Genomic DNA, 115343 nt, shown 5'->3' on the forward strand with positions numbered 1-115343 from the left:
GCGCTCCCCGCGGTCGTCGGCGGTCTGGTCACCTGGTCCTGGTGGGGCGCCTTCACCGGTTTCTTCTGGGGTTCGCTGGTACGGGTGGCGCTCGCGCACCACGTGACCTGGTCGATCAACTCGATCTGCCACGCGGTCGGCAAGCGCCCGTTCAAGTCGCGTGACCGCTCCGGCAACGTGTGGTGGCTGGCGCTGGTGTCGGGCGGCGAGTCCTGGCACAACCTGCACCACGCGGACCCGACCGCGGCCCGGCACGGCGTGGACCGCGGCCAGCTCGACTCCTCGGCCCGGATCATCCGCTGGTTCGAGCAGCTGGGCTGGGCCTACGACGTGCGCTGGCCCAGCACGGAGCGCCTGGACGCCCGCCGCACGGAGCGGACCGCCGAGGCGGCATGATTGACAGCGTGGCGACCGACTCCAGCACCCAGGGCAACGAGAAAGCGCGGCGTTCGCGCCGCACCCGGATGACGGGTGCCCAGCGCCGTCAGCAGTTGCTGGAGATCGGTCGCACCGTGTTCGCCGCGAAGGGCTTCGAGGGCACCTCGGTGGAGGAGATCGCCTCCCGCGCCGGGGTGTCCAAGCCGGTGGTCTACGAGCACTTCGGCGGCAAGGAGGGCCTGTACGCGGTGGTCGTGGACCGCGAGATGCGCGCCCTCCTCGACGGCGTCACCGGCTCCCTGACCGCGGGCCACCCCCGCGAACTCCTCGAACAGGCCGCCTTCGCGCTCCTGGACTACATCGAGGAACACACCGACGGCTTCCGCATCCTGGTACGCGACTCGCCGGTCGCCCAGTCCACCGGCAGCTTCGCCTCCCTGATCTCCGACATCGCCACCCAGGTCGAGGACATCCTCGGCCGCGAGTTCAAGAGCCGCGGCTTCGACGCCAAGCTGGCCCCCCTGTACGCCCAGGCCTTGGTCGGCATGGTCGCCCTCACCGGCCAGTGGTGGCTCGACGTCCGCAAACCGAAGAAGGCCGAGGTCGCCGCCCACCTGGTGAACCTGGCCTGGCACGGCTTGGACGGGATGGAGCCGAAGCCTCGGTTGATCGGGCATCGGAAGAGTTGAGCCCGCGCACCGGGATCAAGCCGGGGCGGACCTGGAAACCGGCCAAGATCGTCACCCGATGTGATGACTGATGATCTTTTCGGCCGATACGGTGAACAAGCAGGCCGAGAATCCTGTCCATGGGAGGAATCATGACCGCCGAGCCGAAGCCGATCGCCGCAGGCGGCAGCCGCTGGCCGGTGCCGCCCCAGGACGGATACACCGTGGACGACCTGTTCACCCTGCCCGACCTCCCGCCGCACACGGAGCTGATCGACGGGAGCTTGGTTTTTGTGAGTCCGCAGCGGGATTTCCACAGCACATTGATCGACCTGCTGATCATGGGCCTACGCCGCTCTGCCACGCCGTCGTTCAAAGTCCGACGCGAAATGTCGGTGGAACTGGACAGGCGGAATGTCCCGGAGCCGGATGTGTGCGTGTTGCACGCCAAGGCAGTGAAGAGCCCTGACCAGACGAGGTACATGGCTTCCGATGTGGTCCTGGCTGTGGAAGTGATCTCGCCCGACTCCGAGGCGCGCGACCGTACGACCAAACCCCAGAAATACGCCGCCGCCGGAATCCCGAACTTCTGGCTGGTGGACCGCGCGGGCTCGGACGGCCACCCCGTCGTCTACGTCTACGAACTCGACGCGGTGACCAAGTGCTACACGCCCACCGGCATCCATCACGGCGAGCTGAAGACGGGCGTTCCGTACGACATCGTGCTTGACATCACCATGGACGCCCTGGACGAGCTGTGAGCCGCCGGGGGCCGAGCCATCCGGCCCGGTGCGGTGATCAACGGGGGTTCGAAGCGGCTGCACCCTCCTCGAGGAACTCCAACCTGTTCCCCACCGGATCTTCGGAATGGAAGCGCCGGAGGCCAGGGATCGTGTGATCCCAGTTCACCGGCACCCCATGGCGGGCGAACCGTTCGGCGAGCGCGTCCAGATCGCACACCCGCAGACCCGGATGAGCCTTGCGGGCAGGACGGAACCCCGTCTCCACACCGAGGTGGAGTTGCACGGGCCCGGACCGGAACCAGCAGCCACCGCGAGCGGCGAGGGCGGGCGGCTTGGGGACCTCCGTCATGCCCAGCAGCCCGCAGTAGAAGGTCCGCAACAGGTCCTCCGAGCCCTGTGGCACGGCGAGTTGAACGTGGTCGACCGCGGTGAGCCATACCTGCGATGGGGCCCCCGCCGGTTCCCGAGCCCCGCTCACAACGGCTTCCACGCCACCACGAACACCCTCCGGAACGGCAGCACCGTTCCGTACGACCGGCGCGGGTAGGCCTCGCGGAGCAGCGCGCGGTACTCGGCGAGGAAGGCGTCGCAGGCCTCGGGGTCATCGGCGAGGGCGGTGAGCAGGGGGCGCAGGCCGGTGCCCATGACCCAGTCGAGGACCGGGTCGTCCCCGTCGAGCTGGTGGAGGTAGGTGGTCTCCCACGCGTCGGTGCGGCAGCCGAGCGCGGCCAGGCGGTCCAGGTACTCGGCGGGTTCGAGTACCGGCTTGTCCAGGCGCAGTTTCCCGGCGAGTTTGCTGCTCCAGCGCAGGGAGGTCGCGAGCTGACGCATCAGGGCGTGGCTCGGGGCGTCGTGGTTGCCGGGCACCTGGAAGGCGAAGGTGCCGCCGGGGCGGATGCCGGTCAGCCAGTCGGCGAAGCGCTCGACGTGTTCCGGGACCCATTGCAGGGTCGCGTTGCTGAACAGCAGGTCGTACGGCTCCGCGGGGTCGGGCGTCCAGCGCGCGGCGTCGGCGAGGACGAAGTCGACGGTGCCGCCGCCCTCGGTGGCGCCCGCGTGGTACCGGCGGGCGCGGTCCAGCATCTCGGCGGAGTTGTCGAGGCCGGTGACACGGGCGGTGGGCCAGCGCCGGGCCAGTACCGCCGTCATGTTGCCCGGGCCGCAGCCGAGATCGGCGATACGGGGTGCGGCGCCCTGCGGCACGGGCAGCGGAGGCACCCGGGCGAGCAGGTCGTGGAAGGGGCGGCTGCGGTGGCCCGCGTGGCGCAGGTACTGGTTCGGGTCCCAGACGGGGTTCTGCTTCGGGGCCCGGTCGTCTTGGTTGGAGGCCCGGTTGGGGTTCTGGTTCTGGGCCCGGTCGGGGCTCTCGTCCAGTTCCCCTACGGGGTTCGGTGTGCGCTCTTCGGCGGGGTTCGGTGTGCGCTCGTTGGCGGCAGGCGCGGTCGGCTCCGGCGTGTGGCGGGGCTCGGGGGCGGGTCCGGGCATGGTGACCTCCTCGGTCGCGGAGCGGCGGGCCGGTGAGCCCGCTCGGTCCGGCAGTCCGGCAGTCCGGCAGTCCGGCAGTCCGGCAGTCCGGCAGTCCGGCAGCCTCATCCTCGTGGGGTAATTATCTCGACGTCAAGTAACTTGACGATGAGATACTCGCTCTCAAGAGATATGAACCCAAGAGATTCGGAGTCAAGAGACTTCATGTCGAGGGACCCTCTACACTGATCGCCATGGAGGACGAGGTCGACCGGCTGGTATCGGCGTGGCGCCGTGAGCGCCCCGATCTCGACGTGGAACCGCTCGAGGTGCTCAGCAGGGTGAGCAGGCTCGCCCGCCATCTCGACCGCGCCCGACGCCTCGCCTTCTCCGAGCATGCGCTGGAGCCCTGGGAGTTCGACGTACTGACCTCGCTGCGTCGCGCCGGAGCCCCGTATCAGCTCTCTCCCGGACAGCTTCTCACGCAGACCCTGGTCACTTCCGGCACAATGACCAACCGGATCGACCGCCTCACCAAGAAGGGGCTCGTCGAGCGCCTGCCGGACCCCAGCGACCGGCGCGGGGTACTCGTCCGGCTCACCGCGACCGGACAGGACCGGGCCGACCGGGCACTCGCCGGACTCCTCGACCAGGAACGCGCCATCCTCAGCGAACTCTCGCCGCAGGAACGCGGCCAACTGGCGGGGCTGCTGCGGCAGTTGACGGCGCCGTTCGACAACATCCCCGGTTAGCACCGTACTTCTCGACTTCTCGACTTCTCGTACCGGCACCGTAAGCACCGCTTCGCATCCCGCACGGCGCCCGCTTCTCGTCGTCGCCCCGGGCGAACTGGCGTACCCCGCACGCGGGTTGGGTTCGCGAGTGTCAGCCCGACGCCGCAGCCCGGCGCCGTCTCGCACCCGCTCCGCGCCCGGTCGCCCCTCCCGATCCCCCCGACGCGGCCAGGGCGATGTTGCGGGCCATGCCTCCGAACACCACAGTGTGGAAGGGCGATACGCCCCACCAGTACGCGTGGCCGAGCAGGCCGCGTGGATGGAAGAGGGCACGTTGGCGGTAGCGGGTGCGGCCGGACTCGTCGCGGTCCGCGCGCATCTCCAGCCAGGCCAGGCCGGGCAGCCTCATCTCGGCGCGCAGCCGCAGCAGTTGACCCGGTTCGATCTCTTCCACGCGCCAGAAGTCCAGGGAGTCGCCCGCGCGCAGGCGGTGCGGGTCGCGTCGGCCCCGGTGCAGCCCGACCCCGCCGATCAGCCGGTCGAACCAGCCGCGTACGGCCCAGGCGAGGGGGAAGGAGTACCAGCCGTTGGTGCCGCCGATGCCCTCGATGACGCGCCACAGCGCTTCCGGCGAGGCGTCCACGGTCAGTTCGCGCCGGTCCGTGTACAGGCTGCCGCCGGACCAGTCGGGGTCGGTGGGCAGCGGATCGCTGGGGGCGCCCGGCACCGCGGCGGACGACCAGCGGGTGGTCACCTGCGCCTCCTGTACGCGCCGCAGCGCCAGCTCAAGCGCCCGGTCGCAGGACAGCGGCTGCCCGGACCCGTCGGGTACGTACCGTGCGATGTCGTGTTCGTGGCAGACCACCTCGTGCCGCAGGGACGCGGTGAGCGGCCGGGCGATCGAGCCGGGCACCGGCGTGACCAGGCCGACCCACAGGCTGGACAGTCGCGGCGTCAGCACCGGCACGGGCACGATCAGGCGCCGGGGCAGGCCCGCGAGCGCGGCGTAACGGCGCATCATCTCGACGTACGTGAGGACGTCCGGACCGCCGATGTCGAAGGCGCGGTTCACCTCGGCGGGCATGGCCGCGCCGCCGACGAGGTAGCGCAGCACGTCGCGCACGCCGATCGGCTGGATCCGGTTGCGTACCCAGCGCGGGGTGACCATGACCGGCAGCCGTTCGGTGAGGTAGCGCAGCATCTCGAAGGACGCCGAGCCCGAGCCGATGATCACCGCCGCGCGCAGCACGGTGGCCGGCACCTCGCCGTCCAGGAAGATCCGCGCCACTTCGGCGCGGGAGCGCAGATGCGGTGACAGCTCCCGCTCGGGCACGCCCCGCGGGGTGAGGCCGCCCAGGTAGACGATGCGCCGCACACCCGCCGCCGCGGCCTGTTCGGCGAAGATCCGTGCTGCGCGGCGGTCCGTCTCCTCGAAGCCGGAACCGGTGCTCAGGGCGTGGACCAGGTAGTACGCGACGTCGATGCCCGCCATGGCCGACCGGACCGAGGCCTCGTCCGTCACATCGCCGCGGACCACCTCCGCCCGGTCGGCCCACGGGTGGTCACGCAGTTTCTCCGGCGAGCGGGCCAGGCAGCGCACCCGGTGACCGGCGTCCAGCAGCTCCGGCACCAACCGGCCCCCGATGTAGCCGGTCGCGCCGGTCACCAGGCAGGTCTGTCCGGGGCGATGTGCGGGCGCCCCGCTGTCGTGTTCCGCCATGACCGCCTCCTCCTGGGGCTCTGCCGCACCCTCCGCCGGTCGGGCCCTCCGACCCGGGGGCCCGCCTTCTACCCTTCCCCAGCTCGGCCGACCCTGCGACCGGCCGGCGACCGCCGGAGCGGATGGCAGCAGGGATCAGCGCCGCCCAGGAGGCGTGGCCGTAGGCGTGACCGTGGTCGTGACCGTGGCCACCAATGACTTCCAGAACGCGTAGTCGTGGTCCCGGTCGAAGTCGACCGGGCGGATGCCGTCGTGGCCGGGTGCCAGGGACAGCGCGGCCCGAGGCGCGCGGTCGGCTCGGGGCCAGTACGGAGCGCCCGGGCCGTTGGGGTCGCCGGTGCGGGCGAAGCGGGACCAGTAGTCGATCACCCGGTCGCCGAGGTGGCGTTGGTCCGGGGTGAGAGTGCGGCCGGTGAAGTAGTCGGTGTCGAACTGGTACTGGAGCTCGGCGGCGTGGAAGGCCCGGGTGGGGAACGAGGGGGCCGGTACGTCGGTCGCCCAGGGGGCGTCGGCATCCGCGAACTGGTAGGCATACGTGGGGACTTGGCGCGCGAGGGTGTGGTTCATGTCGGAGGCGGAGCGGGCGAACACGAGGTCGGTGATCAGCTTCGACCAGGTCTCGTCGGGCCCGTGGTACCGGTCGGCCGGATAGCGGGCCAGGACCTTGGCCGCCCTCGGCTCCCCGAAGAACTCCCTGACCCGGGCCTCGTAGGCGGATACGGTCAGCGGGGGCTCCTGGAGCAGGTGCGCCGCGACGGCCTGGAAGGTGTGGAACTCGTCGCGGGTGATGCCGTGCAGGACCGGGACCTTGTGGAACCGGCCCGCCGCCAGGGCCGCCGCCGGAGACTCGGGCAGTAGGCCGCCACCTCCGTAGACCGGGGCGACGGAGGTGAAGCGCAGGTCACCCTCGGCCTTCTCGGTCACCGCCATCACCTCGCGGGCCGGTGTGCCGCGCAAGCAGCGGGCGACGGTGGCCGGGTCGGTGCAGCCCAGCGCTCCGGCGACACTGCGGCCCTGTTTCTCGGCCTTGTCGCGGGCGAGCGGCAGCCAGCCGCCGTTCGGATCGGGTACGCCGGTCAGGTCCGGCCAGGTGCCGGACAAGCACGGTCCGCTCTGGACCGCGGCCCGGTGGAAGAGCCCGGCAGCGGCCGGGGAGGCGAGCTGGGAACAGGTGCTGACGCCGCCCGCCGACTCACCGAACAGCGTCACGTTCGACGGGTCGCCGCCGAAGGCCCCGGCATTGCGCCGGACCCAGCGCAGCGCCTCCTGCTGGTCCTCCAGACCGAAGTTGCCGGACTTGTGCCGGGCAGGGCCGCCGTCCAGCGCGGGGTGGGCGAGGAACCCGAACAGGCCGAGCCGGTAGTTGACCGTCACCACGATCACCTCGCCCCGGTCCGCGAGCCGCTGCGGGCGGTACATGTCACCGGCGCCGTTGCGAAAGCCCGAGCCGTGGACCCAGACCATCACCGGCAGCTTCTTGCCGCGTACGTGCCGGGGCGTGGTCACGTTGAGATACAGGCAGTCCTCGGACTCGCTGCGCGGCTCGACGTTCGGGAAGACACCCGTCGACTGGGCACAGCGCGGCCCCGGCCGGGTGGCGTCGCGCGGCTCGCTCCAGGGCGCGGCCGGGCGCGGCGATCCCCAGCGCGCGGGCTTGGACGCGTACGGGATGCCCAGGAACTCACGGTGATCGGCGGCGGCTTTTCCGCGTACGGGGCCCTTGTCGGTGACCACCAAGGTGTCGTCAGCGGGCGTCAACTCTGTTGAGTTCGTTGGCGCGCTGGCGGGCGCGGATGCCGGTGCGGGGGCCGCCGGGGCCTGGGTCGCCGGGGCCTGGGTCGCCGAGAGCCCGAGACCGGCGACGGCCAGGACCAGGGCCAGTGCTCCGGCCGGGACCGCCCCGGCCGGGGGTCGTTTCGCTCGCACTGCAAGGTTCCTTTCGGCAGGGGCGCTTGGTGCGCCGATGCCGTTCACGCTTCCAGCGCCGCGAGGTCCGCACAGTGGGCCCAGCACCACTGTCGCGGGGGACCTGCGCCCCCGGTTCACCGTCAACCGGGGGCTTTCAGGGGCAAGTACGCGTACTCGTACGCGTAGTCAACTCGCCTCTGTGCGACGTGCTTTCGGGCAACCTGGCCAGCAACTCGCCCCCGGGATAAGTGACTTCAGCGCAACCTACGCACCCCACACACCCAACTCACCGTCGGCAAAGGGCCCTCAGGACGCCTCCTCCAGGTCCACCGGACCAACTCCCGCCCGGCGGGCGAGGGCGACCGCTGCGAGGGTGGAGTGGACCTGGAGCTTGCCGAGGACGTTCTGCATGTGGGTGCGGACCGTGTGCGGGGAGAGGTAGAGGCGTTCGGCGACGGCCTTGCGGCCGAGGCCCGCGACCATGCAGCGCAGTACCTCGCGCTCGCGCGGGGTGAGTTGGTCGATCAGGCGCTCGCTCTCGCTCCGGTGCTTGCGGGTCGACGTCATCTCGCGCAGCACCCCGGTGAGCAGGGCGGGCGGCAGATGGGTCTCGTCGCGCAGTACGCCCCGGATGACCGCGTGCAGGCGTTGCAGCGAGGAGTCCTTGGCGACCCAGCCGCAGGCCCCGGCCTGGAGCGCGAGCGCCGCACAGCGCGGCTCGTCCTTCTCCGCGATCACCACCGCACGCGCCCCGTGACCCGACCGCTGAAGCGCGGCCACCAGTGAGAGGCCGCCCCCCGGCGGGCCCTGCGCCCCGGCCTCCGCGAGCCGCGGCACGGGCACCCCGCCGGACGAGGCCGCGTGCGGCCCGGTCATCGCGGACACCCTGGGCGGCGCAAGCCCGCCGGAAGGCACGGAAGTTGGGGACGGCGCGGAAGGCGGCGAGGTCGCGGATGCCGCGTGCACCGCAGCCGCCCTCGTCAGCCCGGATTGCGACTGCGCCTGTGCTTGCGTCTGTGCCTGTACCTGCGCCTGCGCCTGTGCCTGCGCCCCACTGTGCCGCCCCAGCCCCGCGTCCACGAGGACCACGTCGAAGGCGCGGCCCTCGGCGGCCGCGCGTTGCAGACAGCGCAGTGCGGCCGGTGCGCTGCCCGCCGCTCCCGTGTCCACGTCGGGCTCGGCCGCGAGTGCCGCGGCGAGCGACTCGGCGAAGATGCGATGGTCGTCCACGACCAGGACCCTGATGCGTCGTGCCACGTCAACCCCCAAGTGCGCGGGGGAAAGGGCCAGTACGGGTACGGCGCCCGGGAAGAAGTGCCAAAACCTTTCGGCACCCTGGGCGGGATGTACGGCCGCCGCCGTGCGGACCGCCGAGGACATCCCGGGCGTCGCACCCGACTGTCTCGCCCCCTGATGTGCACCGGCCCCCACCGGTGCTGTGATTCAGCGTAGGCCCGTGAGACAGAAGCGGAAGGTTATTCACGAAAGTGGTACCGGAGGCCGGTCCCACAGACGCCATATGCCGGGAATCCGGACGGAACAGGGCACCATCCGGACGGAGTTCGGACACGGGGCGAGCGAAAGCGGACGCTCAAGCCCAGCGGACCACCGGCGATCCGCTGGAGATCCACCGACGATCCACCGGCAGTCCACTGGCGGACGAGGCCGCGGACGCGCCCCTCCCCCTCGCCTCACCGCTCCCGACGCGCCCCCTGCGCCGCCACCGCCGGAAAGATCCGCGGCGCGGTGAACGACGCCTCGACGAAGGCCCGTTCGAGGGCTTCGGCGATCTCGGCCTGCCGCTCCCGCTCGACGAGGACGATCGCGCTGCCGCCGAAGCCGCCGCCCGTCATCCGTGCGCCGAGCGCGCCCGCCGCGTTCGCGGCCTCGACCGCGAGGTCCAACTCCGGGCAGGAGATACGCAGATCGTCGCGGAGCGAGTGGTGCCCCTCGGTCAGGACGGGTCCGATCGCCCGTACCTCACCCGCCTCCAGGAGCGCGGCGACCCGCTGCACCCGGTGGTCGTCGCTCACGACGTGGCGTACGTAGCGGCGCACCCGCTCGTCGGTCAACTTCCCCAGTGCGGCGGGCAGTTGCTCGTACGGAAGGTCGCGCAGGTGGGAGAGGCCGAGCAGGCGGGCGCCCTCCTCGCAGCCGTCGCGGCGCTCGGCGTAGGCCCCGTCGCCGAGGGCGTGCTTGACGCGGGTGTCGACGACGAGCAGGCCGAGGCCGTGTGCGGCCAGGTCGAACGGGACCTGCTCGACGCTCAGATCGCGGCAGTCGAGGTGGAGCAGATGGCCCGGCCGGGCGCAGGCGGAGGCCATCTGGTCCATGATTCCGCACGGCACGCCGACGAAGTCGTTCTCGGCGCGCTGCGCGATCCGCGCCAACTCCGGTCCGCTCAGGCCGAGTTCGAACAGGTCGTTGAGCGCGAGGGCGGTGACGACCTCCAGCGCGGCCGAGGAGGACAGGCCCGCACCGGTCGGCACCGCCGAGGCGAGGTGCAGGTCCGCGCCGCCGACGGTGTGCCCGGCCTCGCGCAGCGCCCACACCACGCCCGCCGGGTAGGCGGCCCAGCCGCCGTCCGACAGCGGCTTCAGCTCGTCCGTACGCAGCTCGGCGAGGGGGACGTCGAGGTCCGCGGAGTGCAGCCGCAGTACGCCGTCGGTGCGCCGTGCGACGGCGGCGAGGGCCGAGTGCGGCAGCGCGAGCGGCATCACGAAGCCCTCGTTGAAGTCGGTGTACTCACCGATGAGGTTGACCCGGCCGGGGGCGGCCCAGACTCCGTCGGGCGCAAAACCGTACAGGTTCCGGAACCCGGCGGCGACCTCGTCGGCCGTCGACTGCCGCTGGTCCACGGGGACTTCGGGTGCGCTCACTGCTCTCCTCGGCCTTCCACGATCACCTTGATCGTCCTGGATCTGTTCGCCCGCGTGCGCGGGTCTACCGCTCGCCCGCCCCGCGCTGGGCGAACTCCCAGGCGTCGGCGACGATGTCGGCCAGTTCGGGGCGCGCGGGGCGCCAGCCGAGCCGGGTACGGGCGGCCTCGGCGGAGGCGACCAGGACCGCGGGGTCGCCTCCGCGCCGGGCGGCCGCGACCTCGGGGATCGGGTGTCCGGTGACCTTGCGCACGGTCTCGACGACCTCGCGTACGGAGAAGCCGGTGCCGTTGCCCAGGTTGCAGATCAGGTGCGTACCGTCCTCGGCCGCCTTCAGGGCGAGCAGGTGGGCCTCGGCGAGGTCGGCGACGTGGATGTAGTCGCGTACGCAGGTGCCGTCCGGGGTCGGGTAGTCGTCGCCGAAGACCGAGATGGCCTCGCGGCGGCCCTGGGCGACCTGGAGGACGAGCGGGATGAGGTGCGACTCGGGGTCGTGCCGCTCGCCGTAGGCGCCGTAGGCACCCGCGACGTTGAAGTAGCGCAGGCTGACCGCGCCGAGGCCGTGCGCCGCCGCCTCGCTGGTGATCATGTGGTCGACGGCCAGCTTGGAGGCGCCGTACGGGTTGGTGGGCGCGGTCGGGAAGTCCTCCGTGATGGGGCTGGAGGCGGGCTCGCCGTAGGTGGCCGCGGTGGAGGAGAAGACCAGGCGGCGCACGCCCGCCTCGCGCATCGCGGCGAGCAGGGCCATGCTGCCGCCGACGTTGTTGTCCCAGTACTTCTCCGGCTTCACCACGGACTCGCCGACCTGCGAGGAGGCCGCGAAGTGCAGCACGGCGTCGTAGGAGGAGTCCAGCCACTTGGCGGCGTCCTGGATGCGGCCCTCGATGAACTCGGCACCCTCGGGCACGCCGGCCCGGAAGCCGGTGGACAGGTCGTCGAGCACCGTCACCCGGTGGCCGGCTTCGAGCAGATGCGCCGCGACGACACTGCCCACATAGCCCGCTCCGCCGGTGACCAGGTACTTCCCACTCATGTACTCGCTACCTCTCGCAGTCGCTCGGCCGCGGACTCCGGCGGCACGTCGTTGATGAACACACTCATGCCGGACTCGGAACCCGCGAGGAACTTCAGCTTGCCGGAAGTGCGGCGGATGGTGAAAAGCTCGAGGTGAAGGGCGAAGTCCTCGCGGGTCGCGCCCGGCTCGCCCCCGGTGGTGAAGGGCGCCTGGTGCCAGGCCGCAATGTACGGGGTGGGCGGCTGCGACTCGCCGAAGATGCGGTCGAAGCGCCCGAGGAGTTCGAGGTAGACGCGCGGGAACTCGGCGCGGGCCGCCTCGTCCAGGGCGAGCAGGTCGGGCACCCGGCGGCGCGGGTAGAGGTGGACCTCGTAGGGCCAGTGGGCGGCGTAGGGCACGAAGGCGACCCAGTGCTCGCTCTGGAGCACCACGCGTGGGCCCGCGAGTTCGGTGGCCAGGATCTCGTCGAAGAGGTTGGCGCCGGTGCGGGCGTGGTGGGCGGTGAGCGAGCGCCGCATGAGGGCGGTGCGCGGGGTGGTGAAGGGGTAGGCGTAGATCTGGCCGTGCGGGTGACCGAGGGTGACACCGATCTCCGCGCCGCGGTTCTCGAAGCAGAACACCTGCTCGACGGCGGGCAGTTGGGACAGTTCGCAGGTGCGGTCGGTCCAGGCGGCGAGCACCAGGGCGGCCTGTTCCTCGCTCAGCGAGGCGAAGCTCGCCGCGTGGTCGGAGGTGAAGCAGACCACCTCGCAGCGGCCGGTGTCCCCGTCGAGCGAGGGGAAGCGGTTCTCGAAGACGGCCACGTCGTACGAGGAGTCCGGGATCTCGCTCAGCCGTCCCTCGGCCGAGGGGCACAGGGGGCACTGGTCGGCGGGCGGGTGGTAGGTGCGGCTCTGCCGGTGCGAGGCGATCGCGACGCTGTCGCCGAGGAGTACGTCGTGCCGGACCTCACCGAGCGCGGGCCCCGCGGCGTCCAGCGGCCGCAGGTCGGGGGCGTCGCGGACGACGTCGTCGCGCAGGTCGTAGTAGATCAGCTCGCGACCGTCGGCAAGCCGGGTCGAGGTCTTCTTCACGGGTTTCCTCCGCCTCGCGCTCGTGACCGAGCTGGTGCGCGTCCGCGCCGCTCGCGGTGTGACGTCCGCACCCGACAGTCGTCACACAGAATCAAACACAACAGATAATAAATCAACAGGGGGTGGGGTAGTGAGTTCCGACATCCCGACAGCGCTCCGATGGCATCCCAACGACACCGCAAGGCATTACGGAGCGCCCTGCATCACCGGAACGACACCCACCCCCTCCGCCCGCACACGCATGGTGACCACCGCAACCCAAAGATCTGACGATTTCGGGTGAAACGCCAGAACTAATCACGATCAAACAAAAAACCGCAGAGGCCCTGTTCATTTTCTGAACGCAACCGCGTAAGTTGCCGCCCGTTCCACGGTCCAGTTCACGCTACGAAGCGGGTACCCCCATGACTGATCTCGCGGCGGAAGGCCTCCGGCTCCCCACCAACTGGCTCGACTACACGATCCTCGGCATCTACTTCGCCGTCGTCCTGGGCGTCGGCCTCGCGGCCCGCCGCTCGGTGCGGACCAGCCTCGACTTCTTCCTCTCCGGCCGTTCCCTGCCCGCCTGGGTCACCGGTCTCGCGTTCGTCGCCGCGAACCTGGGCGCCACCGAGATCCTCGGCATGGCCGCCAACGGCGTGCAGTACGGCGCGTACACCGTGCACTGGTACTGGATAGGCGCGATCCCGGCCATGGTCTTCCTCGGCCTGGTGATGATGCCCTTCTACTACGGCTCCAAAGTCCGCTCGGTGCCCGAGTTCCTGCTGCACCGGTTCGGCCCGTCCTCGCACCTGCTGTCCTCGGTGATCTTCGCGGTCTCCTCGGTGCTCATCGCGGGCGTCAACCTCTACGCGATGGCGATCGTGATCGAGGCACTGCTCGGCTGGCCGCAGTGGGTGGCCATCGTGGTGGCGGGCGTCTTCGTCCTCGCGTACATCACCATCGGCGGACTGTCCTCGGCGATCTACAACGAGGTCCTGCAGTTCTTCGTGATCCTCGCCGCGCTGATCCCGCTGACCATCGTCGGCCTCAAGCGGGTCGGCGGCTGGGGCGGCATGACCGACAAGATCACCGCCTCACAGGGCGACAACTTCGTGACCGCCTGGGACGGCACCGGCATCGGCGACCCCAACCCGCTCGGCGCGAACTGGCTCACCCTCGTCCTCGGCCTCGGCTTCGTGATGAGCTTCGGCTACTGGACGACCAACTTCGCCGAGGTCCAGCGTGCCCTGTCGGCCAAGAACCTCTCCGCCGCCCAGCGCACCCCGCTGATCGCCGCCTTCCCGAAGATCCTCATCCCGATGGTCGTGGTGGTGCCCGGCCTGATCGCGCTCGTCATGGAGCCGACGATCGGCAAGGAGGGCAGCGGACTCGACTACAACGACGCGATCCCGGTCCTGATGCGGGACCTGCTGCCCAACGGCGTCCTCGGTATCGCGGTCACCGGTCTGCTCGCCGCCTTCATGGCGGGCATGGCGGCCAACGTCTCGTCCTTCAACACCGTGTTCACCAACGACATCTGGGCCGCCTACATCAAGAAGAACCAGGACGACCGGCACTACCTGCTGACCGGACGCGTGGTCACCGCGGTCGGCGTGGTGGCCGGTATGGGCACCGCCTTCATCGCCTCCAGCTTCAGCAACATCATGAACTACCTGCAGACGCTGTTCTCCTTCTTCAACGTCCCGCTGTTCGCGGTGTTCATCATCGGCATGTTCTGGAAGCGCACCACCCCGGCCGCCGGTTTCTGGGGACTGCTCTCGGGCACCGTCGCCGCGATGCTCAACTACTTCTGGCTGTACAAGCAGGACGTCATCTCGATCCCGAGCGACCAGGGCGCCAACTTCGTCTCCTCGATCGTCGCCTTCGGCGTCGGCGCGGTGGTGATGTTCACGGTCTCGCTGTTCACCAAGCCCAAGCCGGTAGCCGAACTCGCCGGCCTGGTCTACGGCACGACCTCGCCCGGCATGGCCGAGGAGCCCGAGGCGGGCGACGAGGCCTGGTACCGCAAGCCCGCGCTCCTGGGCTGGGGCGCCGTGATCCTCGCCGCGGTCTGCTACATCCCCTTCTCCTTCTGACCCGGCCGACCCGAGACCCAAGACCCGAAACGCGAGACGCGAAACGCAAAGGACTACGAGCGACATGAGCGAGAACCAGGCCCACGAGCCCGGCGCGACGGGCGGCGAACACGACACCCCCGCGACCGGGGCCCACGGCGCGCACGCCGAGGCCGGCGACCCCGCCGGGACCGAATACCAGCAGCAGGTAAGCGAGTTGGAGGCCCGCTCGGCGACCGCCGCCCGCCTCTTCGACATCCGCCGCATCATCGGCGGCCTCTTCGTGATCTACGGCGTCATCGTCACCCTGGCCGGCATCACCGCCTCCGAAGAGGACCTGAAGAAGGCCGAGGACATCAACATCAACCTCTGGACGGGCCTCGGCATGCTGGCCCTCGGCCTGTTCTTCCTGGGCTGGCAGCACTTGCGCCCGGTGGTGCCGCCTACGGCGGAGGAGCTGCAAGCCGAGAAGCTTCAACGGCCTTTGGACAAGGAGTAGTTGGCCGAGGCTGCGGCAACCGGAAAGCCGGGCCGCGACGCGCACCTCGCGCGTCCCGGCCCGGTTGCCGTCCGCCCCCGGACACCGCTCCCCCCGCATCCGTGACACCCCTGAGCGGTGGCACTCCTCACCTCACCGCACCGTCACAGACTGCGCCCGGGCGGCCTCTTGTGTACTTCAACCGCGTTCGGCAGCAGACCACTTCATACGTGCGGCCGCGCGCGACGCCCGACGTCACACCCGAAGTGAGGACGCAGCCATGAAGCCCCGTCTCGACCTGTTCGACACTCCGACCGCCGCGAAGGTCGCCAAGCGGTTCTACAACACCTCGTTGCCCCTGGAGCAGTCGCCGCTGCCCAAGACGCTGCGCGAGCTGGTGGCGCTGCGGGTGGGGCAGCTCACCGGGTGCGGCCTGTGCGTCGACATCCACACCAAGGAGGCGGCGGCCGCCGGGGAGAGCGCGCTGAGGCTCAACCTGGTCGCCACCTGGCGCCACACCACCGTGTTCAGCGAGGCCGAGCGAGCCGCCCTGGCACTCGCCGAGGAGGGCACCCTGCTCAGCAGCGCGGGAGGCGTGTCCGACGCGACCTGGGACGCGGCACGTGTCCACTTCGACGACGACCAACTCGGCGCGCTGGTCTGCCTGGTGGCGCTCATCAACGCGGCCACGCGGATGAACGTGATGGTGAACAACCCCGGAGGGTCGTACGAGCCGGGGATGTTCTCCGGGCTGTCGAACGAGTGACCGTAGGCGCGTTGGCCCCCGCGAGTGCGGGGGCCAAGGTGCCGTGCCGCAGCGGTCCGAGAAACGGCCGGGTGGGCGCCGCCCACCCATACCGTCCAAATCCCGCTGCAAAAAGCCTAGTTGACGCTGTCCAGACGCGGCGGCAGAGACGAGGGCGGCACTGTCGGAGGGGACACCGTCGGCGGCGGCACGATCCGCGCCACGCGGTCCAGCAGACCCGTACGCGCCGCCAGTGCCGCCGCCTCCAGGCGGGAGCCGACGCCGAGTTTCATCAGGACGCGCTGGACGTGGGTGCGGGCGGTCGAGGGGGCGATGCCCATGCCCGCGGCGATCAGCCGGGTGTCCTCGCCCTCGGCCACTCGTACCAGGACCTCGACCTCGCGGGAGGTCAGCATCGCGAGGAGACGGGTGGCCTCGTCGTCGGGGGCGGTGGCGGGGTTCAGCAGTTCACAGAAAGCTTCCTGCAGCAATCCGGGGGACACCGCGGACTCCCCCGCACGCGCTTTGAGCATCGCCCGTTCCACGCCCTCGATGCGCTCGTCGGAGCGTACGTAGCCGGAGGCGCCCGCGGCGAAGGCGGCGGCGATGCCGCGCGGGGCGGGTACCGGACCGAGCACCACCACGGCGACCTGCGGCCGCTCGCGTTTGATCCGCGCCACGGGGTCGAACACCCCGGCCCGTTCGGGCTCCTGGGTGCCGAGCAGGCAGACCTCGGGAACCCTGGCGATCACCAACTCGGCCGCGCCCGCGGCCGGAGCCGCCGCGGCCAGCACCCGGTGCCCGCGCTGTTTCAGCGCGGAGGCCAGCGCCTCGGCGAGCAGCCGGTGGTCGTCGACCACCATCAGTCGCACCGTCATCTCGTCCCCCCACAGTCCCACCGCGAGCCCTCGCCCCTGCCCCGGGCCCCGGCTCGCCGTGAGGGGAAGCTACACGCTTGGCGCCCCGGACGCGGGCCAACTGCCGATAATGCCCCGCGTCTTGGGGGGCGAGCGGCAACCGGCAGTCGTACGCGTCACGAGCGGCTGGACTCAGCGGGCCTCCCGCCCGCCCTCCCCCAACAGCCGCCCAGGCACGGCCGGTTCGGGCAGAGCCCGGAACAACAGCCAGCTCAGTACCGGCATCACGATCAGCGGCGTCAGCGCGGTACGCAACGACGTGGCGTCCGCGAGGCCACCGATGAGGGGGCTGGCCAGGCCGCCGACGCTGACCGTGAGGCCGAGGGTGATGCCACCGGCCGTACCGACGCGGGTGGGCAAGTAGTCCTGGGCGAGGGTGACTTGGAGGGAGAAGGGGACGTACAGGCCGATGGAGGTCAGTGCCACGAAAACGTAGAGCGCCGGGCCGGGTACGAACACCGCTCCGGCGACCGCGGGGACGGTGAGCAGGTACGACGTGCTCACCACCGTGACCCGGTCCCAGCGGTGGGCCAGATTGCTGCCGAGGACCGTACCGACGGCGCCGCCGAGATAGAGCACGAACAGCGCGGCCGTCCCCGCCGCCGCGGAGCCGCCCGTCTGTTCCCGGGCGTGCAGGGCGAGGAAGGTGCTCAGCCCGACGAAGACGATCGACCGGCACACCACCGCCAGCGACAGCCGCACGAACGAGGCCCGGTCGTCTAGCACTTCGTCGTCCCGCCCTTCCGCGACACCCCCGTCGCCATCGGCACCAGCGGCGGGCTGCGCCTTCGTCAGCGCCCGCAGCACCGGCAGGGTCAGCACGCTGCCGACGAGCGCGGGCAGGATCAGCAGCGGCGAGAACCGCAGCCCACCGGTGGCGATCACGACGGTGACCAGGAGGGGAGCCAGCGCGAAGCCGATGTTGCCGCCCAGCGAGAACCACCCCATGGCGCGGTGGCTGCCCCTGCTGGCCACGCGTGCGACGCGCGCCGATTCCGGGTGGTACGCGGCGACTCCGATACCGGACAACGCCACGAACAGCAGGGTGATCGGGTAGGAGCCGCCGACTCCGCTCAGCGCCACGCCGAGTCCGCCGAGCACGGTACTCACCGGCAGCAGCCACGGGATCGGGTGCCGGTCGGTGAGCGCGCCGAAGAGGGGCTGCGCGACCGAGGACAGCAGGCTCGCGGCGAGCACGATGCCGGAGGCCGCGGCGTAGGTGTAGGCACGTTCGGCGACGAAGAACGGGACCAGGGCGGCCACGGCACCCTGGTAGACGTCCACGCAGGCATGCCCGGCCGAGAGCAGGAGGATCGGCTTGGTCGGCTTGTTCGGTTTGATCCGCTTGGCCGTCTCGATCGTGTCGGTCGGTTCGATCCGCATCGTTGACTTGACCGTCTCGGTCGGCTTGGTCGGCTCGGTCCCTGGCATGGCGCCATGGTCGCCGCGAGCCGCCCTGTCGCACTTCCGATAATCTGCCAACCAATGAGGGAAATCCGCCATGAGCCGGTGGCACCCACCGACGTCCGCCTGCTGGCGCCGGGCGCGGCCATCGACGCCCATCGGCACGACGACCACCAGATCGTCTACGCGAGCCGGGGCGTGCTCGCCGTCACCACCGGCGCGGGCTCCTGGACGGCCCCGGCCACCCGCGCGATCTGGGTACCGGCGGGCACCGTGCACTCCCATCGCGCGCACGGCGCACTCGAACTGCATCTGATCGGCCTGTCCGCGGACACCAACCCGCTCGGCCTGGACAAGCCCGCCGTACTGACCGTGGGCCCGCTACTGCGCGAGCTGATCCTCGCCTGCACCCGCGCCCCGGCGGACGACAGCCCGGAACAACAGCGCCTGCGCTCCGTCCTGTGCGACCAGCTACGGGTCTCGCCCCAGCAGCCACTGCACGTACCGACGCCGACCGCGCCCCTGCTCAAGGCGGTCTGCGAGATCCTGTACGCCGACCCGGCCGACAGCCGCACCCTGACGGCCCTGGGCAGACAGGTCGGCGCCAGCGACCGCACGCTGTCCCGGCTGTTCCGGGCCGACCTCGGCATGACGTTCCCGCAGTGGCGCACTCAACTGCGGCTCTCCCACGCCCTGGTGCTGCTCGCCGAGGACACACCGGTGACGGTCGTGGCGCACCGGTGCGGCTGGTCCTCGGCGAGCGCGTTCATCGACGTCTTCCGCCGCACCTTCGGGCACACGCCGGGCCGCGCGGCGGACGCGGCACGGACTGACGGGCCACCCGGCCCACCGGCAGGCTGATCCAGGAGATCCGCGAGATCCGCGAGAAGCGTGTCGAGGGCGCCCCGCCGCTTTACTCGCCCTCGCCCAAATCCGTGCCCAATTCCGTACCCATGTCCGAATCCAGCCCGTTCACAAGGCGGTTGAGGAACCGCGTGAACGTGGCCTCGGGAGTGACCGCGCGGCCGGGTGCCGCGAGGGCCTCGGCGAGTTCCGGGTGCCGCCCGTCCGCGGCGACCGCGGCGAGGTAACGGGCCTGCGCCGCGGCCCGGGCCGGGGACTCGGCGACCGCCGCCTGGGTGACCTCGTGGGCGACGTGCCCCGCGACGAAGGCGGTGAGCTGCGCGAAGATCTCCAGTTTCGCCGCGCCGTCCAGGCCGGTGGGACGCAGCGCGGCCAGCGCGCGCTCCAGGAAGGCCAGGGTGTTCGGGCCCGGCGTGCGGCGGGTGGCCAGGGCGGCGGGCAGCCAGGGGTGGCGGAGCATATGGGCGCGTTGCAGGCGGCCGATGGTCTTCAGGTCGGCGCGCCAGTCACCGGTCGCCGCGTCGGCGGTCGGCAGTTCGCCGCTGACGTGGTCGACCATCAGCTCCAGGAGCGTCTCCTTGTCGGGGGCGTAGCTGTACAACGACATGACACCGGCGCCGACTTCGGCCGCGACCCGGCGCATGGTGACCGCGTCGAGCCCCTCCGCGTCGGCCACCGCGACGGCCGCCGTGATGATCGCCTCACGGGTATAGGCGGGCCTACGGCCCTGGCGCTGCTCGGCGGATGCCAGCCACAACCGCTGCGGGTCGACACCCGCGCCGCCGGACCCTGCGTCACGGGGCATGTCCCGACTCCTTCCCTCTTCCACGTCGCTTCCGGATTCACTTCCTCGTCGCTTCCGGAATCGCTGCCACGTCGCCTCCGGAGTCGCCTCCGCATCACTCCCGGATCGCTCCCGGACAGCCCCCGGATCGCTCTCGCATCACTCCCGGATCGCGGCCGCCCCGGCGGCTGCCATCCAAGCATGCTCTATTCTCGTACAACGTACGGAAAAGAAGGAGGGGACCGATGACATCCCGCACGCACGGCCTCGCGCCCAGCTCGGCCTGGACACCGACCCCCGGGAAGCCGCCGCTCAGCTCCCGTCTGCTGAGGGCGACTTGGCGCGGGCTCCCGGCGAAGCAGTACGAGGCCGGGCTCGAACCGGGTCTGGTGGTACCGGCCGCAGACGGCAGTCCGCTGGTCACCGACCACTACTTCCCGCGCGCCGAGGGCGAGTTCCCGGCCCTCCTGGTGCGTTCGCCGTACGGCAGGGGTCTGCCCTGGTCGCCGATGTACGGCATGCTCTTCGCCGAGCAGGGATTCCATGTGGTCGTGCAGAGCTGTCGCGGCACCGGCGGCTCGGGCGGCGCGTTCGACCTGTGGCGCAACGAGACACCCGACGCCCGTGCCACCGTCTCCTGGCTGCGTGAACAGCCCTGGTTCAAGGGGACGTTGGGCACGATCGGCCCCAGCTACCTCGGCTACACCCAGTGGGCCCTCGCCGTGGATCCGCCGCCGGAGCTGAAGGCGATGGTGGTACAGGTCGGCCTGCACGACCCCTACGCCCTCTTCTATGCCGACGGCGTGCTCCGCCTGGAGAACGCCCTCGCCGTCGGCGCCGGGCTCACTCACCAGCACCGCGGCACCGGACCGTTCCTGCGCGCGACCCTGCGCCTGCACCGGCGGCTGCGCTCGCTCACCACCGCGCTGCCGCTGCGCCCGGCGTACGTGTCCGCGCGCGGCGGTGAAATCCCCTGGGTGGACGAGGTGTTGGCGCATCCGGACGCCGAGGACCCGTACTGGAGGGGCGCCTCGCTGGGCGAGGTTGCCGAGCGGCTGAGTGTGCCGACCGCGCTGATCACCGGCCGGTACGACGTGCTGGTGGACCAGACCTTCGAGCAGTACGCGCGACTGCGGCGGGCGGGCTGCGAGACCTCGTTGCTCGCCGGTCCCTGGACCCACACCTCCGCGTTGCAGCAGGGGTGGCCCGAGGTCTTCGCCGAGAGCCTCGCCTGGCTGCGCGCCCATCTGTGCGGCGACCGCGCGGAGTTGCGCGAGAAGCGGGTCCGGGTGCACGTCGGCGGCGCGGACACCTGGCGCGACCTCGACGACTGGCCGTCCGGCCCGGCCGTCGCCACGCCCTGGTACCCGACGGCCGAGGGGCACCTCACCCCCGAGGCGCCCACCGGTTCCGTGCCACTCGCCTCGGTGCGCTACGACCCGGCCGACCCCACCCCGTCCGTGGGCGGCCCGCTGCTCTCGCGCACCGCGGGCCCGCGCGACAACGCCGCCCTGGAGGCCCGGGACGACGTACTGACCTTCACCGGGCCCCAACTCACCGAACCGGTCGACGTGTTGGGCACGGTCACCGCCGAACTGAGCATCGCCACCGACACCGGCTGCCCCACGGAGGTCTTCGCCCGGCTGTGCGACGTGGACGAGAAGGGCCGCTCGGGCAACGTCTGCGACGGCCTCGGCCGACTACCCAGCGCAGAACCGGCCGCAGAACCGGCCGCCGACCCCGCCCGGATCACCGTTTCGATGAGCCCGACCGCCCACCGCTTCGCGGCCGGTCACCGCATCCGCTGGCAGATCAGCGCCGGCGCCCACCCGCGCTTCGTCCGCAACCCCGGCACCGGCGAGCACCCCTTGGACGCCACCGCCCTCGCACCCATACGCCTGACTCTGCACGCGGACTCGGCGCTACTGCTGCCCGACGGCCGCGAGTTGGACCTCGCGGCCGAAGACGGCTGAACGGGCCCCGAACCGAAACGACGGCGAACCGAACAGGCGGCGGAACGCACAGACGGCGAACCGAACAGACGGCGCCTCGTACACGTCAAAGGGCCCCGTACCGCAACTCCTGCGGTACGGGGCCCTCTTGGCGCTTCAGGTATCTTCAACTCTCAGACCGGGCCGGGTACTTGCACCCCGGGATCAGTCCTTGCGGGCGAAGCCCATCGCCGAGTAGTTGAAGTCGTCCCCGGAGCTCGGCTTGCTGATGAGCTCCTCGCCGATGAACAAGTGGCCGTTGCCGTAGAGCAGTTCGGAGCGCTCGGGCAGCATGCTGTTCAGGGCGCGGACCACCGTCTGGTCGGACGGCGTCTCCAGGAGCTTGGTCATCTTCAGCGTCTTGCTGTCGATGGTGACGACCTGGGCGCCCTTGTCGTACGGACCGTCCTTGTAGGCGAGGATGTTGGTGCCGTCCATGCGGATCGGGAACATCTTGTAGCCGTTGCCCGCGTTCACACGGTCCCGGGTCGGCTTGCCGTTGGCCAGCGAGAAGGACACGATCTCGTTGGTCCGCTCGTAGGACTCGCCGCTGCCCTCGTGCTCGGCGGTCGGCAGGTAGAGGCGGTCGTTGCCGACGGCGAGGCCGGAGCAGCTGTTGACCTTGGTGGCGTCGCAGTCGTGCGTGTACATGTCCGCCTCAAGGGTGAACTTGTAGCGCAGCGTGCCCTGTTGGGACAGCGAGAAGACGTTGGAGATGCCTCCGGCACCGGAGGCCTCCTCGCCGGTCTCGGCGCCGACCACGACCGGGTTGGTGGAGACGATCTTCGGCCACTCGGAGCCCGCGGGGAGCGGGTACTTCCAGACCGGGTTGCCGTCCTTCGGGTTGAGACCCTGCACCTCGAAGGTGGCGTCGTCCAGGCTGCCGCACTTGTAGATGGCGATCAGCTGGTCGCCGCCCGCGTAACCGGCGTCCTCACAGGCGGCGCCGACCTTGGGCTTCCACAGGACGTCGCCCTTCTTGATGTCGAAGGCCGCGCCGCCGTCGGTGCCGCCACCGGCCGCCACGGTGTCGCCGGAGATCGCCACCTCCTCGAAGGCCAGGACCTGGTCGGAGACCTCGACGTGCTGCGTCCACTTCTTCTGGCCGCTGTTCAGGTCGAACGCCGTGACCTCGGTGCACTGCTGGTAGTCGTCCTTGCTCTTCGGCTTGGCCGGAGCGTGCAGGACGACCGCGATGCCGCTCTTGCTGATCTCCTTGGAACCGCCACAGGCCTCACCGGCGAGCGGCAGCGTCCAGGTCTTGGTACCGGAGTTCAGGTCGTAGCCGATGACCTCGGCCCAGCCCGACTTCGCGTAGATCTTGTCGTTCATCCAGGAGCCGATGACCTTGCGGACATCGTCCTTGGGCACGTCCGGCTGCGGGACCTGGAGCAGGACCTTGGCGCTGGGGTCGGAGGGGATCTTCTCCAGACCGCCGCCCGACTCCTTCTCGCCGCCCTCGCCGCCTTCGCCACCCTTGCCGCCGGAGGAGGACGAGGACTCGTCCTTCTTGTCACCGTCGGAGGAGGCGTACCAGACACCGCCGCCGACGATCAGCGCGATCGCGGCCACGGCCGCCGTGATGATCCAGACGGTCGGGCTGACCTTCTTGCCGCCACCGCCGGGCCCGCCCGGCTGCGGCACCATCGTCACCGGCTGCTGGCTGTACGGCGCGTACGCACCCGGCTGACCCGGCTGGCCCGGCTGACCGGGCTGGCCCGGGTAGCCGTAGCCCGGCTGACCAGGCTGCCCCGGCGCGACGCCCTGGGGCGTGCCCGGCGGCGGGGGCGGAGGCGGCGTCTGCTGCTGGCCCGGCTGGCCCGGGTAGCCGTACGCAGCCTGACCGGCGATCATCGTCGGCTGCTGCGCGAGGTCGGCGGGCTGCTGCGGCGGCGTGCCCGGCGCGACGGCGGGCTGTGCCGGGGCGGTCGGGGCCTGGGCCGGGGGCGGCGGGGTCGCGGGAGCGCCGGCCGGCGGCGGAGGGGTGCCGGGGGCCTGGGGCTGCTGCGGGTACCCGTAACCGGGCTCGGGCTGCTTGTCGAAGCTGTGGCCCTGCGGGGGCTGGTCCTGCGGGGCGCCGAAACCGCCCGGTGGCGGCGGCTGGTTCGGAGGCTGGGGCGGCTGGGTCATGGTGAGTACCTCTGGAGCGAATGGTGGTGGGGACGCTCGAGCGGCGGCCGGGCGGCCGGAACCCCGTCGGGTTCCCGGCCGCCCGTTGACTTCCGTCAACTGCCGTGGGCTGCGGGCGAGTTGTCCGGACTGTTCAGTTGCCGTAGGCGAGGATCAGCTTTCCCTCGTCCTTGGTGGCGGTGCTGCGGGTGAGCCGCGTCGTGGAGATGTAGAAGCGCCCGTCCACGTAGTCGATCGCGCGGGAGTAGAAGCCGTTCTCGATCTCCGAGGTGCCCTCGGGGTTCTGCAGCAGCTTCTTCGGCGTGTGGCTGTTGCCGTCGGTCGGGATCGAGTAGACCGCGCCGCCGCCGTCGTAGGTCGGCTCCAGGTAGGCGATCAGGTTCTTGCCGTCCATCTTCATCGGCAGGATGCTGCTGTCGGCGGGCGCCTTGGTGCGCCACTTCTCCTTGCCGTTCTTCAGGTTGATCGCGACGATCTCGTTGGCGCCGCCCGTCGCGTCCGTCGGCAGGTAGAGCGTGTCGGCGTCGGAGGCCAGACCGGTGCAGCCGTCCAGGGAGCGGCTGAAGGAGAACATGCCGCACTCCGGTGCGAACGGGCCGTCGACGCTGACCTCACTCTGTACGTCGGCGCTGTTCGGCTTGAAGGTGGTGATGTTCCACTGCTTCTTTTCCTTGTTGGTCAGGTAGACCACGACCGGGTTCGTCGAGTAGACCTTGTCGACCGTCCAGCCCTTCGGGAAGGGCTTGCTCCACTTGGTCTTGCCCGACTTGGCGTCGATCTCCTCGATCTCCTCGTGCTCGTTGGGCCGGCTCGCGGCGCAGCCCATCGAGACCAGAACCCGCTCGCCGCCGGTGAAGGCGTTCGGGAAGCAGGTGCCCTCGTCCTTCTTTTTCTTCTCCCAGAGCTTGTCGCCCGAGGAGATGCTGTAACCGAGGCCGGACTGCGAGCGCCCGACGACCAGGGTGTCGCCGCTGATCGCCAGGTTCAGCTGGGAGGTGAAGTCGAACAGACCGCCCTCCTCGACCGGCTTGTGCCAGCCCTTCGCACCGGTGTTGAGGTCGATCACCTGGAGCTGGTTGCACTTCGGGGACTTGGTCTTGCCGTCCTCGTAGGCGATCACGACCTTGCCGTCGTCCGTGGCCGTCTTGGTGGCCGCGCAGATCTTGGCGGGGAAGGCGAGCGTCTTCCAGCCCTCTCCTCCGTCGGCGACGTTGTAGGAGCGGACTTCCTTGTACACGGCCTTCACCGCGTACTTGTCCGTGATCCACATACCGGGGGCGTCGGCTCCGCTGCCGGGGGCCTTGGGCGCCTTCTTGTGCCAGAGGACCTTGGCCTCGCCGTCCTTGCGTCCGGCGTTGAGGTCCTCCTCCTCTTCCTCTTCTTCGCCGCCCTTGTTGGGGTCGACCGGAGCGGAGTGCGTGGGCACCGGCTCCTTGCTCTTCTTCGACTCGTCCTTCTTCTCGTCGTCGTCACCGCCGGCGACCGCGAAGACGACACCGCCCGCGACGAGCAGCGCGGCGACCGCCGCGGCGATCACGATGGCGGCCTTGCTCTTGAAGAAGCCGCCGCCGCCACCGCCCGGTCCGCCGGAGCCGGGCGCACCGAACCCCGGCTGCTGCGGGTAGCCGTAGCCCTGCTGCGGCTGGCCGTACGCGCCGGGCTGGCCGGGCTGGGTCGGCGCCCCGTAGACACCGGGCTGGGCGGGCTGCGTGGGCGCGCCGAAGGAACCGGGCTGCTGCGGCTGTCCGAAACCGCCCTGTTGACCGGGTTGCGGCTGCCCGTACCCGCCGGGCTGCGGCTGCCCGTACCCACCGGGCGCGGTCTGCGGGTAGCCGTAGCCGGGCTGGCCCGCGGGCGGCTGCCCGGGCGGACCAGCAGGCGGCGGACCCGCGGGCATCTGCGGCGGCTGACCGCCGCCCTGCTGAGGATCCTGTGGTGGTCCGAAGCCGCCGGAGGGCGGCTGGTTGGGCGGCTGAGTCATCAGCGCTTCCCCCTTCACTGATTTTTCGGCACGCCAAGTCATGCTGTGGTCGTTTCTCGGTCGTCTTTCTATCACTCGTACGGGACAACGCCGGTAGCCGGTACGCCTCCTGTACCCAAGGGCGGACCGGCTTGTGATGTCACTGTTACGCGACCGCGGGCGTTCCGTGCCCCGTGCGATACGGGACCGTCACGGACCGTACGCTCAGGCGTCCTCGGCCAGTTCGAGCCAGCGCATTTCCAACTCCTCGCGCTCCGACACGAGTTCACGCAGCTCGGCGTCCAATTTCGCCACCTTCTCGAAATCGGTGGCATTGTCGGCAATTTGCTGATGCTTGTCGGATTCCTTCTGGGAAATGCGGTCGAGCTGCCGCTCGATCTTCTGCAATTCCTTCTTCGCGGCCCGCTGTTCGGCGGCGGAGAGTTTCTGCCGCGCCTTGAGATCCTCTTCCCCGGTGGCGGGCTTGGCGGGCGCCGGTGCGCTCTCCTCGGCCATCCGGGCCCGGCGCTCCAGGTACTCGTCGATCCCGCGCGGCAGCATCCGCAGGGTGCGATCGCCAAGCAGGGCGTGCACGCGGTCGGTGGTGCGCTCGATGAAGAACCGGTCGTGGGAGATGACGATCATCGAGCCGGGCCAGCCGTCGAGCAGGTCCTCGAGCTGGGTGAGGGTCTCGATGTCGAGGTCGTTGGTGGGCTCGTCGAGGAAGAGGACGTTGGGCTCGTCCATGAGCAGCCGCAGCAACTGGAGCCTGCGCCGCTCACCACCGGAGAGATCGCCCACCGGCGTCCACTGCTTCTCCTTGCCGAAGCCGAAGGTCTCGCAGAGCTGGCCCGCGGTCATCTCGCGGCCCTTGCCCAGGTCGACGCGCTCGCGCACCTGCTGCACGGCCTCCAGTACGCGCAGGGCCGGGTTCAGTTCGGCGACCTCCTGCGAGAGATAGGCGAGCTTCACGGTCCGGCCCACCTTGACCCGCCCGGCGGCGGGCTGCGTCTCGCCCTCGGACCACGCGGCCTCGGCGAGCGCCCGCAGCAGCGAGGTCTTGCCCGCACCGTTCACGCCGACCAGACCGATCCGGTCGCCCGGGCCGAGCTGCCAGGTCAGACGCTCAAGGAGCAGCTTCTCGCCCGCCCGTACGGTGACGTCCTCCAGGTCGAAGACGGTCTTGCCGAGCCGCGTGGAGGCGAACTTCATCAGCTCGGAGGTGTCGCGCGGCGGCGGCACGTCCGCGATCAGCTCGTTGGCGGCCTCGACCCGGAAGCGGGGCTTGGAGGTACGGGCCGGTGCGCCGCGCCGCAGCCAGGCGAGCTCCTTGCGGACCAGGTTCTGCCGCTTGGCCTCCTCGGTGGCGGCGATGCGTTCGCGTTCGGCGCGTGCGAAGACGTAGTCGGAGTAGCCGCCCTCGTACTCGTGGACCGTGCCCCGCTGTACGTCCCACATCCGGGTGCAGACCTGGTCCAGGAACCACCGGTCGTGAGTGACGCAGACCAGCGCGGAGCGGCGGGCGCGCAGATGGGCGGCCAGCCAGGCGATGCCCTCGACGTCGAGGTGGTTGGTGGGCTCGTCGAGGACGATCAGGTCCTGTTCGGCGATGAGGAGTTTGGCCAGCGCGATGCGCCGCCGCTCGCCGCCGGACAGCGGGGCGATCACGGTGTCCAGGCCCTGCGGGAAGCCGGGCAGGCCGAGGCCGCCGAAGAGTCCGGTCAGTACGTCGCGGATCTTGGCGTTGCCCGCCCACTCGTGGTCGGCGAGGTCGCCGACGACCTCGTGCCGGACGGTGGCCTGCGGGTCGAGGGAGTCGTGCTGGGTGAGCACCCCGAGCCGCAGCCCGCCGCTGTGGGTGACCCGCCCGGTGTCGGCGTCCTCCAGCTTGGCGAGCATCCGGATCAGGGTCGTCTTGCCGTCGCCGTTGCGGCCGACCACGCCGATCCGGTCGCCCTCGGACACGCCGAGCGACACCCCGTCGAGCAGGGCGCGGGTGCCGTAGACCTTGCTGACGGCCTCGACGTTGACCAGATTGACGGCCACCAGGACTCCTTTGCCGTTGTGCCCCGGCGCGGACGGTGCCGGTGGGTGCGGGGCGCCGGTCCCCGTAGCGGGGGCAGCTCAGCCTTCAACCCTAGAGGAGCCGCGGCCTGGGTACGGACCGCGGCCCGTGCGGCGGGGGCAGTGGAGCCCCGCCCCGGTCACAGAACCGTCGCTCCGGGTGCGGGCGAGGTGGCGACCCGTGCCGTGCGGCAGGTGCCGGAGGCGGTCAGGGCCTCGGCGATCCGGTGGGCCGCGGCGGCGTCCTCGGCGAGGAAAGCGGTGGTGGGTCCGGAGCCGGAGACCAGGGCGGCGAGCGCGCCCGCCGCGGTTCCGGCGGCGAGGGTGTCGGCGAGCGAGGGGAACAACGACAGCGCGGCGGGCTGGAGGTCGTTGCTCAGCGCGCCCGCGAGGGCGGCCCGGTCCCCGGCGGCCAGCGCCTTCAACAGGCCTTCGGAGGCGGCGGGTTGGGGGATCCTGCGCCCCTCGGCGAGACGGTCGAACTCGCGGTAGACGGCCGGGGTGGACAGGCCGCCGTCGGCCACCGCGAAGACCCAGTCGAAGCCGCCGCCGACCGCCAGCTCGGTCAGCTGTTCGCCGCGGCCGATACCGAGCGCGGCCCCGCCGACCAGACTGAACGGCACATCGCTGCCCAACTCGGCGCAGATGTCCAGGAGTTCGGCGCGGGAGGCGCCGGTGCCCCAGAGGGTGTCGCAGGCGAGCAGCGCCCCGGCCGCGTCCGCACTGCCGCCCGCCATACCGCCCGCGACCGGGATGTCCTTGGCGATGTGCAGATGGACGGCGGCCTCGCGCCCATACCGCCCGGCCAGCGCGAGCGCCGCGCGTGCCGCCAAGTTGCCCTCGTCCAGCGGGACTTGCTCACTGCCGGGACCGTCGCAGGTGATCCTCAGCTCCGGCGCGGTGGTCGCGGTGACCTCGTCGTACAGGCCGACCGCGAGGAAGACGTTGGCGAGGTCGTGGAACCCGTCCGGGCGGGCGGCGCCCACCGCGAGCTGGACGTTGACCTTGGCCGGTACTCGTACCGTGACCTGCATCGGATCTGCTCCCACCCTCAACTGTGCGTTTTCCGGGGCCGGTTGACCTGCGCCTGATCCCCGCCGCCGAGCAACCCGCCCCGGCGTTCCGCGCGGCACGGGCTCACGCCCGGGCCTCCGCGATCCGCGCGAACTCCTCCACCGTCAGCGACTCGCCGCGGGCCTGCGGCGAGACCCCCGCCGCGCGCAGTGCCTCCTCCGCGGCGGCGGCCGAGCCCGCCCAGCCCGCGAGCGCGGCGCGCAGGGTCTTGCGGCGCTGCGCGAAGGCGGCGTCGACCACGGCGAAGACCTGCTTCCTGCTGGCCCCGGTGACCGGCGGCGCCTCCCGCCGCACCAGGGAGACCAGACCGCTGTCCACATTCGGCGCGGGCCAGAACACATTGCGCCCGATCGCGCCCGCCCGGCGCACCTCGGCGTACCAGTTCGCCTTGACCGAGGGCACCCCGTACACCTTCGAGCCGGGCGGGGCGGCGAGCCGGTCCGCGACCTCGGCCTGGACCATCACCAGGGTGCGCTCGATGCTCGGAAAGGTCTCCAGCATGTGCAGCAGCACGGGGACGGCGACGTTGTACGGGAGGTTGGCGACCAGCGCGGTCGGGGCGGGGCCGGGCAGTTCGGTGACATGCATGGCGTCGCTGTGCACCAGCGCGAAGCGGTCCGCGCGCTCGGGCAGCCGGGCGGCCACGGTGTCGGGCAGCGCGGCGGCGAGCACCTCGTCGATCTCCACGGCGGTGACCCGCTCGGCCACTTCGAGCAGGGCCAGGGTCAGCGAGCCGAGCCCCGGGCCGACCTCGACGACCACGTCCTCGGCGCCCACCTCGGCGGTACGCACGATGCGCCGCACCGTATTGGCGTCGATGACGAAGTTCTGGCCGCGCTGCTTGGTCGGGCGTACACCGAGGGCGGAGGCCAGCTCGCGTACGTCGGCGGGCCCGAGCAGGGCGCCGGAATCAGTGGTGCTCACGGGCACCAGGTTACGGGGGCGTGGGGGCGGGCTTGTCCCGGCGGCCGTTCCCGCTGCCGCTGCCACCGCCGCTTCCTCTGTCACCGCCGATGCCAATGCCCATGCCCATGCCGATGCCGATGCCGCTGCCGCTGCCGCTGCCGCGACAAGCCCGGGTGCCGCCCCCTGCTGGGGACGACACCCGGGCGGGGACAGCCGCGGCCGGGCCGGAGGCGCCCGGGGACGGAGTCCGAGGGAGACCTACAACCGTGACCCGCACACGGGCCACGGCTGCGCGCCGCGCTGTGCGTAGAGCTGCTTGGCACGCGCCGTCTGCTCGGCCGGGGAGGCGTGCTGGGGCAGTCCCTTGCCGCCGAGGCTGCGCCAGGTCTGCACGTCGAACTGGTAGAGCCCGCCGTAGGTGCCGGAGGGGTCGACCGCCCCGGGCCGCCCGCCGGACTCGCACTGGGCGAGCGCCGCCCAGTTGAGACCGTCGGCCGAGCGCGGGATGTGCACCGGGCTGCCGGGATTGGGCCGCACCGGTTGCCGGCCGACCACCGCCGCGGGCCGCTTCTTCGTACCGAAGCGCACCAGTTTGTCCCGTGGTTCGCGCAGGACCTCGGCGTCGATACGGCGCGGTTTCTGCCGTACGCCGTCGACGGTCCGCACCACGTAGGTGACCCGCTCGCGCCCCTTGCGGCCCTCGCGGTCGACGATCTCGGTGCCCCGGAGCAGGCCGCCGTCCTTCTTCCGCCGCACGTCGAACGGCAGGTCCTGCTCGCGCGTCTCGGTGCCGGTGCGGATCCGGGTGACGGTGATCGTCTGGCCGTCGCGCGGGAAGGCGGACAGCGCGAGCGAGGTGGCGTCCTCGCCGCGCAGCCTGATCCCCGCCCGGTGCATGGCCTCGGCGACCGTCGCCGCGTTGGTGTGCACCGTGCGCCGTACACCGTCGGCCGCGATGGTCAGGACCCGTTCGGTCCGTACGTCCAGGGCGAGCCCGCGCCGGTCGATGCCGCGCGAGACCGGCGCCGAGAGATAGGCGCCGCGGGCACGCACCCCGATCTCGCGCAGGGCGCCCGCGACGGTGCGCTGGACGGTCCAGGAGGTCACCGCGCGGCCGTCGACGTTCAGCCGTACGGGCCGGCGGTAACGGACCGCGACGGTGTCGCCGTCGTGCAGTTCGGCGTCGGCGGCCGGGGCCACCACGTCGTCCGCGTCGACCTCGACGCCCTCCTTGTCGAGCAGTTCGCCCACGCTGTCGGCGGTGGTCCGCACGGTCCGCGGCTCGCCCTCGACGCTCAGCCGGACGGTCTTGTCCTGGGCCAGCGCCACACAGGTACCGGCCGCCAGCGCGGCGACCACCAGGGCGGGCGGCAGCAGCTTGCGCACCGTGACCCGCCGGGTGGGCAGGGCCCGCGCGGTGACCGGGCCCGGCGACGGCAGCCGCCGCGCGAGCACCGGCCCGTCCGCCCGCTCCGTCAGACACCCGGCCCGCCGCGCCCGCTCCTGCTCGGGGCAGACACCACCGCGGCGGCGTTTGCGTGGGCGGCCGTGGGGGGCGTGCGGGTCGTGCGGGGCAACCGGGCCGTGCGGGGTACCCGGACCGTGCGGGGTGCGCGTCTCGTGGGTCGCCGCCTCGTGGGTGCGGGGCGCGGCCTTGTGCGAGGCGGCCCTGCGGCGACCTCCGTGGCGGGGCGCGGCCTCGCGAGTCCCGCCCGTACGAGTCCCGCCCGTACGAGTCCCGCCCGTACGAGTCCCGTCCCCATGGGTCGTGGCCTCGTGGGTCGCGGCCGCACGGGGCACGGTCGCATGGGGCGCGGACGCACGGGGCACGGACGCCGGTCCGGCGAGCGCGGGCTCGGCGGGGGCGTGCGCTGCGGAGGCGCGGCCGACGGCGGCCCGGTCCGCGGCCTCGCGGCGTGCGGCGGCCTTGTGCTCGGCGGACGCCCGGCGCGCGGCCTTGCGGTTCGCGCCGGTGGTGCGCCGCGCGGCCTTGTTGCGAGCGGCCTTGCGGCGCACGCCTTCCCGGCTCACTGCCTCACGGCGTACGGCTTCGGGGCCGGACACCGGCTGCGTATCGTGCGGCTCCTTTGCGGCGCGGCACTTCGTGTTACTGCTCACCACGGGGTCTCCCTAACGGGGCGGACAGAACCGTGGCGAGCGTCGGACGCCCCGCGCGGTGAAACAAGCACCTTGTGTGATGAACTTTCGCGTGGCGCATCCGCCGTACGCGTGAAAAATCGACGATTCTTCAGTACCCGAAAGCGCGCGCCGTGTTCTCCGACAGCGCCGCGGCCAGCACGTTCTCGTCGATTCCGCGCACCTTGGCCATGGCCCTGACAGTCAGCGGAATCAGATACGGCGCATTGGGCCGTCCGCGGTACGGAGCGGGTGTCAGATAGGGCGCGTCGGTCTCGACAAGGACCTGTCCGAGCGGTGTCACGGCGAGCGCCGCGCGCAGCGCGTCGGCGTTCTTGAAGGTGACGGTGCCCGCGAAGGACAGGAAATAGCCCGCCTCGGCGCAGACGCGCGCCATCTCGGCGTCCCCCGAGTAGCAGTGGAAGACGGTCCGCTCCGGCGCACCCTCCTCGGCCAGAATCCGCAACACGTCCTCGTGCGCGTCGCGGTCGTGGATCACCAGCGCCTTGCCGTGCCGCTTGGCGATCTCGATGTGCGCGCGGAAGGAGCGCTGCTGCGCCTCCTTCCCCTCGGGCCCGGTACGGAAGTAGTCGAGCCCGGTCTCCCCCACACCCCTGACCTGGTCCAGCCCCGCCAGCCGGTCGATCTCGGCGAGCGCCTCGTCCAGAGCACCCTCACCCCCGGCCGTACGCGCCCCCTGCCGCGACCAGCCTCCCCCAGCCCTGGGGGGCTGGGAGGTGCCCCCAGGGTCCCCGTGCACGATCCGCGGCGCCTCGTTGGGGTGCAGCGCGACCGTGGCGTGGACGTTCTCGTGGGTGGCGGCCAGCTCGGCGGCCCAGCGCGAGCCCTTCAGGTCGCAGCCGACCTGGACGACGGTCGTGACGCCCACCGAGGCCGCCTTGGCGAGCCCCTCCTCGACGCTCCCGGCCTGCATGTCGAGATGCGTGTGCGAGTCGGCGACCGGCACCGCGAGGGGCTCGGGCAGCGGCGGCGGAGTGTTCTTCGCGTCGTCCTTGGCGGGCATGCCCGAATCCTACGAATCCCGCGCGGGGGGATGCGGGGCGGGGCGGGGCGGGCACGGGGCAAGGCGAGGCTGACACGGGAGAAGGCGGCGCGGGGCGGCATCGGGCGGAACTGCACCGCAGCGCTCGCGGTCGCGTTCCGCCCGGCGCCACCCCGCTTACTCCCGGGCTCCCGGACTCCGGCTCCCCGGTTCTCCCAACGGCTGTAGTTCCCCTACCGCTGCCGCCGCCCCCGGAACGGATGCAGAAGGTCGGACAGATGCCAGTGGTGGCCCTCGGCCGGGTCACTCTCGTCGACATGCGCACCGGGCTTGACCGGGTCCGCGGGTACCGACCGTGCGACGCCCTCCCCGGCGCCGCTCACCGAGCCGACCGAGCCCACCGGACCCGTCACGGCCGGCGGCCCGTAGTCGTGCGGCACCGCCCCGGACGCGGACTCCGCGCCCCGCTCGGGCGGCTGCGGCGCCAGGTACGACTGCACCGAGGAAACCCGCCCCGGCCGCATGATCCGTACGACGTGCCCACCGCAGTTCAGGCACGTGGGCCTGGTCAGCGGGGAGGGGACCCGGACGCCGTTCGCCAGGTAGGTGACGTAGGGCTCCCCCGCCGGGTCGACGTGGTGCTCGATTTCGTACGCCTGTTCCCAGCCGTGCCCGCAGCGCATACAGGCGAAGGAATACGCCTCGTGTGCGGTGCGCACCGTGCCGGGGGTGTTCCGGGCCGTTGTGCCGCGTGGGCCGGTGTCTGCGATCTCACTCATGTGCCAGCTCCTGTGGTCCGCTGGACAATCGCTCCCGGCTGCGGGGCCACCCCGGCCGGGGGCGTGGGGGGCGGGTGCGCCCCCGTCCCAGTGGACGCCCCGCACGGCGCGCCGCACAGCGGCCCGGCCGACTATTGGCCCCGATTTGGCCTTTTGCTGGTCAAGACACCAGTGGCGCGACTTTTCGCTTTGCCTTTCACGATAGACCTTTGCCTCCCCATGGGGCGCCCCGAGCGGAGCTCACCGCGCACACCCCGGCGCCCACGCCCCACACACGCCGCGCGCGCACAGCCCGCACCCTGCGCCCGCGCCACAGAGGAGGTCAGCTCTTCTCGGGCTTCTCGGGCTTCGGGCTTCCCGTGCTTCTCAGGCTTTGGGCTTCCCAGGTTTCTCGGCCTTCTCGGCGTTCTTCGCCGCCACCACCGCGTCGAAGACCTCTCGCTTGGGTACTCCGGCGGACACGGCGACCGCGGCGATGGCCTCCTTGCGCCGCTCGCCCGCCTCCTCGCGCACCCGCACCTGGCGCACCAGTTCCTCGGGCCCGATCTCCTCGGTGACCTCGGGCGCCCCGGCCACCACCACGGTGATCTCGCCGCGTACGCCCTCCGCCGCCCACGCGGCGAGCTCGGCCAGCGGCCCGCGCCTGACCTCCTCGTACGTCTTGGTCAGTTCCCGGCACACGGCGGCGCGGCGCTCGGCGCCGAAGGCCTCGGCCATGGCGGCGAGGGTGTCGGCGAGGCGGTGCGGAGCCTCGAAGTAGACGAGGGTGCGGCGCTCGGCGGCCACCTCGCGCAGCTTGCCCATGCGCTCGCCCGCCTTGCGCGGCAGGAACCCCTCGAAGCAGAACCGGTCGACCGGCAGCCCCGACAGGGCAAGCGCGGTCAGTACCGCCGAGGGCCCGGGCACGGCGGTGACCCGGATGTCCTGCTCGACGGCCGCGGCCACCAGCCGGTAGCCGGGGTCGGACACCGAGGGCATCCCGGCGTCGGTGACCAGCAGCACCCGCGCCCCGCCCGCGAGTGCCTCCACGAGTTCGGGCGTACGCGCCGCCTCGTTGCCCTCGAAGTAGGAGACGACCCGGCCGCCCGGCTGCACCCCGAGGGCCTGGGTCAGACGGCGCAGGCGGCGGGTGTCCTCGGCGGCCACGATGTCGGCGGCGGCCAGTTCGGCGGCCAGCCTCGGCGGCGCGTCGGCGATCTCGCCGATCGGCGTCCCCGCGAGGACGAGTGTGCCCGTGCCTGTCACTGCCGCTGTCATCGAGACCTTCTCACCCGCACACCCGCACCCGCCCGCCCCCACCGGACGGACCGCTTACCGGCCTCCACTCTAAGGAGCGGACGGGGGCGGTACGCACAGGGACGGGGCGGGGGCGGGGCGGGGGCGCGGGCGACCGCCCGTACGAGCCGAAGCCGAAGACGAGACCAGTACGAGTACAAGTACGCGTACCCGTACTGGTACGCCTACGGGATTCGGTACACGGCTCAGTACGCGACCGTGAACCTCCGCCCCCGATGCGCGGGCCGCTCCGCCTCGTCGAGGAGGGCGAGGGCGAAGTCCTCCATGGAGACGGCCGAGTTGCCCTCGGCGTCGGTGAGCAGCTCGTCGCCGCCGAGCCGGTACTTGCCGGTCCGCTCGCCCGGTTCGAGGAGGGCGGGCGGGCTCAGGTACGTCCAGTCGACGGCGGTCTCGGCCCGGCACAGCTCCAGTTGCTCGGCGCAGGCCTCGGCGATCGGCAGCAGCGCCGCCGGGAAGTTCGGGGACTCGATCAGGGTGACACCACCGCTGCCCGGCAGTTCGAGCGTGGCGGCACCTCCGACGAGGATCAGCCGCACCCCGCTTTCCCGTACCCCGTCGAGCAGTGCCCGGGTGGTACCGGCCAGCTCCTTCTCCGCGCCCTCCGGCGGCCGGGTCGCGGTGATCACCAGGTCCTGCCCCCGGCTCAGTTCGGCGACCGACTCCGCGCTGGACGCGTCGCCGACCCGGATCACGGCACCCTCCGGCAGCGCCCCGGCACGTGCCCGGTCACGGACGACCGCGGTCACCTCGTGCCCGCGCGCCAGCCCCTCCGCCACGGTGCGGCTGCCCACGTTCCCGGCCGCCCCGAACACGGTGATACGCATGCTTGTCTCCTAGCTGTGCGGTGGATCTCACGTACTGGGTGGTTCTCAGGTCGTACTGGCTGTGCTCAGGTCGTGCTGTGGCGGTGCGCTCTCAGGTCGTACCGCCGAGGCGCGGTCTCCCGCACTCACCTCACGTACTCATGTCCGGCCCGCGCGCTCACGACCATCTTCGCGAACTCCGTTGGAAGCGCGGCCAGTTACGGCCAGGGTCCCAGGCCTCCCGACCGTCGTGGACTCTCCACCCGGCGTGGACTTCCCGCCCGGCGCGGGCCGCTGGGCCACCGCGAGGGCGCCGAGCACCACCACCGCGCCGAGGAGCTGCCAGGCCGTGAGGCCCTGGCCGAGGACGAGCCAGCCGAGGACGGTGGCCACGAGCGGGCTGAGCAGACTGAGGAAGGTGATCCGGGTCGCGGGCAGCGCACCGAGACCGCGGAACCACAGGACGTAGGTGAGGGCGGTGCAGATCAGGCACAGGTAGGCGAACCCGGCCCAGTTCTCGCCGGTGAGGTGCGCCGGCGGCGGGCCCTCGACGGCCAGCATGACGGGCAGCAGGAGCACCCCGCCCGCCGTCAACTGCCAGCCGGTGACGGCCAGTAGCGGAGCGGGCGCGACCCAGCGCTTGCCGAGTACGAGGCCGACGGCCATCACGACGGCGCTGCCGAGCGCCGCGGCGACACCGATCGGATCGAGCCGGGCGTCCGCGCGCAGTACGAGCAGCGCGACCCCGGCCGCTCCCGCCAGACCGCAGAGCAGGGTCCACGCGCGCAACCGCTCACCGAGCAGTACGGCGGCGAGTACGGCGACGAGCAGCGGCTGCATGGAGGCGACGGTGGCCGCCACTCCGCCCGGCAGCCGGTACGCGGCGACGAACAGGAGCGCGAGAAACACCGCGATGTTCAGGGCTCCGAGCACGGCCGCGCGCCACCACCAGTCGCCCTTGGGCAGCCGCCGCGTCACCAGGAGGAGCAGCAGTCCGGCGGGCAGCGCGCGCATCGTGGCCGCGAGCAACGGGCGCCCGGGCGGCAGGAGTTCGGTCGTGACGAGATAGGTGGAGCCCCACAGGGCGGGGGCGAGGGCGGTCATCGCGAGCAGCCCCACGCCGCCCGCGGACGAACCGCCGGACCCGGACGGGGATCCGGACGGGGATCCGGACAGGGATCCGGACGGGGATCCGGACAGGGATCCGGACAGGGATCCGGACAGGGATCCGGACAGGGATCCGGACAGGGATCCGGACAGGGATCCGGACAGGGGAGGACGTCGATTGCTTAGCACTAAGCAAAAGTCTCTTAGAACTAAGCTATCTGTCAACTAGACTGCGATGCATGGCAGATCACGTCGACCACGTCCTGGACCAATGGGCCGCCCAGCGGCCCGACCTCGACGTCTCCACGATGGCGGTGCTCGGCCGCCTGAAACGGCTGGTACTCGTCACCGACGCGGAGATGCGCCGCACCTTCGCCGCGCACGACCTGGACCGGGGCTCCTTCGACGTCCTGGCCACCCTGCGCCGCAGCGACCCGCCGCACCGCCTCACCCCGGCCGAGCTGATGCGCGCCTCGATGGTGACCTCGGGCGCCATCACCCAGCGCCTGGACCGCCTGGAGAGCAGGGGCCTGGTCACCCGCACCCCCAGCGCCTCGGACGGCCGCGGCGTTGTGGTGGCCCTGACCGAGGAGGGCCGCGCCCTGGTCGACCGCGTCCTGCCCGACCACATCACCACCCAGCAGGGGCTGCTCGCCGCGCTCACCCCGGAGCGCCGCGAAGTGCTCGCCGACGCACTGAGGGACCTGCTCGAATCCCTCGGCGACCGCACCTCCTGAACCCCGCCCGACCCACCCGAACCCCGCGCCCCGCCGCCCCTCGGACGCCCCTTGGGACCCCCGGGAACGACAGCGCGCGGGACTCGTACAGCCGGGTTCCCTACGATGTCGCCGTGACCAGTACCGCGCCGACCCACCGCACCCGGCAGGGCAGCCCTGCCGCCACCCACGACCCGTCGTGGCTGCCGCGGCTGCGCGGAGCGGGAACGAACCGGCAGGAAACGGACGACGTACGCGACCGTCTCGTCCCGCCGTTCGCGGTGATGGGCCCCGGCGCCCTGCTCGCCCTCGGGCTGCCCAAGGCCGACGCGGCCCGCCTCTCGCGGATCTTCGCCTGGGCCGGACCGCTCCTGGTCACGCTGGCCGCCGGGCTGATGCGGTTCTGGAATCTCGGCAAGCCCAAGGCCGTCATATTCGACGAGACGTACTACGCCAAGGACTCCTGGGCGATCATCCACCGCGGCTACGAGGTGGACTGGCCGAAGAACATCAACGACGACGTACTCCGGCAGGGCAGCGACATCACACTGCCCACCGACCCCGCGTACGTGGTCCATCCGCCGGTCGGCAAGTACGTCATAGGGCTCGGCGAGTGGCTGTTCGGCTTCACCCCGTTCGGCTGGCGCTTCATGACCGCGGTGCTCGGCACCCTGTCCGTACTGATGGTCTGCCGTATCGGCCGACGCCTGTTCCGCTCCACCTTCCTCGGCTGCCTCGCGGGCGCGCTGCTCGCGGTGGACGGCCTGCACTTCGTGATGAGCCGCACCGCGCTGCTCGACCAGGTACTGATGTTCTTCGTCCTGGCCGCCTTCGGCTGCCTGGTCCTGGACCGCGACCGGGCACGGGCGGCGATCGCCGCGGCGCTACCGGTGGACGGAGGCGGGGGCGGCACGTCCGGGTCCGGGTCCGGAAGCGGCCGGGCACGCCCCGACCCCGACATCGCCGAGACCTTCCGCCACGGTCTGCGCCCCTGGCGCATCGCCGCCGGAGTCTGCCTCGGCCTGGCCTTCGGCACCAAGTGGAACGGCCTGTACATCCTGGCCGCCTTCGGTGTGATGGCGGTCCTGTGGGACGTCGGCACCCGCCGCGCGGCAGGCGCGGGCCGCCCCTACCTCGCGGTGCTCAAGTACGACCTCGGCTGGGCCTTCCTGTCCACGGTGCCGGTCGCCCTCGCCACCTACGTCACCTCCTGGCTCGGCTGGATCCTCTCCCCCGACGACGGCACCGGCGGCTACTTCCGCGACTGGGCGGCCACCGACGGCAAGGGCGGCAACTTCACCTGGCTCCCGGACTGGCTGCGCAGCCTGTGGCACTACGAGCACGAGGTCTACAAGTTCCACCTGGACCTCGACTCACCGCACACCTACGAGTCCAACCCGTGGAGCTGGCTGGTCGCGGGCCGCCCGGTCTCCTTCTTCTACGAGTCACCGGCCCCCGGCACCCACGGCTGCCCCGCGGACACCAAGACCAAGTGCGCCCAGGAAGTCCTCGCCCTCGGCACCCCGCTGCTCTGGTGGACCGCCTGCTTCGCCCTGCTCTACGTCCTCTACCGCTGGGCCTTCCGCCGCGACTGGCGCGCGGGCGCCATCGGCTGCGCCATCGTCGCGGGCCACCTGCCCTGGTTCTTCTACCAGGACCGCACGATCTTCTACTTCTACTCGGTGGTCTTCGTCCCGTTCCTCTGCCTGGCGGTGGCCATGATGATCGGCGCGCTACTCGGCCCGCCGGGCGCAAGCGAACGTCGCCGCATCGCGGGCGCGGTGGGCTCGGGCGCCCTGGTCCTGCTGATCATCTGGAACTTCATCTACTTCTGGCCGATCTACACCGGGCAGCCGATTCCGATTGGGAGTTGGCGGGGGCGGATGTGGCTGGACACGTGGGTGTAGGTGCCGCTGTCACGGATTCCACTTCACAGGAGGCGGCGGTCGCACCCGATGACGACGCCGTGGAAGTGCCTTGCGCAGGCAGCCCATAATCACGGCATGCCCACGACTGTCGAAGCAGCCTGGTTCGAGCTCCTCACCACGGCGGGCGGACATTCGCGATCAGTGGAATCGCCGCTGCTGAAACCGTTTACCGAGCTGGTGCGGGTGGCGTATGCCGAGCCGCTGCTGCGTCAGCTCTACCCGTGGAGCGGCATGTGGGAGCTGCACTTCAGCAGGTGCACAGAGCACCGCCCCACCTGGGACATCCCCTACATCGGCACCCTCGGAAGCGGCCGGTACCGCGTCGATGGGCCTAACCGGAACAGTCCGCGGATCGCCGAGACAGACAGCGCACAGGCTGCCGTGGCGCTGGTCCTCGAACGCCTGCCGCCAGACTGCGGTCCGGCGTTCATCGGCAATGCGGAGGAACTGGCCGCCTACGAGAAGGCACACAACGGCCGGTAGACCGGGTCCCGACGGCTTGTTCGGCACGGGAGTTGGGGCCGTAAGCGGAATTACGGACGGGCCCCAGCGGGGCAAGCGCACGACGAAGCGCTGAAGGCGTGGAACGGCCTGAGCCCCCGGCCGCTCAGGCCCGCGCCGCCCTGCGAACAGCAGTCAGACCGCCTCATGCCCGGCAAGCACCCTCCCCAGCAACCGCGTCAGCGTCCGCCGCTCCTCCGCCGACAGCGGCCCGAGCAGATCGTCCTGCACCTGATCGAGCAACGCGTCCATACGTCGCAGCTGCCCGGCCCCGGCCTTCGTGAGGCTCACTTTGTTGCGCCGCCCGTGGTCCGGGTCCGGTGTGCGGTCGACATAGCCCTGTTCGACGAGTTGGTTGACGGCCGCCACGACGTCGCTGCGGTCGACGCGGCACCGGCGGCCGAGTTCCGCCTGGCTCGCGGGGCCGAACTCGTGCAGCGCGGCCAGGATCCGGTAGTGGTACCCGCGCGCACCGGCGGCGGCGAAGCCTTCGGACACCAACCGGCGGGCGTGCACGGCCAGTTGGGTGATGAGCCAGCTCGGCTTCACCACCAGGCGCTCGGGGATCTCGTCCATGACGACCACTCTAACTGTGTTGGCGGGACCAACATTGCCTCTGTAGTGTCGGTCCCGCCAATGTTGGTGACACCATCAAAGGGAGCTCTCGTGTCCAGTGACACCCGAATCGCCGATCGTCTCGACATCACCGACCTGTTCGCCCGCCTGGCCAACCTGCTCGACGAGCGCCGCCACGACGACGCGGGCACCGTCTACCACCAGGACATCGTGGTGCGCGGCCCGCGCGGCGAACTGCGCGGCCTCGACGAGGTGACCGCGTTCCTGAAGAGCAGTTGGGTCGAGGGCCAGCTCACGCAACACCTGCACACCGGCGTACTGGTGGAGCTCGACGGAGACCGCGCCAAGGTCAGCTCGAACGAGCTCGTGTTCTTCTTCCGCGAGGGCGAAGCCCCCCACCGGACCGGCGGCCTGCGCACGGCCGGAACCGCCGTACGAACCCCGGAAGGCTGGCGATTCAGCGAAATGGACATCCGGCTCGCCTGGACACAGGAGCAGAAGCAGGAGCAGGAGCTGGAGCAGGCGTAGAAACGGGAACTGGAGCAAGCAGCCGGAACAGGAGCCGGTGGGCCAGTGCGTACGAGAGTCCGCGTCGCCGGGCTCGCGTGCCCTTCCGGTGAAGGTCGTTCGCGACCGCGCCGGTTCACCGATGATGTCGGCATGACCGAGGCCATATGGATCAAACTCATAGGCACGGCCCCTGGCGTACTTTGGGTCGCTTTCGCCGCCGTCGTGTACTTCACGTTACGCACGACGCTGATCCAGCGCATGGTGCCTCGATTAACTGCCGTACGCGCTTTGGGAATTGAGCTCGAACTGGCCAGCGAGCTACTCGACCGCGCACAGGACGCGAGCGAGTCAACCGTCACCGCGACAGCCAGACGCACCGCACTGGGCCGGCTGGAGCACGCTGCCGACGCCCTCCAGGGCGGGAAGGTGCTGTGGGTGGACGACCACCCCGAGGGAAACGCCTCCTTGGTCGAGCTCTTCCGCTCCGTGGGCATGGAAATCGACCTGGCCCTGTCGACCGAGGAAGCCACTCCGCTGTTCCGGCGCAGGCCGTACGACATCATCATCAGCGACATCGACCGAGACGGTGACCAGCGAGCAGGCATCAAGATGCTGCGAAAACTGGAGCAGTACAGCGTCTACGCACCGGTGTTGATCTACGCGGGCAGGTTCGATCCCGAAAGAGGCATCGACCAAAGGATCTTCGCAGGCACCACCGTTCCGGTCGACCTGGTCCACTACGTCATCGACCTCATGGAAAGGGCGCGCATGGGGTCACTGTGACCTCGTCAGGGGCACATCACCCAGATGACCGCCTGGCGAGGAGAGCCGGGGCGGAGTAACGCCGTTCGCTCAACAACCCTTATTCATGCGTGACTTGGGGCACTCGCCGGGTACCGAACCAGTGACGTTCTCACGCCCCCGTGACGCCGTCCAAGGCCTCCCGGAGCAGGTCCGCATGGCCGTTGTGCCGTGCGTACTCCTCGATCATGTGGACCAGGATCCAGCGCAGCGACACGCCCTGATCCCCGAGATACGCCGCTTCCGGGCGCCCGTCGAGGTCACCCGGGTCCTCCAGCGACGAACCGGCGGTCACCTCCCGCCCCCGCTCGACTTCACCGCGCCAGACAGCCAGTGCCTCGTCCATGCCCCGTACCGGGCTCAGCGCGAAGCCGCCCTCCGCCTGCTCCCCGTACACCGGCGGTACGTCCTGACCGGCGAACACCCGCTGGAACCAGTTGCGTTCCACTTCGGCCAGGTGCTGGACCAGGCCAAGCAGCGTCATGGACGACGACGGTACGGCGGCGAGGCGTACCTGAACGTCGTCCAGCCCCTCGCACTTGAGCGCGAGCGTCGCGCGATGGAAGTCCAACCAGCTTTCCAGCGTGGTGCGTTCATCGGCACGCGGCGGAGGAATGGGGCGTCCGTCAGGTGTCTCTGCCATGCCCGCAGCCTGTCACGTCGCAGTGTCAGGCCGGGGCCGGAAGGGCGCGGGGGCTGCCGGTCGGCAGGGGGGCCGGTCAGGGAAGGGCCTGGATACGCTCCATGTGCTCCTCGCCCCACTCGCCGAGGGGTCCGAGTGCCGCGTTGAGGGAGTGGCCGAACTCTGTCAGCGAGTACTCCACCTTGGGCGGGACCTGGTGGTAGACCTCGCGGTGCACCAGGCCACTCGCTTCCATCTCCCTGAGCTGAAGGATCAGCATCCGCTCGCTGATGCCGGGCACCGCCCTCCTCAACTCCCCGAAGCGCAACGGCCCTTCACCGATCGAGAACAGAATCAGACCCTTCCACTTACCGCCCATGACGGCGATCGCGGCATCGAGTCCGCAGACATAGGTCCGGTTGGCCATCCGCACTCCCGCTGACAAAAATGTGGGTACCTAACAGAATTGTAGGTACTTGATGGAATGTGCGTGCGGCTCCAGGATGGAACAGGCAGCACGCCGGGCGCACTTGTTCGCGCATCCGTCCATTCATGCATCCGCGTAGCCGGGGTATTCGTGTGTTCGCGCACTCGCGCACTCGCCTACTCGCCGACTCGCGTATGCGTCTTCTCGCGTCCTCACCTCTTCGCGTCCTCACCTCTTCGCTGCATCACGTCATCGCGTTCTCACCTGTTCGCGATTCGCCGGAGGCGGGGGCCGCTGCTGCCCAACAACCCGACTGCCGACTGGAGTTACACATGACCGGAAACACCCCCACCCCCGTAACCGTCATCGGACTGGGCTCGATGGGCCGGGCGCTGGCCGAAGCGTTCGTCGACGCCGGGCACCCGACGACGGTGTGGAACCGCACCCCGGCCAAGGCCGCGCCGCTGGTCGCAAAGGGCGCCGTCCACGCCGGGTCGGTGAGGGCCGCGGTCGAGGCGAGCCCCCTGGTGGTCACGTGCCTGACCACCTTCGACGACACGCTCTCCGCCCTGGAACCGGCCGCGGCGGCGCTGTCCGGGCGCGCGCTTGTCACCTTGAACAGCGGTTCGCCCGCCGGTGCCCGCGCCATGGCCGCCTGGGCAACCGGCCGCGACGCCCGGTTCCTGGCCGGAGCGGTGAAGAACGTGCCCGCGGCGGTGGGAGCGCCGGACACGCTGCTCTACTACGGCGGCGACAGGACGGTTTTCGACGAGTACGAGACCACGTTGAAGGTACTGGGCGGCGACACCGTCCACCTGGGGGCCGAGCCCGATCTCGCGGCCCTGTACGAGATGGCGGTGGGCGGCATGCTGCTCCCCGCGCTCGTCGGCTTCTTCCAGGGTGCCGCGATCGTGCGGGCCCGTGGGCTGGAGGCAGCCAGCACAGTGCGGTTCGCCGAGAAGTGGCTGGACATGATCAAGTCCCTGCTGCCCATCTACGCAAGGGAAATCGACAGCGGCGACTACACCGATGCCGCGTCCTCCGTGAACCTCTTCCTCGCGGGCGCGGCCCACGACGAAGAGCTGGCAGCGGAGACGAACGTCGACGCATCGTGGCTCGCCCCGCTGAACGACCTGGTGAAGCGGGCGGCGGAGGCAGGCCACGCCGACCACAGCATCTCGGCCCTGACCGAAGTCCTCAGGAAGCCGGAGTGAGCGGCGCGCGAGTGAGCGGAGAGCGCGTTGCGGCTTTGACGCGCGGGGCGCCATGAGCGAGCAGGAAGTACGGAAAGTGCAGGACGTACAACAAGCGCGGGAAGTGCAGAACATGCGGGAAGTGCAGGGCGTACGGGAAGTGCAGGGCGTACGGGAAGTGCAGGGCGTACGGGAAGCGCCGGGAGTACGAGCAGTCTCGATCATCGGTCTCGGCCCCATGGGACGCGCGATGGCGAGCGCGTTCCTCGACAAGGGCTACCGCGTCACCGTCTGGAACCGGACCGCGGGCAAGGCGGACGAACTGGTGGCCGCGGGAGCCGACCGGGCCGCCACCCTCCACGACGCACTCACCGCCTGCGAACTGGTCGTGCTCAGCCTGACGGACCATCACGCGATGTATGCCGTACTGGAGTCGGCCACCGAGGCGCTGTCCGGCCGGGTCCTCGTCAATCTCGGCTCGGACACACCCGAGAACGCCCGCAGCGCCGCGCGGTGGGCGTCAGGACACGGCGCCCGGTACCTGACCGGCGGCGTACAGGCCTCACCGCCGGACATCGGGCGGCCCGGATTCTCCACCTTCTACAGCGGCTCGAAGGAGGCGTTCGACGCACACCGGGAGGCCCTGGAGGTACTCACCGGCACGGACTTCCGCGGCGAGGATCCCGGACTGGCGGCGGTGTACTACCAGGTGGGAATGGACCTGTTCTGGACGACGGTGCTCGGCTGGCTGCATGCGCTCGCACTGGCCGACGCCCACGGTGTCCCGGCCGAGGAGATCCTCCCGTCCGCGTCATCCGTACTCGCCGGAATGCCGGACTTCCTGGCCCACTACACGCCGAGGATCGACGCACGTGAATACCCGGGCGACATCGAGAAACTCACCATGGGTGTGGCGAGCGTCGACCATGTCCTGCAGACCGCCAGGGACGCGGGAGTCGACACCTCGCTGCCCAGGGCGGTCCTGGAGATCTTCCGGCACGGCGCGGCAGCCGGTTATGCGGACAGCAGCGCGACCAGCGTGATCGAGGTCCTGAGGAGCCGGAACCCGGCGCGCTACACCTCCGGTTCCCAGGCCTGAAGCAAACCGAAGACATCTCGGTCACCGTCCAGCTTCAAGGAGTCCACCGGAGTGCCGATCAGACTGCCGCCCCAGGCGCCCGCCCCACCGCGAGCAGGTGCGAACTCGCCGCAAGCAGCTCGGGATACGGCTCGGCCATCCGCGCGGCCGCCGTCGCGGAGGCGATCAGATCCTCGGTCGGCCCCTCGCCGGGCTGCTGCTCGGCGGCCTTGACGAGCGACCAGGCCGGGCCTTCGATACCAAAGACCTCCACCTCGGCGAGCCCCGCCTCGCGGAGTTCGTCGGCGAGTTCCTCGGCACGATGGAAGTACGCCAGAGTGAAGCCTGGGCCATCGTGGACAGCCGTACTCAGGATCTTGGAGATCGAGGCCTGCATACGTTCGGTGTGCAGATGCGCATACGTGACGTGCTCGAAGAGCGAGGCGTACCGGTTGATCGCCGCCGCGGCGATCAACCCGCCCGGCTTCACCACGCGCCGGGCCTCCGCGAGGGCCCGGCGCCTGTCGTCGGCTTCCGGCAGGTGATACAGCGGGCCGAGCAACTGCACTACGTCGTATGTGTCGTTGGCCGCTTCCAGAGCGCGGGCGTCCCCAAGGGAAGCCGGGCAGATGGCGGACGCCTGCTCCACATGCCGGGCGATCGGATCCACCAGGGCAACGTCGTAGCCGTCCTCGACCAGCCACTCGGCATGCACGCCGGTACCGCCACCGACGTCCAGTACCCGCGCGGGCGCCGGAGGCAGAAAGCGCCGCAGGAGTTCCTTGGTCCGCTCAAGTTCGAGACGGCCGTCGGCGGCGTGGCGGAGACGGGTGCCCTCGTTGACTGTTTCGCTGTAGAAGCGCATGACGGAAGGGGCCAATTCGACATTTGCCATGTCGGAAGTATCCCGGGTGACGGTGGTCGGGTCCACGCCCACACTCAGCCACCCTGTCCGATGCGCCTCCCCCGGGACCACAGTTCCTCACTGTGCTCGGCGAATCGGGAGAACATCCCGCCCTGCCCATAACGACGAAGGTGCAGCAGCGGCGAGTCGTGTCCCACCAACCGGGCGAGATGTGGCGTGACCAATGCATGGTCGTCGAAGCGCAAGACCGACAGGGACACATGGTTGACCGCGTCCTCGGCAGCCGAGAAGCGCACTTCAAGACTGTCCACGGCGCCCAGCCTCTCCAGGTTCTCCAGCATCACCCCGATCCGCGTGGAAACCGTGAGCTTGACGTCCTCGATCTGCTCGCGCTGCCGCGTCACTTCCCCGTCGGGATCGCCGAGCAGGAAGCGGACACGGCAGCCCTCTTTGCCGAAGTCGGCGTACTGCTCCTCTCGGAGCTGATGACCAACTCCGTACGGCATGCCCGCACTTCACCCGGGCGCGAGATCAGCACCGAGTTCAGCCTGACTCCCGCGCGTTTACGGGTAGCCGTCTCGGACGCGTGCGATGTCATTCCCGAGGCACGCCGCGCAGAAGAGGACGACGAAGGAGGGCGGGGGCTGGCTCTGGTGGCGCTGCTTTCCTCGCGCTGGGAAGTCGCTCCGCGAAGGATCAACGCCCATTGCACGATCGGAAAGACGGTCTGGTTTGAATTGGACCGGTGACCGGTGACCGGTGACAAGTGACTGGTCACTGGTGACCGGGACCCGCTCACGGCCGCCCTTCCCCGAAAAGCCTTAGTCCTACGCGATTCCCCCGGCAATACTCGTACGCGTGTTCCTCACCATAGAAACCACCGGCACCCCGGACGCCCCCGCGACCGACCTGGGATTTCTGCTGCACAAGCATCCCGGGCGGGCGCAGGCGTTCTCCACCTCCTACGGCACCGCGCACGTCTTCTACCCAGAGGCGGCGGCGGAGCAATGCCGCGCGGCGTTGTTGCTCGATGTGGATCCTGCGGCGCTGGTGCGGCACGGGCGGGGGAAGGGGCGCGGCGGGGCGCCGGACGCGGCGATGGCGCAGTACGTCAACGACCGGCCGTACGCGGCCTCTTCGCTGCTTGCCGTCGCCATCGGCGCGGTGTTCTCCAGCGCGCTGAAGGGACAGTGCGTGGCGCGGCCCGAACTGCCGGAGCGGGAACTGCCGTTGGTGGTCACCGTGCCCGCGGTGTCCGCGCGCGGCGGTGTGGAGCTGGTGCACGCGCTCTTCGCGCCGCTCGGCTGGACCGTCGCCGCCGAACCGGTACCGCTCGACGAGCAGTTCCCCGAGTGGGGCGACTCGCGTTACGTACGCCTGGAGTTGCACGGCCGGATGCCGCTCGCGCACGCGCTGCGGCACCTGTATGTGCTGCTGCCGGTGCTCGACGACAGCAAGCACTACTGGGTCAGCGCCGATGAGGTCGACAAGCTGCTGCGCGCGGGCGAGGGCTGGCTCCCCGGACACCCCGAGCAGGCTCTGATCACCAGCCGCTATCTGGCCCGTCGCCGGTCCCTCACCCGGGCCGCCGACGAGCGCCTTGAGCTGCTGCGACTGGCCGAGGCCGACGACCGTACGGCCGAGAGCGTCGACAACGCCGTGAGCGCGGACGAGAACACCGACGACAGCGACAGCACCGACGGCGCCCGCGACGCCCACCCGAGCCCCCAGCCCCTCGCCGTCCAGCGCCGCACCGCCCTGCTCACCGCCCTCCGCCAGGCGCAGGCCCGCCGGGTGCTCGATCTCGGTTGCGGGCAGGGGCAGTTGGTACGGGAGCTGCTGGCCGACCCGGTGTTCACGGAGATCGTCGGAGTAGATGTCTCGATGCGGGCGCTGACCTTCGCGGCCCGCCGGATCGGCCTGGAGCGGCTCGGTGAACGCCAGGCCGCACGCGTGCGCCTCGTCCAGGGCTCGCTCGCCTACACCGACGCCCGGCTCAAGGGCTACGACGCCGCGGTCCTCAGCGAGGTCATCGAGCACCTCGACGAGGAGCGGCTGCCCGCCCTGGAGTACGCGGTCTTCGGCGCCGCCCGGCCCGGCACCGTCCTGGTGACCACGCCCAACGTCGAGTACAACGTGCGCTGGGAGACGCTGCCGGCGGGCGAGGTCCGCCACCACGACCACCGTTTCGAGTGGAACCGTGGCCAGTTCGCCGACTGGGCAGGGCAGGTCGCGGAGCGCTACGGCTACGGGTTCCGGCTCGTCCCCGTGGGGCCGGACGACCCCGAGGTGGGGCCGCCGACACAGATGGCCGTCTTCACCCGGCGGGAAGAGGACGAGAAGAGGAAGGGAGAGGCAGCGGCATGAGCAACCCGAACAACGAGAACCGGCCCACCACCGAGGCCCCCGAGCCGAGCGAGGCCCTTGAGCCCGGCGAGACCACCAAGTCCGCCGAAGCCACCCAGCCCGGCGAAGCCACCGGATCCGGCGAAGCCACCGAACCCACCGAGCCCGGCCGCGTCCTCCCCATCACCGACCTCTCCCTCATCGTCCTCGTCGGCGCCTCCGGCTCCGGTAAGTCGACCTTCGCGCGGCGGCACTTCAAGTCGACCGAAGTGCTGTCCTCGGACTTCTGCCGCGGTCTTGTCGCCGACGACGAGAACGACCAGAGCGCCAGCAAGGACGCCTTCGACGTGCTGCACCACATCGCGGGCAAGCGGCTGGCGGCCGGGCGGCTGACCGTGGTGGACGCGACCAATGTGCAGCAGGAGGGGCGGCGTCAACTCATCGCGTTGGCACGGGAGTACGACGTACTGCCGATCGCGGTCGTGCTCGATGTGCCGGAGGAGGTGTGTGCCGCGCGCAACGCACGGCGCACCGACCGGGCGGACATGCCGCGCCGGGTGATCCAGCGGCACACCCGTGAACTGCGGCGCTCGCTACGGCACTTGGAGCGGGAGGGCTTCCGCAGGGTGCATGTGCTGCGCGGCGAGGAGGAGGTCTCGGCGGCGCGGATCGTCCGCGAGCGGCGTTACAACGACCTCTCTCACCTCACCGGCCCCTTCGACCTGATCGGCGATGTGCACGGCTGCGCCGCCGAGTTGGAGACCCTGCTCGCCGAGCTCGGCTACGTCGACGGGCACCACCCCGAGGGCCGTACCGCCGTCTTCCTCGGTGACCTGGTGGACCGCGGTCCGGACAGCCCGGGTGTCCTGCGCCGGGTGATGGGCATGGTCGCCGCGGGCGACGCGCTCTGCGTGCCCGGCAACCACGAGAACAAGCTCGGCCGTCACCTGGCGGGCCGCAAGGTGCGGGTCTCGCACGGACTCGCCGAGACACTGGCCCAGTTGGAGGGCGAGAGCGAGGAATTCCGCGCGCGGGTAAGGGAGTTCATCGACTCGCTGGTCAGTCACTACGTGCTCGACGGCGGGCGTCTGGTGGTCTGCCACGCGGGCCTGCCGGAGAAGTACCACGGCCGCACCTCGGGCCGGGTCCGCTCGCACGCGCTGTACGGCGACACCACCGGCGAGACCGACGAGTTCGGGCTGCCGGTGCGCTATCCGTGGGCGGAGGAGTACCGGGGCCGCGCCACCGTGGTCTACGGGCACACTCCGGTGCCCCGGGCGAGCTGGCTCAACAACACCATCTGCCTGGACACCGGTGCCGTGTTCGGCGGACGGCTGACCGCGCTGCGCTGGCCGGAACGCGAACTGGTCGACGTACCGGCCGAGAAGGTCTGGTACGAGCCGGCCAAGCCGCTCGGCGCCGCCGCACCGGGCGGCCAGGACGGGCGGCCGCTCGACCTCGGCGACGTCACCGGCAGGCGGGTCGTGGAGACCCGGCACCTGGGCCGGGTGGCGGTGCGGGAGGAGAACGCGGCGGCGGCGCTCGAAGTCATGAGCCGGTTCGCGATCGATCCGCGGCTGCTGCCGTATCTGCCGCCGACCATGGCGCCCACCGCGGCCTCCCGCGAGGAAGGCTTTCTGGAGCATCCGGCGGAGGCCTTCGCGCAGTTCGCGGCGGACGGCGTGGGGCGGGTGGTGTGCGAGGAGAAGCACATGGGCTCGCGCGCCGTGGTCCTGGTGTGCCGTGACGCGGCGGCGGCCCGTGAGCGTTTCGGTGTGCCCGGCAGCGGTGAGGACGGCCCCACCGGCGCCGTCTGCACCCGTACCGGCCGGTCGTTCTTCACGGACCGGGCGATGACCGAACGGGTACTTGAGCGGCTGCGCGCGGCGGTGACGGCGGCCGGACTGTGGGAGGAGCTGGACACCGACTGGCTGCTCCTCGACGCCGAGTTGCTGCCGTGGTCGCTGAAGGCGTCGGGGCTGCTGCGGTCCCAGTACGCCTCCGTCGGCGCGGCCGCGGCGGCGGCCTTCCCCGGGGTGCTCGACGCCCTGGAGAGCGCGAAGGCGCGCGGCGCGGACGTCGGCGCGCTGCTGGACCGGCAGCGCGAACGGGCCGCGGACGCCGCCGCGTTCACCGAGGCCTACCGCAGGTACTGCTGGCCCACCGACGGCCTCGTGGGCGTACGGCTGGCGCCCTTCCAGATCCTGGCGGTACGGGGCAAGAGCCTCGCGCTGCTCCCGCACGACGAGCAACTCGCCCTGATCGACCGGCTGGTGGCGCAGGACGCGGCGCTGACGGAGGGTACGGGTGAGGGAGCCGGACCCCTGCTGCAAACCACCCGGCGGCTCCTCGTCGACACCGCCGACGCCGAGTCGGTACGCGCGGGCACCGACTGGTGGCTGGAACTGACGGCGGCCGGCGGCGAGGGCATGGTCGTCAAGCCGTCCACGCCCGGGGTACGGGACGGCTCGAAGCGCCTGGTCCAGCCCGGCGTGAAGGTACGCGGGCGCGAGTACCTGCGGATCATCTACGGTCCCGAGTACACCCGCCCCGAGCACCTCCAGCGACTGCGCGGCCGCTCCCTCGGCCACAAGCGCTCCCTGGCCCTGCGCGAGTACGCCCTCGGCCTGGAGGCCCTGGACCGCCTGGCCGAGGGCGAGCCGCTGTGGCGGGTGCACGAGGCCGTGTTCGCGGTACTGGCTCTGGAGTCGGAGCCGGTGGATCCGCGGTTGTGAGAGTGATGCAGGGGGAGCCCAACTGTGCGCGTCATGACGATAGTTGGGCGCCCCTCGCCATCACTCACGGTGAATGTCCTCGCAGTGGGATTGCTGGGCGAGGGCACATTCGGCGGACATGGCCGACGTGTCCGGGGAGCTCACGAAAGGCCTCCGGCGCTGCCCGCCGAGTTCGGGGCACGGGCAGGCTCTCGCCGGGCCTGCTGCCGCTCCTCGCCCTCACCTGTCGCCCCTCGCCGGATCACTTCGGCCAGGCAGGCCGCTACGTCGGAGCGCACCCGCCCCAGGTCGACGAGCCGCAGCGTGGGGGAGGCCGGGTCGACACCCAGTGAGGGCAGGACGATCCCGGCATCGGACAGCGCCGCTCTCAGGGTTTCCGCCGCCGTATGCGGGTCGGCCTCGCCGTGTTCGTTCGTAGCCATGAACCAGACGCTAGGAGCGACGAGTTGGCTGACGACATCGTATTTTCTCGAATTTTCTCGACACGCAAGGAAGGTTGCCGCTGTTTTCTCCCAAGCCGTGCGCGACCCCGTGGAGCCGAGCCGGGCTCCTGGCCATCCTGTTGAACCAACACCCGCGGGAAGCAGGACAGGAAGGGAGAGCGTCCATGGTTCGTCAATTGCGCTTCATCGGCACGGACAGCAAGATCGATGGTTGCCCCGCGTTGCACACGGACGAAGGCACCGGTGACATCATCGTGCAGGGCACACCCGTCACCGACCCCGAGGACCTCGCACAGCTCCAGCACTTGGGGGCCGACGAGGCAGCCGTGGCTGTGCCGCGCGAACTGCTCGTGAACTGGGGACCGAAGGAGAGGGAGCGGGTGCCGGAACTCGTCGACCGAGCCACCTTTCGCCGTCTCTTCGAGACCTTCAAGCACACGGCTTGGAGGCTGGAGACCCGGCGCGGTTACGCATCGGACCGACAGGACCCAGACTTTCAAGCGTTCCTGGCCACCGGCTCCTCGCCCTGCGACCCGGGCGAACCCTGGTTCCTCACCATCAAGACCCAGACCGACGCGGGCAAGCGTGTGGGCCGCGTCCGCGTAGCCGACAGGCCGCCCACCACGGAACAGCTGTTCCTGCTCGACTACGCCCGGCACAACGCCGCGTTCGGCGAGGACATCCGGTACGTGTGGCGCGAGGGCGCCGACGAGGTCGGTCTGCCCGCCGAGGACTTCTGGATCTTCGACTCACGGTTGGTCGCCCTGCTGCACTTCGACAACGAGGACAACCTGATCGGCATCGAGCTGATCACCGAACCGGCTGAGGTGGTGCGGTACGCCATGGTGCGTGACGCGGCGATGCACCACGCGATCCCACTCGACCGGTTCGCCGAGCAGGTGGCCACGGACGAGTAGCGTGCGTGAGCTGTGAGCACCGACTACCAGCAGGCACGGGCGGCGTTGGGGGCGCGGCTGCGCGAACTCCGTTTCCTGTGCCCTGGTGGTCGGCTGACCGGTCGACAGCTCGCCGAGCGGCTGGGCTGGCCGGGCTCCAAGGTCAGCAAGCTGGAGAACGGCAAACAGACGGCCACCCCCGAGGACCTGAGGGCGTGGGCCCAGGCGACCGAGCAACCTGGGGCGTACCCCGAACTCGCCGCCCGGCTGGCGGGGTTCGAGTCGCACATCAGGTCATGGCGCAGGGCTCTGGCGAACGGCTTCAAGCCTCTTCACGAGGGGCTGAGCGCCGAGATCGACCGCACCTCGGAGATATGGGTCTGGGAAGAGTCGGTGATCGCCGGGCTGGTGCAGACCCCGGACTACGCGCGCCACGTCATCCGACGCTACGCGGAACTGCTCGGCGGAGCCGACGACATCGAGGACGCGGTGCGCTCGCGGGTGCAGCGGCAGGAGTGGCTGTACCGCTCCGGCCGCACCCTGCACGTGCTCATGTGGGAGGCCGCGTTGCGCTCGCTGATCTGCCCACCCTCGCTGCTGGCCGCCCAACTCGACCGCCTTGCCGGGATGGTCGGAATGGACACGGTCGAGCTGGGCGTCATCCCGTTCACGGCGTCCGTCAAGATCGTGCCCGCCAACGGTTTCTGGGTCCTCGATGACCGCTTGGTCGTCGCCGAGGACTGGCACGCCGAACTGTGGCTGGACGACGCCGACAACGTCGCCCTGTACAAGAAGGTCTGGCAGACCCTCAGCGAATCGGCTGTGTACGGGGCCGACGCCCAGAACGTCATCAACGCGGCCCGCCGCTCGCTGAACCTCCGTTAGGCGGTGGGACGTTGGAGGGTGAAGGCGTTGCAGGCGTTGCCTCCCCGTCTGCCTCCTCGCTCCCCTCACCCCCCTCCCCCGTAGCCAACTGCTCCGACCAGATCACCTTCCCCTCCGGCGTGTACCGCGTCCCCCACCGATGGGCGAGCTGTGCCACCAGGAACAGCCCGCGGCCGCCCTCGTCGGTGGTGCTCGCCCAGCGCAGGTGCGGGGAGGTGCTGCTGCCGTCGGAGACCTCGCAGACCAGGCTGCGTTCGTAGAGCAGGCGGACGCGGACGGGCGGGGCGCCGTAGCGGATGGCGTTGGTGAGGAGTTCGCTGATGACGAGTTCGGTGGTGAAGACGATCTCGTCCAGGCCCCACTGCCTCAACTGCCGTACGCAGTCCGCCCGTACGGACGCCACGGCGGCGAAGTCCATGGCCACCTCCCAGTTGGCCACGCGTACCGGGTCGAGCAGTCCGGTACGGGCGACCAGGAGGGCCACGTCGTCGGTGAGTGGCGCGGGGGGCTCACCGGCGCGGGAAGGGGCCAGCATCTGCTCCATGACCGCGCGGCACAGGTCCTCCGGGTCGCGCGGGGCGGTGCCGGACAGTGCGGAGCGCAGCCGTTCCATGCCCTCGTCGAGGTCGTGGGTGCGGCTCTCGACCAACCCGTCGGTGAACAGCACCAGTTGGGAGCCCGCCCAGAGCGTCAGCCGCGTCGTCTCGAAGGGGTGCCCGCCCACGCCGAGCGGCGGCGAGACCGCCACCTCGGGGTAGCTGGCGGTGCCGTCGGGGGCGACCAGGGCGGGTCCCAGGTGTCCGGCCCTGGCCATCGTGCAGATGCCGGTCACCGGTTCGTAGATCGCGTACAGGCAGGTCGAGCCGGTGATCTGGGTGCCGCTCGTATCGCTGTCCAGGCGGGCGACCAACTCGTCGAGGCGGCCGAGGACTTCGTCGGGCGGCAGGTCCAGGGCGGAGAAGTTGTGCACGGCGGTGCGCAGCTGCCCCATCGCCACGGCGGCGTGGATGCCGTGGCCGACCACGTCCCCGACGACAAGGGCGGTACGGAAGCCGGGCAGTGTGATCACGTCGAACCAGTCGCCGCCCACGCCCGCCCTCGCGGGCAGATAGCGGAACGCGACGTCGACCGCGCTCTGTCTCGGCAGGCTGCTCGGCAGCAGGCTCCGCTGGAGGGCCATCGCCATGCCGTGCTCGCGGCTGTAGCGGCGGGCGTTGTCCACGGACACGGCGGCCCGTCCCGCCAGTTCCTCGGCCAGCGTCAGCTCGTCCTCCGCGAACGGCACCGACCCCGCCCGGCGCCAGAAGGTCACCTGCCCGAGAACGACCCCGCGTACCGCCATGGGCACGGTGATGAGGGAGCCGGTCGCGGGCCCATGGGCGGTGGAGACCGACGCGGAGCCGGATCCTGAGGACGGCTCGGAGGCGGAAGTCTCGGGTGCGGGAGCGACGGACGTTCCGGAAGTGGCCTCGCCCGCCTCCGCCCGCTCACCCGCCTCCGCCCGCGCGCCCGCCTCCCCCCACTCCCCCTCCTCCGTCACCAGCAACGCCCGCCCGCTGTCCAGACTCCGGGCCTGAGGCGCCCCCGGCTCCGGTGTGAACCCCTCGCCGGGCGCGCGGAAACCCTCGGAGGCGACCGCGCCGCGCAGGGCCGTGCGGATCAGGCTGCGCCGGGAGCCGGAGCCCTCCGGCTCCTCGCCGCGCAGGACCTCGTCGAGCAGGTCGACGGCGACGACATCGGCGAACCGGGGCACCGCCACCGCCGCCAGCTCCTCGCAGGTACGGCCCACGTCCAGGGTGCGGCCGATGCCGACCCCTGCCTCGTACAAGAGCTGCTGGCGCCGGCCCGCGACCTCGACGCGGCCGGTGAGTTCGAACAGTTCGGTGGAGTCCCGCAGGGTCACGACGCCGCCGGGGAAACCACCGTAGGGGGCGGTGGGGCGCTTGTTGACGACGAGCAGGCGGCCGCTCTCCCGGTGCACGCGGTCGGTGACCGTCTCCTCGGTGGTGAACAGCGCCTCGGTGTCCGCGTCGAGGCCGAGCTCGGCGACGGGACGGTGCTCGGCGTCGGCGGGCAGGCCGAGCAGCCGCCGCGCCTCGTCGTTGGCGAGGACGAGCCGCCCGTCGCCGCCGATGATCAGGACCCCTTCGCGTACCGCGTGCAGGACGGCGTCGTGGTGTTCGTACATCCGTGTCATGTCGGTGGGGCCGAGCCCCCGGGTCTGGCGCAGCAGCCTGCGCGAGACCAGCGCGGTACCGGCCGCCGCCAGGGCCACCGCACCGGCCGCGCTGCCGAGCAGCACGGGCAGGTTGGAGTACGCCACCTCGTCGACCCGCCCGACGCCGATGTTGGCGGCGACCACGCCCTTCGGCGACCGGTCGGGGGCGAAGATGGGCACGGCCGTGGTGATGGAGTGGTACCCGCTCCGTTCCTCCAGGGTGAAGGTGACCGTCCTGCCCTGTCGCAGCTCCGGTACCACCCGGTCCCTGACCTCGTCCGGCAGCTCGTAGGGGCGGCCGATGAACGAGGGGTACGGGGAGGTGAGCTGGACGTAGTCCAGGTTGAAGACGACCAGCGAATCCAGGTCGTTCTCCTTGCTGATGCGCCGCGTGAGCGGCTGGAGCCGCGCCGTCGGGTCCTCGCTCTCCAGGGCCTCGACCATGCCCGGCGAGTACGCGAAGGACTGCGCCGCCGCCCTGGTGATCTTGCGCGCCGCCTCCTCGGTACGGGAGTGCGCCTCCAGCGTCACCGCCGTCACGGCGGCCACCACGAGCAGCAGCACGATCAGCAACTCGACGAGGAAGACCTGCCCGGCGACGCTGCGCACGTTCAGCAGCGAGCGCACCCCGCCGCGCGGGCGCGGGGCCCCCGGGGCTCGGGGCGTGGCGGACCTGCGCCGTCGTCTGGGCAGCACAAGCCCATGCAAACATCCGCCCGGGCCGACGGCGAGCGCTGTCCGCCCCGAACGCCCGTACGGCACCGCCTCCGCACGCGCCCCGGCCGCCTCCCGTACCGGACCGCTGGTGACCCTGACCGCTTTCGCACCCGGCATGTGCCACGGGTACCGGCGCGGCCGTAGAGTGACCCGGCCACGTACTACCTTCCGGGCCCCCCACCGGCCTGAGTCGGCCTCCGGGAAGGTACGCCCGGCGGGCAGGGAACACGGGACGGGCGGATGTGGGCGGTTCGGCCGCGAAGGAGCCGGGCCGGAGGGCGGACGGGACCGGCGGCGGTCCCCGAGCAGCGAGGGCAGGGACCACAGTGGGCGTCAGCAGAAGAAGCGTGCCGGGCAGCGGCGGCAAGCACCCGGCGGTCTGGGGCGGGGCGATCGCGGTACTCGCCCTCGCCGCCGGAGCCGGCGGCTACGGCCTGGCCGCGGCGGAAGGCTCCGAATCGGCCCTGGCCGCCGACGGCAAGAACGTGATGTTCGACCTGCCGCCCGCCACCCCGACGGTTCGCGCGGTGGCCAAGGACTTCCTCGACGCCTGGCAGCGCGGCGACACCCAGGCCGCCGCGGCCCGCACCACCGACCCGGCGGCCGCCCGCACCGCGCTCACCGGCTACCGAGACGACGCCCGGATCAGCGAGGTGAAGCTCACCCAGGGCGCCGTCACCGGCACGAAGGTCGCCTTCTCGGTGCGGGCGAAGGTCTCGTACGAGGGACACACCCAGGCCCTGACCTACAAGTCCGGGCTGAACGTGGAGCGCAAGCCCGAGACCGGCAAGGTGCTCATCAGCTGGGCGCCGTCCGTCCTGCATCCCCAACTCCGCGAGAAGGGCGACCGGCTGGTGACCGGCGAGGCGGGCACCCCGCCCGTCGAGGCGGTCGACCGCGACGGCGCCGCGCTCGACCCGAAGAAGTACCCCTCGCTGCGCGCGGTGCTCGACGGGCTGCGCGAGAAGTACGGCGAGAAGGCGGGCGGCAGCGCCGGTATCGAACTGCGCGCCGTACACGGCGCGGAGGACGGCGCCGAGGACGACAGCGGTGCCCCCAAGGCGAGTTCGGGCGGCGACGACGAGCCCGACACCACCCTGCTCACCCTGACCGAGGGCAAGCCCGGCAAGGTGCGCACCACCATCGACGCCACCGCGCAGGCGGCCGCCGAGAAGCAGGTGGCGAGCCGCAAGAAGGCCTCGGTGGTGCTCCTCAAGCCGAGCACCGGCGAGATCCTGGCCGTCGCCAACTCCGAACCGGACGGCTTCAATACGGCCCTCCAGGGCTCGCTGGCCCCCGGCTCCACGATGAAGGTCGTGACGGCCTCGATGCTCCTGGAGAAGAAGCTCGCCGAGGTCGACAAGAAGCACCCCTGCCCCAAGTACTTCACCTACGGGCACTGGAAGTTCCAGAACGACGACAAGTTCGAGATCAAGGACGGCACGTTCCGTACGAGCTTCGCCCGCTCCTGCAACACGGCCTTCATCAGCCAGGCGCCCGAGCTGAAGGACGACGACCTGACCAGGCAGGCCCAGGAGGTCTTCGGTCTGGGCCGCGACAACTGGGCGATCGGCGTGCCCAGTTTCGACGGCGCCGTCCCGGTGCAGAGCGACGCGCAGATGGGCGCCTCGCTCATCGGCCAGGGCGGGGTCCGTATGAACCCGCTGAACATGGCCTCGGTCGCGGCCACCGCGAGCACCGGCACCTTCCGCCAGCCCTACCTGGTCTCCCCCGACCTCGACAACCGCACCCTCGCCACGGCCTCCCGCAAGATGAGCGCCGGTACGGTCTCGGCCCTGCGCACACTGATGAACTACACGGCCACCTCCGGCACCGCGGCCGAGGCCATGGCGGGCGTCGGCGGCGACATGGGCGCCAAGACCGGCTCCGCCGAGGTCGACGGCCAAAAGCAGCCCAACGGCTGGTTCACCGCGTACAAGGGGGACCTCGCGGCCTCGGGCGTGGTGCTCCAGGGCGGTCACGGCGGCGAGTCGGCCGGGCCGATCGTGGGGGCGTTGCTGCGCGAGCTGGGCTGAACCCGCCCGAAAGGGCCGCCCGGTGCGAAGGCCAGGTCCGCGAAGTGGCGGCCGATGCGGCGATGGGCGACGGGGTCCGGATGGAGGGCGTCGGGGAGCGGGAGTTCGACGGCGTCCTGCTCTCCGTACATCCGCCGCCCGTCGAGGTAGTAGAGGTGCGGATCCTCGGCCGCCCGCTGCTCCACGATCCGGGACAACTCCCGCCGGATGACGGCCAGGGTCAGCTTCCCGCTCGCGGTCTCCGCCGGTTCCCCCATGGCCCTGAAGCGCAGTTCACCGGTGCCGAGCGTGGAGAGGTCCGGGAGACTGGGCCCCGGGGTCTCCTCGTGGATCGGGCACAGCAGCGGCGAGATCACCAGGAGCGGTGTCGTCGGGTGCCCTTCGCGGAGGGTGTCCAGGAAGCCGTGCACGGCCGGGGTGAAGGCCCGCAGCCGCATCGCGTCCGTGTTGACGAGGTTGATGCCGATCTTGACGCTGATCAGATCGGCCGGGAGCTCCCGCATCGTACGGGCCGTGAACGGGTCGAGCAGCGCGCTCCCGCCGAAGCCCAGGTTGAGCAGTTCCACGCCGCCGAGGGAGGCGGCGAGCGCGGGCCAGGTGGACAGGGGCCCGGCGGCGTCGGTGCCGTGGCTGATCGAACTTCCGTGGTGCAGCCACACCCGTCGGCCCGTTTCCGGCGCGGCTTCCACGGGTGCGTCGGTGCGCAGGGCGATCAGCTCGGTGGTCTCGTTGTGCGGCAGCCAGATCTCGACGTCCTTCGCGGCCGCCCCCTCGTCGCCGTCCGCGCCGCCTCGCCCGCTGAGCCTGCTGTCCCCGCCGAGCCCCTCGAAGCGGATCGTCGCGGTGGGGCCGGGGGTCAACTCCGCGGCGCCGGTGGTCATGTCGATGGTGAGGACGTTGCCGCCGCTCGCCCTGGCCTGACCGGCGGGGCGCCCGTCGACGAGCAGTTCGTACAGCCCGTCGGGCCGCGGTGGGGCACTTGTGTAGATCCGCTTGGTGGGCAGTACGTCGAGTTCGATGACCGTCGCCCGGGTGCGGAACACCAGTCGTACGCCGGAGGGTTGGGACTCGACCATCGCCAACTGCGGGTCCGGGTACTGGGATCGGGCCCAGGCGGGCAGCCGGTGCGGCAGCACTCCGCCGCGCTCGGTGTGCTCCAACTCCACGGCGCCCCGGACGAGTTCGGTGGCGAGGTCGGCGGTGAAGTCGGTGGCGAACGGCAGGTTCTGGTGGTGCATGGGTGGGCCCTCAGTCTGTCGATCCGGGTCTGTGGACATGGGCACGGCCTGGCGGATCGGCACCCGTCGGTCACCTCGCAGGATGCGACAACGGACTCGCGCGTTCCTCCTGCCGCACCATGACTCCCGCCAGGTCCGGGGTTATTGTGCGGCCAGAACCGTACCCGGAAACGAACAGCACGCCGGGGCCGAACAGGCGCGAGGCACGCAGGCGCACTGACACACAGGCACACAGGCACGCAGGCACGCACGCAAAGACGCAGAGACACAGGTAGAGGGAACATGGACTACCAGGCGCTGCTGGACGAGGTCGTCGACGCGGTGCAGCCGCACATGGGTCACGGCCGGGCGGCCCAGTACATCCCGGCCCTGGCCTCCGTGGACGTGGACCGCTTCGGGATGGCCGTCGCGGACGTCGACGGCGAGGTGGCCGGGGTGGGCGACTGGCAGGTTCCGTTCTCCGTGCAGAGCGTCTCCAAGGTGTTCAGCCTGGCGCTGGTCCTCGCCCGGGACGGCGAGGACATCTGGCGACGCGTCGGCCGGGAGCCGTCCGGCAACCCGTTCAACTCCCTGGTGCAGCTGGAATACGAGAACGGCATCCCGCGCAACCCGTTCATCAACGCGGGCGCGCTCGTCATCACGGACCGGCTGCTGTCGCTCACCGAGGATCCCAGCGGCACGGTCCTGGAGTTCCTGCGCGAGGAGAGCGGCAACCGGTCCGTCGCCATCGACGAGGAGGTCGCCGCCTCCGAGACGGCGCACGGTGACCGCAACGCCGCCCTCGCCCACTTCATGGCGAGTTACGGCAACTTCGACAACCCGGTACCGACCGTCCTGGACCACTACTCCCGGCAGTGCTCGATCGCGATGAGCTGCCGGGATCTCGCCCTCGCGGGCGGCTTTCTGGCCCGGCACGGACTGCGGGCCGACGGCACCAGACTCCTGGCGGGCCGTGAGGCGAAACGCGTCAACGCGGTCATGCTCACCTGCGGCACCTACGACGCGGCCGGGGACTTCGCCTACCGCGTCGGGCTGCCCGGCAAGAGCGGTGTCGGCGGCGGCATCATCGCGGTGGTCCCGGGCCGTTGCACCGTGTGCGTGTGGAGCCCGGGCCTGGACGCACGGGGCAACTCCGTCGCCGGGACAGCGGCCCTGGACGCCTTCACGACGCTCACCGGCTGGTCCGTGTTCTGACGGGGATCGCGTACAGCTGACCGGTCCCCGACCGGCCCCGACCCGCCCTGACCGGTCGGTCCGTAGCTCAACGGATCCGTGGCAGCGTCCTGAACACCCTGAATCCCCTGAACTCCCTCACCGTGGTGACCGCAGGCCCCACGTCTGCAGGACGTAGGGCCGCCCCTTCTCCTCCCCCTCGATCAGCGGCACGTCGAGCAGGCCGAAGCCCGCCTGAGTGGCCACGGCGACGCTGGCGGCGTTCTCGGCCTCCAGCTCCAGGATCACCTGGTCCACGCCGAGTTGCTCGAAGGCGTACGTGGCCATCACCCGTACCGCCCGCGCGGCCAGCCCCCGGCCGCGGTACGCCGGACCGACCGCGTAACCGATCTCCGTACCCTCGGGTGCGCGCCGCAGCATCACCTCGCCGAGCGGCGCACCGCCGTCGACGGTGATGGCGAGCAGAATGGACGTGCCCTCCGCCCGCAACTGCCGGGCGCGGGCGAGCCGTACGTGGGCGGCCGCTTCGTCGAAGGGGGAGACGATCGGCGTCCAGTACGCGATGTCGGGATGGTCGAACAGCCCCGGCATGGCGGCCAGATCCGCTTCCGTCCAGTCACGCAGTACGAGACCTTCACCGGTGAGCTCGATCCGGTCGGGAAACGGCAAGGTGCTGCTGCTCATGGTGCGGGACCTCCCTGGCCTGTGAAAACGAGGCAGCTTAACCCGAGGCAGTCAGCCGCTCACGAGAATTTCCCCGGACCTCGCTCACCACGGTAATTCGCTGGCAGGGGCGGCGGGGCCTGCCCACTCTTGGCCCCATGACAGAGAACAGCACACCGCCCAGAGCCGAGCCCGAAGCCGAGCCCACAGCCGAATCCGAAGCGGTCCCGAGGTGTCAGATCCGGGCCGTGCACACGGAGTCCACGGTCACCGTCTACCAGGCGTACGCACCCGGGATCGGTGTCCCGGCCGCCCGCGAAGGCCACTTCCCCTCCTCATGGCAGCGGGACCGTATGACCTGGATCAAGCCGTCGTTCCTGTGGATGATGTACCGCTGCGGCTGGGGCACCAAGGAACGCCAGGAGACCGTCCTCGCCGTCGAGATCACCCGCGAGGGCTTCGAGTGGGCACTGAAGCACTCCTGCCTGTCCCACTACGACCAGGACCTGCACACCGATCCCGCCGCGTGGAAAGCCCGGTTGAAGCGGACACCCGCCCGCGTGCAGTGGGACCCCGAGCGCGATCTGCACCTGCGTCCGCTGCCCCACCGCTCCCTCCAACTCGGCCTGACCGGCGAGGCGTCACGCCGCTACGCGGACGAGTGGACGGTGTCCATCACGGACGTCACGGCACTCGCGCGTACGGTCCACCAGCACGTACGGGCCGGGGAGTTGGACGTGGCCCGGCACCTCCTGCCGCGTGAGCGGCCGTATCCGGTGGCGGACGGGGCGCTGGCTCACCTGGGCGCGTGAGCCGCCGGCACACCCACCACCCCGCCCCGATCGACCAGTTGAGCCAGGCCGTTGCCCGCGGACCAGTCGTCGAGCGCGTTCTCGGTGAGCGTGACGAACACGTCCTCGGGACGCACTCCGGCCGAGGCAAGGTGGGCCGCGATCCGTCGGTAGAGGTCGAGCTTGAGCTCTGTGGGCCTGCCCGCCACCAAAGTGATCTGGACACAGACCACGTCCTGGCGAGCCACGTCGAGATACTCCGGGTCGAAGATCAGCTCTTCGGGAGCGTGCGGGGTGACGATCTGGAAGCGGTCACCCGCCGGAATACCGATCGCGTCGACGAGCGCCTGATGCACCCCGTCGGCGATCGCCCGCCGTACGTCGGGCGGCCTCGTCGCGGACAGGTCGATACGGACCAGAGGCATGAGAACCCTCGCTTCCCCGGAAGCCCGGAGCCCGGTGCCGGGAGCCGGGAGCCCGGACTAGAGTGTTCGATGAGCATCGACCATATCAATGTTCGCTCACCATCGAACAACCCGTCGTCGAAACCCGTCGCCGAACCCAGTCGTCGAACCCCGCCGCCGAAGACCCGCAGAGGATCGCCCCGTGTCCGCCCGCAGTCGCAACCTCACCCACACCCACCCGAGCGAGGTGTCGCTCCAGGACGCCTTCGACGCGCTCGGCGATCCGGTACGGCGCACCATCGTCCGGGAGTTGGCCGGTGCCCCCGACTGGACGCGCGCCTGCGGAACCTTCGACCTGCCCGTGTCCAAGGCGACCCGCAGCCACCACTTCGCCGTACTGCGCGCCGCCGGACTCGTCGAGCAGCGCGACGAGGGAACGCGTCGGCTCAACCGGCTCCGCCGCCCCGAGTTCGACCAGCGGTTCCCGGGCCTCCTCGACGTCGTACTTGCCGAGCCCGCCACGGACTCGGGGTGAACCCGCCGCACACACTCTCGGGGCCCGGTCAGCCTCGGCGCCCCCGGCTCGTTCGGATGCCGGAGGCGCCGGGACAGCGAGGTGTGGCCGTGACTCGGTCCGGGCCGCTCAGCCCGTGATGTTGGCCGTAGCCCTCATCTCGGGTGCCGCGTACTCCTGCTTGGACCACCCCGAGGTCGCCTCGAAGGCCATCCGCAGGGTGCCGACGTGGACGTCGTCGGCGGTCTTCGTCGCCACCAGGGCGACCGGCAGGCCCCAGCGCAGGATGCTGTTCTTCTCCCAGCGGGTGGTGTTGGTGTTGTCGCAGTCGACCACTTGGTAACCGGGGTGGTTGCCCAAGGTGCAGTTGAGTCCGGAGTTGCTCGACCTCTTCCAGGTCCTGCCGTTGTCCATGCTGACCTCGGCGGGCACCTCGAAGGTCCGGCCCTGCTGGTCCAGGATGCGTACCTGCTCGGACTCCGTCAGGAACTGCAGGGCCTTCTTCTGCATCGTCACCTCGCCTTGGAGGTTCTTCATCCCGAAGTAGAGGGTCACCTCATGGTCGGCGAGCGACCATTGGTGCTTGATGGGGGTGTTCTCCGCTCCGAAGGTCTTCGGAGCGGCTGCCTGGGCCGAAGCGACGGCCAGCGAGGCGACAGCGGTGCAAGCGACGATTACGGGCGCGAATCCGCGCATGTGGTTCTTGATCACATGTAGGTGATACTCAAGATCCGCCGGTCCGTGTGGGATGCCACGTCCTGCGTCCCTCGATCGAGGGTGACCCGACCCGTATGCGGAAGCCGCGCTCCACGCCGGTGGTTAACTGGACGAATTCCGGGTGAAAAGGCCCTGGATCGGGCGGAGTTCGGGAGTGATGAGGCCGGGGCCAGAGTCACGACCGGCCCCCGCGACCCTCATTGGCCCTCGTCTCGCTCCTCCCGCCAGGCGTCGAGGAGTTCCCGCTCCCGCCCGGCACTCAGCCCCGCCCGGCGCGGGCGGTCCAGGCCCTGTTCGCGCTCCCAGCGCAGGGTGTCGGCGAGGTGTTCCGCACGGGGGCGGTGGCGCAGGCCCGCCTCGCGTGCGGCGGCGCCGCTGCGGGCCGAGAAGCCCTCCCAGTCCGGCTCCGTCAGCCACATCGGCAGCGACTCCTCGCCCATGAACTCGGCCACGCCCTTCGCCAGCAGCCACGCGGAATCCGCGTTCACCAGCGGACCGGTGTGGCCGCCCGCCGCCCGGGACAGCTCGATCCACTCCGCGAGCGGCACGACCGGGCCCACGGCGTCGTACGTACCCGTAGTGCCCTTCTCGGCGGAGTCGAGCAGCCAGGCGACAAGGTCGCGTACGTCGACCACCTGGGTCGCCAGGTCCGGGGTGTCGGGCACCAGCATCGGCGCGTGCGGATCGCGCGCCGCCCGCGCGGCCCAGTAGCCGGAGCGTCCGCTGTCGTCGCCGGGGCCGCCGATCAGACCGGCGCGTGCGATGAGGAGACGGTCCCCCACGGCGGCCGTCGAGGCCTGCTCGCAGGCGGACTTGGCCTCGCCGTACAGCTCCTGATCGACCTCGCTGCCCTCCGCCGGGGCGAGCAGCGGCGCCGACTCGTCCGCGTCCGGTGCCGCGTGCGACGCGTAGGCGCTGACAGAGGAGATGTAGGCCCAGTGCCGCGCTCTGTCCGCGAGCGCGTCGAGTGCGCCGCGTACGAAGCCCGGTTGCCAGGACACCTCGATGACGGCGTCCCAGTCGCGGTCGAGCAGCGGCTCGTAGGCGGCGGGATCCTGCCGGTCGGCGGCCACCAGCCGTGCCCCGTCCGCGACTTCGCCGCTCTCGCCGCGCGCGAGGCACGTCACCCGATGGCCACGCCCCAGCGCCTGCCGTGACAACTCCCGGCCCACCCAGGCCGTTCCACCCAGAACCAGAATCTCCATACCGTCAGCCAAGCATCGGGGCGGCGGGGCATCCAGACCGTTCGGCCGACAGCAGAGCGGAGCGATCGACCCGGCACAGCGCACCTGGTGTTGAGGCTCAGACGGACAACTCTCCGCGCTTCACGGCCGAGACGAACGAGGTCCAGCCGTGCGCCGGGAAGAGCACTACGGGGCCTTCGGCGCGCTTGCTGTCGCGTACGGGGACGGTGTCGTGGCCGGGGGCCACTTCGAGGCAGTCGCCGTTGTCCCCGCCGCTGTAACTCGACTTGGTCCAGCCCGTAAAGGCAGAAGAATCGGCTGTCACGAATTCAGTGCTGACCATGTGCATATTCCTCTGCTGCCGCCCGAACAAGGGCTACGGAATCCTTGCGCGACTGCGCATCGCCCAGGGCGAGATCGTAGTTCGTGCGGCAACTGTCCACCAGGGCCGGATCGTCCATCAGGTGTCCGGTGTGGAGCCCTTCGACGTAAGCGGCGGGCGCCGAATCCGCGAAGGACATGAGGGTCAGCGCGCTACCGAGCAACGCATGTGCCCCGACCCGGAACGGCAGCACGTGAAGCCTCATCCGCCCGGAGTCGGCCATGTCGGCGATCTTGTGGAGCTGGCCCGACATGACCTGCGGCCCGCCAACCGACCTCCTGATGACCGCCTCGTCCAGGACCGTCCACAGGACCGGGTTCAACGGGTCTTCGAGGATCTGGGCACGCTCCATTCGATTGACCACACGCTGGTCAAGTTCCTCCGCGCGGTAGTTGGGGGTGTAGGCGCGGAAGACGGCCTGGGCGTATTCGTCTGTCTGGAGCAGGCCGGGCACGAGGGAGATGGCATGCAGACGGATTTCCGTGGCCAGCTTCTCCAACTCGGCGGCCAGGGCGAAGTGGTCGGCGTACTTGGATTCCAGGTCTTCGAGCCACCGGAAGAAGAACCCGTCCGTCCCCAGCCCCTTGTCGATCCGCTCGGCGTCCTCGGGGCCGGGCAGACGGCGACCCGCCTCGTAGTGGCTGATGAGTGTGGGCGAGCAGACGACGATGGCGCTCAGTGCCTCCTGCGTCATCCCGGCCGCGAGGCGGCGCAGCTTCAGTTCCTCGCCGTACTTCTGACGCTGCGTCCGTGGCGTTCCCATACCGGCCCCAACTCCCGTCCTTGAAAACCGCCTTGTCAGCCTTTGACCCCTGGAAGCGTAACGAAGCCAACCCGACACTGTGAGTGAAACATCACAGAAAGTGATGCCCGGCCACGGGCATCGGGAAGGCCGCCGCCATGCACGACCACACCATCCGCCTGCTCCCCTGGACCGCCGAGGGCGGCAGGCCCTGTTACCTCTCCGGCGACGGGGCGGGCGTCGTCTCCCGCCTGGCCGACACCATCGAAGGCCTCCAACTCGACATGGCGGAAGACCTCTTGGACTACGCGACAGACCTGCTCACGGAAGGCGACGCGACCAGGGAGCAACTCCGTTTCACGCTGGCCCGGATGAGCGAGTCCCTGCGGGACGTACACCGGGTCGCCGAGAGCCGGGGCGCCCGACTGCCCACGTACGACTTCGACTTGGGCCTCGGCGAGGACCACGAAGACGGCGAAGATGGCGACGCCTGCGGCGACAACGACGAGGAAACAGGACCGGAAACCGGCGGATACCGACTCGACTCCCCCTTCTGAACCCCAGCTGAACTCCCGGCCGAACTCCCGGGCGAGAGGCGCGCCGCCTGGACATGTACCGAAGAGTGACCCACCAACTACCCAGAGTTTGCACGGTGATTGACTACAGCCATGAGCAACGACCACATCCCTTCGCACCCCCCGCATACGTTCGGCTCCTGGCCCGCGTCACCGCAGCCTGGGCCGCCCGGGCAGCCGCCGATGAACCACGGCATACCCGGCCCGCCCGGAGCACCGCCCTACGGCTACGGAGCACCGCAACCGGGCTGGGGACAACAGCACTACGCCCCTGCCGCCCCCGGATACGGCCCGGGATACGGCCCGGGTTACGCGCACGGCTACGGCTACAACTACGACCCGGACGTCGTACAACTCGCGGCCGGGCCCGTGCGGTTGGCGTCGCAGGGCGTGCGTCTCGGGGCGCGGATCGTCGACGGCATCGTGCTCATCGCGGGACTCATGCTCGTCTACGGGGTCTTCGCGTTGCCGTTTCTGCTCGGCATCGTCGACGGCGGCGACACGGCTTCGCACCTCACCCTGGCCGTCATGCTCACGGCCCTGGTCATCGGCTTCCTGACGTACGAGCCGCTGTCGCTGTGGCGGTACGGCTGCACCCTGGGCAAGCGGATGTGCGGGCTGCGCGTCTGCCGCGACGACGGCAACCGCGTCACCCTGGGGGCGGCCTTCGCCCGCTTCGTGTTCCCGCTCGTCCTCGCGATCGTCCCGTTCGGTGGCCTGTTCAACGTGCTGTGGTGCACCTGGGACAAGCCGTACCGCCAGTGTCTGCACGACAAGGTCGCCTCGACCGTCGTGATCACGGTCAAGCACTGAGCGAGGAACGGTGAGCCGTCACCCGGCAGCAGGCGGTGAGCCGCGGGCTGCGGGCCCTGGCCTCAGCCCGCCGCCGCGTCCAGCACCCCTCGCACCGCCCGCACCAACGCCTGCGCGCGCGGATCGGCGGTAACTCCCTTCTGGAGCCCGTTGGTTACGTACCCGAAGGCGATGCCGTGTTCGGGGTCCGCGAAGCCGAGGGCGCCGCCGCGGCCCGGGTGGCCGAAGGAGCCGGTGTCGAGGAGGGGTGCGGCCGGGCCGTGGAGCATGTAGCCGAGGCCGAAGCGGGTGTTGACCACCAGGACGCGGTCCGGGCCCGCGGAGGCCTCGGCGCGGGCCAGGTCGACCGTCTCGGGGCTCAACAGCCTTGCGGAGCCGGGGAGTTCGCCGTCCGGGGTAGGGGTGGCGGGCACCTCTCCGATCAGCGCCGCGTAGAAGCGCGCCAGCGCCGGAGCCGTGGCGATGCCGCCCGAGGCGGGGAGGCAGGACGCGCGGTAGGCGGGGTCGTTCTCGTCCGGGTGAGGGGCGATGGCGCCGAAGGAGCGGCGGGTGAGGCTGGTGGGGTCCTGGTAGGCGGCCGAGACGTTGCGGCGGGGGCGCAGTTTCAGGCCGCCGCCGCCCTCGGGGGCCTCGACCGGGCCGATCCGTCCGGCTCGGTGCTGCTCCGCGTGGGGCATCCCCACCCACAGGTCGAGTCCGAGCGGCGCCGCGAAGTGCTCGGCGATCCAGTCGCCGATGCCAACTCCCGTGACCCGCCTGACCAGTTCGCCGGTCAGCCAGCTGAACGTCTGGGCCTGGTAGCCGTGGTCGGTGCCGGGCTCCCAGGCGGGGCGCTGGGCCGCGACGGCGGCGGCGCCGAGTTCGGGGTCGGCGGCCTCGGCGGGGGTCAGCGGCGGGTCGAGGACGACGATGCCGGTGCGGTGCGCGAGGACGTGGCGTACCAGGGTGTGCTGTTTGCCCGCGGCCTTGAACTCGGGCCAGTAGGCGGCGACCGGGGCGTCGAGGTCGAGGTGTCCGCGTTCGGCGAGGGCGAGGAGGACGGCCGCGGCGACGCCCTTGGTCGCCGAGCGGACGATCTGCGCGGTGCCGTGTTCCCAGGGCGCCGCGGCCTCGCCTTCGCCGTCGAAGTCCCGTACGCCGTCGAAGTCCCGTACGCCGCCGAAGAGATCGACCACCGGCCGCCCGTGCCGGTACACCGTTACGGCGGCGCCGCGCTCCCCGTACATCCGGAAGTTGCGGGCGAAGATCTCGCGGACCGGCTCCCAGCCGGGGGCTACCGTGCCGTGGACCGTCGGCGCCTGCTCGGCGCTCACCGGCGCACGCTCCTCGGGTCGAAGCCGAAGGGGAGTTCCAGGCGGTGGGCGCGCATCAGGTCCTCGTCGGCGAGGAGGTCGGCGGTGGGGCCGTCGGCGGCGATGACGCCCTCGCTGAGGACGACCGAGCGCGGGCACAGTTCGAGTGCGTACGGGAGGTCGTGCGTGACCATCAGGACGGTGACGTCCAAGTCCCGCAGTACGTCGGCGAGTTCGCGGCGGGCGGCCGGGTCGAGGTTGGAGCTGGGCTCGTCCAGGACGAGGATCTCCGGGCGCATCGCGAGGACGGTGGCGACCGCGACGCGGCGGCGCTGGCCGAAGGAGAGGTGGTGCGGCGGGCGGTCGGCGTAGTCCTGCATGCCGACCCGGGTCAGCGCCTCGCGCACCCGGTCCTCCAGCTCGGCGCCCTTGAGTCCGGCCGCGGCGGGGCCGAAGGCGACGTCCTCGCGGACGGTGGGCATGAAGAGCTGGTCGTCCGGGTCCTGGAAGACGATGCCGACGCGGCGGCGGATCTCGGCCATGTTGGCGCGGTCCACCGGGAGGCCCGCGACCTTCACCTGGCCGTGGCCACCGCCGAGAATGCCGTTGAGGTGCAGGACGAGGGTGGTCTTGCCCGCGCCGTTGGGGCCGAGCAGGGCGACGCGTTCGCCTCGGGCAAGGGCCAGGTCGACGCCGAACAGGGCCTGGTGGCCGTCCGGGTAGGCGAAGGCCAGCTTCGTCACTTCCAGCGACGGCGGGACGCCCGGGGACTGCGGTGTATCCGGGGACTGCGGCGCGTCCGGGGACTGCGGTGCGGTGGTCACACCCTCCATCCCAGCAGACGCGGGCGCGCGGTCGCCAGGGGGTGTTCCGCGGCTCACAGCCCGCTCGGGCGCGGAGTCCTCCGCCGTCACAGCGTCCACCCGAGGACGCAGACCACCAGGGCCGCGGCGGGCAGCGCGAGCGCGTACGACCATTGCGTACGGGAGGCCGTGACCTGGTCGATCACCGGCATCGTGCCGGTGTAGCCGCGGCTGAGCATGGCCAGGTGGACGCGTTCGCCGCGCTCGTAGGAGCGGATGAACAGGGCGCCCGCCGACTTCGCGAGGACGCCCCAGTGCCGTACGCCCCGGGCCTCGAATCCGCGGGAGAGGCGGGCCAGGCGCATCCGGCGCATCTCGTCGGTGATCACCTCGCCGTAGCGGAGCATGAACGTGGCGATCTGGACGAGCAGCGGCGGCAGCTTCAGGCGCTGGAGACCCAGCAGGATCGCGCGCAGTTCGGTGGTCGCGGCGAGCAGGACGGAGGCGCCGACGCCGAGGGTGCCCTTGGCCAGTACGTTCCAGGCGCCCCACAGGCCGTTCACGCTGAGCGAGATGCCGAGCACCTCGGTGCGTTCGCCTTCGGCGACGAACGGCAGCAGCAGCGCGAAGGCGACGAACGGCACCTCGATGAGCAGCCGCCGCAGCAGGAATCCGGCCGGGATACGGGCGAGCGCGGCGACCGCGCCGAGCAGCACCGCGTACAGCGCGAAGGCCCACACGGCGGTGCGCGGCGTGGAGACCACGACGAGGACGAAGCCGAGGACGGCCAGGAGTTTGCAGTGCGGGGGCAGCCGGTGCACGGGCGAGTGCCCCGCCCGGTAGAGCGCGTGCGCGTGTCCCGCACCCATGTCAGGCCGCTTCGCGCTGCGTGGCCCCGGCGGTGTCCGCGGGTCCCGTGTCCTGGCCGCGGCGCTTGCGTACGGCCCAGAAGATCCCGCTGCCGACCAGGACGGTGCCGCCCACGCCGATCACGCCCGCGAGGCCGCCGGACAGGCGGGTGTTGTCGATGCCGCTGATGCCGTACTCGGCGAGCGGCGAGTCGGCGATGTCGTGCTCCTCGGCCTTCTTGTCGAAGCCCTTGTCGGCGGCGACCTTCTCCAGGCCGTCGGGGTGCGCGGAGGCGTAGAAGCTGACGACTCCGGCGAGCAGGAGCGAGGCCGCGAGGCCGGTGAGCCAGAACTTGCGGGGCGAGCGGGCGGCGACGGGCTCCGGGGCGGGCGCGGCGGCGTCGACGAGTTCGCCGTCCACGCGCAGCTTGAGCGGCGTGTGCAGGCCACGGGCCCCGTACACCAGGTCGGGGCGTACCGCGATGACGGCGCCGACGGTGGCCGCGGTGATCGCCGCCTCGCCGATGCCGATCAGTACGTGCACGCCGACCATGGCGCCCGCGACCTTGCCGAGCGAGACGTCGGTGGTGCCGCCGAGCGCGTACATGAGCGTGAAGCCGAGGGCCGCGGCGGGCACCGAGAGCAGGGCGCCGAGGAAGGCGGCGACGGTGATCGAGCGGCGGCCGCGCGGCAGCAGCTTCACCAGGCCGCGGAAGACCGCGTAGGCGACCACGACGGTGACCAGCGCCATGTTGGTGATGTTCACGCCGAGCGCGGTCAGCCCGCCGTCCGCGAAGAGCAGGCCCTGCATCAGCAGGACGACCGAGACACAGAGGATTCCGGTGTACGGGCCGACGAGTATCGCCGCGAGCGCGCCGCCGAGGAGATGGCCGCTGGTGCCCGCCGCGACCGGGAAGTTCAGCATCTGCACGGCGAAGATGAAGGCCGCGACGAGTCCGGCGAGCGGCGCCGTGCGCTCGGCGCCGAGGCTCAGGCCCGCGCCGGAACCGGCGAGTTCGCGCCGCGCTCCGCGCAGCGAGACGGCCACGGCCGCCACGGCGACGACGCCGGTGGCGGCGGAGACAGGGGCATTGATGAATCCGTCGGGGACGTGCATGCGACACCGCTTCCGGCAGCGAGGGCGGCGGGCACACGGGCCCGGGGATGGGCGCGCGGACCGCCGTTTTTGGGGAGCTGGTTCTGGGGACTCGAACCCGTTCGCCGCGCCGGACCAGGGGGACCACTGCGGTGGGGACGGGCCCTGAGGCACCCGGTCGGCGAACCGTTCGATGATACGGCCTTGTTGCGAAGGGTTCGCAAGAGCGCGTCGGACACAGAAAGGTACCGAGCGGAGCAAGGGAGTAACGGGCGAGGGCCACGGGAGGGGAGGCGGCGGGAGAAGGGGAGAAGACGGGAGGGCAACAGCGGGGCGGGAGGGGTAGAAGGCAGGGGTGAATCGGTCCGGAGTGGAGTGGATATCGGGTGATATGCGACATTGGAGGATGTGACTGCGGGGGTACGGGTTCCGGGCCACCGGCTTCCGTCCCCCCGTGGCCGCGCGGCTCGCAGCGCGGATCGACGCGCGAAGACCGACCGCCGGAGTCCGGGGACGGACCGCGGCGGCGTACCGACAAGGCCACCAGCACGACGACGGCACAACGAGGAGCCGTACCGATGCCCCAGGCGATAAAGAAGAACCTCCGAGCCCGCATCGTCACGGACTCCGCCGAGGACGGCCGTTCCGTCCCGGTCACCCTCCGCTTCGAACCGGCCCCCGGCGCCGAGCCGGGCCCCGGCCACGGCGACATACGGCTCAGCTTCCGGGGCCACCCCGGCGAGGGCATCGACGACTGGGTCTTCCCCCGCGAACTCCTGGAACGCGGGCTGCGCGGCCCCGTCGACAGCGGCGACTTCCGGGTCTGGCCCTGCGGTCGCGTACAGGCCGTGGTCGAGCGGCACAACGACCACACCGTGGCCATGGTCCAGTTCGACATCGCGGCCCTGGTCCGCTTCCTGCGCCTGACCTATCCGGCGGCGACTCCGATCCTGCGCTGACACCGGGCCGGGCAGGACGCCCGGCACGCACCGGGCCGGGCCCGACGCGCATCGCGGCCGGGCCCGGCCCAGGACTCGCCGATCCCGGAGCGCACAGAACTCAGACGCTCGATTCCGGGAACGCGCGCAAGTCAGCTCTCAGGCCTTGCAGACATTGCAGACCTCGGACCTTGCAGTTCTCAGACCTTGCAGATCTCCGGAGCCGATTTCCCGTTCCCCAGCAGATTGAAATAGTTCTGCCCGAGTGCGATGTCACGGAATGCCTCGTCACCGAGTTCACGGTTGATACGGCTCGTCACGCGGAGCTCTTCCTCGTAGACCTCGTAGCTCTTCTTCCGGGAGGCCACGAAGTCCGTTCCCGGAATCGCCCGGGTGGGGTGGGCGTCGAGGAAAGCGGCGTATTTCGCGCGTACGCCGGGCTTCGAGAAGTACTCGTCCTCCAGGACGCGCCAGCTGAGGTCGAGCGTGAGACGGGGGTACTCGGCCAGGAGTTCTTTCAGGATGCCGATGTGCTCATCGGGGTCCATCGCGGTCAGCTCCTTCGAAAGGCCCATGTGCGCCCAGACGATTTTGTTGTCCGGGTAGAGCTTGAGGACCTCACGCATCAGATGCAGGTACCGCGTCGGATTCTCGTTGCTTCCAAGGTCCGAGTGAATGGTGAGCGGAAAACCGCGCTCGCGCAGTTCACGCATGAACGGCGCCCAGCGCCGGATGTCCTCGCTGTCCGCCGGTTCGTGCCGATTGGGCAGAATGGCCTGCTTGATGAGGTTGACCTCGCCCATCCACCGGAACATTCCGGGGTACTCCTTGTCCAGGGAGCGCATTCCGGCCGGGACGGATTCCGGGTGGGCCAGGTCCGGGAAGGTCATCGACAGGGCCAGGTCGACATCCTTCGGTTTGAACTCGACGACGCTCTCGGCATTGGCGAAGTCGTTCTTCAGGCTGGGCAGCACCGGAGTCCCGGGACAGTCCAGGTAATAGGTACAGGGTGAGTCCACCGGAAGGCGCTGCCCGATTCCGAAGACGGTGGCGTGCCGGACACCGCTCTTCTTCAGGTAACTCACCATCTCCTTGAAGGGAACCGCCTCGCCGCCGAAGGGCCGGAAGTGCAGATGTCCGTCCACGACGGAGGTGTACGGCTGCGTGCGGCGATCGAAGCAGTTCTCGTCGGGGACCGCGGAGCCGGCCGACGGCCACAGTACGAAAGCGGCCGCGAGCCACGACGTACCGGCAATCGCGACCTTTTTCCCCGTCTTGCGCATTCAAGAACTCCCTCGCTGCCCGCGGCCGGATAACTCGGGCCACGCCTGACCGAAGACCGGCCGAGGAACAGTCGAGGAACCAAGGCGAGGACTGATCGCGGACCGGTCGGGAACCAGGGGATTGTGCATGTGCCCGCGACATGTGCCCGCCCACCTCGCTGGAACGCCCGCCGGACACAACCTCATTGGCCCCATCCGGCGTGGGAAAGTCCCCGCACGAACGACGGAACCCGGTGCCAGTGCCGCAGCACTGTCACCGGGTTCCTCGTGTCCCGCACCGTCCCCGTCCCCACGGGCGGTGCGGGGCCGGGACCTGCCTGCCCTACGACGGTCCCGGCCGCTCAGCTCGGTCCGCCGGGCGGGCGGACCCGGCCGTCAGGCCCGTACGAGCTCCTTCTCCTCGTCGGGATCGTCCTGGCCACGACCCTCGCCCGATTCCGTGCGCAGGCCCTCGCCCTCGACGTCCACGTTCGGCAGGACCTTGCCCAGCCACTTCGGCAGCCACCAGGCCGCGCGGCCGAGCAGTGCCAGGACCGCGGGCACGATGGCCATTCGGACGACGAAGGCGTCGAAGAAGACGGCGATCGCGAGACCGAAGCCGATCATCTTGATCATCTGTTCCGTGGAGCCGATGAATCCGGCGAACACGGCGATCATGATGACCGCGGCGGCGGTGACCACCCGGGCCCCGTACTTGAAGCCGGTGACGATCGCTTCCTTCGGCTCCTCGCCGTGGACGAAGGCCTCCCGCATCCGGGTCACGAGGAAGACCTCGTAGTCCATCGCGAGACCGAAGACGACACCCACCATGAAGATCGGCATCATCGACATGATCGGGCCGGTCTCCTCGACGCCGAACAGCGATCCCGCCCAGCCCCACTGGAAGACCGCGACCACGGCGCCGAGCGCCGCGAGTACGGAGAGCAGGAAGCCGAGGGCCGCCTTCAGCGGGACAAGGACCGAGCGGAACACGATCATCAGGAGCAGGAAGGCCAGGCCCACGACCAGTGCCAGATAGGGCACCAGTGCGTCGTCCAGCTTCTGCGAGACGTCGATGTTCATGCCGGTGGCGCCGGTGACCATGATGTCCGCGCCGTTGTCCGCCTTGATGCCGGAGGCCTCGTCGCGGATGGAGTGGACCAGGTCCTCGGTGTCCTTGCTGCTGGGCTTGTAGTCCGGCACCACGGTGATCATCGCGGTGTCGCCCGCCTTGTCGACGAACACCGGCTTGGTCAGCGCCTCGACGCCGTCCATGCCCTTGACCTTGGCCGCGACGTCGGCGACGGCGCCCTTCGGGTCGTCGGCGCCCTTGACGTCGGCGACCAGCATCAGCGGGCCGTTGTAACCGGGGCCGAAGCCCTCGGTGATCATGTCGTAGGCCTTGCGCTGGGTGGTGTCGGTCGGCTGGTAGCCGTCGTCCGGCAGGCCCAGTTGGAGCGAGGCGACGGGCGCCGCGGCCGCACCGAGTCCGATGATGCCGATGAGCAGCACGGTCAGCGGGCGACGGACCACGAAGCGGGCCCAGCGGGTGCCGCCGTTCTCCTTGGCGGGCCCGTCCTTCTTCTTCCGGCCGCCACCGAGCCACCTGGCCTTCTCGCCGGCCGGCCGGACCCGCTTGCGGGCGTATCCGAGCAGCGCCGGGATCAGGGTGAGCGCGATCAGGACGGCGATGGCGACCGTACCGGCCGCCGCCGCGCCCATCTTGGTGAGCAGCGGGATGTTCACCACGGCCAGGCCGACCAGGGCGATGATCACGGTCAGACCGGCGAAGACGACCGCGGAGCCCGCGGTGCCGACGGCCCGTCCGGCCGCGTCCTCCTTGTCGCGCCCCTCTGCGAGTTCGGCGCGATAGCGGGAGACGATGAACAGCGCGTAGTCGATACCGACCGCCAGGCCGATCATCGTGGCCAGCGTGGAGGTGGTGGAGTCCAGGTTCAGCGGGTCGGACAGCGCGGCGATCGCGGAGACACCCGCGCCGACGCCGATGAGCGCGGTGATCAGCGGCAGACCGGCCGCGATCAGCGAGCCGAGGGTGATCACCAGGACGACCGCGGCGATGGCGATACCGATGATCTCGGCGCTGCCGGTGTGCGGTTCGGCCTGGAGGGCGTCACCGCCGACCTCGACCTTCATTCCGGACTCGCGCGCGTCCTCCACCGTCTTCTCGAGGGTCTCCTTCGAGGAGTCCTCGAGCTCCATGCTGGTGACCTTGTAGGTCACCGCGGTGTAGGCGGTGCTGCCGTCCTTGCTCACGCCGCCGCCCGCGAACGGGTCGGTGGCGGAAGCGACCTCCGAGCCGGAGCCCAGCTTCTTGACGGTTTCGGCGATGGCCGTCTTGTTCTCCTGGGCCGTCACCTTCTCTCCGGACGGCGCCTGGAAGACCACGCGCGCGGTCGCCCCGTCGGGGCTGGAGCCGGGTGCGCGCTCTTCGAGCAGGTCGAAGGCGCGCTGGGCCTCCGTACCCGGAATGGAGAAGGCGGAGTCGCCGGGGGCGGGGGCCTTCGCGGCGCCGACGATGGCGACAGCGAGCAGGGCCGCCCAGATCAGGGCGAAGACATGCCGGCGCCGGAAGGCCAGCCGGCCGAGTTTGTACAGATAGGTGGCCACGGAGGTGCACTCCCGGTCAGTCGATATCCAGCAGGGCAGGGGTGATCATCCCGGCGACAGGAGCGAGTCGACGGGTGGTGCGCGGTGGGGAGGCCGCGCGGTTCGGGGGTGTCGGGGGTGGACTGGAAGGGTCTGGACGGAGTCAGACGCCGAGAACGGGGAGGATCACGGAGTCGACGTAGTCACGGAGGAAGGCCCTGTCGACGGGCTTGACGTCGACGAGATCACGGGCGACGAAGGCACCGATCAGCATGTGGATCACGTACGGCAGCGCCGGATTGTCCGCACGCACCTCACCCCGGTCCACCGCCCGTTGGAGGAGTTGGTCGAGGCCGGAGATCTCCGGGTCGATCAACTGCTCGCGCATGGCGCTGTGCAGATCGGGATTGTCGTGGACCGCCACCGAGAGGCCACGCATGAGCGCGCCGTCCTCCTCCAGTCGGCAGTCGTCCTCCATCTCCACCATCTCGTGGAAGTCGCCCCGCAGGCTCCCGGTGTCGATGCCCTGCAGATGCGCCGGCTGCCGGTGCCTCAGGGCCTTGACGACCAGCTCGGCCTTGTTCCCCCACTGGCGGTAGAGGGTGGCCTTGCTGGAACGGGTGCGGGCGGCGACGGCGTCCATGGTCAGGGCGTCGTAGCCGACTTCCCGCAGCAGGTCGAGCACGGCGCCGTAGAGCTCGGCCTCGCGCTCCGGTGTGATCCGGCTGCGGCGGGACGGGGCAGGAACTGTCTCCGCTGTTTCCGCTGTCACCGTTCTCACCTCCTGCTTCATCGGCGTTCAGCCGGACCGGCGGGTGTGCGGGCCCCTGTCGCTCGGCACCGATCAGGAACTCCTGATCGCGTGTCGCGGGGCGCGCACTTCCGATCTTGAACTGAACGAAACGGTTTCGTACACAAAGACTGTACGTCCGACTCCCAGCGAAACGAAATCGTTTCGAGGGGGATTCGAGGTGAGCTCACTCACGTGCTCCTCCACTGCTCCCGCGCGCCGGTACGAGTTGCCGGTCCCCGGCCCGGGGCAAAGCATGGTTGGGTGAGCGACGCCACCGACGAGACCGCGGCCCGCGCCGAGAACACGCCGGGCTACCTGCGCTTTCCGCACCTCAGCGGCGACCTGCTGTGCTTCGCCACCGAGGACGACCTGTGGCTCGCCCCGCTCACCGCCGAGGGCGCGCCCGCCGGCCGCGCCTGGCGGCTGACCGTCGACCGGACCAAGGTCAGCCACCCGCGCTTCTCGCCGGACGGCGCCCACCTCGCCTTCACCACCTGGCGCAGTCTCGACCCGGAGATCCATGTGGTGCCGGTGGCCGGCGGCCCGGCCCGGCGGCTCAGCTACTGGGGAAGCGTCGACACCCGGGTCTGCGGCTGGACCCCGCAGGGCGAGATCCTCGCCCTCTCCTCGCACGGCCAGCCCTTCTCCTACTTCGCCTGGGCCTACAAGGTGCCCACCGACGGCTCCCCCGGCGGCAAACTCCCCTGGGGCCCGGTCTCCGACATCGCGATCAGCGAGCTGGACGGCGAGGAGAAAACCCTCCTGCTCACCGGGAAGCCCCCGCACGAGCCCGCCGCCTGGAAGCGCTACCGCGGCGGCGCCATGGGCCGCCTGTGGCTGCACGGCCAGCGGCTGCTGCCCTCCCTGGACGGCCATCTGGAGGCGCCGATGTTCGTCGGCGGCCGGATCGCCTTCCTCTCCGACCACGAGGGCATCGGCAATCTGTACTCGGTCCTGCCCGACGGCAGCGATCTGCTCCGGCACACCGACCACGACGCCTTCTACGCCCGCAACGCCGCCTCGGACGGACACCGCGTGGTCTACCAGTGCGCGGGCGACATCTGGCTGGTCGACGAGCTGACCGCCGACTCCCGCCCCCGCCGCCTGGACATCCGCCTCGGCGGCCCGCGCGCCGGACGCCGCAGCTACCAGGTGCCCGCCGCGCTGCACGTGGACTCCCTCGCCGTGGACACCACCGGCCGCGCCAGCGCGGTGACCGTACGCGGCAGCCTGTACTGGCTCACGCACCGCGACGGACCGGCGCGCAGCATCTCCGACATCCCCGGCGTACGGGTCCGGCTCCCGGAAATGCTCGGCGACGAGGGCCAGATCGCCTACGTCACCGACGCGGGCGGCGAGGAGTCCATCGAGATCTCCTTCCTGCCCCGGGCCACCGGCGACTGGCCGCCCCGCAGGCTCGCCACGGGCGAGCTCGGCCGTGTCGTGGAGATGGTCTCCGACCCCACCGGCGAACGCCTCGCCGTCGCCACCAACGACGGCAGGCTGCTCCTTGTGGAGACCTCGGCGGAGGTGCAGGGGGAGGAAATGGTCGTGGGGGTGGGGGAGTTGGGCGGGGGGTCGGGGGACGGAGGGGCCGGGAGCGAAGAGGCGGGGAGTGATGAGGCGGGCGGTGGAGGGGCGGGGAGTGGCAGTACGAGCGAGGGGGGTGGGAGCGGGGAGGCGGGGAGTGGTGGTCCTGGGAGCGGGCGTCCCGGGACCGGCAATCCCGGTACGGACGATCCTGGGACCGGCGATCCCGGGACCGGCGATCCTGGGACCGGCGATCCTGGGACCGGCGATCCCGAGACCGGCGATCCGGGAAGCAGCGATCCCGGGACCGACCAACCAGGGACCGACGAACCCCCGACCACCACTCCCCCGGACCCGGCCACCTCCACCTCCACCTCCGCTCCCACCTCGGACCCGAACCCGGCCCCGCCCCCCGACCCGGCAACCCCGCCACCCCCACCCCCTCAACCCCCCACCCCCGTAACCGAGTTGATCCGCTCCATCAACGGCCCCGTACGCGATCTGGCCTTCTCTCCGGACGGGGCGTGGCTGACGTGGTCGCATCCGGGGATCGGGCGTTCGCTGCGGCAGATCAAGATGGCGCGGATCAAGGACCGCACGATCGTCGATGTGACCAACGGCCGCTTCGAGGACGAGAATCCGGTCTTCACCAGTGACGGCCGGTTCCTCGCCTTCCTCTCCTGGCGCGGCTTCGACCCCGTCTACGACGTGCACACCGGCGACCTGTCCTTCCCGCTGGGCTGCCGTCCGTACCTGGTACCGCTGTCCTCCGCGACCATGTCGCCGTTCGCGCTGTCCCCCGACGGGCGTCCGGTGGCGGGCGGCCTCGATCTCGGCGGCGCGGCGGTGGGCGACGGCACGGTGCACGTGGAGGTCGAGGGCCTGGAGAACCGGGTGGTGCCGTTCCCGGTGGCCGCGTCCAAGTACTCGGCGTTGAGCGCGGTGACCGGCGGCGGTCTGGTCTGGCTGCGCTGGCCGATCTCCGGGGCGCTCGGCGAGACCTTCGTGAACCCGACCGACACCTCGGGCCGGCCGACCCTGGAGCACTTCAGCCTGAGCAAGTCCAGCAAGCGTGAACTCCCGGGCCATCTCGACTGGTTCGCGGTCAGCGGCGACGGCACCCGGCTGGTGGTGCTGGACGAGGGCGAGTTGCGCTCGGTGTCCGCCGTCGACCCGGGCGACCCTGACTCCACCGTCTGGATCGACCTGCGCCGCATCATGCACGAGGTGCACCCGCCCGCGGAGTGGCGCCAGGCCTTCGACGAGGCGGGCCGGATCATCCGGGAGTACTTCTGGGAGCCGGACATGTGCGGCATCGACTGGCCCGCGGTGCTCGATCAGTACCGGCCGCTGGTCGAACGCGTCGCCTCGCCGGACGAGTTCGCGGATCTGCTGCGCGAGGTGCTCGGCGAACTCGGCACCTCGCACGCCTATGTCTCGCCCGCCCGCCGCAACGAGGGGCCGCCGCACTACCAGCGCGCGATCGGCCTGCTCGGCGCCAACCTGGTGGCGCGCGACGACGACTGGATCGTGAGCCGGATCCTGCCCGGCGAGTCCTCCGACTCCAAGGCCCGCTCCCCGCTGGCCGGTACCGGAATCCGCGAGGGTTCCGCGCTCACCCATGTCGACGGCCGCCCGGTGGACCCGGTCGCCGGGCCCTACCCGCTGCTCGCGGCGGCGGGCGGCACCACCGTCGAGCTGACGTTCCGCCCGGAGGAGGGGGGCGGCCGCGCGCGGCGTATCGCGGTGGTCCCGCTGGTCGACGAACGGCCGCTGCGCTACCAGGACTGGGTGGCCAAACGCCGGGAAGTGGTACGGGAGTTGAGCGGCGGCAAGTGCGGCTATCTGCACATCCCCGACATGGGCGGCTCGGGCTGGGCGCAGTTCAACCGGGACCTCCGTATGGAGGTGTCCCGCCCGGCCCTGATCGTCGACGTACGGGGCAACGCGGGCGGGCACATCAGCGAGCTGGTGGTGGAGAAGCTGACCCGGACGATCCTCGGCTGGGACCTGACCCGTAACGCCCAGCCGGTCTCCTACGCCTCCAACGCCCCGCGCGGCCCGATCGTCGCCCTGGCCGACGAGGCCACCTCCTCCGACGGCGACATGATCACCGCCGTGTTCAAGCTGCTCGGCCTCGGCCCGGTGGTCGGCAGCCGTACCTGGGGCGGCGTGGTCGGGATGACCGGGCGCCACCGGCTCGGCGACGGCAGCGTGATCACGGTGCCGATGAACGCCGCGTGGTTCGACGCGTACGGATGGTCCATCGAGAACCACGGCGTGGAGCCCGACATCGAGGCCCTGCGCACCCCGATGGACTGGGCCGAGGGCCACCACGCCCAGCTCGACGACGCGGTCTGGGTCGCCCTCGACCTGCTCGCCAAGGACTCCGCCGCCTCACCCCCCGACTACAGCGCCGTCCCCGACCGCCGCCGCCCCAAACTCCCCGCCCGCAAGGACAGTTGACCCGCAGGGACGGCCGCCCCGTAAGGACGGACGGCCGACCCGCGAGGACGGTTGGGAGGTCCGGACACGACGAAGGGCACACCCGGCGATCCGGGTGCGCCCTCGCGTACGAGTCGCGTACGAGTCACGCACGAGTCTCGTACGGGCTCACGCCCCGCGGCTCACGGCCGCTCGCGCTCCGCGGCCCGCTGACTGTGTTCCTCGCGCTGCTCCGGGCGCCCCTGCGCCTCCTCGCCACCGCGCTCCGCCGGACGGCCCGCGGCCTTCTCCCGCGCCTCGTGCATGTGCTGCTTGCCCTGGGCGGCAAGCCGCTCCGCCTTGTCCCTGAACTGCTCCCTGATGCCCATCTGTGTCACTCCCGCTGGTCGGTACTCGGGCCCGACCAGGTTTTCACGAATGGACATATCACGCATTTCGATCAGCGGGGGCGGCTCCGCACCCTGCCCATCCACCGTACAGATCAAGGGAGTTGAAGGAGCTGGAGGGAGCTGGCGAAGGCCGGACCGCCCCACAAACGGCGGAAGCCGCGACCGCCCCCACAGCAGCCACGGCTTCCACGCCTCACGGGCGGGGCGGCATCACCCCGCCGGGCCCCATTCTGTTGGACCTCTCAGCGCGTCTGTTGGACCTCTCAGCGCGCGGACCCGCTCGTCCGCGCCTTCTCGTCGGCCTCGCCGCCCGCGCCGACCAGGCCGAGCGACACACTGTCGAGCTTGTCCTCGAAGGCGCGCAGCCGGTAGGGGGCCGCGACGCCGAGCACCGACGGCAGATAGCCGCGGATGGACTGCATGCCGCGCAGCCACCACTGGGCGTAGACGTGCGGGGCGCGCTTCTCGATGCCGGTGACGATCCGGTCGACGGCGGGGCCGAGCGGGTACGTCTTGTTGGCGGGCCAGGGCAGCGTCTGCCGCATCTCGCGCATCACGTCGTCGCGGTCGGCGCCGCGCACCATGTCGGTGTCCGTCCAGGACAGGTAGCCCACGCCCACCTTGACGCCCTTGCTCGCGACCTCGGCGCGCAGGCAGTGCGCGTAGGCCTCGACACCCGACTTGGAGGCGCAGTACGCGGACATCAGCGGGGCGGGCGTGATCGCGGCGAGCGAGGCGATCTGCAGCAGGTAGCCGCGGCTCTCGGTGAGCGCGGGCAGGAAGGCGCGGCCGGTGACGGCGGAGCCGATCAGGTTGACCTCGATCACCCGGCGCCAGGACTCGGGGTCCGAGCTGACGAAGGTGCCGCCGCTGGCCACACCGGCGTTGGCCACCACGATGTCGACCCGGCCGAAGCGCTCCTTGACCTGCTCGGCCACCCGCGCCATCTGTACGTGGTCGGTGACGTCCGCGTACCAGTGGTCGGCGTCGGTGTGGAGCCGTCCGGCGACCCGCTTCAGCTCCTCCTCCTCCAGGCCGACCAGCGCGATCTTGGCGCCGCGGGCGGAGAGCTTGCGGGCGAGCAGCTCGCCGACACCGCGGGCGGCTCCGGTGACGACGGCGACCTGTCCGTCCAGACTTCTGCGGCTCATGCGGCGGCCTCCTTGGAAGGCAGGTACTCGGTGGTGATGTCACGGATACGGTCGTTGACGGCCTCGGGCGCCTCCACGGGCGACATGTGGCCGACGCCGGTGAGTTCGAGGAGACCGACGCAGTTGGGCAGGGTGGCCACCAGGCCCCGGGCGTTGACCATCGGGGTGAGCCGGTCCGCGTGACCGGCGATCACGGCGGTGGGCACGTTCATGGCCCGTACGTTCGCGGTGAGATCCAGGGTACTCATCATGGCGCCCCAGGCGTGGCGGGCCTTGGTCGGGCAGGCGTGCACGATCCGGGCGCAGGTGTCGATCCGCTCGCGGGACGTTCCCGGGCCCATGGTGGCGTACCGCAGGGCGGCCTTGGTCACCGGTGTGACCGGGCCGAGCGGCAGCCGCGAGGTGAGAATCTGCCTGGTCAGGAAGGTGTGTACGCGGCCCTTGGGCATGACGATCACGGTCGAGTTCCGCGGCAGATCGGTGAAGCCGGTGCTGGCGAGCACCACCGCCGCGGCGTGCTCGCGCACGGCGGGCCGCCGGCTGGCCGCCATGATCGTCATGCCGCCCATGGAGTGTCCGACGAGCACGGCCCGCTCGCCCGGCGCGAGGGTCGTCCGCAGGACGGCTTCCAGGTCGTCGGCGAGGGTGTCGGGGGTGTAGCCGCCGGGCACGTGCGGGCTGCCGCCGTGACCGCGCTGGTCGTAGGCGATCACCCGGTGGTCGCGGGCGAGGTCGCGGATCTGCTCGTTCCAGAAGGCGATGGAACAGGTCCAGCCGTGGACGAGGACCACGGTGGGCGCGCCCTCGGGGCCGAAGACCTCGGCGTGGAGCGTCGCGCCGTCGGCCGACAGGGCCGTCACCCGGCGCACCGGCTCGGGCACCCGCGGTCCAACGGTGCGCTGCGCGTCGCGGCTCATGCGGCGGCCTCCTGCTTCTTCGTCGTACGGGAACGCTTGCCTCGCGCCGACCCGCCCTTGCCGCCCTCGACCGCTGCGGGCTTCGCGGACGGGCGGATCACGGCGTACTCGGCGAGGTCCACCCGCCGGGTGGCGTTGCGGAACTCGGTGGTGGTGCCCGGCCAGATGGTGGTGTTGCGGCCGGAGGCGTCCAGGTACCAGCTGACGCAGCCGCCGGTGTTCCAGACGGTGCGCTCCATGCGCCGCTGCACGGACGCGTTCCACGCCTCGACGGCCTGCGGGCGGGCGTCGAAGGCGGCCCGGCCGCCGAGGACGTCGAGCTGGCGCAGATAGTCGGCCATGTAGTTCAGCTGGGACTCGATCATGAGGATCATCGAGGAGTTCCCGAGGCCGGTGTTCGGGCCGATGATCGTCATCCAGTTGGGGAACCCGGTGGCGGTCGCGCCGCGCAGCGAGGCCTGGCCGTGCTCGGCCCAGTTCTCCGTCAGGGTGCGGCCGTCGGCGCCCACCACCCGGTCGGCGATCGGCATGTCGGTGACGTGGAAGCCGGTACCGAAGATGATCGCGTCGACCTCGGCCTCGCTGCCGTCCGCGCCGACCAGCGTGGAGCCGCGCACCTCGCTCAGACCGGAGTCGACCACGTCGACGTTCGGGCTGGCCAGGGCCGGATAGTAGGTGTTGGACAGCAGGATGCGCTTGCAGCCGATGCGGTAGTCCGGGGTGAGCTTGCGGCGCAGTACCGGGTCCTTCACGGCGCGGCCGATGTTCGCCTTGGCGAGGTTCTCGATCAGGCCGAGTTCGTTCGGGCGCTTGGTGAACGCCTGCACCTGGAGCTCGCGGATGCCCCACAGGACGCCGCGGCGCAGCTTGGTGCTCGCGGGCAACTGGCGGTGCAGCCAGCGCTCGACGCCGGTGATCCTGCGGTCCATCCGCGGCATCACCCAGGCCGGGGTGCGCTGGAAGAGGGTCAGCTGGGCGACGTCCGGCTGGATCGCGGGCACGATCTGGATCGCCGAGGCTCCGGTGCCGATCATGGCCACGCGCTTGTTGCGCAGCTCGAAGTCGTGGTCCCACTGCGCGGAGTGGAAGACCTTGCCGGGGAAGGTGTCCAGGCCGGGGACATCCGGGATCTTGGGGTCGGAGAGCGGTCCGGTGGCCGAGACGACCACGTCCGCGGTGAGCGTGCCGCTGGAGGTCTCCAGCTCCCACCACAGGTTCTCGTTGTCCCAACGGGCCAGCTTCAGCTCGGTGTTGAGACGGATGTGGGGGCGCAGCCGGAAGACGTCGGCCACGTACTCCAGGTACTCCCAGATGTGCTCCTGGCCGGAGAAGGTGCGCGGCCAGTCCGGGTTCGGCGCGAAGGAGAAGGAGTACAGGTGCGAGGGCACGTCGCAGGCGCAGCCCGGGTAGCTGTTGTCGCGCCAGGTGCCGCCGACCGCGCCCGCGCGCTCCAGGACCACGAAGTCCGTGATGCCCTCGCGCCGCAGCCGCACCGCGGCACCGAGCCCGCCGAAGCCGGAACCGATCACTGCCACCCGTACGTGCTCACGCTGATGCTCGCTCATCGGCTCCTCCTCGCCGCCCCACAAAGCTGCCAGTAACCGCTGGCACAATCGGAGCGTAAGGCAGAAGTTAACTGATGGGTAGGGGTCCGGCTGATAAAAGTTACCGCCGGTACGACGACTGCGGTTCCCACCGGAATCCGGGGTCGTCCGGCACGGGCGCGGGCTTCACAAGGGCTCACTTAGGCTGCGGGGATGGCGATGGAAGAGCGGCAGTACCGGATGGAAGAGCTGGCCGAGGAGGCGGGGATCACCGTCCGCACCCTGCGCTTCTACCGCGAGCGCAGGCTGATTCCGCCCCCGCGCCGCGAGGGCCGCATCGCCTGGTACGACGAGCGGCACCTGCTGCGCCTGCGCACCATCGCGGCCCTGCTCGAACGCGGCCACACGCTCAGCGGCATCGCCGACCTCGCCGCCGCCTTCGACGCCGGCCGCGACGTGGGCGACCTGCTCGGCCTCGGCGCCCCCACCGAGGAGACACCGGTCCGCCTCACCCCCGAGGAACTCGCCACGTACTTCGAGGGCGAGATCAGCCCGGAGAACCTCACCGCCGCCATGGACCTCGGCTACGTGGCCACCTCGGGCACCGAGTTCGTCCACGTGAGCCGCCGCCTGCTCGACCTCTCCTCGGAGCTCGTCCGTACCGGCATCCCGCTGGCCGACATCCTGGCCACCGCCCGCGCCGTACGCGTCCACGCCGACGCCCTGGTCGCCCTCTTCGCCGACCTCGGCCTGGCCCACACCTCCCTGGAGGAGGTCCAGCGCCTGCGCCCGGTGGCGAAGTCCGTCGTCGAGGCGGAACTCTCCATGGCGATGGACCGCCGCTTCGCCGAGGAACAGCTCAAGCGGCGGGAGGCCGACGGCGGGCGGGCGGAACCCGAGCAGCGGGTGGAGCCGGAGAGGCCCGTGAAGGCGGGCGGCAGGCGGGAAAAGCCGGGCGGGCGGGAGAAGGCGGCCAGCCTGGAGAAGCCGGTGAAGCGGACACGACGGAGCAAGTAGCGGGCCGAGCCCCGGGGCCCGCGCCCGGCACCCCGGCCCTGGCACCCCGGCCCTGGCACCTCGCCCCCGGCACTCCGGCCCCGGCACTCAGCTCCCGTACGTAACCGTCACCGGCGCGTGGTCGGACCACCGCTCGGCGTGCGTGGCGGCGCGCTCCACCCGCCCCTTGAGGGCGCGGGCGGCGAGGCCCTCGGTGGCCACGTGGTAGTCGATGCGCCAGCCGGTGTCCCGGTCGAAGGCCTGGCCGCGGTAGGACCACCAGCTGTAGGGACCGTCGACGTCGGGGTGCAGCCGCCGCATCACGTCCACGTAGCCCCCCTCGCCGAAGACGCCGTCGAGCCACTCCCGCTCCTCGGGCAGGAAGCCGGAGTTCTTGCGGTTGGCCCGCCAGTTCTTCAGGTCCGCCTCGCGGTGCGCGATGTTCCAGTCGCCGCAGACCAGGACCTCACGGCCGTCGGCGGCGGCACGTACCCGCAGCGCGTCGAGATGGGCGCGGAACTCGGCCATGAACCGGACCTTCTCGTCCTGGCGCGGGGTGTCCACCTCCCCGGAGGGCAGGTAGAGACTGGCCACCGTCACGCCCGGCAGGTCCGCCTCCACGTACCGCCCGCTGGTGTCGAACTCCTCGGACCCGAACCCGATCCGCACCCGGTCCGGCTCCCGGCGGGTGTACAGCGAGACCCCCGCACGCCCCTTCGCGGCGGCCGGGGCGTGCACCACGAACCAGCCCTCGGGAGCGCCTGCCTCCGGCGGCAGCTGCCCCGGCTCGGCGCGCACCTCCTGGAGGCACACCACGTCCGACTCGGTCGCGGCGAGCCACTCGACGAAGCCCTTCTTGGCGGCGGCCCGCAGCCCGTTCACATTCACAGAGGTCACTGTCAGCACGACGGGAACCCTAACGCCCGCCCCTGTCGTCGCCCCGGCGTACTGTGTCCCCGCCCCCGGGCACCCGAAATATCACCCCGTAGATCCGTAGATCACTCACCCCGGCTTCGCCGCTGCATAGAAGTACGATACTCCGCATGGATATACGTCTGGACATACGTCAGGTCGCCTTCGACCACCCCGACGCCGTCAAGCTCAACGACCGCGTCCAGCTCGAGTACCAGGAGCGCTACGAGGACGAGGGCGACGTCACGCCCCTGGACCCCGGGATGTTCGCGCCGCCGCTCGGGCTCTACCTCGTCGCCTACGAGGACGGCACCCCGCTGGCCACCGGCGGCTGGCGCTCCCAGGACGAGAACGACCTCGGCTACGCGGACGGCGACGCCGAGATCAAGCGCATGTACGTGGTGCCCGAGGCACGCGGCCGCGGCCTGTCCCGGCTGCTGCTCGCCGCCCTGGAGGAGGACGCCCGCTCCCGGGGCCGCGTCCGGATGGTCCTGGAGACCGGCACCCTGCAGCCCGAGGCGATCGGCCTGTACGTCTCCTGCGGCTACGAGCCCTGCGCCAAGTTCGGCCACTACCGCTTCCACGAACTCAGCCTCTGCTACGCCAAGTCCCTTACCGCAAGCGGGACATGAGCCCGGCGGGCCCGGGTACCGAGCGCGGCCCGCGAGGCGAAGGCGGCACAGCCCATAGGGTGACGGCATGACGAACCCGGACAGCCGCGAGGGCCACGACGGCCGCGGCACCCCAGCCACCGTCACCCCCGCCGCACCCCGGATCCTCTACGGCTGCATGGGGCTCGGCGGCGCCTGGGACCGGACCCCGTACGGCCCGGCCGAGATCGACGAGGCCGAGGCCGCCGTACAGGCGGCCCTGGACAGCGGCATCACCGCCTTCGACCTCGCCGACATCTACCGGCACGGAAAGTCCGAGGCGGTCTTCGGCGAGGTGCTCGCCCGTACGCCCGGACTGCGGGAGCGCATCCTCCTGCAGACCAAGTGCGGGATCCGTCTGGCCGAGGGCGAGCGGCCCGGCCACTACGACCTGCGGGGCGCGAGCGTGCTGCGCCGCACCGAGGAGAGCCTGGCCCGGCTGCGCACCGACCACCTCGACGCCCTGCTCCTGCACCGCCCCGACCCCCTGGCCGACCCCGCCGACCTCGGCGCGGCGCTGACCTCCCTGCACCGGCAGGGCCTGGTCCGGCGGTTCGGCGTCTCCAACATGAACGGCGCCCAGATCGCCCTCCTGCGGGAACACACCGAAGTCCCGCTGGTGGCCAACCAGTTGGAGATGAGCCTGGCCCGCCGGGACTGGGTGGAGTCCGGAGTCCTCGTCAACACCACCGCTGCCACCGGCAACGGCTTCCCCGCCGGAACCCTGGAGTACTGCCGCACCCACCACATCGCCCTCCAGGCCTGGGGCCCGCTCGCCCAGGGCCGCTACACCGGCCGCCAGGAAACCTCCGAGGAACAGGCCACGGCACGACTGCTGCTCCGCCTCGCCGAGCAGTACGACACCACCCCCGAGACCGTCCTCCTGTGGTGGCTCCAACGCCACCCCGCCCACATCGCCCCGGTCATCGGCACCGCCAACCCCACCCGCATCCACGCCTGCCGCGACGCCGCCCTGCGCACCCCGCCGCTCACCCACGAGGAGTGGTACGAACTGTGGATCACCGCACGCGGGGAGCCACTGCCCTGAGCCGAAACCTTGCCCCCACCCCCTCGATCCGCTAAGGCGACCATGACCGCGAACCGCGAACCGCGAACCGCGAACCGCGAACCGCGAACCGCGAACCGCGAACCGCGAACCGCGAACCGCGAACCGCGAACCGCGAACCCGGGGTGGGGTGTTGGCGGTTGGCGAGGCGCGGCGTCGGCGGTGTGCGGCGGCGCTGCGGCGGGTGCGGCCGATGACCTCCGTGAGGTACCAGGCGACCGTCGCTGGGTAAACGTCCGGGGCGGCCGTGAGCGGTAGTGGCCCCGGTCCGTTTCTCCGCGTGCCGGTGGGGGCCGACGCCCCTCGCTGGAGCACCTTCCCCGTCGAACGGACGCTGGTCGTCGCCGCCCGGACGGTGACCTCGACCGTACGGGCCCTGGAAACGCTGCCCCCTCTGCTGCGCGACGACCCCCGGATCGGGGTCGTGTACGCCTACGACCCGGGCTCCGCGTTCAACGACGGCGTCCTTGAGCTGCTCCACACCGCCGGTTGCCGGGTCATGCCGTGGCCTCAACTGGCCCAGGACCAGCCCGACTTGATCATCTCCGCCAGCGAGAACATCGACGTGCCGGAGGGCGACTGCCCAGTCCTGATACTGCCGCACGGCATCGGCTTCCAGAAGCTGGTGCCCGACTCCCGGACCCCGGGCACCCGGCTCTCCGGCGTCGTGCCCGAGCCGCTCATGGCCTCCGGCCGTGCCTGGCTCGCCGTGTCGCATCCGGACCAGGAGGCCCAACTCGTGGCCGCGCACCCTCGGGCGGCCGGGCACACCCTCATGATCGGCGACCCCTGCTTCGACGAGCTCTCGGCGGGCCTGCCGTACGCCGCCTCGTACCGGCGGGCGCTCGGGGTGGGCGAGGGACGGCGGCTGATCGTCCTCAGCTCCACCTGGGGCCGCACCTCCCTGCTCGGCCGGGACCCCGCACTGCCACGCCGCCTGCTCGCCGCCCTGCCCTACGACGCGTACCAACTGGCCCTCATCAGCCACCCCAACGTCTGGTCGGCCCACGGCGGACTGCACCTGAGTACGGTGCTCGCCTCCGCCCTGGACGCGGGCCTGATGCTGATACCGCCCGTCCACGAGTGGCGTGCCGCACTCCTCGGCGCCGACGCGGTGGTGGGCGACCACGGGTCGGTGACGCTGTACGCGGCGGCGCTGGGAAAGCCGGTACTGCTCGCGGCGTTCGGCGACGACTCGGTGGACGGGACAGCCGCGACCGAACTCGCCAAGCACGCACAGCGTTTGCCGCCCGGACAGGACCCACGGCCCCTGCTGACCGCCCTGTTCGACCGGCCGGGCCCGGGACCCGAGTCCGCCGTCGCCGAACTGGCCTTCGCGGAAAGGGGAGTTGTGCTTGCCCGGCTCCGTACGGCCGTGTACCGGCTGCTGAACCTCCCGGAACCGGTCCGCCCCGCGCCCTCGTCCAGGAGGCCACCCCGGACAAGCTCCCCCGCCGCCCCCGTCACCTCCTGGCAGGTACGCACGACCGTCGACCCCGACGGCGAGCAGGTGACCGTGGACCGTCGGCCGTACGCCGCCCTGGACGGGTCCGGGGCCGGGGCGGGGGCCGGAGCGGGGGCCGGAGCGGGGGCCGGGACACGGGAAGAGAACGACGGCGAGTACGTCCACTTGGCCTGCGACGAGGAGGAGCACGACCCGCGATTCCGGGACAGCGCCTCGGTGCTGGTGGCGCACCGTGCGGCCACGCGTACGGCGACTGCACTGCGCTGGATACGGGAAGAGCGGACCGCCCACCCGAGCCGCCTGCTTGTCGGTGTCGGGGTGGAGGGTGGGCGGTGTGGTCCGTACGACGGTGCCGCCCAGGACTGGGTCGACGGTCCGGGTTCCTCAGGGATGCGAGGTCCCGAGGAGAGTGCGCGACGGTTTCTGTTCGGGCTGCGCGGCGGGCGGGTGGTGGAGGCCACGGTGACCGGCGACGGCATGGACCCGGGACTGCCCGCTGCCGTCGTCTACGCCTGCCTGCGTGCTCAACTCCCGCTGCACGACGCTGTCTTCACCCTCCGCGTGGGCGAACTCGGCGCGGAAGACGTGCGGTTGAGAGTGCTCCCGGGCGCCACCTGGTCCGGCCCTCCGGAAGGTCAGGAGAGCTAAAGAGTGCCTCCTCGACCCTTCCAACGGCTGATCGGACATGCCTGTCCTGTTGGTGATCACGATGGGCGATGGACGGCTCCACCTCGCCGCCATCCCCATGTGGAGCCGGGACTGAGAAGCGTGGGTACCAGATCACGCACGGGAAGCTTGTGAGCAGCGTGGGGCAGTGCCCTAAATGGGTACTTTCAGTGAAAGAATCACCATAATTCGTGACTCTGCGTATACGGTCTCGGTGAAATCGTCACCCCCACCCTGGAGATGTCGTGGCCCGCTTCCGTACCCGTCTCGCCCTGCTCGGCTCGGCCGCAGCCCTCACCGCCGTCCAGTTCTCCGGCGCCCAGCCCGCCGCTGCCGCGGATTACCAATGGGTCGCCCTGGGCGACTCCTACACCGCCGGAGTCACCCGCGCCGCAGGCGACATCTTCGAAATCCCGCGCGACGGCTGTGAGCGCACCGACCGGTCCTATCCCCAGGTCATCGACCGCGACCTCGGCGGCCTCTTCGACCTGACCAACGTCAGCTGCGGCGCCGCCACCGTCGAGAACATCACCGACGCCCCCCAGAACCCGAGCGGCCGTAACCTGCCGCCCCTCTCCGAGGACCCGGACTACCCCTTCCCCGCGGTTCCCTCACAGTCCGAGGCGGTGGGGCCCGACACGGACGTCATCACCGTCGGCACGGGCGGAAACACCCTCGGCTTCGCCGACATCCTCCTCAAGTGCACGGAACTGGGCGGCGAGAGCGGCGGCAAGGGAACCCCGTGCAAGGACGCCCTGGGCTCCGATATCCAGACCCGGCTGGACAAGGTGAGCAAGGAGTACGACCGCATGCTCGCCGCGCTCCACGAGCGCGCGCCGAAGGCGAAGATCCTGGCCGTCGGCTACCCCACGATCGTCCCCGAGGACACCGCCAAGTGTTCCTACGGCGACCTGACGCAGTTCGGCACGATCGCCCAGGGCGACCTGGCCTGGCTGCGCACCGACGTCCTGGAGCCCCTCAACAAGGCCATCGAGAAGTCGGCCGGCACGCAGGAGACCGCCGGCTTCGTCGACCTCAGCACCTCCTCCCGGAACCACAGCGTCTGCGACGACGCCAAGTGGGTCGAAGGCTTCGTCACCCTCCCCGACCAGCTGTCCTTCGTCCACCCCAACGCCCTCGGCCACCGCAACACCGCCGACCAGGTCGAAGAGGCGATGCTGAACCTCATCGCCTCGAGCTGACGCCCACCGCGCCCGCGGGACGATCCCGCAGCGGACCGGCCTCCGGCACCAGCCGGAGGCCGGTCGTACGTTCCGGGCCCACCTGAAACCCGGCCTGTCACTTCAGGGAGACGGGCCCTGGCCGGCGTGTCCCTCAGCGGTCTCCCGAGACCGCCCCACCCGACGCCAGGCGTGCCTCGATGACCTCCGCCTGTGGACTGCCGCCCGCCCGGTAGATCTCCAGGGCCCGCAGCAGGTGCGCGCGAGCGCGCTCGCCCGGCCCGCCCCGCGGCCCTCCGGGTTCGGCAAGTTCGGCGAGGTCGGCAAGTTCGGCGAGGTCGGCGAGGTCGGCAAGCCGTACGCGGATGTCCGCCTCGTAGTGGTCCGCGCCGACCGCCCGGAGTTCCCGGGCCGCCTCGGTCAGCGTGCTGGTCGCCGTGGCGGTGTCGCCGAGGTGCTGGTGCACGGCGCCGAGCGCGGCCTGTGCACGGGCCGCCATGCGGCGGTCGTCCATGGCCAGCAGGTCGCGATGGGCCTCGGTGAGGGTGGCGAGGGCCTCGGTGTGCTCGCCCGCCGCGTCCTGGGCGCAGCCGAGGAAGTAGGTGGCGAGGGCTACGCCACGCAACTCGCCCGCACGGGCGTTGAGTTCGGCCGAGCGCCGGTACGCCTCCTTCGCGCGGGCGGGGTCGACGCGGTCCCAGTGTCGTCCGGAGAATTCCTGTACCGAGGCGGCGAGCACCAAGTGCCCGGCCTGCTCGGCCAGTTCTTCGGCCCTGTCGAGTTCCGTACGCGCCCTTTCGTACTGGGCGAGGTCCATCAGGGGCCGGGACAGCAGGCTGCGCAGGCGGGCTTCGGCGGCGCTCGCCGCGCAGACCGAGGCCGCCGCGATGCCCAGTTCGAGGGACTCCTTCCAGTCCGCCAGATAGCGGCGGTTGAGGAAGAGGACGGTGAACGCCTCGGCCGTCTGCCAGACCTCCGTGTGCAGGCCCTCCCGTGCGGCATCCCTCAACAGGGCCAGGATGTTGGGGCGTTCGGCGTCCAGCCAGTCGAGCGGCTCCGGGCCGCCGTCGGCGGCGAAGGGGTCCACGACCTCAGCCAGGAGCGGGTCCAACTCGGCGATACGCAACCGGTCGCGGCGCATCGCGCGGTCGGCGAGCGCGGTGAGGATCAGGTAGTGCCGGGCCACTCGGGCGATCACGGTGTGCCGGTGGGTGGCCGGTTCGTCGGCATTGGCACGCGTACGGGCGTGCAGCCGCACCAGGCTGTGGAACCGGAGGCGCCCGTCCGGGAGTTCGTCGAGGAGACTGGCCTCCACGAGGTCGTCGAGCAGCGGCTCGACGGTCGACGGATCGGTGCCTGCCGCAGCGGCGGCGGTGGCACTGTCGAAGGAGAGGCCGGGAATCCGGCCCAGGGTGCGGTACAGCTCGGCCACCTCGGGCGGCAGGCCGCGATACGCCAGTTCCAGTGCCGCGTCCACCGAATGCCTCCCGCGCAGATTCATCCCGCTCAACCGCTGTGTCTCGTCCGCGAGTTCGTCGGCGAGGCGGCTCATGGTCAGACGCCCTCGGCGCGTACGCAGCCGCGCCCCGACGACCTGGAGCGCTTTCGGCAGCCCGTCGCAGAGTGCGACGAGCCGCCGGGCGGCCTCGGGCTCCGCCGCGACAGCTTCCGGGGAGCACCGGTCCGCCAGCATCACCAGCGCGCTGGCCGGGTCGAGAGGGCCCAGGGGAAGTAACAGGGCGCCGTCGAGTTCCAGCTCGCCCAGCCTCGATGTGCTGGTCGCCAGGACCGCGCTGCCCGGACCCTTCGGAATCAGGCCGGTGACCTGGGCGGGCTCGTCGACGTCGTCGAGTACGACAAGGAGGCGCTTGCCCGCGGTGCGCGAGCGGAACAGCTTGGCGCGTTCGGCGAGACTCGCGGGCAGGAAGGACTCCTGGACCTGCAAGGCACGCAGCGCGCTGCCGAGCGCCGACGACACGTCCCCGCCCACCTCGTCGCGCTGCTCGGCGTAGTCGATGAAGATCTGCCCGTCCGGGAAGCGTTCGCGCAGGCTCTCCGCGCAGCGCACCGCGAGGGTGGTCTTGCCCAGTCCCGGCAGCCCGGTGAGCACGGTGGTCCGGACGGGCCGGTCGTGTGCGCCGCCCTCACCGGTCAACACCGCGGTGAGTGCGCCGAGTTCGCCCTCGCGGTCGATCGGGGTCACGGTCAGCGGGGGCACCTGGTCCGGCGGGACGTACGACTCCTGCGGGAGGTGCTGCACGTAGTGGTGGACACCGCCGTGGACGTTCTGGGCCTGCACACTCGGCCCGTACACAGTCCCGGACATGTGGTTCCGCACGACCTCGGGGCGGGGCCCTCCGTCGGCGGACTCGGGCTCCGGGACTCCGTTCCGGTGCGTCACCCCAGGTCCTCCGGGGCCCGGCCCGGGCCGGTGGGGCCAGAGGGGGCCGCGCCACCGTGCTGGTGGATCCCACCCGAGACGTTCTGCGCCATCACTACCGGAGCGTGGTAAGTGCCCCCGCTGACGGTGTTGTTCACGACGACGGACGGACGAGGCGGCTGCGCCTGGTCCAACTCCCGCAAAATCGCCCGGAGTTCCTCGGCAGCGGCGGGATCGGCCAGGAGCGCGCGCCGCATCCGGGTCCGCCAGCCCGCCTCCACGTCGGCCGCCGCCTGCTCGTCACCCGACGCGTGAGCAGCGGTCAACTCCTCCTGGTCGAGCTGGACTTCGCCCTCCAGGGCCTCCTGCTCCCGCTCGTCGCCGCCCCGGTTCAGAAAGCGCACCAGCCGCCCGCGTACCTGTGTCCAGGTCTCCGTCACCATGACGGACACGACACTCGTCGCCGCGGACGCCGCCAGCGCTGCCAGTTCGGCTTCCATGACCTGTCTCCCCCTTGCCCTGCCCGACGGACTCACGACCACGAGACCACGGTAGAGAAGTCAGGAACGCGAGGGTAGTCGCACCGCCACGCAGAGGGATCGATCCCGTCCATGTACGGCCGCTGCCTCGCAGCTCGGCCCGCCGCACTTCCGGCTCCCCTTCGCCAGGACCAAGTCCCCTTGGGGCAGCCGCAGTTACGACTCCGGAAGGACGTCCCGCCGACGCGTACCGAAGGCCGTCTCCCCCGGGTGCCGAGCGGTCGCGGTTGGCAGAGAATGGTGGTAGGGGCGGTTTGTCCGACCACGAACCGTCGCACCCGAACCAGCCGCGCGGCACGCGGCCGCGCCGTCGCTGTCACGGCGCCGAACCCTGCCGACGCGGCGCGAAGGAGGGTGAGCGCGTCATGCGCGAGATCACACTTGAGGAACAGGACCAGCTGCTCAAACAGATGCGTCGGCACAGAAAGCGCCTGATGGCGTACCCGAATGTGCGCGATGTCGACGTCGGTTTCGCGTTCAAGGAGAAGCGCCCTTCCGGCCACCTCGCGATCCGGGTGCACGTCTACCGCAAGCTGGCGGACTCCGAACTCACCCGCGCGGAACGGCTGCCCGAGGAGCTCGACGGAGTTCCGGTCGATGTCATCGAGAGCGACCCCGAACTCTTCGCGGATTTCCGCAACGGCCGGCGGGACCCGGTACTCGGCGGCATCAACATGGGGAATGTCAGGACGACCGGTCCCGGAACCCTGGGCTCGGTCGTGTTCGACCAGGACACACTGCGGCCGCTGGCACTGTCCGCTCTGCACGTCATGGCCATTTCGCCGCCCGTCCCGGGAGACTCGATCATTCAGCCCGACCTGAGGCCGCCCGGTCCGGACTCGACGAACAGTGCCCTCGGCCGTCTCCTGCGCCATGACAGCGGTCTGGACGCCGCGGTCTGCACGATCAACGAGGACGGCCCCCAGGGCCGGAACGTTTCGACCGCGCTGGCCGACCTGCCGCTGCCCGCGTTCGGCACCAAACGGCCCGTCGTCGGTCTCAAGGTGCTCAAGTCCGGACTGAGGACCGGCGTCACGAGCGGCATCATCGACGGCACCAACGGGGTGGAGTTCTCGCTCGTCCGCGACAACGAACACATGCCGTCGAGCGCGGTGTTCGGCGGCCCGGGAGATTCGGGGTCGATCTGGCTGGACCGGGAGACCTTCTCGGCCGTCGGGGTGCTCTTCGCGGGCGTCGCGACGGACGCGGAGACCCGTATCTGGGCGAACTCGGTGCCCACCATCTGCGAGAAGCTGAAGATCCTCGTGCTGGACAGGGCCGCCATCGGCACGGCGTGGATCGGTGGACACTGCCACGTACTCGCCCGCACGAACCCCAATGCCCAGTGCCACCTGAAGATCGTCTACCCGAGCGGGCGCGTCAGCGCGGCCAACGGCCTTGGCCCGCAGCAGGCCAACTCCCAGGGCCTTGTGCACTGGCGCTGGAGAATCGGGACGAGCGTGAAGCGTCGGCCCAACGTTCCGATGCATGCCCATCTGACCCTGAACGGTGAGGGGCACCTGCTCACGAAGGCGCTCGAAGGGTCTACGGACGTCACCCACTGAACCACCCGCCTGAACCACCCGCCGCCCACTCGCCGCCCCACTCGTCCGGCAACGCCCGTCGGGCGGCGGGGAGTTCACGCGGTGGCGAGGAGTGCGCGGAGATCGGCGCCGAAGGATGCGGGCAGGTTGGCCTCGGCTTCGAGCGCGTCCAGGAAGCGGCGGTCGGTGCTCGCCGTCAGCGCGTCGAGCACGAGCGCACGCAGACCGGGGCCCTCGGGGCTCTCCCCATCGGCGGGGCCCTCTCCACCGACGAGGTTGCGGGCGCCATCGACGAGGTCGCGGGCGAGGGGACCCCTGACGAACGGCCCGTCGCCGAACGGCCCGTCGTCGAACAACCCGTCGATCACGGGACCGCTGGGAACGCGGCCGTGGGTGCCCGGGAGGGGCAGCCGGGGGCGCAGTTCACTTCCGCTGGGCGTGATCTCGTCGAGGGCGAGCCGCCACGTCGGCACCTTCTCGACCCGTCGGCCGAGCCGCAACTCGGCCATGCGTGTGGCGAGAAGGGGTATGTCCGCGAGCGCGCGGGTGAGCTGGTCGGTGGCTTCGGTGAGCGTGAGGTCTCCGACGACGGGATCCGTGGCGGAGTGGTGCAGCTGGAGGGACCGGTCTCCCAGCGCGTCGGCGGGCAGGCGTTCCAGCAACGCCGGGTCGGCGGTGAGCCGCTCCATGAGCGCCGAAGTGCCGTACCGGGCAGCGCCGTTGACGACGACGAGGGAGATGTCCGGATCGCGGGCACCGATCAAGGTCGTGTACGGGTCGTCGTCCCGTCCCCGGATGACCACCAGATCGGCGAGCTTGCCGGGGGAAAGGGTCCCCAGCGCGTCCTGCCAGCGCAGCATCCGTGCGGCGTTCCGGGTGGCCATGGCGACCAGTTCGCGGTCGGAGAAGACCGCGCCGCTCGCGGCCGACGCGAGCCGGGCGGCTTTCAGTTCGCCGAGCAGTCCCTTGCTCCCCGAGACCGACCAGTCGGAGCCCAGGCCGATGAGCAGTCCCGCCGCCTTCGCCGCCGCGACGTCGGCCGTCCTGCCGTAGAGCAGCAGGTTCGACAGCGGCGACCACACCATGGAGCCGCCGTGCTCGGCCATGATCGCGAAGTCCTCGGCGGTCAGGGGCGTGCAGTGGATACCGATGAGGTTCTCCGTGATCGCCCAGCGGCCGGGCTCGAACTCCAGCGCCCGGAAGTGGGCCCGCGCACGGGTGTCGGTACCTTCCGCGAGGTGCAGCAGAAGGCGGTGCGGCTGCTGGAGCCGGGCCAGGAACCTGGCGGCGTCCGCCGCCTCGATGTCGGCGATACGGGTCCTGGCCTCGGGCAGCGCAGGATCGTCGGTGGCTTCGACGTTGCGGACGGTGCCGCGGTACATACGGCGGGATCCGGCGTTGCTGAAGAGGGCGACTCCCTGGCTTGTCGTGGTGCCGTTGATCAGGGCCTTGGCCTCGACGTAGCGCACGATGGCGGGCATGGACTCCGGGTCCTCGCCCAGGACTTGCATGGGCCCCGTCACCAGGCGGCGGTACTCGGGGTTCGAACTGCCGCCCCACTGGGACCGGTTGTCGAAGCGGCGGGGCACCTGCCACAACTGCAGTACGTCGTAGGGCAGATGGTTGTGCAGCTCGATCAGGCCGGGATAGAGCGTGCCGTCCGTCGGCACGGGCGGCACATCGGCGTAGCCCTCCGGCGGCGGCGCGTCGGCGGGCAGTACGTCGTCGACGATCCCGCGGTTCACGTAGAGAACGCCGTCGTCGAGCACCGTGTCGGTACCGTCCATCGTGACGATCCGGCCACGCAGAGCGAACCGCGGCCCGTCCGGGGCATCAACCGGAGGCATGAGTATCTCTCCCTCGCGTGTGTCCCCAACTCCATTACATGCCCGGGCCAATTCCGCCGCCAATCGGGCGCCGAGACGGCGCCGCCCGACGGCCTACGTCGCACCTACCCCGCGCCGACGCGCACCGTCACCGCCGCCTCGCCGAGAACCAGGCGCTCCCCGGCACTGCCCACGCACAGCACCCTCAGCCGGTACGGGCCCGCTCCGGCCGCCGCGTCGGGCGCGGTCACCTCCCACGCGAGTGTCGTGGTGGTACGCGCGCCCAGGGCCTCCCCCGGCCCGGCGAGCTCACGCACCCGCCAGCCGTCCGGGGCCACAACTCCGCACCCCAGTAAGGCGATTGGGTCGATGGCGGACAGGCTCGCCTCCAGACGTACGGGCCGCCCCGGCATCACCGAGGTCGGCCCCTGCTCGGCCCCGCCATCCCCTTCGAGATCGGCGCCGAGGACAGACCCGAGACCCGCCGTCACCCTCAACACCTGCGGCAGCCCCCGCGCCGGATCCGTGACCCCCAGGCCGCCCCCGGGCACCCGCCCCGCCGACCGGCGCAGAAAGTACGGCTCGTCGGCGACCGTCACCGCCACGTCGTACCAGCCGTGCTCCGGCACCGGCAGCAGCACCACGCGCGTCGTGTGGGCGGCCACCCGGACTTCCCGTACGCCACCGCCGTACGCCGGATCGCCGACGACGAACGTACGCGCCCGGCGCCCCCGGTTCGCCAGCCGCACCCGCAGCTCGCGCTCGGCCTCGCCCGGGGTGAACGGCCCCTCCGGGTCCGCGCGCTCCACCATCTGGAGCGAGGCCTCCAACATGCTGTCGCGGCCCCGGAGTTGCCACCGCGCACCGGCCGGACCGCGGGCCCACAGGTCGAATCCCTGAGGGCCGAGCGGCAAGGCGTCGGTCAGGGTCGCGCGGGCACCCACGGTGTAGTGGTAGGGCCGGGCGCCGGGCTCGGGGCGGACCTGGACCACCGCGCCCTGACTGCCGTCGTTGCGCAGCGACAGCTCCAACTTCCCTTCACGGAGACGGGATTGCAGGGACAGGGCGTAGGGCAGCGGGCGCGCGGCGGCGGTCTGTCGAGGAAGCAGGGCAGCCAAGGGAGCCGGGACACCCGACCGGGCCGGGTCAGCCTCCCCGCCGGACAGCCCCGCGAACTCCCCGCCCCCTCCCACCCCTCCGCACTCCCCGTACTCCCCGAACTCCCCCGCGAAGTCGAATACGGACAGCAGGTCGCCGCTGACCTCACGGCGCCAGGCGCTGATGCCGGGCTCGCGGACGCCGAAGCGCCGTTCCAGGAAGCGGATGACCGAGGTGTGGTCGAGGACGGCCGAGTCGACGACGCCGCCGCGCGTCCACGGCGAGGCGACGATCAACGGCACCCGGCTTCCGAGCCCCACCGGAAACGGCCCCGACTCCCGCGTCTCACCGTCCGTAGAGACCGTGCTCTTGCCGCGCCCGTCGGCCAACGGCGGCACCGGCACGGGCGGCGCCGCGCGGTCGCCGAAGAGGCCTCCTTCACCAAAGGTGTCGCAGGCGTCGTACCCGTCACGCCCGCCCCCGTGGCCGTACTCATCGCCGTACTCGTCACCGGTAAGGAAGAGCACCGACCTGGCCCATACCTCGGGGCGAGCGACGAGCGCCGCCAACACGGCCTGCTCCAGGGCCACTTCACGCCCCACGCCCTCAACCGGCATGTCCTGCGTAACCGGGGAGACCTGGGTGACCGGCGTGCCCAGCGTGACCGGCGAGACGGGCACGGCAGCAGCCTCGTCGCGAGCGGCGGCTCCACCCGGCTCGGCAGACACCACGACCCAGGACACCTGCGGCAGCCGTCCGGCCGCCGCATCCGCCACGAAGTCCCGCACGGACGACGACCGGTACGTCCGCAGGCCGACCCCGGCCTTCGCCAGCCGCTCGGCGTACGCCGCCCAGCCACCGAGGGCACCTTGGCCCGGGCGCTCCGAGCGGTCCTCGTCGGCGCCCGCCACCGGCTCGTAGTACGCCTCGCAGACCGTGAAGACCGAGGCCAGCGCACGCCGGAACGCCGCCCCCGCGCTCTCCCGCGCGCCCCGCCGCCCCTCCCGCACCAGGATCACCACATGCGCGACGTCCTCCAGCCGCCCCGGCCGTACCGGGACAGCCAGTACCTCCCGCAAGCAAGGGGCCAACTCCCTTTCCCCGGCGGCCCGTTCAGGACGCACGGCGGGCAACACGTCGCGGGCCATGGGAACGCTCCTCGCTCGGGGCAGTGCGGTCGACGACCGGTTCCGGTCCGAAACCCTCCCCATCCGGGTCCAGACCAGTTACGTATACGTGACCTATTGATACGCGACCGGCGGCCCGGCCGGTCGTACCGCGAGCGAACGTCCAGTGAACAGAGACCTACCGCTTCCGGGGCTCGACCTCCAGGGCCCCGCCGCCGACCGGCTTCCCGGCCGCGGCGAGGCTGCCGATCCAGCCTTCGCATTCCTTCCTTGCGAGGGGCAGCTCGGTCAGGGGGCGCTGCCCGCCGGGGCGCCGCCCACTGGGGCGATGCGGGCGAGCGCGCCGATCTCCAGTGCCGTCCACAGGGCGCCGTCGGGACCGAGAGCGATGCCGTGCGGCTCGGAGTGTGGGGTGGGCAGGTCGTGGACGGTCAGGGAGCCGTCGGGGGTGAGCGAGCCGACGCGGTTGCCTCCCCATTCGGTGAACCATGCGGTGCCGTCACCGTCGACGGTGACGGCGTGCGGTCGGGCGGTGCGGTCGGGCAGCGGGAACTCGGTGATCTGCCCGTCGGGAGTGATCCGTCCGATCTGCCCGGCGGCGATCTCGACGAACCACAGCGCTCCGTCGCGGCCCGCGGCGATCCCGACCGGCGCCGCCGCCTGTGTCGGCAGCGGGTGGAGGGCGACCGCACCGTCCATGCCGATCCGCCCGATGGCGTTCAACTGGTTGAGGGTGAACCACATCCCGCCGTCCTCACCGGCGGTGATCGCCGACGGGAACGCTCCTGTGACGGGGAGCGGGAACTCGGTGAGGTCACCGTCGACGGTGATGCGGCCGATGCGGTCGGCGGCGGTCTCGGTGAACCACAGCGCACCGTCGGGCCCCGTCGCGATGCCGAACGGTCCGCAGCCGGACGTGGGCAGGCCGAATTCGTCGATCACGCCCTCGGTGGTGATCCGCCCGATCTGGTCCGCCCGGTACTCGGTGAACCACAGCGCACCGTCGGGGCCTGGCGTGATGACGGTCGGCCCGCAGGCGGGGTCGAGCCGGTGACTCGTCGGCTCCTCACCGGGGACGAGCCGACCGATCCGGCCGCTGTGGACGAGGGTGAACCACAGCGCGCCGTCCGGCCCCGTAGTGAGGGCGTAGGGTCCGGCCGCGCTGTCGGCCACCTCGTGCTCTTCGATGGATACGTGGGTCAAGAGGGCTTCCCCAAACCGTCGGTGGACTGTCGGACGTTCTCGCCGTCAGGCGTTCTCACCCTCAGACGTTCTCACCTTCAGGCGTTCGCATCTTCAGGCGCTCTCACCTTCAGGCGTTCTCGCCGTCAAGCATTCTCGGGGCCGGGCGGGGTGACCCACTCGACGAACTGGACGATCACGCCGTTGGGGTCGGTGACCTGGAAGAGGCGCTCGCCCCAGGGCTCCTCGCGCAGCGGCATGGTGATCTCGACGCCCTCGGCGCGCAGCCGCTTCTCCTCGTGCTCGATGCCGGTGGCGGTGAAGGCGAGGATCAGGCCGGAGGCGTGCCGGTCACGCTGGTCGGCGGGCAGCACTTCCGTGCCACGTGCGAGCAGGACGATGTCCATCGCCGCGTCGTCGCGCGACAGGGAGGCGAATCCCTCGGCGGCGGCCTGCTCGACGTAGCCGAGGTGGGCGGTGAAGAACCGCTGGGACGCGGCGACGTCGTCGACGGTGAGCGAGACGGTGGACTGGGTGATCTGCAAGGTGCTTCTCCTCAGGGGTCGCCGTAAGGCGGAGGTACGGGTGCGCCGGGCGAGCGCGGGTCAGTAGCCGGAGCGGCGCGGCAGGTTGCGGGCGCTCGGCGGGACCCGTCGGGCGGGTGCGGACAGAGCGCGGGCGGGGCGCTGATTGCCGCGCAGTGGAGCCGGGGCGCGGTTGTCGCCCTCGGTCAGGGCCGGGCCGATCTTGATGGGTGCGATCCGAAGGACGACGGGGCGGGGTTCGAGCATGGGCAACATCCGTTCTTCGCTCCGTGGGAATTTTGCGACGGACGTAAACTTAGACTCGACCCCCTGAGGGTGTCAACATAAAAATGCTACGAGGGTAAGATTGCTCCATGACTACTGACGGCATCTCGTCCGCACCCCCTACCGGCCTGCGGGAATCCAAGAAGCAGGAGACCCGGCAGCTCATCTCCGACGTCGCCACCATCCTGTTCCTCGCCCAGGGTTTCGAGCGGACCACCATCGCCGAGATCGCCGCCGCCGCGCGGGTGGCGAAGAAGACGGTGACCAACTACTTCGCGCGCAAGGAGGATCTGGCCCTGGACCACCAGGACGCCTTCGCCGCCTCCCTGGCCGGTACGGTGACCGGTCGCCCGGCCGGTGAGTCGGCCCTGTCGGCCCTGCGCCGCGCCTTCGCCGACGCGGCCGCGGACGCCGACCCGGTCGCCGGGTTCTCCGGCCCCGACTTCGCCCGCATGATCGCCGACAGCCCCACCCTCTCCGCCCGGCTGCGCGACCTGCACGACCTGCGGGAAGCCGCCCTGGCGGACGCCTTGGCGGACGCCACCGGCGCACCCCGCGGCGACATCACCCCGCGCACCGCCGCCGCTCTGCTCGGCGCCGTGCACCGCACCCTGTTCCAGCGCATCCAGGAACTCACCCTCGCCGGCCGGGAGAACGCCGAGATCTCCGCCGCTGTCCTCGCGGAGGCGGACAGCGCCTTCGGCCTCCTGGAGCCTTCGCTCGCCGACTACGCCGCGGCGTGAGCCGGGCGCCGCTCGTCGGCGCGCCCTACACGGACGGGCTCAGTACGAGAGCGGCGGGGTTCAGAAGGGCCTGGGCCAAGTCGTCGGCCTGGCAACGGATTTCGGGGATCGCGGTCGTTTCGAGGAGGTTGCCCCGGCGCAGCGAGCCGAGCGTCCACAGCGGCGCCGGGGCCTGGCCGGGCGCGGGCCTGAGACGACCGGTGGCCGTCGTGTCGAAGCCGCCGCCGACAGGCGCGGGCACGGCGAGACCATCCGCGAGCAGACCCGCGACGAGGGGGTCGTCGGTGCGGGTCAGATCGGTGGGACAACCGGTGCAGTTGACCACCGCGCCGACCCGCACCGTCGTACGGACGGGCCGCCTCCCGCCGCTTCCGACACCGGCACTGGAACCGGAGCCCAAGCCGACACCGGCACCAGAGCCCGAGCCCGAGCCAGAACCGATGGCGGCACCGACACCGGCACCGACCCCTCCCTCCAGCGTCAGTTCCAGCACATCCTCCAGCGCGTTCCCGACGGCCCGCGCCTCCTCGACCGACCCTTGATGGAGCCGGACAAGCCCCCGCTCCAGCGCGTCGCCGAGCGCCTGCGCGCTGACCGGCGGAATGCGGTGGCGGTGCGCCTCCCACAGCCGGAGGTCCCCGGCGAGGAAACGGGCCCGGTCGGCGGCCGACAGTTGCTGCCACAGCGTGCTGGTGACCGGGCGCAGGCTGTCCATCGCCGCCCGCCAGTCCCCGTACTGGCGGCGGCAGTGGGCGAAGTGCCGCAGTACCGCCCGGCGCAGGGCGGCCAGACCGGCCCCGGCGTCCAGGCGTGGGGTGTCCGGCACGGCGTACGGGGCGGTCACGTGCGGCTGGGGCACCAGTCCGCGCCGGGACACGGCGTGCACCACCCGGCCGGGCCGCCGCAGGGTGAGTGCCACGTCCACCATGGTCAGGCCGGTACCGACCAGGAGTACGTCCTCCTCCTCCGGCACCGCGTCGAGCGCGCCGGGCGCCCACGGGTCGGCGACGAACTGCGGGGACTCGCGCAGGGCGGGCGGCGCCCAGGACAGGTCCGGCGGCAGGTTGCCGAGGGCGAGCACCACGGCGTCGACGGCGAGGCGGCGCCCTGACCGCAGCGTGAGGGTGAGCGGGGCGCCATACGTGTCCGGGTGCGGGTCCGGGGCCGGATACGGCTGCGGGTCCGGGGCCGGATACGACTGCGGGTCCGGGGCCGGATACGGCTTCGGGTCCGGGGCCGGATACGGGCTCACGCCGACGACGCGGTCATGGACGCGCTCCAGCCGACCGGCCCCCGTCGCCGCCCCTGTCCCCGCCCCGGCGCGCTCGCACGCGGCGTCGAGACAGTCGGCGAGGTACTGCCCGAACAGGGCCCGCGGGACGAAGTCCTCGCCCTTCGCCCGGCCGTCGAGCCAGCGCACGAAGTGCTCCGGGTCGTCCCGGTGGGCGCTCATGCCCGAGGCCCGTACGTTGAGCAGATGGCCCGGCACGTCCGTACCGAAGGCCAGCCCGCGTCCGGTGTGCGTACCCGGATCGATGAGATACACCCGTAGTCCGGCGCGATCCCCCGAGGCCGAATCACCGTTTCCCGTAGGGGAGTTGAACGGACCGGCGGCGGCCGCCGCATGATGCAGCAGGCGCATGGCCGTCAACGTTCCCGCCGCTCCCGCACCCACCACGGCGATGTTCCGGGGAGTACCAGTGTGGTTCACGAAGGCCGTCCTTGTCCGAGTGCGGGCGCGGGGTGTGGTGTGGTGCGGTGCGGGCGTTGCGCACAGGAAGTGCGGGAAGTGCGGGAAGTGCGGGGAGTGCCGGAAGTACCAGGAACTGCCGGGAGCAGTGGGTAAGCAGGCGCGGAATCAAGGGAGTTGAGGGCGACTGGGCGGCCGGAGCCTCACACGTCCCCGCCCACGTCCCCGTCCCCCTCCGGCGGCAAGTAGATCCGGCGGACGCTGCTGCCGAGACGGGATATGTCGGCGCCGTAGATGTGCAGGGAAATGGCCTTCGTCGTACCGGAGTTGCTCACCTGGTGGATGTCTCCGGGCGGGGCGAAGGCGGCCAGGGCACCGGGCGGGTTGCGTACGTCCTCGGCGCGGACCAGGCGGGCGGTGCGGCCGTCGGTCATGAGGCGGTAGCGGCGTTCGTGTTCCTGGCCCTGGTGGACTCCGGTGACGCACCAGGAGACGTGGTCGTGGATCTCGGTCCGCTGGCCGGGCAGCCACACCAGGGCGACGAGCGAGAAGCTGCCGTCGGGTTCGGCGTGCAGCAGGTGCTGCCGGTAGCGGTCCGCATCGCCCGCGCACTGTTCGGTCGTGAGCAGGTCGGGCCTGCCGAGCGACGGGGCCAGCCGTTCGGCGGCCAGATGCGCGGTCGGCTCGGGCGGCAGACCCCGCTGGACCACCTCGCGAATCTCGGCGACCAGTTCGGCGAGCAGTGGGGTGGTCCGGGGTACGACGGTCTCGGGCGCACTGGGACGGGACATGCTGCCAACATCGGCCCCGCCCGCCCGCGCCGTCCAACGACGATTTCTTCGCCCCCCGCCAAGCGGAGCTTATGGATCGGCGGCCGCGGCGACGACCGGATCAGCAGCTGGCCAACAGCCGGTCAGCGGTCGGCCAGCAGCAGGGTCAGCAGCCGGAGGTGCGTGCGGCGGCCGCCTTGCCGAGCGCGTCGAGGACCACCTTGACGGCCGGTATCCGCAGGTGGTCGCGGAGTACGTACGCGGACACCTTGCGGCGGGTGTGCGGCACCACCACGCGGCCGGTCACCTTGTCGTGGCAGAGGAAGGAGAGCACGAGCGCGGGCATCAGGGCAACGCCCGCGCCCACCGCGACCAGGCTCTGCACCGCGAGGTTGTCGTCGGTGGTGAAGACGACGTCGGGGGTGAAGCCCTGTTCCGCGCACACATGCAGGAAGTTGGCCCGGCAGCGCGGGCAGCCCGCGATCCACCGCTCGCCGGACAGGTCGGCAAGACGCACCGCGCGCCGCCTGGCCAGCGGATGCCCGACCGGCAGGACGACCGTCAACAGGTCCTCCATCAGCGGTACTTCGACCACCTGGGCGGGGATCTCGGCGTGCAGTCCCGGATAGCTGAACGCCAGCGCGATGTCGCACTCTCCGCTCACCACCCGCTGTACCGAGGCGGGCGGCTCGTCCTCCAGGAGCTCCAGCCGGACGCCGGGGTTCTCGGCGAGCAGCAGGGAGACCGCTTCGGGGACGACGGTGGCGTTGGCGCTGGGGAACGCGCAGACCCGCACCCGGCCGGAGCGCAGCTTGGCCAGCGCGTCCAACTGCTGCTGTGCGGCGGTGAGATCACCGAGAATCACCTCGGCGTGCCGGGCCAGCGCCTCCCCCGCCTCGGTCAGCTTCAGCCCGCGCCCGGCCCGGGCGAACAGCGGTATGCCGATCTCCCTCTCCAGCGCCTTCATCTGCTGGGTGACCGCGGGCTGGGTGTATCCCAGGGCCCGCGCGGCCGCCGAGTACGAACCGGTCCGGACGACTTGGTCGAAGGTGGCGAGGTGCCGCGAGTCCAGCATCCCCGGAGCATAAGCAGAATTTGGGGGTCCCCGGCAGCCGAGGGGGCGCGGTCCCGCCATCGCGCGGTCACCCCGACGACGCGAGCGTCCGGCGGTCCGGCGACCCAACCGCCGAACGACCCAAAACCCTTACGGACATGGCCACTTGCTCAGGCAGGAGGCCAGAGCGCGCCGAGCAGTGCCCGGAACTGACCGGCCAGATGCTCCGGGTCGAACCGGTCCGGGTCGGTGAGCGCGACGCGGCCGAAGTGCTCGCCCGCGGCGACCAGCGCATGGGCGAGGACCTGCGGGTCGAGGACCCGCGGGTCGAGGCCGGGCGCGGCGGAGCGGGTCCGCTGCACGCGCGCGATCCATTCGGCGGCCCGCAGCCGGAGCCGTTCCCGTTCGCCCTCGATGCGCTCGTGGACCACCGCGGTCATGGTGGCCGGGGTGAGCAGGATCAGCCGCCAGGTGTCCGGATCCTCGGCGAGCATCGCCGCGGCCCGCCGCGCCGCCTCGGCCGCGTATCCGGCCGGATCGCGCAGCCCCTCGCCCTCGGGAACGGCCGCGAGCAGCCGGTCGAAGGCGTGCGCCTGCGTGCGGTCGAGCAGGGCGCCGAGCAGCGCGCCCAGATCACCGTAGGCGCTGTAGACGACGGCCCGCGCGACCCCGGCCCGCTTCGCCACGGCGTCGACGGAGACCCGGTCGTGCCCGGCGTCCACGATCACCGCGAGCGCCGCGTCGAGCAGCTGCTCCCGCCGCTCCTCGATCGGCACCCGGGGCGCGTAGGGGCGGCGCTTGCGCGGCTTGGCCGGTGAGCTGGCCGGGCTGGCTTGGCTGGACACCCTTGCACCTTACGACAGTCGTGTCTTAATTTACGACAGCAGTGTCGTAAGTAGTGGGCACCCTCGGCGCCGGTCGTGAGCACCCCCGGCGCCACCCCACGCCGCCCCGCAACGAACGGCCGCCGAGCCCCACCGCGTCGCCCCGCACCCAGGAGCCCCGTATGCCCTCAGAAGCCAACGCCACAGCCCAGCTGCTGCACCCGCACCGCTACGACCCGGCCCACTTCGACGCCGAGACCCGGCGGCTGCTGCGCGCCACCATCGACTGGTTCGAGACGCGCGGCAAGCAGCGTCTGACGGCCGCGTACCACGCCAAGGAGTACTACGCCGACTTCCTCGAATTCGCCGCCCGCGAAGGGCTGTTCGCCACCTTCCTCACGCCGTCCGCCGACGCCGCGGGCAACCCGGACAAGCGCTGGGACACCAGCCGGATCGCCGCCCTCTCGGAGATCCTCGGCTTCTACGGGCTGAACTACTGGTACCCGTGGCAGGTGACCGTCCTCGGTCTCGGCCCCGTCTGGCAGTCCGGCAACGCCGAGGCCCGGGCCTGGGCGGCGGCCGCCCTGGAGGCGGGCGGCACCGGCGCCTTCGGCCTGTCCGAGAAGGAGCACGGCGCCGACATCTACTCCTCCGACATGGTCCTGACCCCCGACGGGTCCGGCGGCTGGACGGCGAGCGGCTCCAAGTACTACATCGGCAACGGCGACAGCGCCCGCGTCGTCTCCGTCTTCGGCCGCATCGACGGCCGCGAGGGCCCCGACCAGTACGTCTTCTTCCGCGCCGACTCCGCCCACCCGGCGTACCAGGTGGTCAAGAACGTCGTCCCCTCGCAGATGTACGTCGCCGAGTTCCGCCTCCAGGACTATCCGGTCGCGCCCTCGGACCTCCTGCACACCGGCGAGGAGGCCTTCAGCGCCGCCCTGAACACGGTGAACATCGGCAAGTTCAACCTCTGCTTCGGCGGCATCGGCATGAGCACGCACGCCCTGTACGAGGCCGTGACGCACGCCCACCGCAGGATCCTGTTCGGCAACCCGGTCACCGCCTTCCCGCACGTACGCCGTGAACTCACCGACGCCTACGTCCGGTTGATCGGTATGCGGCTCTTCTCCGACCGTGCCATCGACTACTTCCGCGCCGCGAGCCCCGAGGACCGCCGCTACCTGCTGTACAACCCGGTCACCAAGATGAAGGTGACCACCGAGGCCGAGACGGTCATGGCGCTGCTCGCGGACGTCGTCGCCGCGAAGGGCTTCGAGAAGGACAGTTATCTCGCGATCGCCCGCACCGACGTGACCGGACTGCCCAAGCTGGAGGGCACGGTCGCCGTCAACCTGGCCCTGATCGCCAAGTTCCTGCCCGCGTACCTGTTCCTGCCCGAGGAGCGCCCCGCGGTGCCCATACGCCGGGACGCCGCGGACGACGAGTTCCTGTTCCGGCAGGGCCCGGCCCGTGGCCTGTCCAAGGTCCGCTTCCACGACTGGCGCCCGGCGTACGCGAAGTACGCGCACCTGCCCAACGTCGCCCTCTTCACCCAACAGGCCGAGTCCTTCACGCAGTTGCTCGCCACCGCACCGCCGGACGCCGCCCAGCAGCAGGACCTCGACTTCGGTCTCGCACTGAGCGAACTGTTCACCCTCGTCGTCTACGGCCAGCTCATCCTGGAACAGGCCGAACTCACCGCCGTGGACGAGCCGGTGCTCGACGTCCTCTTCGGCGCCCTGGTCCGCGACTTCTCCGCCCACGCCACCGACCTGCACGGCAAACGCTCCACCACCCCCGCCCAGCAGGAGTGGGCCCGCGCCGCGCTCACCCGCCCCGCCGACGGCCCTGAGGCCGAGGCGGCCTCGAACGCCGTCTGGGACCAGGTGGTCTCCCTCTCCGGCGCGTACGAGATGAAGGCCTGAACCCGCCCGCCGATAACCCCTGGCCCGCCGCCGCCCCCTTCTGCTGAGCTGAGCACATGAGCAGCGAGAAGGAAGACCGGCGGCGGCGCCAGGAAGCGGAACGGGCGGAATACGAGGCCGTGTTGGCGCTCCCGACGCTCGGGCTGCGCCATCACGCCACGATCACCGGGCGGCCCGGCGAATCACGTGCGGACGTGTCGATCGGCCCGGACGGAAACCTCGTCGCCCTGTGGACCTCGGCCCGCGACCGCTCGGCCCTCACCTCGGCGACGCTCAGCCCCGCGGGCGCCAAGTTCCCCGACCCGCGGGCCCCGCACCCGGTCGCCGCCCGGGTCACGACCTACCGGCCGCGGCCTCGGACCTTCGCCAAACTGCACGAACTCCCCCTCGCCCACGTCCATGTCCAGCCCTTGCCCGAGGAACGCGTCCTGGTGGTGGGCGCCCGCTGCCGCTGGAGCCCCACCGGCCCGGACCGCAACGCGCTCGTCTACGAGCCCGACGGCACCGCGGCCGCCGAGGCCACCCTGGGCGACGGCATCGGCCGCGTCCTCACCACCCGCACCGGCCACATCTGGGCGGGCTACTTCGACGAGGGCATCTACGGCAACTACGGCTGGGGAGGCCACGACGGCCCGACCCCGATCGGCAGCGACGGCCTGGTCCGCTTCTCGCCGGACCTCAAACAGGACTGGCGCTTCCCGTCCCACTACAAGAAGCCCTGGGGCGCCGTGAGCTCCTGCCCCACCCTGAACATCGACGGCGACACCACCTGGGCCACGTACTCCACCTCCCCCACCGGCTACCCCGTGGTCCGCGTCCACGACGGCACCGTGACCCACTGGCACAACGACACCCCCGCCCGCGCCCTGGCCGTCGCAGGCACCCGCGCCGCCCTCCTCAGTTCCTACGGCTCCCATCGCGCCGCCCGCCCCGGCCGCCTGACCCTCGGCACCCTGTCCGACGGCGCGTTCCACCCCACCGCCCGCTACCGCCTCGTACTCCCCGACGGCTCCCCCGTCCCCCCGGGAACCGAGACCTTCGGCCACGGCGCGGACCTCCACTTCGTGACGGACGGGGACTGGTACCGGGTCGGCCTGGACGATGTGCCGGAGGGCGCGGGCGGATCCTGAACTGCCTTACACCGGTGGCGAGTTCGGGCACGGACGCGCCGAAGGGGCCGAACACGCCCACCTCTGGCCGGATATGAACCGCCCCTGGAACCACGGCGCCGCCCGGCCGCCTCCTTCCCCCGGGGAGGCACGGGGCCTTCCCGGTACGTCGGGGGGCGGCATGGCACGTTGGGGCGAACTACCGGACTCGCTGGACGAACCGGTACGGCAGTTGGTCGTACAGCTCAGAAGGCTCAAGGACCGCGGCGGTTTCAGCCTCGCCGCCCTCGCTGAGCGCACCTCCTACAGCCGCTCCTCCTGGGACCGCTACCTGAGCGGCAAGAAGCTGGCACCCCGCGAGGCCGTCGAGGAACTGGCCAGGCTCTGCTCGGCCGACAGCACCCGCCTGCTCGTGCTGCACGAGGTGGCGGCGCAGGCTTGGGGCGGCGGGGCCGGGATGACCGGAGAAGCGAGGACTGGCGAGGCCAGGACTGGCGAGGCCAGGACCGGCGGTACCAGGACCGGCGGTACGAGGACCGGCGGTACGAGGACCGGCGAGGCAAGGGTTGCGGAGCCGGGGACTACCGGGCCACGGATTACCGAACCGAGCATCGGCGATCCTGGGGTTGCCGAACCCAGCACCGGCGAACCCTGGATTGCCGAACCCGGCACCGGCCAACCCGGACCCGCCCCGCGCCGCACCCGCAGTCGCCGGTCACAGCTTCTGCTGACCGCGGGACTCGGCTCGGCGTTCGCCGTCGTCGGTCTCCTCGGCGCACTGGTCGGCCCCTTGGAGGCGAGTGCCTCCGGAGACCCCGAGTACCGCTTCGCGCCAGGACGTACGTACGGCTGCGAGGTCGGCGAGGACGGCCGCGAGCTGCGCGCCGGGCACAGCGGGACGGACAGCATGCTGCTCGGCAAGCACAGCATGGGCTGGGAAGTCGTGGAGGCCCAGTGCCTGCTCGGCCATCACGGCTACCCTCCGGGCCCGGTCGACGGTGCCTACGGCGACCGCACCGAACACTCCGTGCGCTCCTTCCAGCGGGACCACTCCCTCGTGGTCGACGGCATCGTCGGCCCGGACACCTGGGCGGTGCTGCGGCGGTGACGTCGCTCGGCGGAAACGGACACGGAACCGAAGCCGGAACCGAAGCCGAAGCCGGAGACGGGGGCAAGGTCGGGGCAGGCGTCGGCCCCGAAGTCCCCGCCGCCTGCCGGGTGTTGGCGGCCGCGCTGCGCGAGGTCCGCGAACGCACCGGTCTGTCCCTGACCGCGCTCGCCGGGCGGACGCCGTACAGCAGATCGTCCTGGGAACGCTTCCTCAACGCCAAGTCGCTCCCGCCCCTGGACGCGGTACGCGCCCTGTGCGAGCTCGCCGGGGACCCGCCCGCCACGATGACCGCACGCTGGGAACTGGCCGAAGCGGCCTGGCGGGGCCGCGCCCGAACCGGCGCGGGCACGGTCCGGGAGGCTCCCGGCACCCCCGCCGCTGCGGCCTCCCGCGAAACCTCCGCGAGAACGGAGCCGGAGGTCCACCCCTCGTCGCCCTCCAGCACCAACAAGCCCTCGGTCCCTCCCACCGGCAAAACCTCGGCTTCGGCCTCGGCCTCTCCCACCGGCAGGGCCTACGCCCCGATCTCTCCCACCGCCAAAGCCCCCGCCTCGGCCTCCCGCGCCCGTAGGGCCTGGGTCGCCGCCGCTGCCTGCGTGGCCGCGCTGGCCGTACTGGCCTCGGTGGTCGCACTGGTCACAGTGGTGCGCCGGGACGGCGATGCCGGGACCGCCGCTCCCTCCCCGCAGTACGCACCCGGCTGCACGGGACGCTCGTGCGAGGGAAAGGACCCGAAGAAGATGGGCTGCGGAGGCTACGGCATGACCACCACCCCACTGCGCCGCACGCTCCCCGGCGGCCGCCGCATCGAAGTACGCCACGGCACGGCGTGCGGCGCGGTGTGGGCGCGGGCGATGGGCCTGCGCCTTGGCGACGAGGTCCGGGTGACCGTCCCCGGTTCGACGCCCAAACTCTTCCGTGCCAAAACCCCGGCGGACACCCGCGATTACCGCGCCACCCCGATGACCCCGGCAAGAACGACGAAGGGCGTACGACTGTGCCTGCTACCGGGTGACTCCCAGCCCGCCCAGTGCTTCACCGCCTGAACACCGCCCCCGCCCACGGTGCCCCACCCTCTTACCGCCCGCACCGCCCACACCGCACGACCGGTGGCCCCGCCTCGGCCAACACTCCGAGGCGGGGCCCGAGTTGTACGGGTACGCGCCGGTCGCGCTCCTGGACCCGTACGACTCGCCGGTCAGTGCGGGACGTACGCCTTGCAGTGGTTCTCGTAGTCCTGCGGAGCGCAGGATGCGAGGGTCGGGGCCGACTTGGCGGTGTCCGGCGGGCCGTCCGGCGCCGTGGCCAGGGCCGTACCGGCACCGGTCGAGACGATGAGCGCGGCCGCACCGACGGCAAGGGCGTGACGAATTCGCATGATGAATGTCCCCCAGGGTGGTGGTGATGGGGCGAGCGGCGGTCCGTGGTGCGCGGTGCCGCTCGCCCGGAGGCGTCGCTTCAGAGCCGGACCGCTGTCAGCAGACGACCGTGCGGTCGTAACGCCCCCCGACCGTCTGGAAGAAGGTGCCGGTGTTGTTGTTCAGCGTCCGGCAACCGCTGTCCGACCAGTTCTTGACGATGACCTTGACCCGCATCGTCTTGCCGCAGACATTGCGGAGCCACACCTGGGTGCCCCCGTCCGCATTGTTGTGGACCTGCCGCTCGATGCACGCGGGCGCCGTCCCACCCCCCGCGAGCGCGACGCCGGAAACACTCGCCACGCTCGTACGTCCCGTCGCGGCAGCCGGGGCGTCGGCGGCGCTCGCCACCGGCGCGGCCACGGCTCCGACCGCCAGCAGGGCACCGGTGGTCACCGCGATCTTGACGCGCTTCGCACTCATCCGAAATCTCCGTTCTCTCGCGCCGACCGCGGCGGGGCGCCTTCGCCCCCTCCGGTCCGCGGCCGAACCGCTCCCAAGGTCGCCGGGCCGGGCCACGGACGGCCAGAGAAAGCGACCACCTTGGGACGGGAACCCTGCCGACCTGCGAAGACGTGACACGGGAGGAGACGAGTCCGGGACACCTGGGACGCACGAAACGTGCCCGCCGAGGGTCCGGGGCGGGCGGACCCACACGCACATGCCCAGGTTCAGAGGGAACGCCTGTCGTGCACTTCGAGGGTGAGGTGGGGCCAGGCCGCACCGAGCCGCGTCAGTTCGCCGACGTCCGGAACACTCACGGCGGACAGCGATCGCAGGGGAAGAAACCGCACCGTCGTCCCGGTCGCTCCCGCGAGGTCGACCGGGACCAGGCCGGTGACGGGAACACCTCGCTCGTACCGCTGCTCCCAGGCCCCGTTGTCGCGCCGGTTGGTGTGGATCAACCGCTCGCTGAGCGCGGCGACGACGGACATGCCCCGCCGTGGGTGCCCGTCCGGCAGCGCCTGCGCCTCGGGATGATCGAAGAAGCGCAGATCCCGCGTCGCCATGATCGGCTTCTTCACGACCTCGCCGCGATGGTCAAGACGGGTGTCGGTGCCGCGCCCGTCGTCGGCAACGGAGACGAAGCCGTCGTCGTGCAGGGTGACACGACACCGCCCGCCCCCGTTGTCCTCCGCCTCGTCGGCGGCATACGCGACGACTTCGAGGATCAAGTGCCGGACGCCAGCCGGGGCGTAGCGAACCGGGTCCCGGCCGATGCGCCGGAGGTGATCGAGGTCGACGGTTCCCGCCCAGTCGTGCGTGGTGTTCCGCCAGGAATCCCTTGGGCGCCTCTCCATACGGAGAAGTATGCAAGTGGGCCTGGCCCGCGCTCATTTCGCGCCTCCAGCCGCCCTGGCACCCTGGACGGAGGTGCGGTGGCGAAGCCGCACACAACGAAGCAGGCGACGTGGCCCACGTTTCCGTGAGCACACGCCGCCTGTCGACTGCATGTGGACCTGTGGGGATTTGAACCCCAGACCCCCTCGATGCGAACGAGGTGCGCTACCAGACTGCGCCACAGGCCCTTGCAACGAGTGAAACTCTAGCATCCCGCCGACAGTGCTCGGAAATCCGTTGAGCGGGGCCGGGCTGCCTGGTCAGAGGCCCGCCGACCCCGCCTCCTCACACCACTCGTCGGCCGGGCGCCGCCGTCCGCTCGCCGACCGGAGGTCACCCGCCGGCCATTCCCCGACGGGCGCCACCCTCCACGGATTCCGCGCCAGCCGGGCGCCACCCTCCGCAGATTCCCCGTCGGCCGGGCGCCGTCCCCTACTCGTTGGCCGCGCGCGGCCGCCCGCCCTCGTCGTACTGGTCGAAGAGCGGGGTGCGGCCGCGTTCGCGGGCGCGGCGGGCGGAGGCGGCGCGGC

The 115343-nt window shown here is 71.2% G+C and carries 100 protein-coding genes, 1 tRNA gene and 3 pseudogenes (2 of these 104 running past the window's edge); 40 read left to right on the top strand and 64 right to left on the bottom strand.

The window, feature by feature from the left end; translation table 11 throughout:
• From HUT18_RS12235 to HUT18_RS12245, 3 genes are all read left to right on the top strand, one after another.
• Nucleotides 1–396, top strand: the 3' portion of a protein-coding gene (locus tag HUT18_RS12235; RefSeq protein WP_176100370.1) for a fatty acid desaturase. It extends 594 nt beyond the left edge of the window; 396 of the gene's 990 nt are visible here — the last part of the coding sequence; its start codon lies beyond the left edge, outside the window; its stop codon occupies nt 394–396.
• Nucleotides 393–1067, top strand: a complete 675-nt coding sequence (locus HUT18_RS12240) for a TetR/AcrR family transcriptional regulator (protein ID WP_176100372.1) — start codon at nt 393–395, stop codon at nt 1065–1067. Before HUT18_RS12235 ends, HUT18_RS12240 begins: the two co-directional genes overlap by 4 nt.
• A 131-nt stretch (nt 1068–1198) precedes the next feature.
• The gene (locus HUT18_RS12245) at nt 1199–1807 is read left to right on the top strand and encodes a Uma2 family endonuclease (RefSeq protein WP_176100374.1); all 609 of its coding nucleotides are present in this window, start codon (nt 1199–1201) and stop codon (nt 1805–1807) included.
• Nucleotides 1808–1844: 37 nt separating this feature from the next.
• On the opposite strand, the gene HUT18_RS33695 is transcribed toward HUT18_RS12245, so the two are convergent.
• A complete protein-coding gene (locus tag HUT18_RS33695; RefSeq protein WP_254878985.1) occupies nt 1845–2267 on the bottom strand; it encodes a VOC family protein in 423 nt (140 codons plus the stop codon).
• Entirely contained in the window at nt 2264–3274 is a 1011-nt protein-coding gene (locus tag HUT18_RS12250; RefSeq protein ID WP_176100376.1) for a trans-aconitate 2-methyltransferase, read from the bottom strand. The genes HUT18_RS33695 and HUT18_RS12250 overlap by 4 nt, the downstream gene beginning before the upstream one ends.
• Nucleotides 3275–3507: 233 nt before the next feature.
• Here HUT18_RS12250 and HUT18_RS12255 point away from each other — a divergent pair, with 233 nt between their 5' ends.
• The gene (locus HUT18_RS12255; RefSeq protein ID WP_176100378.1) at nt 3508–4005 is read left to right on the top strand and encodes a MarR family winged helix-turn-helix transcriptional regulator; all 498 of its coding nucleotides are present in this window, start codon (nt 3508–3510) and stop codon (nt 4003–4005) included.
• Between the two features lie 133 nt (nt 4006–4138).
• Here HUT18_RS12255 and HUT18_RS12260 read toward each other — a convergent pair whose 3' ends face one another.
• From HUT18_RS12260 to galT, 6 genes are all read right to left on the bottom strand, one after another.
• Complete coding sequence (locus HUT18_RS12260) at nt 4139–5707, bottom strand: SDR family oxidoreductase (RefSeq protein ID WP_176100380.1); 1569 nt, start codon at nt 5705–5707, stop codon at nt 4139–4141.
• A gap of 135 nt (nt 5708–5842) precedes the next feature.
• Nucleotides 5843–7633 (bottom strand): carboxylesterase/lipase family protein, encoded by a 1791-nt coding sequence (locus tag HUT18_RS12265; protein WP_176100382.1) that lies wholly within the window; start codon nt 7631–7633, stop codon nt 5843–5845.
• A gap of 288 nt (nt 7634–7921) precedes the next feature.
• The gene (locus HUT18_RS12270; protein ID WP_254878547.1) at nt 7922–8872 is read right to left on the bottom strand and encodes a response regulator transcription factor; all 951 of its coding nucleotides are present in this window, start codon (nt 8870–8872) and stop codon (nt 7922–7924) included.
• Nucleotides 8873–9306: 434 nt separating this feature from the next.
• Nucleotides 9307–10473, bottom strand: coding sequence for a galactokinase (gene galK, locus HUT18_RS12275; RefSeq protein ID WP_254878986.1), 1167 nt, complete (start codon nt 10471–10473; stop codon nt 9307–9309).
• An 85-nt stretch (nt 10474–10558) separates the two neighbouring features.
• Nucleotides 10559–11527, bottom strand: a complete 969-nt coding sequence (galE, locus tag HUT18_RS12280) for a UDP-glucose 4-epimerase GalE (protein ID WP_176100387.1) — start codon at nt 11525–11527, stop codon at nt 10559–10561.
• On the bottom strand, nt 11524–12582 hold the full coding sequence (galT, locus tag HUT18_RS12285) for a galactose-1-phosphate uridylyltransferase (RefSeq protein WP_176100389.1): 1059 nt from the start codon (nt 12580–12582) through the stop codon (nt 11524–11526). The genes galE and galT overlap by 4 nt, the downstream gene beginning before the upstream one ends.
• A gap of 404 nt (nt 12583–12986) precedes the next feature.
• On the opposite strand from galT, the gene HUT18_RS12290 reads away from it, so the two are divergent.
• The 3 genes from HUT18_RS12290 (at nt 12987) to HUT18_RS12300 (ending at nt 15883) form a co-directional block, all read left to right on the top strand.
• Nucleotides 12987–14660 carry a sodium:solute symporter family protein gene (locus tag HUT18_RS12290; protein ID WP_176100391.1) on the top strand — a complete coding sequence of 558 codons (1674 nt, stop codon included), beginning with the start codon at nt 12987–12989 and terminating at the stop codon, nt 14658–14660.
• 196 nt (nt 14661–14856) lie between these two features.
• The gene (locus HUT18_RS12295; RefSeq protein ID WP_176104456.1) at nt 14857–15138 is read left to right on the top strand and encodes a hypothetical protein; all 282 of its coding nucleotides are present in this window, start codon (nt 14857–14859) and stop codon (nt 15136–15138) included.
• Between the two features lie 259 nt (nt 15139–15397).
• On the top strand, nt 15398–15883 hold the full coding sequence (locus HUT18_RS12300) for a carboxymuconolactone decarboxylase family protein (RefSeq protein ID WP_176100393.1): 486 nt from the start codon (nt 15398–15400) through the stop codon (nt 15881–15883).
• A 116-nt stretch (nt 15884–15999) separates the two neighbouring features.
• Here HUT18_RS12300 and HUT18_RS12305 read toward each other — a convergent pair whose 3' ends face one another.
• Together HUT18_RS12305 and HUT18_RS12310 are read right to left on the bottom strand one after the other, a co-directional pair.
• Nucleotides 16000–16740 carry a LuxR C-terminal-related transcriptional regulator gene (locus tag HUT18_RS12305; RefSeq protein ID WP_176100395.1) on the bottom strand — a complete coding sequence of 247 codons (741 nt, stop codon included), beginning with the start codon at nt 16738–16740 and terminating at the stop codon, nt 16000–16002.
• A 171-nt stretch (nt 16741–16911) separates the two neighbouring features.
• Nucleotides 16912–18210: an MFS transporter gene (locus HUT18_RS12310; protein ID WP_254878548.1), complete on the bottom strand. Its 1299-nt coding sequence runs from the start codon at nt 18208–18210 to the stop codon at nt 16912–16914.
• A 54-nt stretch (nt 18211–18264) separates the two neighbouring features.
• On the opposite strand from HUT18_RS12310, the gene HUT18_RS12315 reads away from it, so the two are divergent.
• A complete protein-coding gene (locus tag HUT18_RS12315) occupies nt 18265–19044 on the top strand; it encodes a helix-turn-helix transcriptional regulator (RefSeq protein WP_176100397.1) in 780 nt (259 codons plus the stop codon).
• 52 nt (nt 19045–19096) lie between these two features.
• On the opposite strand, the gene HUT18_RS12320 is transcribed toward HUT18_RS12315, so the two are convergent.
• Nucleotides 19097–19852 carry a TetR/AcrR family transcriptional regulator C-terminal domain-containing protein gene (locus tag HUT18_RS12320; protein WP_176100398.1) on the bottom strand — a complete coding sequence of 252 codons (756 nt, stop codon included), beginning with the start codon at nt 19850–19852 and terminating at the stop codon, nt 19097–19099.
• A 224-nt stretch (nt 19853–20076) separates the two neighbouring features.
• On the opposite strand from HUT18_RS12320, the gene HUT18_RS12325 reads away from it, so the two are divergent.
• Nucleotides 20077–21804, top strand: coding sequence for a CocE/NonD family hydrolase (locus HUT18_RS12325; RefSeq protein ID WP_176100400.1), 1728 nt, complete (start codon nt 20077–20079; stop codon nt 21802–21804).
• Nucleotides 21805–21987: 183 nt separating this feature from the next.
• Here HUT18_RS12325 and HUT18_RS12330 read toward each other — a convergent pair whose 3' ends face one another.
• From HUT18_RS12330 to HUT18_RS12380, 11 genes are all read right to left on the bottom strand, one after another.
• Nucleotides 21988–23952 carry a PQQ-binding-like beta-propeller repeat protein gene (locus tag HUT18_RS12330; protein WP_176100402.1) on the bottom strand — a complete coding sequence of 655 codons (1965 nt, stop codon included), beginning with the start codon at nt 23950–23952 and terminating at the stop codon, nt 21988–21990.
• Between the two features lie 133 nt (nt 23953–24085).
• Entirely contained in the window at nt 24086–25933 is a 1848-nt protein-coding gene (locus HUT18_RS12335) for a PQQ-binding-like beta-propeller repeat protein (RefSeq protein ID WP_176100404.1), read from the bottom strand.
• Nucleotides 25934–26137: 204 nt separating this feature from the next.
• Nucleotides 26138–27958 (bottom strand): ABC-F family ATP-binding cassette domain-containing protein, encoded by a 1821-nt coding sequence (locus tag HUT18_RS12340; protein ID WP_176100406.1) that lies wholly within the window; start codon nt 27956–27958, stop codon nt 26138–26140.
• A 158-nt stretch (nt 27959–28116) separates the two neighbouring features.
• Nucleotides 28117–29010, bottom strand: coding sequence for a 4-(cytidine 5'-diphospho)-2-C-methyl-D-erythritol kinase (locus HUT18_RS12345; protein ID WP_176100408.1), 894 nt, complete (start codon nt 29008–29010; stop codon nt 28117–28119).
• A 103-nt stretch (nt 29011–29113) separates the two neighbouring features.
• A complete protein-coding gene (gene rsmA, locus HUT18_RS12350) occupies nt 29114–29974 on the bottom strand; it encodes a 16S rRNA (adenine(1518)-N(6)/adenine(1519)-N(6))-dimethyltransferase RsmA (RefSeq protein ID WP_176100410.1) in 861 nt (286 codons plus the stop codon).
• A gap of 240 nt (nt 29975–30214) precedes the next feature.
• Nucleotides 30215–32074 (bottom strand): resuscitation-promoting factor, encoded by a 1860-nt coding sequence (locus HUT18_RS12355; RefSeq protein WP_254878549.1) that lies wholly within the window; start codon nt 32072–32074, stop codon nt 30215–30217.
• A 130-nt stretch (nt 32075–32204) separates the two neighbouring features.
• On the bottom strand, nt 32205–33116 hold the full coding sequence (locus HUT18_RS12360; RefSeq protein ID WP_176100412.1) for a TatD family hydrolase: 912 nt from the start codon (nt 33114–33116) through the stop codon (nt 32205–32207).
• Nucleotides 33117–33328: 212 nt separating this feature from the next.
• Nucleotides 33329–33874, bottom strand: coding sequence for a hypothetical protein (locus HUT18_RS12365; RefSeq protein WP_176100414.1), 546 nt, complete (start codon nt 33872–33874; stop codon nt 33329–33331).
• Between the two features lie 366 nt (nt 33875–34240).
• Entirely contained in the window at nt 34241–35131 is an 891-nt protein-coding gene (rsmI, locus tag HUT18_RS12370) for a 16S rRNA (cytidine(1402)-2'-O)-methyltransferase (RefSeq protein ID WP_176100416.1), read from the bottom strand.
• A 224-nt stretch (nt 35132–35355) separates the two neighbouring features.
• Nucleotides 35356–35994: an NAD(P)-dependent oxidoreductase gene (locus tag HUT18_RS12375; protein WP_176100418.1), complete on the bottom strand. Its 639-nt coding sequence runs from the start codon at nt 35992–35994 to the stop codon at nt 35356–35358.
• Nucleotides 35995–36132: 138 nt separating this feature from the next.
• Complete coding sequence (locus HUT18_RS12380) at nt 36133–37077, bottom strand: EamA family transporter (protein ID WP_176100420.1); 945 nt, start codon at nt 37075–37077, stop codon at nt 36133–36135.
• A 242-nt stretch (nt 37078–37319) separates the two neighbouring features.
• Here HUT18_RS12380 and HUT18_RS12385 point away from each other — a divergent pair, with 242 nt between their 5' ends.
• The 3 genes from HUT18_RS12385 to HUT18_RS12395 all read left to right on the top strand — a co-directional run bounded on the left by HUT18_RS12385 (nt 37320) and on the right by HUT18_RS12395 (nt 40207).
• The gene (locus HUT18_RS12385) at nt 37320–37817 is read left to right on the top strand and encodes a MarR family winged helix-turn-helix transcriptional regulator (RefSeq protein ID WP_176100421.1); all 498 of its coding nucleotides are present in this window, start codon (nt 37320–37322) and stop codon (nt 37815–37817) included.
• A 113-nt stretch (nt 37818–37930) separates the two neighbouring features.
• Nucleotides 37931–39703, top strand: a complete 1773-nt coding sequence (locus tag HUT18_RS12390) for a dolichyl-phosphate-mannose--protein mannosyltransferase (RefSeq protein WP_254878550.1) — start codon at nt 37931–37933, stop codon at nt 39701–39703.
• A gap of 96 nt (nt 39704–39799) precedes the next feature.
• Nucleotides 39800–40207 carry a DUF6193 family natural product biosynthesis protein gene (locus tag HUT18_RS12395; protein WP_254878551.1) on the top strand — a complete coding sequence of 136 codons (408 nt, stop codon included), beginning with the start codon at nt 39800–39802 and terminating at the stop codon, nt 40205–40207.
• 153 nt (nt 40208–40360) lie between these two features.
• Here the strand turns inward: HUT18_RS12395 and HUT18_RS12400 are convergent, their stop codons facing one another.
• Entirely contained in the window at nt 40361–40801 is a 441-nt protein-coding gene (locus HUT18_RS12400) for a MarR family winged helix-turn-helix transcriptional regulator (protein ID WP_176100423.1), read from the bottom strand.
• Nucleotides 40802–40891: 90 nt separating this feature from the next.
• Between HUT18_RS12400 and HUT18_RS12405 the strand changes: the two genes are divergently transcribed.
• Nucleotides 40892–41329 (top strand): nuclear transport factor 2 family protein, encoded by a 438-nt coding sequence (locus tag HUT18_RS12405; protein WP_254878552.1) that lies wholly within the window; start codon nt 40892–40894, stop codon nt 41327–41329.
• A 132-nt stretch (nt 41330–41461) separates the two neighbouring features.
• On the top strand, nt 41462–42094 hold the full coding sequence (locus HUT18_RS12410; RefSeq protein ID WP_176100427.1) for a response regulator: 633 nt from the start codon (nt 41462–41464) through the stop codon (nt 42092–42094).
• A gap of 130 nt (nt 42095–42224) precedes the next feature.
• Here HUT18_RS12410 and HUT18_RS12415 read toward each other — a convergent pair whose 3' ends face one another.
• Nucleotides 42225–42755, bottom strand: coding sequence for a DinB family protein (locus HUT18_RS12415; RefSeq protein ID WP_176100429.1), 531 nt, complete (start codon nt 42753–42755; stop codon nt 42225–42227).
• 76 nt (nt 42756–42831) lie between these two features.
• Complete coding sequence (locus HUT18_RS12420) at nt 42832–43161, bottom strand: helix-turn-helix domain-containing protein (RefSeq protein WP_176100431.1); 330 nt, start codon at nt 43159–43161, stop codon at nt 42832–42834.
• Between the two features lie 332 nt (nt 43162–43493).
• On the opposite strand from HUT18_RS12420, the gene HUT18_RS12425 reads away from it, so the two are divergent.
• Complete coding sequence (locus HUT18_RS12425) at nt 43494–44375, top strand: NAD(P)-dependent oxidoreductase (RefSeq protein ID WP_176100433.1); 882 nt, start codon at nt 43494–43496, stop codon at nt 44373–44375.
• A 52-nt stretch (nt 44376–44427) separates the two neighbouring features.
• Entirely contained in the window at nt 44428–45453 is a 1026-nt protein-coding gene (locus HUT18_RS12430; protein WP_303246540.1) for an NAD(P)-dependent oxidoreductase, read from the top strand.
• 58 nt (nt 45454–45511) lie between these two features.
• Here the strand turns inward: HUT18_RS12430 and HUT18_RS12435 are convergent, their stop codons facing one another.
• Together HUT18_RS12435 and HUT18_RS12440 are read right to left on the bottom strand one after the other, a co-directional pair.
• A complete protein-coding gene (locus HUT18_RS12435) occupies nt 45512–46327 on the bottom strand; it encodes a bifunctional 2-polyprenyl-6-hydroxyphenol methylase/3-demethylubiquinol 3-O-methyltransferase UbiG (protein WP_176100435.1) in 816 nt (271 codons plus the stop codon).
• Between the two features lie 44 nt (nt 46328–46371).
• A pseudogene (locus HUT18_RS12440) lies at nt 46372–46743 on the bottom strand (XRE family transcriptional regulator); the annotation flags it as partial.
• 39 nt (nt 46744–46782) lie between these two features.
• Between HUT18_RS12440 and HUT18_RS12445 the strand changes: the two are divergent.
• The 3 genes from HUT18_RS12445 (at nt 46783) to HUT18_RS12455 (ending at nt 51378) form a co-directional block, all read left to right on the top strand.
• The gene (locus HUT18_RS12445; protein ID WP_176100437.1) at nt 46783–47046 is read left to right on the top strand and encodes an ATP-binding protein; all 264 of its coding nucleotides are present in this window, start codon (nt 46783–46785) and stop codon (nt 47044–47046) included.
• Between the two features lie 109 nt (nt 47047–47155).
• Entirely contained in the window at nt 47156–48664 is a 1509-nt protein-coding gene (locus HUT18_RS12450) for a 3' terminal RNA ribose 2'-O-methyltransferase Hen1 (RefSeq protein WP_176100439.1), read from the top strand.
• On the top strand, nt 48661–51378 hold the full coding sequence (locus HUT18_RS12455; RefSeq protein ID WP_176100441.1) for a polynucleotide kinase-phosphatase: 2718 nt from the start codon (nt 48661–48663) through the stop codon (nt 51376–51378). Before HUT18_RS12450 ends, HUT18_RS12455 begins: the two co-directional genes overlap by 4 nt.
• A 230-nt stretch (nt 51379–51608) precedes the next feature.
• Here the strand turns inward: HUT18_RS12455 and HUT18_RS12460 are convergent.
• Nucleotides 51609–51800, bottom strand: a pseudogene (locus HUT18_RS12460) (hypothetical protein); the annotation flags it as partial.
• Nucleotides 51801–51985: 185 nt separating this feature from the next.
• On the opposite strand from HUT18_RS12460, the gene HUT18_RS12465 reads away from it, so the two are divergent.
• Nucleotides 51986–52738, top strand: a complete 753-nt coding sequence (locus HUT18_RS12465) for a DUF6879 family protein (RefSeq protein WP_176100443.1) — start codon at nt 51986–51988, stop codon at nt 52736–52738.
• Between the two features lie 12 nt (nt 52739–52750).
• The gene (locus HUT18_RS12470) at nt 52751–53602 is read left to right on the top strand and encodes a helix-turn-helix transcriptional regulator (protein WP_176100445.1); all 852 of its coding nucleotides are present in this window, start codon (nt 52751–52753) and stop codon (nt 53600–53602) included.
• On the opposite strand, the gene HUT18_RS33700 is transcribed toward HUT18_RS12470, so the two are convergent.
• Nucleotides 53568–56429, bottom strand: coding sequence for a SpoIIE family protein phosphatase (locus HUT18_RS33700; protein ID WP_254878553.1), 2862 nt, complete (start codon nt 56427–56429; stop codon nt 53568–53570). The genes HUT18_RS12470 and HUT18_RS33700 overlap by 35 nt on opposite strands.
• Nucleotides 56430–56884: 455 nt before the next feature.
• Here HUT18_RS33700 and HUT18_RS12480 point away from each other — a divergent pair, with 455 nt between their 5' ends.
• Nucleotides 56885–58573, top strand: coding sequence for a penicillin-binding transpeptidase domain-containing protein (locus tag HUT18_RS12480; protein WP_254878554.1), 1689 nt, complete (start codon nt 56885–56887; stop codon nt 58571–58573).
• Here HUT18_RS12480 and HUT18_RS12485 read toward each other — a convergent pair.
• On the bottom strand, nt 58516–59811 hold the full coding sequence (locus HUT18_RS12485) for a GDSL-type esterase/lipase family protein (RefSeq protein WP_176100447.1): 1296 nt from the start codon (nt 59809–59811) through the stop codon (nt 58516–58518). The genes HUT18_RS12480 and HUT18_RS12485 overlap by 58 nt on opposite strands.
• A 282-nt stretch (nt 59812–60093) precedes the next feature.
• On the opposite strand from HUT18_RS12485, the gene HUT18_RS12490 reads away from it, so the two are divergent.
• Nucleotides 60094–61005 carry a glutaminase gene (locus tag HUT18_RS12490; RefSeq protein WP_176100448.1) on the top strand — a complete coding sequence of 304 codons (912 nt, stop codon included), beginning with the start codon at nt 60094–60096 and terminating at the stop codon, nt 61003–61005.
• 117 nt (nt 61006–61122) lie between these two features.
• On the opposite strand, the gene HUT18_RS12495 is transcribed toward HUT18_RS12490, so the two are convergent.
• The gene (locus tag HUT18_RS12495) at nt 61123–61668 is read right to left on the bottom strand and encodes a GNAT family N-acetyltransferase (protein WP_176100450.1); all 546 of its coding nucleotides are present in this window, start codon (nt 61666–61668) and stop codon (nt 61123–61125) included.
• A gap of 137 nt (nt 61669–61805) precedes the next feature.
• Between HUT18_RS12495 and HUT18_RS12500 the strand changes: the two genes are divergently transcribed.
• Nucleotides 61806–62459: a DUF4291 domain-containing protein gene (locus HUT18_RS12500; RefSeq protein WP_176100452.1), complete on the top strand. Its 654-nt coding sequence runs from the start codon at nt 61806–61808 to the stop codon at nt 62457–62459.
• On the opposite strand, the gene HUT18_RS12505 is transcribed toward HUT18_RS12500, so the two are convergent.
• Nucleotides 62444–62863: a tautomerase family protein gene (locus HUT18_RS12505; RefSeq protein WP_176100454.1), complete on the bottom strand. Its 420-nt coding sequence runs from the start codon at nt 62861–62863 to the stop codon at nt 62444–62446. The two genes, HUT18_RS12500 and HUT18_RS12505, sit on opposite strands and share 16 nt — an antisense overlap.
• A 181-nt stretch (nt 62864–63044) precedes the next feature.
• On the opposite strand from HUT18_RS12505, the gene HUT18_RS12510 reads away from it, so the two are divergent.
• On the top strand, nt 63045–63377 hold the full coding sequence (locus tag HUT18_RS12510; RefSeq protein WP_254878555.1) for a helix-turn-helix transcriptional regulator: 333 nt from the start codon (nt 63045–63047) through the stop codon (nt 63375–63377).
• 108 nt (nt 63378–63485) lie between these two features.
• Here HUT18_RS12510 and HUT18_RS12515 read toward each other — a convergent pair whose 3' ends face one another.
• From HUT18_RS12515 to HUT18_RS12530, 4 genes are all read right to left on the bottom strand, one after another.
• A complete protein-coding gene (locus HUT18_RS12515; protein WP_176100457.1) occupies nt 63486–64067 on the bottom strand; it encodes a hypothetical protein in 582 nt (193 codons plus the stop codon).
• Nucleotides 64068–64270: 203 nt separating this feature from the next.
• The gene (locus HUT18_RS12520) at nt 64271–65278 is read right to left on the bottom strand and encodes an NAD-dependent epimerase/dehydratase family protein (protein WP_176100459.1); all 1008 of its coding nucleotides are present in this window, start codon (nt 65276–65278) and stop codon (nt 64271–64273) included.
• A gap of 97 nt (nt 65279–65375) precedes the next feature.
• Nucleotides 65376–65600: a DUF397 domain-containing protein gene (locus tag HUT18_RS12525; protein ID WP_176100461.1), complete on the bottom strand. Its 225-nt coding sequence runs from the start codon at nt 65598–65600 to the stop codon at nt 65376–65378.
• Entirely contained in the window at nt 65587–66402 is an 816-nt protein-coding gene (locus tag HUT18_RS12530; protein WP_176100462.1) for a helix-turn-helix transcriptional regulator, read from the bottom strand. The genes HUT18_RS12525 and HUT18_RS12530 overlap by 14 nt, the downstream gene beginning before the upstream one ends.
• Before the next feature lie 137 nt (nt 66403–66539).
• Between HUT18_RS12530 and HUT18_RS12535 the strand changes: the two are divergent.
• Together HUT18_RS12535 and HUT18_RS12540 are read left to right on the top strand one after the other, a co-directional pair.
• A pseudogene (locus HUT18_RS12535) lies at nt 66540–66809 on the top strand (hypothetical protein); the annotation flags it as partial.
• 240 nt (nt 66810–67049) lie between these two features.
• Nucleotides 67050–67769, top strand: a complete 720-nt coding sequence (locus HUT18_RS12540) for an RDD family protein (protein WP_176100464.1) — start codon at nt 67050–67052, stop codon at nt 67767–67769.
• A 62-nt stretch (nt 67770–67831) separates the two neighbouring features.
• Here the strand turns inward: HUT18_RS12540 and HUT18_RS12545 are convergent, their stop codons facing one another.
• From HUT18_RS12545 to HUT18_RS12560, 4 genes are all read right to left on the bottom strand, one after another.
• Nucleotides 67832–69082: a serine hydrolase domain-containing protein gene (locus HUT18_RS12545; RefSeq protein WP_254878556.1), complete on the bottom strand. Its 1251-nt coding sequence runs from the start codon at nt 69080–69082 to the stop codon at nt 67832–67834.
• Complete coding sequence (locus HUT18_RS12550) at nt 69079–69894, bottom strand: energy-coupling factor ABC transporter ATP-binding protein (RefSeq protein ID WP_176100466.1); 816 nt, start codon at nt 69892–69894, stop codon at nt 69079–69081. The genes HUT18_RS12545 and HUT18_RS12550 overlap by 4 nt, the downstream gene beginning before the upstream one ends.
• Nucleotides 69895–69971: 77 nt before the next feature.
• On the bottom strand, nt 69972–70733 hold the full coding sequence (cbiQ, locus tag HUT18_RS12555; protein ID WP_176100468.1) for a cobalt ECF transporter T component CbiQ: 762 nt from the start codon (nt 70731–70733) through the stop codon (nt 69972–69974).
• A gap of 1 nt (nt 70734) precedes the next feature.
• Complete coding sequence (locus HUT18_RS12560; RefSeq protein WP_176100470.1) at nt 70735–71829, bottom strand: energy-coupling factor ABC transporter permease; 1095 nt, start codon at nt 71827–71829, stop codon at nt 70735–70737.
• Between the two features lie 557 nt (nt 71830–72386).
• Here HUT18_RS12560 and HUT18_RS12565 point away from each other — a divergent pair.
• On the top strand, nt 72387–72767 hold the full coding sequence (locus HUT18_RS12565) for an SsgA family sporulation/cell division regulator (protein ID WP_176100472.1): 381 nt from the start codon (nt 72387–72389) through the stop codon (nt 72765–72767).
• Nucleotides 72768–72946: 179 nt separating this feature from the next.
• Here the strand turns inward: HUT18_RS12565 and HUT18_RS12570 are convergent, their stop codons facing one another.
• The 3 genes from HUT18_RS12570 to HUT18_RS12580 form a co-directional block, all read right to left on the bottom strand.
• Complete coding sequence (locus HUT18_RS12570) at nt 72947–74029, bottom strand: amidohydrolase family protein (RefSeq protein WP_176100474.1); 1083 nt, start codon at nt 74027–74029, stop codon at nt 72947–72949.
• A 375-nt stretch (nt 74030–74404) separates the two neighbouring features.
• Nucleotides 74405–76636 carry an MMPL family transporter gene (locus HUT18_RS12575; RefSeq protein ID WP_176100476.1) on the bottom strand — a complete coding sequence of 744 codons (2232 nt, stop codon included), beginning with the start codon at nt 76634–76636 and terminating at the stop codon, nt 74405–74407.
• Between the two features lie 142 nt (nt 76637–76778).
• Nucleotides 76779–77387, bottom strand: coding sequence for a TetR/AcrR family transcriptional regulator (locus tag HUT18_RS12580; RefSeq protein WP_254878557.1), 609 nt, complete (start codon nt 77385–77387; stop codon nt 76779–76781).
• A 282-nt stretch (nt 77388–77669) separates the two neighbouring features.
• On the opposite strand from HUT18_RS12580, the gene HUT18_RS12585 reads away from it, so the two are divergent.
• The gene (locus HUT18_RS12585; protein ID WP_254878558.1) at nt 77670–81404 is read left to right on the top strand and encodes a S41 family peptidase; all 3735 of its coding nucleotides are present in this window, start codon (nt 77670–77672) and stop codon (nt 81402–81404) included.
• Between the two features lie 161 nt (nt 81405–81565).
• On the opposite strand, the gene HUT18_RS12590 is transcribed toward HUT18_RS12585, so the two are convergent.
• From HUT18_RS12590 to HUT18_RS12605, 4 genes are all read right to left on the bottom strand, one after another.
• Nucleotides 81566–81751, bottom strand: coding sequence for a hypothetical protein (locus HUT18_RS12590; protein ID WP_176100479.1), 186 nt, complete (start codon nt 81749–81751; stop codon nt 81566–81568).
• 284 nt (nt 81752–82035) lie between these two features.
• Complete coding sequence (locus HUT18_RS12595; protein WP_176100481.1) at nt 82036–82923, bottom strand: SDR family oxidoreductase; 888 nt, start codon at nt 82921–82923, stop codon at nt 82036–82038.
• Nucleotides 82920–83840, bottom strand: a complete 921-nt coding sequence (locus HUT18_RS12600) for an alpha/beta fold hydrolase (protein ID WP_176100483.1) — start codon at nt 83838–83840, stop codon at nt 82920–82922. Before HUT18_RS12600 ends, HUT18_RS12595 begins: the two co-directional genes overlap by 4 nt.
• Nucleotides 83837–85405 (bottom strand): NAD(P)/FAD-dependent oxidoreductase, encoded by a 1569-nt coding sequence (locus HUT18_RS12605; RefSeq protein WP_176100485.1) that lies wholly within the window; start codon nt 85403–85405, stop codon nt 83837–83839. The genes HUT18_RS12600 and HUT18_RS12605 overlap by 4 nt, the downstream gene beginning before the upstream one ends.
• A gap of 219 nt (nt 85406–85624) precedes the next feature.
• Here HUT18_RS12605 and HUT18_RS12610 point away from each other — a divergent pair, with 219 nt between their 5' ends.
• The gene (locus HUT18_RS12610) at nt 85625–86401 is read left to right on the top strand and encodes a MerR family transcriptional regulator (protein WP_254878988.1); all 777 of its coding nucleotides are present in this window, start codon (nt 85625–85627) and stop codon (nt 86399–86401) included.
• 87 nt (nt 86402–86488) lie between these two features.
• Here the strand turns inward: HUT18_RS12610 and HUT18_RS12615 are convergent, their stop codons facing one another.
• Entirely contained in the window at nt 86489–87286 is a 798-nt protein-coding gene (locus HUT18_RS12615; RefSeq protein WP_176100487.1) for an exodeoxyribonuclease III, read from the bottom strand.
• Between the two features lie 137 nt (nt 87287–87423).
• Here HUT18_RS12615 and HUT18_RS12620 point away from each other — a divergent pair, with 137 nt between their 5' ends.
• The 4 genes from HUT18_RS12620 to HUT18_RS12635 all read left to right on the top strand — a co-directional run bounded on the left by HUT18_RS12620 (nt 87424) and on the right by HUT18_RS12635 (nt 92341).
• Entirely contained in the window at nt 87424–87924 is a 501-nt protein-coding gene (locus HUT18_RS12620) for a GNAT family N-acetyltransferase (RefSeq protein ID WP_176100489.1), read from the top strand.
• Nucleotides 87925–87991: 67 nt separating this feature from the next.
• Complete coding sequence (locus HUT18_RS12625; protein WP_254878559.1) at nt 87992–88990, top strand: aldo/keto reductase family oxidoreductase; 999 nt, start codon at nt 87992–87994, stop codon at nt 88988–88990.
• Between the two features lie 298 nt (nt 88991–89288).
• Nucleotides 89289–91121: a hypothetical protein gene (locus HUT18_RS12630; protein ID WP_176100490.1), complete on the top strand. Its 1833-nt coding sequence runs from the start codon at nt 89289–89291 to the stop codon at nt 91119–91121.
• 263 nt (nt 91122–91384) lie between these two features.
• Nucleotides 91385–92341 carry an SGNH/GDSL hydrolase family protein gene (locus HUT18_RS12635; protein ID WP_176100492.1) on the top strand — a complete coding sequence of 319 codons (957 nt, stop codon included), beginning with the start codon at nt 91385–91387 and terminating at the stop codon, nt 92339–92341.
• Between the two features lie 133 nt (nt 92342–92474).
• Here the strand turns inward: HUT18_RS12635 and HUT18_RS12640 are convergent, their stop codons facing one another.
• Together HUT18_RS12640 and HUT18_RS12645 are read right to left on the bottom strand one after the other, a co-directional pair.
• Nucleotides 92475–94646: an NB-ARC domain-containing protein gene (locus HUT18_RS12640; RefSeq protein ID WP_176100493.1), complete on the bottom strand. Its 2172-nt coding sequence runs from the start codon at nt 94644–94646 to the stop codon at nt 92475–92477.
• A gap of 71 nt (nt 94647–94717) precedes the next feature.
• Entirely contained in the window at nt 94718–95200 is a 483-nt protein-coding gene (locus HUT18_RS12645; RefSeq protein ID WP_176100495.1) for a hypothetical protein, read from the bottom strand.
• Between the two features lie 404 nt (nt 95201–95604).
• Between HUT18_RS12645 and HUT18_RS12650 the strand changes: the two genes are divergently transcribed.
• Nucleotides 95605–96804 (top strand): hypothetical protein, encoded by a 1200-nt coding sequence (locus HUT18_RS12650; protein ID WP_176100497.1) that lies wholly within the window; start codon nt 95605–95607, stop codon nt 96802–96804.
• A gap of 74 nt (nt 96805–96878) precedes the next feature.
• Here HUT18_RS12650 and HUT18_RS12655 read toward each other — a convergent pair whose 3' ends face one another.
• From HUT18_RS12655 to HUT18_RS12675, 5 genes are all read right to left on the bottom strand, one after another.
• Nucleotides 96879–98630, bottom strand: coding sequence for an amidohydrolase family protein (locus tag HUT18_RS12655; protein ID WP_254878560.1), 1752 nt, complete (start codon nt 98628–98630; stop codon nt 96879–96881).
• Nucleotides 98631–98734: 104 nt separating this feature from the next.
• Nucleotides 98735–100786, bottom strand: a complete 2052-nt coding sequence (locus HUT18_RS12660) for an alkaline phosphatase family protein (protein ID WP_217710481.1) — start codon at nt 100784–100786, stop codon at nt 98735–98737.
• Between the two features lie 336 nt (nt 100787–101122).
• A complete protein-coding gene (locus HUT18_RS12665; protein WP_176100501.1) occupies nt 101123–102037 on the bottom strand; it encodes a virginiamycin B lyase in 915 nt (304 codons plus the stop codon).
• 125 nt (nt 102038–102162) lie between these two features.
• Entirely contained in the window at nt 102163–102561 is a 399-nt protein-coding gene (locus HUT18_RS12670) for a VOC family protein (RefSeq protein ID WP_176100503.1), read from the bottom strand.
• Between the two features lie 60 nt (nt 102562–102621).
• Nucleotides 102622–102807, bottom strand: a complete 186-nt coding sequence (locus HUT18_RS12675) for a hypothetical protein (RefSeq protein WP_254878561.1) — start codon at nt 102805–102807, stop codon at nt 102622–102624.
• A gap of 107 nt (nt 102808–102914) precedes the next feature.
• Here HUT18_RS12675 and HUT18_RS12680 point away from each other — a divergent pair, with 107 nt between their 5' ends.
• Nucleotides 102915–103568, top strand: a complete 654-nt coding sequence (locus HUT18_RS12680) for a TetR/AcrR family transcriptional regulator (protein ID WP_176100507.1) — start codon at nt 102915–102917, stop codon at nt 103566–103568.
• 25 nt (nt 103569–103593) lie between these two features.
• Here HUT18_RS12680 and HUT18_RS12685 read toward each other — a convergent pair whose 3' ends face one another.
• The 4 genes from HUT18_RS12685 to HUT18_RS12700 all read right to left on the bottom strand — a co-directional run bounded on the left by HUT18_RS12685 (nt 103594) and on the right by HUT18_RS12700 (nt 107927).
• A complete protein-coding gene (locus tag HUT18_RS12685; protein ID WP_254878562.1) occupies nt 103594–105279 on the bottom strand; it encodes an FAD/NAD(P)-binding protein in 1686 nt (561 codons plus the stop codon).
• Nucleotides 105280–105461: 182 nt separating this feature from the next.
• Nucleotides 105462–106049 carry a cysteine dioxygenase family protein gene (locus tag HUT18_RS12690; protein ID WP_176100509.1) on the bottom strand — a complete coding sequence of 196 codons (588 nt, stop codon included), beginning with the start codon at nt 106047–106049 and terminating at the stop codon, nt 105462–105464.
• A gap of 145 nt (nt 106050–106194) precedes the next feature.
• Nucleotides 106195–107103: a LysR family transcriptional regulator gene (locus HUT18_RS12695; RefSeq protein ID WP_176100511.1), complete on the bottom strand. Its 909-nt coding sequence runs from the start codon at nt 107101–107103 to the stop codon at nt 106195–106197.
• Between the two features lie 149 nt (nt 107104–107252).
• Complete coding sequence (locus HUT18_RS12700; RefSeq protein ID WP_176100513.1) at nt 107253–107927, bottom strand: TetR/AcrR family transcriptional regulator; 675 nt, start codon at nt 107925–107927, stop codon at nt 107253–107255.
• Between the two features lie 161 nt (nt 107928–108088).
• Between HUT18_RS12700 and HUT18_RS12705 the strand changes: the two genes are divergently transcribed.
• From HUT18_RS12705 to HUT18_RS34175, 4 genes are all read left to right on the top strand, one after another.
• Nucleotides 108089–109834, top strand: a complete 1746-nt coding sequence (locus HUT18_RS12705) for an acyl-CoA dehydrogenase (RefSeq protein WP_176100515.1) — start codon at nt 108089–108091, stop codon at nt 109832–109834.
• Nucleotides 109835–109890: 56 nt separating this feature from the next.
• The gene (locus tag HUT18_RS12710; RefSeq protein ID WP_176100517.1) at nt 109891–110964 is read left to right on the top strand and encodes a hypothetical protein; all 1074 of its coding nucleotides are present in this window, start codon (nt 109891–109893) and stop codon (nt 110962–110964) included.
• A 160-nt stretch (nt 110965–111124) separates the two neighbouring features.
• Nucleotides 111125–112051 carry a peptidoglycan-binding protein gene (locus HUT18_RS12715; RefSeq protein ID WP_176100525.1) on the top strand — a complete coding sequence of 309 codons (927 nt, stop codon included), beginning with the start codon at nt 111125–111127 and terminating at the stop codon, nt 112049–112051.
• On the top strand, nt 112048–113100 hold the full coding sequence (locus HUT18_RS34175; RefSeq protein WP_176100526.1) for an XRE family transcriptional regulator: 1053 nt from the start codon (nt 112048–112050) through the stop codon (nt 113098–113100). The genes HUT18_RS12715 and HUT18_RS34175 overlap by 4 nt, the downstream gene beginning before the upstream one ends.
• Nucleotides 113101–113252: 152 nt before the next feature.
• On the opposite strand, the gene HUT18_RS12725 is transcribed toward HUT18_RS34175, so the two are convergent.
• The 5 genes from HUT18_RS12725 to glpR form a co-directional block, all read right to left on the bottom strand.
• Nucleotides 113253–113432, bottom strand: a complete 180-nt coding sequence (locus HUT18_RS12725) for a hypothetical protein (protein WP_176100528.1) — start codon at nt 113430–113432, stop codon at nt 113253–113255.
• A gap of 97 nt (nt 113433–113529) precedes the next feature.
• Nucleotides 113530–113895, bottom strand: a complete 366-nt coding sequence (locus tag HUT18_RS12730; protein WP_176100530.1) for a hypothetical protein — start codon at nt 113893–113895, stop codon at nt 113530–113532.
• Nucleotides 113896–114143: 248 nt separating this feature from the next.
• Complete coding sequence (locus HUT18_RS12735; RefSeq protein ID WP_176100532.1) at nt 114144–114773, bottom strand: ATP-binding protein; 630 nt, start codon at nt 114771–114773, stop codon at nt 114144–114146.
• Between the two features lie 154 nt (nt 114774–114927).
• A tRNA-Ala gene (locus HUT18_RS12740) sits at nt 114928–115001 on the bottom strand.
• Between the two features lie 244 nt (nt 115002–115245).
• Nucleotides 115246–115343 carry the final stretch of a gephyrin-like molybdotransferase receptor GlpR gene (gene glpR / locus HUT18_RS12745; protein WP_176100534.1) on the bottom strand. It continues 1279 nt past the right edge of the window, so the window shows 98 of its 1377 coding nt (coding positions 1280–1377); its start codon lies beyond the right edge, outside the window — the gene reads right to left on this strand; its stop codon occupies nt 115246–115248.

It is taken from the genome of Streptomyces sp. NA04227 (assembly GCF_013364195.1).
Lineage (GTDB): Bacteria > Actinomycetota > Actinomycetes > Streptomycetales > Streptomycetaceae > Streptomyces.

Coding starts and splice junctions, on each gene's coding strand:
- HUT18_RS12550 (WP_176100466.1), bottom strand. CDS start 69,894: ATGGAGGGTGTGACCACCGCACCGCAGTCCCCGGACGCGCCGCAGTCC.
- HUT18_RS12680 (WP_176100507.1), top strand. CDS start 102,915: ATGACTACTGACGGCATCTCGTCCGCACCCCCTACCGGCCTGCGGGAA.
- HUT18_RS12610 (WP_254878988.1), top strand. CDS start 85,625: ATGGAAGAGCTGGCCGAGGAGGCGGGGATCACCGTCCGCACCCTGCGC.
- HUT18_RS12640 (WP_176100493.1), bottom strand. CDS start 94,646: ATGTCCGGGACTGTGTACGGGCCGAGTGTGCAGGCCCAGAACGTCCAC.
- HUT18_RS12690 (WP_176100509.1), bottom strand. CDS start 106,049: ATGTCCCGTCCCAGTGCGCCCGAGACCGTCGTACCCCGGACCACCCCA.
- HUT18_RS12725 (WP_176100528.1), bottom strand. CDS start 113,432: ATGCGAATTCGTCACGCCCTTGCCGTCGGTGCGGCCGCGCTCATCGTC.
- HUT18_RS12490 (WP_176100448.1), top strand. CDS start 60,094: ATGGACTACCAGGCGCTGCTGGACGAGGTCGTCGACGCGGTGCAGCCG.
- HUT18_RS12385 (WP_176100421.1), top strand. CDS start 37,320: ATGGCAGATCACGTCGACCACGTCCTGGACCAATGGGCCGCCCAGCGG.
- HUT18_RS12710 (WP_176100517.1), top strand. CDS start 109,891: ATGAGCAGCGAGAAGGAAGACCGGCGGCGGCGCCAGGAAGCGGAACGG.
- HUT18_RS12540 (WP_176100464.1), top strand. CDS start 67,050: ATGAGCAACGACCACATCCCTTCGCACCCCCCGCATACGTTCGGCTCC.
- HUT18_RS12415 (WP_176100429.1), bottom strand. CDS start 42,755: ATGGCAGAGACACCTGACGGACGCCCCATTCCTCCGCCGCGTGCCGAT.
- HUT18_RS12715 (WP_176100525.1), top strand. CDS start 111,125: ATGGCACGTTGGGGCGAACTACCGGACTCGCTGGACGAACCGGTACGG.
- HUT18_RS12260 (WP_176100380.1), bottom strand. CDS start 5,707: ATGGCGGAACACGACAGCGGGGCGCCCGCACATCGCCCCGGACAGACC.
- HUT18_RS12445 (WP_176100437.1), top strand. CDS start 46,783: ATGACCAACTCCGTACGGCATGCCCGCACTTCACCCGGGCGCGAGATC.
- HUT18_RS12595 (WP_176100481.1), bottom strand. CDS start 82,923: ATGAGCCGCAGAAGTCTGGACGGACAGGTCGCCGTCGTCACCGGAGCC.
- HUT18_RS12730 (WP_176100530.1), bottom strand. CDS start 113,895: ATGAGTGCGAAGCGCGTCAAGATCGCGGTGACCACCGGTGCCCTGCTG.
- HUT18_RS12360 (WP_176100412.1), bottom strand. CDS start 33,116: ATGCCCGCCAAGGACGACGCGAAGAACACTCCGCCGCCGCTGCCCGAG.
- galE (WP_176100387.1), bottom strand. CDS start 11,527: ATGAGTGGGAAGTACCTGGTCACCGGCGGAGCGGGCTATGTGGGCAGT.
- HUT18_RS12320 (WP_176100398.1), bottom strand. CDS start 19,852: ATGCCCCGTGACGCAGGGTCCGGCGGCGCGGGTGTCGACCCGCAGCGG.
- HUT18_RS12565 (WP_176100472.1), top strand. CDS start 72,387: ATGCCCCAGGCGATAAAGAAGAACCTCCGAGCCCGCATCGTCACGGAC.
- HUT18_RS12325 (WP_176100400.1), top strand. CDS start 20,077: ATGACATCCCGCACGCACGGCCTCGCGCCCAGCTCGGCCTGGACACCG.
- HUT18_RS12605 (WP_176100485.1), bottom strand. CDS start 85,405: ATGAGCGAGCATCAGCGTGAGCACGTACGGGTGGCAGTGATCGGTTCC.
- HUT18_RS12590 (WP_176100479.1), bottom strand. CDS start 81,751: ATGGGCATCAGGGAGCAGTTCAGGGACAAGGCGGAGCGGCTTGCCGCC.
- HUT18_RS12650 (WP_176100497.1), top strand. CDS start 95,605: ATGCGCGAGATCACACTTGAGGAACAGGACCAGCTGCTCAAACAGATG.
- HUT18_RS12255 (WP_176100378.1), top strand. CDS start 3,508: ATGGAGGACGAGGTCGACCGGCTGGTATCGGCGTGGCGCCGTGAGCGC.
- HUT18_RS12570 (WP_176100474.1), bottom strand. CDS start 74,029: ATGCGCAAGACGGGGAAAAAGGTCGCGATTGCCGGTACGTCGTGGCTC.
- HUT18_RS12735 (WP_176100532.1), bottom strand. CDS start 114,773: ATGGAGAGGCGCCCAAGGGATTCCTGGCGGAACACCACGCACGACTGG.
- HUT18_RS12465 (WP_176100443.1), top strand. CDS start 51,986: ATGGTTCGTCAATTGCGCTTCATCGGCACGGACAGCAAGATCGATGGT.
- HUT18_RS12335 (WP_176100404.1), bottom strand. CDS start 25,933: ATGACTCAGCCGCCCAACCAGCCGCCCTCCGGCGGCTTCGGACCACCA.
- HUT18_RS12675 (WP_254878561.1), bottom strand. CDS start 102,807: ATGCTCGAACCCCGCCCCGTCGTCCTTCGGATCGCACCCATCAAGATC.
- HUT18_RS12500 (WP_176100452.1), top strand. CDS start 61,806: ATGACAGAGAACAGCACACCGCCCAGAGCCGAGCCCGAAGCCGAGCCC.
- HUT18_RS12695 (WP_176100511.1), bottom strand. CDS start 107,103: ATGCTGGACTCGCGGCACCTCGCCACCTTCGACCAAGTCGTCCGGACC.
- HUT18_RS12420 (WP_176100431.1), bottom strand. CDS start 43,161: ATGGCCAACCGGACCTATGTCTGCGGACTCGATGCCGCGATCGCCGTC.
- HUT18_RS12290 (WP_176100391.1), top strand. CDS start 12,987: ATGACTGATCTCGCGGCGGAAGGCCTCCGGCTCCCCACCAACTGGCTC.
- HUT18_RS12645 (WP_176100495.1), bottom strand. CDS start 95,200: ATGGAAGCCGAACTGGCAGCGCTGGCGGCGTCCGCGGCGACGAGTGTC.
- HUT18_RS12380 (WP_176100420.1), bottom strand. CDS start 37,077: ATGACCGCCCTCGCCCCCGCCCTGTGGGGCTCCACCTATCTCGTCACG.
- HUT18_RS12400 (WP_176100423.1), bottom strand. CDS start 40,801: ATGGACGAGATCCCCGAGCGCCTGGTGGTGAAGCCGAGCTGGCTCATC.
- HUT18_RS12655 (WP_254878560.1), bottom strand. CDS start 98,630: ATGCCTCCGGTTGATGCCCCGGACGGGCCGCGGTTCGCTCTGCGTGGC.
- HUT18_RS12345 (WP_176100408.1), bottom strand. CDS start 29,010: ATGCAGGTCACGGTACGAGTACCGGCCAAGGTCAACGTCCAGCTCGCG.
- HUT18_RS12410 (WP_176100427.1), top strand. CDS start 41,462: ATGACCGAGGCCATATGGATCAAACTCATAGGCACGGCCCCTGGCGTA.
- HUT18_RS12330 (WP_176100402.1), bottom strand. CDS start 23,952: ATGACCCAGCCGCCCCAGCCTCCGAACCAGCCGCCGCCACCGGGCGGT.
- cbiQ (WP_176100468.1), bottom strand. CDS start 70,733: ATGGGTGCGGGACACGCGCACGCGCTCTACCGGGCGGGGCACTCGCCC.
- HUT18_RS12485 (WP_176100447.1), bottom strand. CDS start 59,811: ATGCACCACCAGAACCTGCCGTTCGCCACCGACTTCACCGCCGACCTC.
- HUT18_RS12365 (WP_176100414.1), bottom strand. CDS start 33,874: ATGAGTGAGATCGCAGACACCGGCCCACGCGGCACAACGGCCCGGAAC.
- HUT18_RS12520 (WP_176100459.1), bottom strand. CDS start 65,278: ATGGAGATTCTGGTTCTGGGTGGAACGGCCTGGGTGGGCCGGGAGTTG.
- HUT18_RS12250 (WP_176100376.1), bottom strand. CDS start 3,274: ATGCCCGGACCCGCCCCCGAGCCCCGCCACACGCCGGAGCCGACCGCG.
- HUT18_RS12305 (WP_176100395.1), bottom strand. CDS start 16,740: ATGACGGTGCGACTGATGGTGGTCGACGACCACCGGCTGCTCGCCGAG.
- HUT18_RS12240 (WP_176100372.1), top strand. CDS start 393: ATGATTGACAGCGTGGCGACCGACTCCAGCACCCAGGGCAACGAGAAA.
- HUT18_RS12395 (WP_254878551.1), top strand. CDS start 39,800: ATGCCCACGACTGTCGAAGCAGCCTGGTTCGAGCTCCTCACCACGGCG.
- HUT18_RS12705 (WP_176100515.1), top strand. CDS start 108,089: ATGCCCTCAGAAGCCAACGCCACAGCCCAGCTGCTGCACCCGCACCGC.
- HUT18_RS12495 (WP_176100450.1), bottom strand. CDS start 61,668: ATGAGCAGCAGCACCTTGCCGTTTCCCGACCGGATCGAGCTCACCGGT.
- HUT18_RS12560 (WP_176100470.1), bottom strand. CDS start 71,829: ATGCACGTCCCCGACGGATTCATCAATGCCCCTGTCTCCGCCGCCACC.
- HUT18_RS12620 (WP_176100489.1), top strand. CDS start 87,424: ATGGATATACGTCTGGACATACGTCAGGTCGCCTTCGACCACCCCGAC.
- HUT18_RS12505 (WP_176100454.1), bottom strand. CDS start 62,863: ATGCCTCTGGTCCGTATCGACCTGTCCGCGACGAGGCCGCCCGACGTA.
- HUT18_RS12425 (WP_176100433.1), top strand. CDS start 43,494: ATGACCGGAAACACCCCCACCCCCGTAACCGTCATCGGACTGGGCTCG.
- HUT18_RS12300 (WP_176100393.1), top strand. CDS start 15,398: ATGAAGCCCCGTCTCGACCTGTTCGACACTCCGACCGCCGCGAAGGTC.
- rsmI (WP_176100416.1), bottom strand. CDS start 35,131: ATGACAGCGGCAGTGACAGGCACGGGCACACTCGTCCTCGCGGGGACG.
- HUT18_RS12530 (WP_176100462.1), bottom strand. CDS start 66,402: ATGGGAACGCCACGGACGCAGCGTCAGAAGTACGGCGAGGAACTGAAG.
- HUT18_RS12525 (WP_176100461.1), bottom strand. CDS start 65,600: ATGGTCAGCACTGAATTCGTGACAGCCGATTCTTCTGCCTTTACGGGC.
- HUT18_RS12455 (WP_176100441.1), top strand. CDS start 48,661: ATGAGCAACCCGAACAACGAGAACCGGCCCACCACCGAGGCCCCCGAG.
- HUT18_RS12625 (WP_254878559.1), top strand. CDS start 87,992: ATGACGAACCCGGACAGCCGCGAGGGCCACGACGGCCGCGGCACCCCA.
- HUT18_RS12430 (WP_303246540.1), top strand. CDS start 44,428: ATGAGCGAGCAGGAAGTACGGAAAGTGCAGGACGTACAACAAGCGCGG.
- HUT18_RS12375 (WP_176100418.1), bottom strand. CDS start 35,994: ATGCGTATCACCGTGTTCGGGGCGGCCGGGAACGTGGGCAGCCGCACC.
- HUT18_RS12245 (WP_176100374.1), top strand. CDS start 1,199: ATGACCGCCGAGCCGAAGCCGATCGCCGCAGGCGGCAGCCGCTGGCCG.
- HUT18_RS12600 (WP_176100483.1), bottom strand. CDS start 83,840: ATGAGCCGCGACGCGCAGCGCACCGTTGGACCGCGGGTGCCCGAGCCG.
- HUT18_RS12315 (WP_176100397.1), top strand. CDS start 18,265: ATGAGGGAAATCCGCCATGAGCCGGTGGCACCCACCGACGTCCGCCTG.
- HUT18_RS12310 (WP_254878548.1), bottom strand. CDS start 18,210: ATGCCAGGGACCGAGCCGACCAAGCCGACCGAGACGGTCAAGTCAACG.
- HUT18_RS12435 (WP_176100435.1), bottom strand. CDS start 46,327: ATGGCAAATGTCGAATTGGCCCCTTCCGTCATGCGCTTCTACAGCGAA.